Origin of the sequence: Neisseria sp. 74A18, assembly GCF_001308005.1 — a bacterium.
Classification (GTDB): Bacteria; Pseudomonadota; Gammaproteobacteria; order Burkholderiales; family Neisseriaceae; genus Neisseria; species Neisseria dumasiana.
In genome coordinates this window covers 1-115343 of the sequence record NZ_LGZA01000004.1, presented here as the reverse complement: position 1 = coordinate 115343, position 115343 = coordinate 1, and the positions used below count along the sequence as shown (strand labels likewise).

Below are 115343 nucleotides of genomic sequence, written 5' to 3'. Positions count from 1 at the left end.
CGGTGCAGCTGAGGCAGGCGGCTCAGGTAACGTGCATCACCGTAATGCCTGTGGCTGGCGGCCAAACGCTCCAGCCATATTTCGGGGTTAGCTTGGCGTTTGGCTTCCTGCTCGATAAACAGCTGTTGCAGATTATCGGCTTCGGCTTTGGTGATGTTTTCGGGAAGCCGCTGCAAAATCTGTTGGGCGGTTTCCCACGCTTCGGCGGCCTGTTCGGGCGGCGTGCTGAAGAAGAGGTTGCTTTCCACGCGGTTGTAAACAGGCTCGGGCAAAGCGGCAAACTTGACGCTGTATGTGCTTTGGTTGCGGCTGCGCAATTCGTCTTTCAAACGCGCATTGGCAAGGTTGACCAGCAGCGGAATCTGTTCCGAGGTATCGGGCGTCCAGTCGTAGAAGGGCTGCCAAGACCACGCATTCACATCGGTGCCGTCGATATCGTTGATGGGGGCGCGGCGCAAAGTGGCCCCTTCCAACAGCGGCCTGTTCACGTTTTCGGCGTGGCTGCGGGGAATATCGGCCAGATATTGTGTGAGCAGGGGAATGATTTTTTCAGACAGCATACTGCTGACTATGTAGTGGTTCACATTACCCGATGTCAGCTTGCGCCATTGCCTCTGCATATCTTGCGGCGTTAATGCGCGGATCTCGGTGCTGTCGTGAGGTCTCGGTTCGGTTTGGCCGTAGCGCAGAATTTCCAGCTCTTGCTCCTGTTTGCCGGGAACCGATTGCAGATACACCGGCAAGCGCACGGCAGCGGCTTCCAGCCCGCTTTGCCAATCGGCCGCCGCCACCGATGCGGTTTGACGGCTGCGGTAAAGTTGCAGCAGCTTCTCCAAACCGGTTGCGGGCACTTGGGCATCAACCGTTTGGCGGTCGCTGTCGAGCCGGTAACGGTAAACGATGCCCTGTTGCCGCTGCCATTGCTTGAAAACGTGAGTGCTCCAACCTTCGGGGGCGGAACGGTTGGCGATGTCTGCCGCCAACTGTGCCTGCCAGCCGTTTGCACCGCCGTGCAGATAGCCGGTGTCGGCAATGGCTTTGAAATAAATTTTGCTGCCTGCCGAAGCGTGTTGCAGAAGCGAAATACGGTCGCCGTTGCTTAAGGTGAGATAGGTAACGGCATTGTCTTTATCGTAACTTTTCGATACCGCTACGCCCTGCCCTTTATGCACGGCAAAAGCAGTATGCTGCGCAGCTTGCGGCTTAGCCGCTGTTTGCGCGGGCGTGGCAAGTGTGTGTATGGAAGGCTGCTGCTTGGCCGGAACCGGCTTGGCTGCTTGGGTTTGCACAGGGGCTTCGGAGGCCGGTTGGTTTTGCGGCGTTGCTGCCGTCTGCATCATCACCAGTTTATCTGCCGCATTCAGCCATTCCAAAATGCGGCGATTCACGGCTTGGGCATTCACACGGTAAAGCTGCCCGCGTTCGGCGGCTCTCAGCGCGGCAGAAGGCACACGCTTACCGGCAAGCGCGGTTTCATCGGCCGTCTGAACGATGTTGGGGAAATCGTCGGGCAATGCGTCTTGACGGCTCAAATGGTTGTGCACGATTTTGCGGTAGGCAGCGGTTTCGCTGTCTGACGCGGGCTGCTGTTTCACATTCTCAATCAGGCGGTGCAACGCAGCCAAAGCCTCTTGATGCCCGCCCGGCAAAACATCGGTATAAAAACCCAGCGAGCCGGTTTGCTTGCCGAGATCGCCGAACTTCATGGCCACATTTCCGCCTTCCGCCTCTAAGCGCATGTTGATGATGTGGGCGGCAAAATTATCCAGCAACCGCTGATACAGGCCGGCATTGCTGTTTTCTTGTGAAGCGGCATTGTTGAAACGGAACACCAACGACAGTTTGTTTTCGGTGTTGTCTTTGTCGGTAATGTGGTGGATTTGTTTGGCGGCAGGTTGGGGTTCGTATTCTTGTGCATGGCGAATCGGCAAATCAATCGGTTTCAGACGGCCTAATGCTTCTTGCACGGCGGTAACGGCTTTTTTAGGATTGAGGTCGCCGACGATGACCAGCACGGCGTTGTTGCTGCCGTACCATTTGGAATGGAAACGGGAGGCGGTATCTGCCTGCGCCTGTTCGATGGCCTCACGGCTGCCGATAGGCGGGTAACGGCCGCTGCGCGAACCGCTGTGCAGCAAGGCGTGGTGCCGGCGGCTCAAACGGTTGGCCGGCGTTTGCTGCTGGCGCCATTCGGCCAAAATCACTTGCTGCTCTTTCTGCCAATCGGCAGGCGAGAAATTTTGCGGGGAAAGCATCTGCCGGTAAACCGCCAAAGCCTCTTCAAGCTGGCGTTTGCCTTGCGGCGGAGACAGCAGATAGCGGGTAAAACGGTAGCCGGTTTGAGCGTTGTAGTGGCGGCCGAGCTGCCAGCCTTGCTGATTGAGATGAGCCGACAAACCTTGCGGAAAAGCCGCCGAGCTTTGAAACACCATATGTTCGGTGATATGGGCGATGCCTTCTTCACCGTCGTTTTCATCGGCAGCACCCGCCTGCACCTGCAAACGCAAGGTCAGCCTGCGGTCGGCGGAAGGCACGTTGAAAATGTGGTAAATCAAGCCGTTGTCGAGTTTGCCTTCAACATGCTCCACTTTGCCCGCACGCACGAAGGCGGCAGAGAAAAGCACTGCAGCAAGCAGTAAAAAACGTATGAGTCGCATTTTTGTAATGTGTCGGTATTTTTTATTCGGTCGGAGCCGCAAACGGCGGCATCCGTGCTTTTTATTTTTAATATTGTTCAGGCATGATGCCTGATGTGTTACCGAGGCCGTCTGAAAACTTTTCAGACGGCCTCAACTTATCATCAAACAGCCAACTGCGGAAACAGGGCTTTCAACCCCGCCACAATAATCTCTACGGACACCGCCGCCAACAGCATACCCATCACCCGATTGAGAATGGTTAGGCCGGTATCGCCGAGTTTTTTACTCACATAAGTGGCCGCCATCAACACCGCATAACAAATCAGGCTGATAACCAAACCGGCCGCCAAAATCAGCAGCGTATCGCGGTAATGCTTGGCTGCGGAAGCATAAATAATCACGGTGGAAATACCGCCCGGCCCGATCATCATCGGAATCGCCAAAGGCACAACTGCAATCGCACCGATACTTTGCACGGCTTTGGGGCGGATGGTGATATCGTTGTCTTCCCCCGTACCCACATCCGGTTTGGCCGGATTGTTACCGCCGTTCATCATCGAAATGGCAATCAGCAGCACCAAAATGCCGCCGCCGACTTGGAAAGCGCCGACGCTGATACCGAAGAGTTTTAAGATGGCTCCGCCGGTCAGACAGAATGCGGTAATCACAATCATCACGGTAGCCGATGCTACCTGTGCCACTTTCCGCCGTTCGCGCGTGCTTAAGTTGCGGGTTAAATCCAAATAAATCGACAATGCGCCAAACGGGTTGATCAACACCATAAACGCCAATATCAGCTTGCCGATTTCCATGCCTATCATGTGTTGTTTGCCTTTTTATTGTTGTGTTTCATGTTGTTTTCAGACGGCCTCTCCGCCTTCGCCGTTTTAACGCCGCTGGTTGCTGATACCCATCAAAAGAGCCAGCACCATCATAATCGACAAAGTTGCCGTGCCGCCGTAGCTGACCAGCGGCAACGGCACGCCGACCACGGGCAGAATACCGCTAACCATGCCCATATTGACAAAAGCATAGCAGAAAAACGTCATCGTGAGCGCACCGGCTAACGTGCGGCTGTATAAAGTGGGCGCTTTGGCGGCAATGTAGAGGCCGCGCCCCAAAATCAGCAGGTAAATCGCCAGCAGCAATACATTGCCGATTAAGCCGAATTCTTCGCCGTAAACGGCGAAAATAAAGTCTGTGGTGGCTTCGGGAATGTAGTCCAAATGGGTTTGCGTGCCGTTGAGCCAACCCTTACCCCAAATACCGCCCGAACCGATGGCAATCATCGACTGCAAAATATGATAGCCCGCGCCCAGCGGGTCTTTGGTGGGATCGAGCAGGGTCAGCACGCGCGTTTTTTGATAGTCGTGCATACCGTAGTTCCAAATCAGCGGCAGCGCGGCCAAAAAGCCGACCAGAGCGGTAAAAATCACTTTCCAAGGCAAACCGGCAAAGAAAATCACAAACAGGCCGGAAGCCATAATCAGGGTTGCCGTACCCAAATCGGGCTGCTTGAGAATCAGCGCACCCGGAATCAGCACCAACAGTAACGCACCGATATAGTGATACCAACGCAACGACATTTCATATTTTTGAAAATACCAAGCCACCATCATCGGCAAAGCAATTTTCATGATTTCAGACGGCTGTATCCGCCCGATACCGATGTTAAGCCAACGGGTCGAACCGTTTACCGTTACGCCGAAAAAATGCACCCCCAGCAGCAACACCACCCCCAAGGCATACATGGGCGGTGCAAATGCAGATAAAGTCTGCGGCTTCGCCCGTGCGATAAACCACAGCAGGATAAACGCCAATACCGTGTGTACGGTTTTGTTTTCAAGCTGGCCGATTTCCTGCCCGTCGGCGGAATACAGCAAAAACAGGCTCATGATGTAAACCGCCAACATAGCATAAAACAGCCACGGATCCATCGGCTCCCACACGGCACGCCTGATGCGGCCGAACAACGTTTCTTCATTCATACTCATGGTGCTGCTCCCGAGGCCGTCTGAACATCGGCCGCGCTCTGATATGCCTGCCTGAACACCGAAGATGCCGAAGAAGGCGCAAGCGGCGCACTGGAAGCGGTAAGCTGCGGATGGGTTTGCTCGGGTTGCGGCGCTGAAGCGGCCTGAACAACTTCGCCTTTCCCCGCTTTGCCGCCTTGCAAGGTCAGCAGATAATAATCGCTTAAGGCACGCGCCACAGGTGCGGCATTCGCTCCCCAGCCGCCGTTTTCGAGCAATACCGCTATCGCAATCTGCGGCTGCTCCACTGGCGCAAACGAAATAAACCAAGCGTGGTCGCGGTGTTGTTCGGCCAATGCCGCCGCATTGTAACGTGCACCCTGCTTAATCTGTACCACTTGCGCCGTGCCGGTTTTGCCGCCCATGGTGTATTGCAGGCCGTGACTGATGCGCCGCGCCGTACCGCCCTGCAACACTTTGGCCATCGCTTGTTTGATATATTCGAAGTTTTCGCGTTTAAACGGAATCGTGCGCTCGGGTTTGGGATCAATCAGCGTAATTTCACGGCGTTCATGGTCGAGCAACTCTTTGACCAAGTGCGGGCGGTACACCACGCCGTTATTGGCCAGAGAAGCCGTAGCATGGGCCATCTGAAGCGGCGTATAAGCGTTGTAACCTTGACCGATGCTCACCGACACCATTTCGGCGGGATTCCATTCGCGCGCTTTCGGGTCTTTAGATTTGGCAAACCGCTTGGCTTTCCACTCGCGCGAAGGCAACACCCCTTTATATTCGTGCGGCAAGTCAATACCCGTTGCCGAACCCAAACCGAATTCGGCCAAATAAGGCCATGTTTTATCAATCCCCACTTCATAGCCCAAACGGTAGAAAAACGTATCGGAAGACACCTGAATCGCTTTGCTTAAGTTGGCCGAACCATGCCCGCTGCGTACAGAATCGCGGAACAAATGGCGCGAGCCGGGAATGCTCCATGCGCCAGGAGCAGGCACAACCGTGGTTTGGGTAATCTTGCCGTTTTCGAGCAAAGCCATACCCATAAACGGTTTGAATGTAGAACCGGGAGGATACAAGCCCTGCGTTACGCGGTTAATCAGCGGTTTTTGCCAATCTTCGTTCAAAGCTTTCCATGTGTCGCTGTCGATCCCGTCGATAAATAAATTGGGGTCGAAAGACGGTTTGGACACAAACGCCAACACGCCTCCGGTTTGCGGATTGATGGCCACAACCGCACCGCGGCGGCCGTCCATCAGGCGGTCTGCTTCCTGCTGCAAACGGATGTCCATTGCCAAACGCAAAGTCTGGCCGGTTTTGGGCGGAACGGTTTTCATCACACGCACCACGTTGCCATAAGCGTCTTTTTCCACTTCCTGATAACCGGGAGAACCGTGCAGCTGACGTTCGTAAAAGCTTTCCAAACCCGATTTGCCGATATGGGTGCTGCCGCGATAAAGCGCAGACAGATTTTCTTCGTCAAGTTTTTTCTGATCACGGTCGCTGATGCGGCCGATATAGCCGAGAAAATGTGCCGTCAATTCAGGATAACGGTAGGCACGGAAGGTGCGCGCATTGATTTCCACGCCTTTGAAGCGGTAAAGCTGGGCCGCCAAACGCGCCGCTTCATCGGGATGGAGTTTTAATTTAAGGGGAATGTTTTCGTAAGAACGGAATTCTGCACGGAATTTTTTAAAACGCTTCAAGTCGCCCGGCGTAATATCCACATAAGGACGTAACGATTCGATTAAACCTTCTATTTTGCCCTCTACTTTTCCCGGCACGATTTCAAGCGAATAAGCGGGATAATTGTGCGCCAATACCACGCCGTTAACATCGACGATTTCACCGCGTATCGGTGCCGTGGGCACCAGCGAAATACGGTTGGTATTGGCTTGAACCACATAATCTTGATGCTTGAATACCTGAAGGTACACAAAGCGTGCCAGCAACACCGAGAAAAAAACGGCAATCAGCACAAAGGCCAGCACCAGCCGCAATCTGAAATCGCGCTGGCGTCGGGCAATATCATGGTTGTGGTCGTAGGGCCGGTAAGTATGGTTGTTCATCGGCGTAAACGGCGGGAGTTAAGAATAGACAGCATCATTTTGCTTAAGAGCGGCCACAGCAAAGCACCTACGAAAGGGCCGACAAACGCCGGCCACTCGGCAAAACGCTGATCGTGCATCAAACGCACCACCGCCAACACGGCTTGGCTGCACAACAAAGCCGCCAACACAACAACGGCCTGAAAGCCGTAATGGTAAAGCACAATCTGCCTTTGATGATGCTGGATAAAAAACACCATCACCATATAAGCCAGCGCATGCTGGCCCAATAACGAAGCGGTGCCGATATCTACCAGCAGCCCTACTGCAAAGGCTATGCCGATACCCACGGTTTGCGGTTTGTGCAATGCCCAATACAGCAAAACCAATGCCGTAAATTCGGGCAGCCAAAAAAACACTTCAAACGGAAACGGCATAAAATCCAGCAACATGGCAAGCACGAAGCTGGATACGATGATGCTCGCCGGCACACGGTTGTGAAAATCTTCAAAATCAGTCATAACAAGACTTGATAGACTTAAGGGGAAGTTTGGGCGGCCTGTTCAGACGGCACGGCCTGCCCGGCTTGTTGCGGAATGACCAGCACATACTTGCTGCTGCGGAAGCCGGCCAAAGGCGAAAGTGATACGCGGTAGTAAGGCGTTCCTGCGGCATGCGCCACCTGTTCTATTTTAGCAACGGGAATGCCTTCCGGATATACGCTGTCCAAACCCGAGGTCAACAGCACGTCGCCGGCACGCAAATCGGCATCGGCAGGAAAATAACGCAGGCTTACGGCACTGCCGCTGCCGTAAAGCAGGCTGCGCACCCCCGTGCGCGCCACCGCTACCGGAATCACGGTTTTGCCGTTGGTAACCAAAGTCAGCTCAGCGTTCAACGGATACACTTGCGTAAGCTGCCCCATCAAGCCGCTGCCGTCAATCACGGCATCTCCGGCACGCAGGCCGTGCGTGCTGCCTTTATTCAGAATCAGTTTGTCGGAAAGCGGGTCTTTGCCGTTGGAAACAATTTCTGCGCCGCCGGTGATGCGTATGCCTCTTTCCTGCAAACCTTGCAGTTTTTTCAACTCCGCCAAATCGCGCACTTGCAGCTTGGATTGCTCCAACATCAATTTCAGACGGCCGTTTTCTTCATTCAAACGTTGATTGTCTGCCATCAAGGCCGATTGTGACTGCAAAAAACCGCTCACATAGCGGTAGAGATTAACCGGCTGATTAGCCAGCCATTGTACGGGATACAGCGCGGTAGCCACATAGCCTTTGGCGCGCTGAACCGCAGCATAACGGCTGTCGAGCATCATCAGCGCCACACAAACAATCGACAACACAATCAGTTTGCTGGCAGGCTTCATGCCCCTTTGGGCAAAGTTTAAAGAAGGTTCGGACATTGTTCAGACGGCATCCTGACGGTTAGGATTCATTCTATATTGATTAAGGATTGACCACAAAAATCGAATTCAGTTTGCCTATCATATCCAAAGCCTTGCCCGAACCGCGTGCCACGCAGGTTAACGGATCTTCGGCAATCATCACCGGCAAGCCGGTTTCTTCGGCCAGCAGGCGATCCAAACCTTTCAGCAGCGCCCCGCCGCCGGTCAGCACCAAACCGCGTTCGGCAATATCCGCACCCAATTCGGGCGGCGTTTGCTCCAACGCATTTTTTACCGACTGCACGATTTGGTTTAGAGGCTCGGTTAATGCTTCCAACACTTCATTCGAGCTGATGGTAAAAGCCCGCGGAATGCCTTCGGCCAAATTGCGACCTTTCACTTCGATTTCGTTTACTTCCATACCCGGGAAAGCCGAGCCGATTTTGGTTTTAATTTCTTCGGCGGTTGCTTCTCCGATCAACATACCGTAATTACGGCGCACATAATTGATAATGCTTTCGTCAAACGCATCGCCGCCTACACGGATGGAATGCGAATATACTACGCCCGATAGTGAAATCACACCCACTTCGGTTGTTCCGCCGCCGATATCCACCACCATACAGCCGGTTGCTTCTTCAATCGGCAAACCGGCACCGATTGCCGCCGCCATCGGTTCTTCAATCAGGTTAACCGAAGATGCGCCCGCAGCAGAGGCCGAATCGCGAATGGCCTTGCGTTCCACTTGGGTTGAACCGCAAGGCACGCAGATAACGATACGGGGCGGAGCGGCAAAGCGGCTGTTGTTCACTTTTTTAATAAACTGTTTCAACATTTTTTCAGTTACGTTGAAATCGGCAATCACACCATCTTTCAACGGACGAATGGCCTGAATGCTGCCCGGCGTGCGGCCTAACATTTTTTTGGCTTCCGTACCCACCGCCAAAATCGCGCTTTTGCCGTGTGCCGCATCCGTCTGCATCGCCACCACCGAAGGCTCGTCCAAAACAATCCCTTTATTGCGGATATAGATCAGCGTGTTGGCGGTACCCAAATCAATAGCAAGATCATTGGAAAAATAGCGTGTTAAAAAGCGAAACATAGGTATGTCCTGAATTGTAGTATCTGGTTAAACAATTTAAGAAAGAGGGAGCATCGCATTTCAGACGGCCGCATACTGTTACAAACAGTTGAAAAGCACTAAAATCGCCATGCCGAAAGATATGGTTTTCGGTTATAATTCTCCGCCGAACGGAGCAATAATCAGATAAACGCGTAATAATACCCTAGTTTGGGTATTTGCTGAATTAAATTTAAGGATTTTTTATGGCCCTGACCTTGAGCGATGTGGAAAAAATTGCCAAACTTTCCCGCCTGAGCCTGACAGATGCTGAAAAAGCGCAAAACCTTCAAGAATTGAACGACATATTTTCATTGGTTGAAAAAATGCAATCGGTAAATACCGAAGGCATCGAACCGATGGCACATCCTCACGAAGTTGCCCTGCGTTTGCGTGAAGACAAAGTAACCGAAACCGACCATGCCGCCGAATACCAAGCCGTTGCCCCCGAAGTGCGCAACCGCCTGTATATCGTTCCCCAAGTTATCGAAGAATAACCGGCACATAAAACACATTTCTTACGGTTAATCAAACCGCCTGTGTTAAACACATACTGTTAATGTAATAGCAATATTTTCAGACGGCCTCCCGCCAGCCAACATTTAAGGCCGTCTGAATCATACGGTTGAACATAAAATGACCCAATACACTCTGAAACAAGCCAGCGAATTGCTGCAAGCCAAAAAAATTTCCGCCACCGAGCTGGCTCAAGAATACCTCAACGCCATCGACGCCCGAAACCCCGCCATCAACGGCTACACCACTCTGAATAAAGAACTAACGCTTGCCGAAGCCCAGGCCGCCGACGAACGCTTGGCCGCCGGAAACGCAGGCATCCTCACCGGCGTACCCATTGCCTTTAAAGACATCTTCTGCCAACAAGGTTGGAGAAGCGCGTGTTCCAGCAAAATGCTCGACAACTTCGTTTCCCCCTACACCGCCACCGTCGTGCAAAACCTGCTCAACGAAGGCATGGTAACGCTCGGCCGCACCAATATGGACGAATTCGCCATGGGTTCGACCAACGAAACCTCGTTTGACGGCGCCACTAAAAATCCGTGGAATTTAGAAAACGTACCCGGCGGCTCTTCCGGCGGTTCCGCAGCCGTGGTAGCGGCCCGTTTGGCACCGGCGGCATTAGGCTCCGACACCGGCGGCTCCATCCGCCAGCCCGCCTCGCATTGCGGCATTACCGGCCTGAAACCCACTTACGGCGTCGTTTCCCGTTTCGGCATGGTGGCTTACGCCTCCAGCTTCGACCAAGCCGGCCCAATGGCACAAACCGCCGAAGACTGCGCCATTCTGCTGAATGCCATGGCAAGCTTCGACGAACGCGATTCCACCAGCTTGGAACGCGCCAAAGAAGACTACACCCGCAACTTAAACCAACCCCTCAAAGGCTTGAAAGTCGGCCTGCCCAAAGAATATTTCGGCGAAGGCATGTGCGCAGACGTACAAAAAGCCATTCAAGCGGCCATCGACCTGCTTAAAGCACAAGGCGCAGAAATGGTAGAAGTGAGCCTGCCGCAAACCGAGCTTTCCATCCCCGCATATTATGTTTTGACCTCGGCCGAAGCCAGCACCAACTTATCCCGCTACGACGGCGTACGCTACGGCCACCGCACCGCCCGATTCGGCGACTTGGAAGAAATGTACAGCAACACCCGCGCCGAAGGCTTCGGCAGCGAAGTCAAACGCCGCATCATGATCGGCACCTACGTTTTGAGCCACGGCTATTACGATGCCTACTACCTCAAAGCCCAAAAACTGCGCCGTTTGGTCACCAACGATTTTCAGACGGCCTTACAGCAATGCGACATCATTCTCGCGCCTACGGCCCCCACCGCCGCGCCCAAACTGAACAGCAACGTTAACGACCCCGTGCAGATGTACCTTTCCGACATCTACACCATCGCCGTCAACCTCGCCGGCCTTCCCGCCATGACCCTGCCCGCAGGTTTCTCTTCAGACGGCATGCCGATTGGCGTGCAATTGATTGGCAATTATTTCGCCGAAGCGAAATTGCTGGGCGTGGCGCATCAGATGCAGTTGGAAAGTGATTGGCACAGTAAAACGCCCACCGGTGTTTAAAAAAGGGCTACCTGAAAATAATAAGGCCGTCTGAAAAATTTCAGTCCGCCTTTGATATGATTCATTCTATTTCACAAGGTATTTAACCATGAGTATTTACCAAGAAGGCTTAAACTTTGATAGAACCGTAGATTTCTTTATCTCTTTTGACGAAGAAACTGAAGAATATATAGTAGATATATTCAATGCTCAAATTGCTGACAAAGACCAAGCCTATATTGAAACATTTGAATGTGAAAACTTTGAAGAAGCTTTAGAAGCTGCACAAAACTATGAATTACTTATTGCCGCTTAAATCCGATGGCCTCTTCTAAACCTTTTTTAAAATGGGCTGGTGGGAAATTCAAACTTGCCCCATTTATTGAATTTAATCTGCCTAAACAACCCCGCAAACGCCTTATCGAACCGTTTGCGGGTTCTGCTGCCTTGTCAATGGCTTTGGATTTTGAAGCTTATTTGTTAAACGATACCAATCCTGATTTAATTGGTTTATTTCATATACTTAAAGAAGAAAAACAGCAGTTTATTAATTATGCTCGTTCTTTTTTTACTTTAGAAAACAATCAGGAAATTCGCTTTTATGAATTACGGGAAAAATTTAATTCTTCTCAAGAATTAAGCGAACGTTCCGCTTTATTTATTTATTTGAATCGGCACGCGTTTAATGGTTTGTGCAGATATAACAGCAAAGGTGCTTTCAATGTACCTTTCGGTCGATACAAAACACCTTATTTCCCTGAAACGGAAATGTTGGCATTTATCGAAAAAGCCAATCGTATTGAATTGATGTGTGCTGATTTTGAGACGGCCTTGGATTTGGCAAATGGCGACGATATCGTGTATTGCGATCCTCCTTATGTGCCTTTGAGTGAAACAGCTTCATTTACCGCTTATGCTAAAGGCGGATTTGACTTAAATGACCAAACCCGCTTAGCCGAAACGGCAAAGCAAATTTCGATACAATCTCAAGGTGTGTTAATTTCCAATCATGATACAGCTTTTACACGGGAAATTTACAAAGAAGCACGGTTAGAAACCATTGATGTACAAAGAAATATTGCAGCAAAAGGCAGTAGTAGACAAAAAGTAGGCGAATTATTGGCGATATATGGCGAGTGAATTTAACTGGTTAAAAGAAGAAGCAGCGGCTTACCATATCGGCTTGAAAAAATATATTTCAGACGGCCTTGTGATTTATAACGAAAATGCTTTAACCGTTATGCGCCGTATTTTGGATAAATATCCAAACGGCTGCTTCGATATGATTTTTGCAGACCCGCCTTATTTTTTGTCCAATGATGGTTTTACCTGCCAAAACGGGCAAATAGTTTCGGTAAATAAAGGCCGATGGGATAAATCTCAAGGGTTATCTGCCGATTTAGAATTTTACGAAGAGTGGCTACGTTTATGTTACGCACTATTGAAACCAAACGGCACGATATGGGTATGCGGTACTTATCATAATATTTATTTGATAGGCTACCTGATGCAAATCATCGGCTACCATATTTTGAATAACATTACATGGGAAAAACCCAATCCACCGCCAAATTTATCCTGCCGTTTTTTCACACATTCAACTGAAACACTGCTATGGGCGAAGAAAAGCAAAAAAGCCAAGCATACTTTTCATTATGATGTAATGAAAGCACAAAACAACGATAAACAAATGAAATGTGTATGGCAAATTGCACCGCCAAGTAAAGCAGAAAAAGCATTGGGCAAGCATCCGACACAAAAACCGTTGGCTTTGGTTGAGAGGTGCATTCAGGCAGCCTCCAATGTAGGAGATTTGATTTTTGACCCGTTTATGGGAAGTGGCACGACAGGTATAGCTGCATTAAAAAATGGGCGGAAATTTTGTGGGTGTGAGCTAGAAACAGGATTTTTTGAGTTAACAAAAAATAGGTTAGATAATAAAAATGTCTGAATTTCAAAAATTTTTAGATCAATTGGTGGAAACAAATGCAACATTGGATTATTTTGTTAGTTTTGATACTGTCAGAAAAAATGTTAGCAAAATAGCTCTAAAACTCAATCAGCTAAATTATTTAATTGGTAAAAGTAATTTAAAAGAAGCCATTCGAGATATTTATAATGAAAATCCTAAAGCTTTTGATGTGCTTGGTATTTTGATTGCTGTTCGAGAAAGTAACAAAACTAAAACTTTCAACAATCAAGGGGAAATTGTTTTTGTAAATAGTTACTTTTCCTCATTGGAGGGGATTTACGACTACATACAACAAACAGGTTTGGAAAAAATTTTCCAAAATAAAGATATTACTAATCTGGTGGACTATGTTTTTGGTGTGGAAGCTGGGTTAAGCACTCATGGCAGAAAAAATCGCGGTGGGGACAATATGAACTTTGCCGTTGCCAAACAGTTGGAGAATGCAAATATTCCATTTCTAAAAGAAGTTCCCAATACTAATTTTCCTGATATCACCGGCTTAGGGAAGGATATTAAGCGTTTTGATTTTGTTATTAAAACAAAGCTCAAAACCTACCTAATAGAAACCAATTTTTATAATACTGGTGGTTCAAAGCCTAATGAAGTTGCCCGCGCTTATTCAGATATTGCTCCTAAGATAAATCGGCATCCTAATTATGAATTTGTTTGGATTACTGACGGCCAAGGTTGGCAATCTGCTAAAAACAAATTGGAAGAAGCATTTAATAATATTCCCAGTATTTATAATTTAACCACATTAGAAAGATTTATTGCGAAACTTCAAGATGAAGGTTTCAATAAATAATCTTCACATTAAAGAGGTTTTTAATGACCAAGCGCGAAGAATTGCTCGAACAGCAGCGCCGTCTTCATATTGTGTTCAACGCGTGGATGACAGATAAAAAACAGCGTGAAGTTGTCGTGTATCGGCGTGAGAACGGTGATCTAATAACGTCATCATCCTGATGGAAAAGAAGAAGTGATTAAATATGCCGTTAAATAATGTCAGAAAAGTTTGCATTTGGTTTTGTCATTTTGCGACCAAAAATTGCTTGATATGGGTTTCATACTCGACCAATCTACCTAAATTTTAAAATATTCCTTGATTTTGAAAGATTCTTTATGACCTGGGAAACCGTAATCGGACTGGAAATCCACGTCCAATTAAATACCAAATCCAAAATTTTCAGCGGTGCTTCCACCGCTTTCGGTGCCGAGCCGAATGCGCATGCCAGTGTGGTGGAGTGTGCTTTACCGGGCGTGTTGCCGGTGATGAACCGCGAGGTGGTGGAAAAGGCCATCAAGCTCGGTTTGGCTTTGGATGCGAAAATCAACCAAAAAAACGTGTTCGACCGTAAAAACTACTTCTATCCCGATTTGCCCAAAGGCTATCAAATCAGCCAGTTGGATTTGCCGATTGTGGAACACGGCAAGCTGGAAATTGTGGTGGGCGACGAAGTCAAAACCATCAATGTAACGCGTGCGCACATGGAAGAAGATGCGGGTAAATCGGTGCATGAAGGTTTGAGCGGTGCAACTGGCATCGACCTCAACCGCGCCGGTACGCCTCTGCTGGAGGTGGTTTCCGAGCCGGAAATGCGTTCCGCCGCCGAGGCTGTGGCTTATGCCAAAGCTTTGCACGGCTTGGTAACGTGGCTGGATATTTGCGACGGCAATATGGCGGAAGGCTCGTTCCGTATCGATGCCAACGTATCGGTGCGCCCGAAAGGCCAGCAGGAATTCGGTACTCGCCGTGAAATCAAAAACTTAAACTCTTTCCGCTTCTTGGAACAGGCGATTAATTATGAAGTGGAAAGCCAAATTGAGATTTTGGAAGACGGCGGCAAAGTGCAGCAGGCAACGATGCTGTTCGACCCCGATAAAGGCGAAACCCGCGTGATGCGTCTGAAAGAAGATGCGCACGACTACCGCTATTTCCCCGACCCTGACTTGCTGCCTGTGATCATTTCCGACGAGCAAATGGAACGCGCCCGCAGCGAAATGCCTGAGCTGCCGTCTGAAATGGCGCAACGCTTTATCCGCGATTTCGGCGTGAGCGACTACGATGCCCGTTTGTTGACCGCCGGCCGCTCTCAAGCCGCTTTCTTTGAAACCGCCGCCCAAGCCAGCGGACAAGGTAAGTTGGCGGCAAACTGGATGAACGGCGAATTGGCCGCTACATTGAACAAAGAAGGTTTAAGTCTGTCTGAAAGCCCGATTCAAGCCGACCGCCTGGCCGGATTGGTGGCGAAAATCGCCGATGGCACATTAAGTAACAAACTCGGCAAACAGGTGTTTGAAGCGATGTGGGGCAGCGATTTGGATGCCGAAGCCATCATCGAACGCGACGGTTTGAAACAGATGACCGACACCGGCGCGATTGAAAAAATCATCGACGAAGTGTTGGCGGGCAACGCCAAATCGGTAGAAGAATTCAAAGCCGGTAAGGAAAAAGCCTTCAATGCGCTGGTGGGTCAAGTGATGAAAGCCAGCAAAGGCAAAGCCAATCCGCAGCAGGTGCAGGAATTGCTGAAAGCGAAACTGGCTTGATTGCGTAGCATCTAAAGAGGCCGTCTGAAAATTTTCAGACGGCCTGAAACCTTTAAAGCCCTTCCGATAAACGACTTTATCTTCCGCAACTTATGTCTTACACCGTTACCCTTGTGCCCGATCATGCGACTTTCAACGTTGAAGCCGACGAACCGATATTGAGTGCCGCCAAAAGACAAAATTTCAACCTGCCCCATTCCTGTCAAAGCGGCATTTGCGGTCAATGTAAGGCTCAAGTAGTGAGCGGCGATATCGAACGGGGAGCCTATGCAGAACTGGCCTTAAGTTCGGAAGAAGCCGCCCAAGGTAAAATATTGATGTGCTGCACCAAATTAAACGGCGACGTCACATTAAAAATACCCGGTTATAACGGGGCATCCGCCCCGCCCGTTAAAACCTTTCCTACGCGCGTGGCTTCAGTGGAATATATTCATGATGTTGCCGTGTTAACCCTCTCTTTACCCAAAGCACCGCCTTTCCATTTTTGGGCGGGCCAATACATTGATATTCTGTTGAAAAACGGCGAAACACGCAGTTACTCCATCGCCGGCAGCCCCAATAGCACCGAAACGCTCACTTTGCACATTGCCAAACGGCAAGGCGGTTTATTTTCCGACATGCTGTTCGGAGAAAACCCCTCCATCGAAGAAAAAACCATTTTGCGCGTGCGCGGCCCTCTGGGTACGTTTGCGCTGCAAGACGGCGACAAACCGATTATTTTGATAGCAACCGGCACAGGCTTTGCACCCATAGGCAGCATACTCCGTCAACTGGCCGACAGCGGCAGCAAGCGCCCCGTGCATCTGTATTGGGGTGCGCGCCATGAAAGCGGCTTATATGATTTTCAGACGGCCTCGGCATTAACCGCCCGCTTACCGAACGCCCGTTTTACTCCTGTGCTTTCGCAACCGGACACAAACTGGCAAGGCGCAACCGGCTATGTCCAAACCCAAGTTGCTGCCGATTATCCCGACTTATCGGGCTTTGAAGTCTATGCTTGCGGTTCCGTTCAAATGATTGAATCGGCCAAGCAACTTTTGCAGCAAGAATGCGGTCTACCCGAAGAAGCATTCTTCTCAGATGCATTTTCGGCTGCGGTGTAATCTGCCGTTTTGCCCGCTCACAATTGATGGGTCAAGCAAAGGCCGCTACCGATCAAGATCTCTGACCACATACCATGCCGTCTGAAATGTTCAGACGGCATCTTGCCGCTTAGGTGTGGTGTGTCCCTTTCTGAAATAATGCTACAATCTTCTTATCAACAACAAACCTTTATTTTTTATGAGTATTCTTGAAGCCGTTATTATCCTGTTTCTTCTGGTTTTAATCAGTGCTTTGGTTTCGGCTGCCGAACTGGCACTGGCTTCTTCCCGTAAAATCAAATTGCAGGTTATGGCAAAAGAAGGCGACGTGCGCGCACTTGATGTTTTGAACATGCAGGAGCACCCCGGTAGCTTTATTACAGTGGTACAAATCGGTTTAAATGCCGTAGCAGTATTGGGCGGTATTGTCGGCGAAGCGGCGGTGCGGCCGTTTTTAAGCAATCTGTTGGCAAACACCGGCTTACACGCCGCAGCTTCCGTGCTGGCGTTTGTTTTCGTTACCGGAGTGTTTATCCTGTTTGCCGACTTGGTGCCGAAACGTTTTGCCATCATCAACCCCGAACGGGTGGCCGTGCGCGTAGTACGGCCGGTCATGCTGCTGATTTTCGTGTTCAAGCCGTTGATTTTCCTGTTTGACGGCATGGCCAATCTGATTTTCAAACTGCTGAAAATTTCTACCGTACGCAGCGACGGTCTGACTTCCGAAGACATTTACGCCGTGGTCGATGCCGGTGCGCAGGCAGGCGTGTTGAAGCAGCAGGAACATTATCTGATTGAAAACATTTTCGATATGCAGGAGCGCACGGTTACTTCTACCATGAGCGCACGCGAATATTTGGTTTATGTAGATAAAAGCGACAATAACGAAACCGTGCTGGAAAAAATAGACGAAACCCCGCACTCTAAAATCTTGATATGCAACGGCGGGCTGGAAAAAGTGATCGGCTATATCGAATCGCACACGTTTCTCACCCGTTATCTGAAAGAGCCGAACATCAACCTGACCGACCGCCGAGTGTTACGCAAAGCTTTGTTTATTCCCGATACTTTGTCGCTTTACGAAGTATTGGAAACCTTTAAAAACGCCGGCGAAGACTTTGCCGTAATCATCAACGAATACGCTTTGGTTGTGGGTGTGATTACGCTGAAAGACGTGATGAGCATTGTGATGGGCGATTTGGTAGCGACAGAAGAAGAGCCGCAAATTATCCGCCGCAACGAAACCTCTTGGCTGGTGGACGGTGCAACACCGCTTGAAGACGTGATGCGCGCCCTCGACATTGCCGCTTTTCCCCATTCGGAAAACTACGAAACCGTGGGCGGATTTATGATGTATTCGTTACGCAAAGTGCCCAAACGAACCGATTTCGTGGTGTTCGACAAATACAAGTTTGAAATCATCGACACCGATAATCTGAAAATCGACCAGCTGTTGGTTTCGCTTCATCAAGATGCGGTTGAAAAGAAAGATTAAAACGATAAGCAAATAAACTTTAATTTCTGCTACATCGTTGCTGCGCTTTAGCTCAAAAAAACGATTGTACAAGGCAAGCCTGTACAAACAGATACAGCTCTTGCTCGTCTGCGAAGCTTCTTACCGTTAAAATACTTTGAACAGGTTCTTACGTTTAACCTGTGTTTGATATACTACTTTGCTCATTGCAGCTTTCTTTAATGAGCGCATATAAATTACTTTTTTTACTTCTCCAAAGTATCAGAATGCCATTTGCGAGCTTGGTAAAACCCGCACTTAGCGGGCTTTACCAAATAAGCCGTTAACGCTTTTTGCGTTTGGCCTTAGTGCTTTCGCTACGGCTGTTTTTTTTCCGCTTTTCTTTACGGGATTTACGGTCGGATGAAGCCTTACCATCCGACTTCACTTTAACCGTAATTCCTCGTTTGCTGCGTGAAGCCGTTTCTGATGAGGCCGTCTGAACCGCAGATTTTCTGCTGCTCTTTTTAGATACTTCCCCGCCACTGATCAAAGTCAGATCAATTTTGCTGGTATCCAAATCGGCACGAGCCACTTTAACGGTTACACGGTCGCCCATATTGAAGCGTATGCCGCTACGCTCGCCCTGCATAGCCATAATTTCGGGGCGGTAGTTGAAATAATCTTCCCCTAAATCGCTGATATGCACCATTCCTTCGATGTGAATATCGTCTAAAGTCACAAAGATGCCGAAATTAGCCATGCCGCTGATACGGCCTTCAAACACTTCGCCGACTTTGTCACGCATGTAATAGGTTTTCAGCCAGTTTTCTACATCGCGGCTGGCATCATCGGCACGACGCTCGCAGAAAGAGGTATGCACACCTAAAGCCTGCCATGATTCAGGACGGTATTTTTCTTCATTCAATACTGCTTTGATGGCTCGGTGTACGGTCAAATCGGGGTAGCGGCGGATCGGCGACGTGAAATGGGTATAAGCTTCATAGGCCAAGCCAAAGTGGCCTTGGTTTTCAGGCTCATAAACCGCTTGTTGCATAGAACGGAGCATCATTACCTGAAGCAATTCGGCATCAGGACGGCCTGCAAACTGTTCGGCCAGTTGCGCGTAGTCTTTCGGAGTGGGATTGTCTCCCCCGCCCAAGTGCAATCCGAGCAAACCCAATTGTTCGCGCAATGTAGCCAGCTTTTCAGGAGTAGGCCCCAAATGGTTGCGGAACAGCGATGCATGTTTATTCTTCAATAAGAACTCAGCCGCACACACGTTGGCTGCCAACATACACTCTTCAATCAACTTGTGGGCATCGTTGCGTACGATAGGCACAATGCGCTCGATTTTTCCGTTATCGTCGAAAATCATTTGTGTTTCAGTACTTTCAAACTCAACCGCACCACGCTTGTGCCGTTTTGCCTGAAAAATTTGAAACAGCTTGTACAGCGGTTCGATTTGCGCCCGATGCGGATAATCGCCGCCTTGTTTTATCCAATCCCAAACTTGCGTGTAAGTCAAACGAGCATGTGAACGCATAACCGCCGGATAAAACTTATATTCTTTGATATTGCCCGCATACGTTACCACCATGTCGCATACCATACACAAGCGTTCCACATCCGGATTGAGCGAACAAATGCCGTTGGAAAGGCTCTCCGGCAACATCGGGATTACCCTGCGCGGAAAATACACGCTGGTGGCGCGCTCTTGAGCATCCTTATCAATAGGATCATCAGGGCGGACATAATGGCTCACATCGGCGATAGCCACAACAAGGCGGTAATTCCTGCCCTGTTTTTCAGCATAAACCGCATCATCAAAGTCTCGTGCAGTTTCGCCGTCTATCGTAACCAAAGGCAGATCGCGCAAATCTACGCGCCCCTTAATATCTCGCGGCCGGACATGATCGGGAATTTTTTCGGCAGCCTGCAAACACGCTTCGCTAAAAATATGGGGCAGCTGGTGCTTGCGCACAGCGATTTCAATTTCCATGCCGCTGTCTGCATAATCACCCAATACCTCAACCAACTTGGCAACCGCCGGACGGTGGCCATCGGGATAGCTTTCGATTTCCGCTACCACAACCTGCCCCGATTCGGGCTTTAATTCCGCCAAACCTTCGGGCTCTAAAACAATGCTTTGGGTGAGCCGGTGATCTTCAGGCTCAAGAATAGCAATACCGCGTTCTACATAATAACGGCCGACAACCTGTTTTTGAGCACGTTCGACAATATCCAAAACCTGCCCTTCGCGACGGCCGCGACGGTCTGTTCCTGCCGGGCGCACAGTAACGATATCACCATGCATCAAGCCGCGCATTTGACGTTCGTATAAAACAAAATCGCCTTCACCGGTCGGCACCAAAGGCACGGCAAAACCAAAGCCGTCTTTATGGGCTTCGATACGGCATTTCACCAATGCCAGTTTTTCGGCCGCACAAACGGCACCGCGACGGTTAATCAACACCTGCCCGTCTCGAGCCATCGCTTTAATACGGCGTTCGAAAAACTCGTGTTCAGCTTCAGTAATCGACAACTTCTCTGCCAATTTGAAAATCCGTAAAGGAACACCTTCCTGCTCCAATACTTCTATAATCCATTCACGGCTGGGCAACGGATGATCATAGCGTTGCTGCTCGCGGCTCAAAAAAGGATCTTTCTCTCTTAAACTGAGTGACTTAGTATTTTTCTTCATTTTGATGATTGACAATCTTTCATTTAAATATATAATTCACATCTCTTTGCAGCCGACACTTTAACGTAAAGCAAAGATTAAAGCAAAGCCCAGGTGGCGGAATTGGTAGACGCGCTAGCTTCAGGTGCTAGTATCCTCACGGGTGTGGAAGTTCGAGTCTTCTCCTGGGCACCAGAGTTTCAACTTTGAAACTCTGATTAGCTTTAATACAGTAAAAACATAAAGAATTCAACGTGCCCAGGTGGCGGAATTGGTAGACGCGCTAGCTTCAGGTGCTAGTATCCTCACGGGTGTGGAAGTTCGAGTCTTCTCCTGGGCACCAAAAAATACTCCGGTTTAATACCGGATTTTTTATTGCCTATTCACATGAAATTTAAATATTTTTACACAAAATATTTGAATAAATACCTTATTTTCGTTGTTTAAAATTGCTATAGTCAATCAACTTAATTTGAATACAAAGCATCGATTAGTATGCAATATTAAGTAGTGAGCAGCCTATTCTATTGCCGCTTTAGCGGCTTACACAATCGTTCTCTTTAGAGCTAAAGCGCGTCAAAAAGTTAAGTTGATTGACTATACTCTTACAAAAACTGAAACAACTCTGAGTTGCTTCCCAACTTATCTACTGTTGCAATCTTGCGAATCAATAACATTTTTTCTTACAATATCAAGGCCGTCTGAAAATATCAGACGGCCTTGATATTGCATATAGAAGGAACAAAAAATCTGACTTTCTATAAACTGAGAAGAAAATTCGTTCTCCCGATTATCGATTCCGTGCAAAGGCCTTTATCATGAAAATATACACCTCTATCGAAATGCGTCGTTACGAACAAGCCGCTGTTGATGCAGGAACTAGCTTTGAACAGTTAATGGAAAATGCCGGACAAGGTGCAGCAGCGGATATTCTCAAACGCCACCCGACAGCCGGTCACGTATTGGTTGTGTGCGGAAAAGGTAATAACGGTGGGGACGGCTTGGTAATCGCAAGAGTGCTTCAACAATCTGGCTGGAAAGCTGATATTGTTTTTGTTTTAGGTGATAATGTGTCCGAACTTTCCGCACTCAACCGTAGCCGCTTACATGGATTACCCGGTATTGAATTTATAGAGCCTAGTGAGCTGGAAGGCCGTCTGAAAAAATTCTCCTATAACCTACTTATCGAAGGTATTTTCGGCACAGGATTTAACGGTATATTGCCTGAATCTGTAGCCCATATCTGCCGTTTATTGAATCTTTCAGACGGCTTTAAAATTGCTTTAGATATCCCTACAGGTTTAAACGGCGACACCGGTGAAGCTGATGAAAATGCATTTAAGGCCGACCTTACTTATACCTTTGCTGCATTTAAACCGGGGCATTTCAGTGAAGCAGGTAAATCTTTATGCGGTAAAATAGTGTGCATCGATATTGTTTAACTAAATCAGAATATTTTGGATTATTCTGCGAAAGCTCAACTTCCACCATTTTGTAGGCTGACTTAACAACCCGAAACCTTTTCCCACATTAGTTATTTAAAATGTATCTAGAATAATCTAGCAATCTTACAAAAACCCAAAAGCAAAACCCTGCTAGATGCAGGGGTTTTGCTTAATTCGGGATTCCGGTCAATTATCATTTGCTGCTTAATTTATCTTATTGGATTAAATTGAGACTTTAGATTATTCAAACAATGATAAATCGGCTGAGAAGGTTACATAACTTTATTATTATGCGTACGAGATTGACTGTCTACAGGCTTTCGCGCATTAAATGCTCGTTTTGATGCCTGAAAAATAGCCTGACGTCTGCGATGCTGCATAAATATCTCCTTTCTTTGTTGTTTTCATGGTATGAGATACGGATAATATAATATTTTTGTATATTTATTACAAGAACGGTTTTGATAAACAATGTTTATTATTGATAAATAATTCACTAAAAATAAACTCTTGGTATATTAATGTTAATTTAAACATGGTTGATATACATAAACAAAGTAATATCAATAAGTTTATTAAAGTTTAGAGTTATTGAAAATATATTCAGAAAAGAAATCAGGCCGTCTGAAAATTCAGACGGCCTGTATTCAGTTAGGTACTTTTATAAAATAAATTACTCGGCAGCAGCCACCACAGCAACTTTAACAGCAGCAACTGCATCGGTATGCAAAGCTACTTCTATCTCGTATTCACCAACAGCTTTCAAAGGGCCGTTAGGTAAACGTACATTTGATTTTGCAACTTCAATACCTGATTCAACGATAGCAGCGGCAATATCGGCATTAGTTACAGAACCAAACAAACGACCGTCTACACCAGCTTTTTGAGCCACCGTGATGGTTTGTCCATCCAATTTCTCTTGACGGGCTTTAGCATCAGCCAAAATTTCGGCCTGCTTCGCTTCCAATTCGGCACGACGTGCTTCAAATTCTTTCATATTGGCTTCGGTAGCACGTTTAGCTTTGCCGGAAGGAATTAAAAAGTTACGGGCATAACCATTTCTTACAGTAACAATATCGCCCAAATTGCCCAAGCCACCGATTTTTTCTAACAGAATAATTTGCATGATCAAAATCTCCGTAAATTATTTATGTTGATCGGTATAAGGCAGCAAAGCCAAGAAACGGGCACGTTTTACTGCAACAGCCAATTGGCGTTGGTAGTGTGCTTTGGTACCGGTAATGCGGGCCGGAATGATTTTACCGTTTTCAGAAATGAAGTCTTTCAACAAGTCTACTTGTTTGTAATCAACTTCTTGGATTTTTTCAGCCGTGAAACGGCAGAATTTTCTACGTTTGAATGATTGACGAGCCATTGTCGTTTAACCTTTATATTCTTTAATGTTTTGTATGCGCAACACAGGTTTTGGATAACGTTGGCTTTTTTGTGCCAAAAAACCGCTTACTGTGACTACGGTTTCAACCTTGTGTTGCCAATTAAGCGCATCCTTACCGAGAATTTTTGCGGGCAATTCCAGTTTTACCAAACATTTTTGCCCGTTTTCTTCCTGCCATGATTCGTGCCTTAGCACAATATCCAAAACCGGCACTCCGGCTGGCGTGTATCTCAATTCTCCGCAATGGACAATTTGAGCGGTAAGGTTTAAAAGATTTTTCAATCTTCGATTACGCTTCGGCAGTTTCTTCTTTAGCCGCTGAATTGCTGTCGAGCAGGTTTTTAGACTTTTCGTCTTTCAGCATCGGAGAAGCTTCTGTAACGGCCTGTTTGGTTTTGATGGTCAGATGACGCAATACTGCATCATTGAAGCGGAAAGCGGTTTCCAGCTCTTCAACCACTTCGGGAGCGGTTTCGATATTCATCAAAACATAGTGTGCTTTGTGGATTTTGTTGATTGGGTAAGCCAATTGACGACGGCCCCAATCTTCTAAACGGTGAATTTTACCGCCTGCTTCGGCAATCATGGTTTTGTAGCGCTCAACCATTGCGGGCACTTGCTCGCTTTGATCAGGATGAACGATAAACACGATCTCGTAATGACGCATGTTATCTCCTTACGGTTTAAAAACAGCCTTTTACCATGCGAAAAGTAAAAGGCAAGGTTGGAAAACGGGCTATTATAACGGCTTAGAACGAATAAATCAACGCTTGAAAAAAGCGTTACAATAAATAATAGAAATAGGGTCTCAATAAGACTATAAAAGAACTATAAAAGAAAAAGAAATAGCCGACGGCAGAAGGTTTTTTGTTTTATCAAAATAACGTCGAATTTTGTTTCGGATTGAGTGGTAAACAATGATGGAATTCCGCAAAATTATCCATATCGATATGGATGCATTCTATGCTTCCGTTGAACTGCGTGAACAACCGCATTTGCGCGGCAAACCTGTTGTGGTTGCTTGGGAAGGCCCGCGTTCTGTTATTTGTGCAGCTTCTTATGAAGCCCGACAATTCGGATTACATTCGGCAATGGCCGTTTCAACTGCGAAAAGACTTTGCCCTCAAGCGATATATGTACCTCCTCATTTTGATTTATACAGACAAATATCTCGCGAAATCCATGCTATTTTTTCCAGATATACAACACTGATTGAGCCTTTGTCGCTTGATGAAGCTTATTTGGATGTAACTCGCAATCTTCAGAATATTCCTTATGCCGGCGAAATTGCTCAAAAAATCCGCCAAGAAATCAGGCAGGAAACCGGGCTTACTGCCTCTGCCGGTATTGCACCGAATAAATTTTTAGCCAAAATTGCATCGGATTGGCGCAAACCCGACGGCCAATTTGTATTGCCTCCTCAAAAGGTTGAAGCATTTTTAGAAACGCTGCCGCTTGGAAAAATCCCCGGCGTAGGTAGGGTTACTTTGCAGAAAATGAATGCTTTGGGGATGCAAACGGCGGGAGATTTACGCCGTTTCGAACGCGGGCAGCTGCTGCATCATTTTGGGCGATACGGTTACCGTTTGTATGATTTGGCACGCGGTATAGACGAACGTGAAGTAAAACCCAACCGTGAACGGTTGCAGATTTCTACGGAAATTACGCTACCCGAAGATTTGCCTTTAAAGGAGTTGATTATTCATTTGCCTGTTTTGACTGCTGATTTATGGGCGCAAATGAACCGCAAACAAGTTGAAGCGCGCAGCGTTACGTTAAAATTGAAAACGGCCGATTTCCATATCATTACCCGTTCTCTTACTTATTCTTCTGCGCTTCCTGATCAACCCTCTTTAATGAAAGCTGCACAAACGCTGATGCAGCGTATTCCTACACATTCAGGAGATTCCTTCCGACTCATCGGCATCGGAGTAAGCCATCTGATACCCAAAGGGAAACAGCAATTATTATGGGATATATGATTCAGACGGCCTAAAATTGGTTTGGCAGCCATAATCATTAAGCAATTATTAAGTTATTCAAAACAACGTAAATAAACCGCCCTGTCGGTTTTACGGCTTCCGCTTAAATCTTAACGCTCTTTTTCTCTAAAAAAAGCATAAGTGACATCATGAAATAAATCCACATGAGGGCTGTCTTCATAATTTAACTCGGCTAAAGCATCTTCGAAAGCCAATTGCACCGATTCCACTACATCTTGTGCGATTTCTGCAGGCAAGGCTCTTACCATGCCTTTGAAGGCTGTTGAAAGTACATGATTTTGCATACGTAAAACATCGTATGCCTCTTCCAAGTATTCTAAACGCTGCTCAATGCTGCTCATGATTTTTCCTTCTATAAATTCTGTTAAAATAAAACATTATATAGGATTTAAAAATACTGCGGTTCGACGGCGGCCTGGTTGCAATAGCCGGCGAACAGTTTTGGATATACCGTAATGAACACGGTACACATACCGCCAGACTCCGAATGAAAGTGAATAATCAATAATGAATAATCCACGTTATCATGATCATACAAAACCCGATACGCAAAACGGAGACGATGAATTCGACTGGGAACGCGGTTTGGAACAATTGCGCCAGCAACGCAACACGGCGCGTGAAACACCTGCTCCTTCCCGCCCTGCCCCTCAAAGTGTCGCCCCGTCTTACCAACCGGCTTCTTCCAAACCGACACCGACGGAAGCGCAATTGAGTGCGCGTGCGGCTGAGAAGATGTTGTGTGAATATCTGCAACAATGGCAAAAGGAGCATAACGACCTATTTTCGGAAAATATTACTGCGGAAACCGATACCACTGTTTTATTGCAAGAAGACTGGCTTGCCGCCCAAACTGCCCTCCAATCTGCACAAATAGACGATAAAAATATCGAAAACACCCGCACGGTTTGGCTCAACCCCAAACGTCAAACGGTTTCTTTTGACCACCCCAACGAAGTTGAAAATTTACGTTCAGGCCGTCAAACAGAAGAGCATTCGGAAGAGCAGACCGAAAATGCTTTTGAAGGCGACGTTCAGGCAGAAGATTGGTTGCCGGTAACGGTAAAAGTGATTAATCCACAAGTTGATCCGCGCAAACCGGTGATGTGTTTGTCGGAACAAGAATTACTGGAGCGTTTGAGCCGCCGTTTGCGCCCTCACTTGACTGATGCGGTAACAGGCATGGTACGCGTAGCGGTACAGAAACAAACCGCCGCCCTTACTTACCAGCTTCAACAAATGTTAAACGAACAAACCCCCGCCATTGTAGATGAGATTTTGGACTACAATTTAAAAGCCGCTATGTCGGAGATTAAATACAGTTTGAAATATAACCGCTGATACTTAATATTTTGGTTAGAGGCCGTCTGAAAACATCTCGATATTCTCTCCGGCCGCCGTGTTCCCCATACGGCGGCCGGATATTTAAATAAAAAACAAAATGCTTCATCCGCAAGCGGTTGCCCATTGCATTCAAAACATACGGCCGACAACCGGCTATCGAGCACCGATGTTGGGTTTTTAAAACCTGAAACCTTTGCCCTTCGGCTGCGGCACATTTCAGCGTTGTGCGCTGCTTGTTTGCTTACACTATCTATATGATATGTTATGTCTGCACCCGCCGGGCTGTTATGCCTTGTACTGCATTCACATCTGAAGGTTTTGCACGAGTCTCAACTTGTTAACCGCAATATCTCTTATTCACAAAATACATACCGGAATCTTCGCTCATGACAAAAAATTGGATTTTGCCTGCCGTCATCGCCGCCGCGCTATTCGGTTCCCAATATTTTTATCAACAACACTCCCGACACCAAACCGAGTCCTCATCATCTGTGTCATCGGCGAATAGAAGCGAAGCTGCCGAAACCACTCTCCGAAAAGCGTTTGAACAACGTCAAAGCAATATTCAGGTTGAGGGCAGCGGCAGAGTGAGCAAAACCCTTCCCGACGATAACAAAGGCTCACGTCATCAACGGTTTATTTTGAAACTCAGTAGCGGACAAAGCCTTTTGATCGCCCACAACATTGATCTCGCCCCTAAAATCAAAGGCTTGAAAAAAGGCGATACGGTAGCTTTTTACGGCGAATACGAATGGTCGGAAAAAGGCGGCGTGATTCATTGGACACATCACGACCCTCAAGGCAGGCATCCTGACGGCTGGTTAAAACACAACGGTGTGATTTATCAATAAAAACCCTAGAGGCCGTCTGAAGATTTTTCAGACGGCCTCGATTAAACATCCAATTCATAACACACAACACTATGACTACCCGAAAAAAAATCTTTGTGCTTTATACCGGCGGCACCATCGGAATGCGCCAAACCCCGCAAGGGCTCAGCCCTGATACCGCTTTGGCTGAAAAGGCCCTGATACCGTTTGCAGATAACTATTCGTTCGACTGGCACATCTGCAATCCCTTAATCGATTCTTCGGCCGTTACCCTATCCGATTGGCACAACTGGTTGGCATTACTCAAAGAAAAAGCCCGTACATACGACGGCATATTGGTGCTTCACGGGACCGACACCCTGGCTTACACAGCCAATCTTTTCGCCCTCGCCCTGCCCGATTTGAAACTTCCGATTGTGATCACCGGCTCGCAATGGCCTTACAATGCCCAACACAGCGATGCTCCTTTAAACTTAGCCACCGCCGTTGCAGCGTTTGAATTAAACCTGTCCGAAACGGTTATTGCTTTCAACGGTAAACTTTTTCAGGCCGTAGGCAGCAGCAAAATCAGCACCGAACAGGCCGACGGCTTTGATAACCCCCATTTCGGCACAATCGCAATATGGTCGCCCGAATGCGGTTGGCTGCATGTGAACAAAAGGCCGTCTGAAAAAACATCCGCCGTATTACACACGCCCTTCCCTGTACTCAACACACAAGCCAAAGTGGTTTGCCACACGCTTGTGCCGGGCTTTTCGGCACAGTCTTTTTCAGACGGCCTCTACCGCAATGCCGATGCTGTGATTCTGCAAAGCTACGGCCACGGCAATGCACCGTCTGACCGGGATTTTATTCAGGCAGTTAACGATTTGACTTCACGCGGAAAGTTAGTGCTCAATATCAGCCAAGCCAAACAAGGCAATGCGGCTGCCGTGTATGCACAAGGCAGTGCGTTGCGGCAGGCAGGTGTTGTAAACGGAGGCAAGGCCAATTTAGAAACGGCACTCGTTTTGCTCACACTCGCCGTCAGCAACGGTCTCGACAACAAACAGCTTCAACAAAAACTGGAAAAGCTGAATTTACTATAACACCCTGACTTTATTAGCTAATAATATAAAAAAGCCTGATGTTGGATACATCAGGCTTTTTAAATCATTCAATTCGATTTAGATTTGCGTTGACCATTCTATGGCAAATAAACTCCAATTTTGCTACGGCGTTGCTGCCTGCACACCCAATTTATATTAGAAACTGCCCGCAAGCTCCCCAACCAAACTGTATTTCCGCGCCGAATCAGCCATATCTGCAAATAATGCTGTTTCAGACGGCCCCAAATTCTTTTTCCTATACCTTTTTCATTTTAGACTCCAGCATCGCCCGCAAACCGGCCAGATTGCTCTTGCCTTCTTCCTTACTCACAATCGGCTCGCCGCCTTTTCTGCCGAGGATTTTCAAATCTTCCTGCGGCATTTCGTCGATAAAGCGGCTGGGGTCGGGAAACTGCCATGTGCCTTGCCGTTTGCGCTTCACGCAGTGGGTGAGCGTGAGCTGGCGTTTGGCGCGGGTAATGCCCACATACATCAAGCGCCTCTCTTCCTCGACGTTGCTCTCTTCGATGCTGTCGGCGTGGGGCAGCATGCCTTCTTCGCAGCCTACGAGAAACACATACGGATATTCCAAGCCTTTGGAGGCGTGCAGGGTGGAAAGTTTGACCGCATCTGTTTCTTCTTCGTTTTTGCCTTCGAGCAAGGTCATCAGGGCGATGGTTTGGGCGATTTCGATGATGTTTTTGTCGTCTTGCCCGCCTTTGCGCGCCAGCCAGTCGGTGAGGTCGGTAACGTTGCGCCATTTGATTTCGCCGGCCTTGCCTTCTTCGCTGCCGAGCAGATGGGCTTCGTAGGCGATGTCGGCCAGCAGGTTGTTGACGAGTTCGCCCGCGTCGTCGTGTTCGGCACGGGCGCGGTAATCTTCCATCAAGGCCATGAATTGTTGCAGGTGCTCGCGGTTTTGGGCGTTTAAGACGGCCTGTGCTTCGGGATTTAACGCCGCTTCATACAGGCTGCATTCGTGGCTGTGGGCATAGGCGTTGAGTTTGCCGAGGGTGGCTTCGCCGATGCCGCGTTTGGGCGTGGTAACGGCGCGTAAAAAGGCGGGATCGTCGTTGGGGTTGGCAAGCAGGCGGATGTAGGACAATACGTCTTTGATTTCGGCCTTATCAAAAAAACTCTGACCCCCTGAAAGCTGGTAAGGCACGCGCGCGCTGCGCAAGGCTTCTTCAAACACCCGCGCCTGATGGTTGCCGCGGTAGAGGACGGCGAAATCGGCGTATCGGGTTTTGTCGCCGCCCACCAGTTTTTGTTTCACGATTTGACTCACCACCCATTCGGCTTCGTGCTGCTCGTGCTGGCAGGCGACGATTTTGATGTGTTCGCCCATGCCGAACTGCGACCACAAGGTTTTTTTAAACAGCTTGGGGTTGTTTTCAATCACCTTGTTGGCCACTTTCAATATCCGCGCGGTGGAGCGGTAGTTTTGCTCCAGCTTGATTACCTTCATCTGCGGATAGTCTTCCTGCATTTGGCGCAGGTTTTCCATGTTTGCGCCGCGCCATGCGTAGATGGATTGGTCGTCGTCGCCCACGGCGGTGAACATGCCTTCCGCGCCGGTGAGCAGCTTCATCAAAGTGTATTGGCAGGCATTGGTGTCTTGGCATTCGTCCACCAGCAGATAGCGCAGGCGGAGCTGCCATTTGTGGCGCACTTCACTGTTTTGCTGCAACAGCACGGCGGGCAGACGGATTAAGTCGTCGAAATCAACAGCCTGATAGTTCTCCAGCGTAGCCTGATAGCCGGCATACACTTTCGCCATTTGGCTTTCCCACTCGTTGGAGGCCGTCTGAAGAATCTCTTCGGGCGTTTTCAAATCGTTTTTCCACAGGGAAATTTGGTGCTGGGCTTTGAACACCGCTTCTTTGCCGGTGCTGCCGAGCAGCTCATTGATGATTTTGGCGCTGTCGGTGCCGTCGAGAATGGAAAAGTTTTTCTTGTAGCCGATGTTGGCGGCTTCTTCGCGCAAAATGCGCATACCGAGCGAGTGGAAAGTACAGATGGTCAGGCCGCGCGTTTGGCTTTTCGGCAGCATTTTGCCCACACGCTCCTGCATTTCTTTGGCTGCTTTGTTGGTAAACGTGATGGCGGCGATGTGGTGGGCGGGATAATTTACTTGCGTAATCAAGTATTTGATTTTCTGGGTAATCACACCGGTTTTACCGCTGCCCGCACCTGCCAAAACGAGCAAGGGGCCGCCGAGATATTGCACGGCTTGTTGTTGCTGGGGATTGAGTTTCATGAAAATGGCAATGTACTGACTAACAACAAGATGATATTACCATGTAAATTACCATAATAATGGGAAGCTTGAGTAGATTAGCAGTCATGCGCAGTTAATCTACGTCAGCCCCAAGTTTATTTCCTGTTATTACAAAGAAAATTATGCCGGACAGCGTGGTTTATACGGGCAGCTTGAGCAGTTACGACGTACTGGATGTCAGCGGTTTTCACCATCACAGGATTAACCACAGTAAGGCATTTGCCGAGAGGCAAAACCACATCAACGGCATTGAGAATTTCTGGAATCAGGCCAAGCGTGTCTTGCGCAAATATAATGGCATTGACCGAAAGTCTTTTCCTCTATTCTTGAAAGAATGCGAGTTTCGTTTTAATTTTGGGACAGCAAAGCAGCAGCTAAAAATTCTGCGGCTTTGGTGTGAGATTTAGGGCTAATCTACTTCAGCCCCTTAATTTTTAGGCGCGGCCTTGGCAACTAAGCCCAATCCCCTAATGGTGCGGCTTTGTTTTCAATGTTGAGAGTTAGAGACTATGGCAGGTGAATCGAAAGCCCAATCCCCTAATGGTGCGGCTTTGTTTTCAATAGCAGGTCTGTTTTTCTCCTTTTAAAGTCAGTGGGTTGGAAACGGGGTTTCCAATCTTTTCAAAGTTTACAAAGTTAAACATGGGTTAACCTCTTTTATCTTGTGGCGTCCGTAGCCGAACACGGTTTCTTTGCCTATGTGCAGCCATTGTCCGAGGTGGAGCAGTTGGCTGAATGGTAGCGGTAAGTCTTCAAATTGCCAAGTGCCTATGGCTCCGCCCAAGTTGATGTGCTGTTGTTGGCGGTTTGAATAGCGGCTCCAGTCCAGCCATTGCAGTTGGTGGAGGCTTTTTATGTGTGCTGCGGCCTGCATCAAGCTTGGGTAATCGGTTTCCAAGTTCTGCCAGTATAGGGTGGCGAACATCGAGGTGCGTCTGACCAGCTGAGACCTTTCAGTATTTGTTGCCTGCTCCGGTTTAACAATAAGTTGATTGGCTATATCAGCGGAACAAATCCATTACTTTTACAAACACCATAACCACGCCGTAAGCCAACGGCACGCCTGCCAACGCCCAACGCCACCACACACGCACACCGCCGTGCGACACTTCTTCGGCTGCCAGATAAGCATCCGACAAGGTGGTTTCGTCGTCGGGATTGTGGCTTTGAGCCGCATCTTTCACGCTTTTATCATGGTGTTTCTCATGCACCGGTTTCACCGATAGGTTGCACAACAAACCGATAATCAGCAAAGCGGCCATGATATACATGGTAATACTGTATGCCTGTGCGGCAGGTACGCCGCTGTTAATTTGCCCTTGGCGGATATAGTTAACCAACACAGGCCCCAACACGGCGGCGGCAGACCATGCCAGCAACAGCCGTCCGTGAATCGCGCCGACTTGATAAGTGCCGAACAAATCTTTCAAATAGGCCGGAATCGCTGCGAAACCGCCGCCATACATCGACATAATGATGCAGAATCCGATAACAAACAGCCCTTTGCTACCGCTCTCGCCGATAGACGGAACAGCAAAATAAAGCAGCGAGCCCAGCACAAAAAACAGCGTATAGGTATGCTTGCGGCCGATTTTGTCGGAAATGCTCGACCAAAAAAAGCGGCCGCCCATATTAAACAAACTCAACAACCCGACAAACCCTGCTGCTGCGGCTGCGCCAACCGCCGCACCCGCACCGACCGAAGCTTCGGAAAACAACTCCTGAATCATCACCGATGCCTGACCGAGCACACCTATGCCGGCGGTAACATTCAAACACAAAATGAAAAACAGTAACCAAAACTGCGGCGTTTTTACCGCCTGCCCTGCATTCACATGGCTGCTGCTGACCATTTTTTTCGTTTTGGCAGGCGGCACAAAGCCTTTCGGTTTCCAGCCTTCTGCCGGTACACGAATGGTAAACACACCGAACATCATGAAAATAAAATAGAAAATACCGAGCACGATAAAAGTTTGCGCCACACCGGTGGAATCGGCGCTGCTGAAAGCATTCATTAATGCTACCGATAAAGGCGACGCAAGCATCGCACCGCCGCCGAATCCCATAATGGCCAAACCGGTTGCCATGCCGGGTTTATCGGGAAACCATTTCATTAACGTCGATACCGGCCCGATATATCCCAAACCCAAGCCTACGCCGCCAAGTACGCCGTTACCGAGATACAGCAACCACAGGTTATGGGTGTAAACCCCTAGTGCCGACACAAAAAAACCCAAGCTGAAACAACAGGCTGCCACAAACATCGCTTTACGCGGCCCTACCCGCTCCATCCAAGTGCCGAACAGCGCAGCCGATGCCCCCAGCACCGCCAAAGCAATGCTGAACACCCAACCTACCGTGGTCAGCTTCCAATCATCGGGCGCAGACTCGGTGATACCGATGATTTTAGTAAGCGGGGCATTGAATACGGAATAGGCATAAATCTGCCCGATAGACAAATGAACCGCCAACGCCGCAGGCGGCACCATCCAGCGATTGAAACCGGGCGGGGCTACGGTGTTGGCTTTATCTAGAAAAGACATAACATTCCTTTGATTTGAAGTGTGTATGAAGAAACCTTTGTAAGACTTTCAGATGTGGATGCGGCTCAAGACGGAGCAGCATAGCGAGTACAGACATATTCAAATACCAGGCTAAACGGGCGGGCAGCGCACAACAAGGCTTCATTAAATCTGAAATACAGCTGCCCGCCACTAAGCCATTGAAGTGTGAAACAGAATCGGTTTCGTGCTGTGTACTGTCTGTACAGTCTGCGGCCTGCTGCCTATCAGAAATAAGTTTGTTTGCTGTATTTCGTCCATACCGTTTTATCAGGCGCGTATTTTATCAAAACACGGGCTTTTCTTAACGAAAAGGAAAAGTGATTTTATTTGCAGCCGTATATTCATCAAATTCATGCAGCCCAAACCTTTAATCCTGTTTTTGACTTTGCCCGACGGCATTCAGCCGCAAGCCTGTGCTTTCCGCGAGATTTGGCCGTCTGAAACTTCTTACTTTCGGAAGGGTCAGATTATGGTTCAGACGGCCTGATATATTGACTATACTTATATCTTGTATGCTGATTGCTGCTTTGTATTCAAAATATTTTATTGACTATGGGCATATGCAATAAAATCCCGTTTGAATAAAAAAGACGAAAAACTGTAACATTATTTCCAAGTATGGTTATGTAAAGCTTATCGCTTACAAACTTTACTTTCACTTAAATTAAAATTACGTTATATTACATTTCAATAAATACTGTCTTTTACTACTGTTATTAACCCTTACAGATATCACCCCCGAAAGGATACTTTATGCAAACACAAGCCGTTATCGACCATATCGTCGGCTGGCTCAAAGACTACGCAGCCAAAGCCAAAGCCAAAGGTTTGGTAGTGGGCGTGTCGGGCGGTGTCGATTCTGCGGTCGTATCTATTTTGGCCGCCCGTACCGGCCTGCCTGTATTGGTGCTCGATATGCCCATCCGCCAAAAAGCAGATCAAAGCAGCCGCTCCAAAGCCCATATCGAAAACCTGCACCAACGCTTTCCCAACGTAAAAAGCATGCTTGTCGATCTAACCCCCACATTCGACACTTTTGCCGAAACGGTAGAAGTCAGCGAAAGCGACTATCCATCCAAACAACTGGCTCTGGCCAACGCCCGCTCGCGCTTGCGTATGCTCACGCTTTATTACTACGCGCAAATCAACGGCTTTTTGGTAACGGGCACCGGTAACAAGGTGGAAGATTTCGGCGTTGGCTTTTTCACCAAATACGGCGACGGCGGCGTCGATATCAACCCCATCGGCGACTTACTGAAAACGCAGGTTTACCAACTTGCCTCAGCACTCAATGTAATCGAATCGATTCAGGTGGCCGCACCCACCGACGGCTTGTGGGACACCGACCGCACCGACGAAGAACAGATGGGCGCCAGCTATCCCGAGCTGGAATGGGCCATGAGTGTGTACGGCTGGAACCGCCCCGAAGATTTCGAAGGCCGCCAGCGTGAAGTGCTGGAAATCTACACCCGCCTGCACCAAGCCATGCAGCATAAGGTTAATCCGATTCCGGTATGCCACATTCCGAATGATCTGCTGTCTTAACGGCAAAGCCTGAGCAGCCCTTTTTCACAACCGTTCGAGCATCATCCGATTCAAATAACCGAGGCCGTCTGAAAAAAGCTTTTCAGACGGCCTCGGTCTATCAACGGTCTATGACCCGACGTAGTTAATCAACATCATTATTAAAATTCAAGCGGATTAGCGATATCGGGATGGCGTTACAGAGATTCCGCTTTTTTCAAACCTTTGGCACGAACGGTGGCAATCGTACCGTCAATCCCTTTTTGTTTGATTAAGTCGTTGAACTGATTGCGGTAAACCGTAACCATGCTCACGCCGTCCACACGGATGTTATACACCTTATAAACCGAGCCGACTTTGTAAAACTGATAGGAAACTTCATATTTTTTTCCGCTCGGCGTAACGATTTCGCTGTAAGCATCCACTTTGTTTTTGCCGTTATCCACCATTTTCGGCAGCACTTTTACTTGGGCTTTTTCCGCCCCCATCAAAGCTGACCGCGCATACATGGCGATAATCATTTCTTTAAATGCCGAAATAAATTCGGTTTTCTGCTTGGGAGAAAACTCTTTCCACGGCAGGCCGACTGCCAATGCGGAAATACGCTGGTAATCGAGATAATTGTCGGCATAGCGTTCAATCTGTTTGATTTTCTGTTGTTCGCTCAAGCCTTTGTTACGAACAACTTTCAATACAGCATCAATGTTCTGTTGAAGTTGTGCCTGTGCAGGGTGCTGCTGGGTTTGGGCGGCGGCATAAGGTGCCACCACTGCAACAGGTACGGCAAATAATGCGGCCGTTAGCGTTTTCATTTTATTCCTTTCAACTTTCGATTCAATAGGATAAATCAGGTTCACGGCGCATTTAACTATGAATCGGCGTAAGCAAACTTTAAAAACTGCAAAATCTTATGCCCTTTCAATCAAACCCGGGTGATGGCGCACCACAGCTTAGTAACCCACCGTATTATCGGCCGTCTGAAAAAAACGGAGGCATTTTGTACCTCCGCTTTTTTCAGACGGCCTTAGTTTCGAGATAGGCGCGCAACTTGTTTTCGTCTAAAAACCAATGGCAGATTTCCATATCGCCGTCGAGCAGCACGGGCACAAGTTCGTTGTATTTTTCTTCCAGCACGGGATCGTTATCCACATCAACGATATCCAACCCAAAGCCGTATGCTTCTTGATAAGGTTTTAAAGCATCCAGCATTTTGTGGCACAAACTGCAATATTCGCGGAACATCAAAGTTAGCCGCCATCCGTTTTGTGTTGAAGGTTCAAGCGGCTTCATGCGGCAACCTCTTTTTTCTTGCGCGGTTTGCGGCGGCGTTTGCGCTTGGCTTCGTCACCCGATGCGGCACCCTGCCCTTGCCGGGCTGCGGTCATCTCCAAACGGGCGGTATCGTCTGCGTGTTGGAACGCCGTCCACCATTGTCCCAGCTCAGGGTCTGCATTGCCCGTTTCGGCACGCAACAGCAGGAAATCGTAAGCTGCCCGAAAGCGTTGCTGAGCCAACAGGCGGTGCGGCCGGGCGCCGCGGCGGTTTTCAAATTGCGGCTGCAACTGCCAGATTTCCCTCATGGTAGCCGAAAAACGCTGAGGAACACCCCAGCCTTTTTCCATATCGCGCAGATCGTTAATGGCCTGAGTTAATGCCGGCGCGGGCTTTTGACCGTTTTTCATGTTTTTTTGCCAGCGTGCATTCAGTTGCGGCCACATCACGGCAGCCAACACAAAACCCACAGACACCGATTTATCTGCACGCAAACGTTCATCGGTATTGCGCAGGGCGGCGGCGGTGATGCTCCGTTCGTCTTTTGCCGCATTCAGCAAAGCCGTTAAAATCGGATGAATGTTTTCCTGCACCCCGAGCTTTTCAAATTGAGCCAAACACACCGAAGCATAGCCTGAAAACAGCAGCTTCATGATTTCGTCAAACAAACGTGCCACCGGTTCTTGTTTCAGACGGCCTGCATATTCGGCAATCGGCGCGGCGGTTTCCTGCTCGACATCAAAACCGAGCTTGCCCGACAAGCGCACCGCACGCAACACGCGCACGGGGTCTTCTTGATAGCGTTCGGCAGGATTGCCGATCATCACCAATTTTCGCGCCGCAATATCGGCCACGCCGTGATGAAAATCGATAATCTGCTGGCGGATCGGATCGTAATACAGAGCGTTGCAGGTAAAATCGCGGCGCATCGCATCTTCTTCCATCGAACCGTAGGCATTATCTTTCATAATGCGGCCGTGTTCGTTGTGCAATACTTTGCCGCCGCTGCGGAATGTAGTAACTTCAATGGTTTCCGGACCGATCATCACATGCACGATCTGAAAGCGGCGGCCGATAATACGGCTGCGGCGGAATACTTTGCGTATCTGCTCGGGCGTGGCATTCGTTGCCACATCGAAATCCTTAGGCTCCATGCCCAACAGCAAATCGCGCACCGCGCCGCCGACCACATAGGCTTCAAAACCTTCGTTGTGCAAACGGCGAACCACTTTTTCAGCGGCAAAACTCAACATATCGGCACTGATGCGGTGGCCGGAAAACGGAATCACTTCTTTACGCGCACGTGGTTTTCCCGATTTGCCGGGCAAAACCTTGTACAGCCATTTCTTCAACATAAATCAATCAACCATTTCAAAACCATGCCGTCTGAAACACCTGAACCTTTGCAGAAAAGCCTGCATACAAGCCTTTCTGCAAAGGTTTCAGACGGCCACGGTAAAAAGCCTGAAAAAACAAACCGCGTATTATACCCGATTGAAATTCAGCGTGCTGTTTTCCCGCAAACCTGGAAACAATACGCAAAGTTGTGCAGCACACCGAACACAATTTTTTGGCACGCCCTATTTTGCACCGATGGCAGACGATGCCTGTTGCCTTCACCGATTCATTTTTAAGCTATAATATTGATTATGTAACAAACACCACATCCGATAAGGAGAACACAATATGTACCACTACAAATCAGATGCCACAAAATTTCTCGAAGAATACATCGAACAACACCCCGAAGAAGCGCAACAACGCCTGAAAAACCGCGGCTTGTTGTGGGATGTCGAATTAAATCCCGAAGAACAAGCCGGATACGAAGCGGCCAAACTGCCCAAAAAACCCTACGCCTACCAGCCCGACTGATTTTTCAGACGGCCTTGCTTGCAATATGGCAACCCACATACACAATACCGATCCGAAGCTGGGTGCGTATCTCAACAGTATCGGCGAAGCCGAGCATCCTGCTTTGACCGCTTTGCGTGAACGCATGCAAACACACCGGCTCGGCAAAATGGCTATCGCCCCTTCGCAGGCATCATTGCTGACCTGGCTGGCCAGACTGATGCGCGCCGAGCGTTATTTGGAAGTCGGTGTGTTTACCGGTTACAGCAGCACGGCCATGGCATTGGCCTTGCCGTCTCACGGCACCATTACCGCCTGCGACATCAACGTTACCTTTACCGACATCGCACGCGAAACCTGGCAGGCGGCAGGCATAGCACACAAAATCACGCTGCATCTGCAACCGGCCTTATTAACATTAGACGACCTGATCAGCGCAGGCGAATCGGAAACTTACGACATTGCCCTGATTGATGCAGACAAACCGCCCACCCCTGAATATTACGAACGCTGTTTGCAGTTGGTGCGTAGCGGCGGCGTTATTGCCATCGACAACGTGCTGCTCGGCGGTCGCGTTTTACAGCCCGTTCATGCCGACAGCCCGCCGGCTCACAGCATCTTACAGGCGTTTAACGAAAGCCTGCCGCAAGACGGCCGTATCATTCCGATCACGCTTCCGGTGGGCGACGGTTTAACCCTTTTGCTTAAAAAATAATGCGAGGTCATGATGAATATACCAAACAAACTTATTTTTGATGCAAGACAGCAAACCGCAAAAAATACAAGCAGCACCTCAAAACACAGCAACGACGTAGCAAAATTTAAGTTTATTTACGATATCCGATTATCCGCCCCGTTATTCAGCATCTTGTTACTGAGTGCCTGCGCAGGCATCACAACTTCTGCACCGCACACCGACCATCAGCCCAACCAAGCAGATGCCATCCCCTATCCCGAACCTGACACACAATTTCAAATCAATAACTTAGGCATCAAAATCGCCCGCCTCGAAAAAGAAGTCGACAGTTTGAAAACCAGAGTGCGCCAACTCGAACGCCGCCCTGCCGCCAACCGCTCCCATACCAAACCGCCTGTGCGCACGCAAACCAATACGGTTGCGGCGGAACCTCCCCGCTCGGCCACCCAAACCAACCAATACGAACAGGCTTTACAGCACTATCAAAAAGGCAATTACGCCGCTGCCGTGGCATTACTCAAAGGCGTTGACGGCGGAGGAAACGGCGGCGAAACCGACCGCCAAAGCATGTATCTGCTGATGCAGAGCCACCAGCGTTTAGGTAATTGCGAGTCTGTTATCAACATAGGCAACCGCTTTGCCAACCGCTTCCGCACCTCGCCACAGGCCGCAGAAGCCCTTTTTAGCGTAGGCTCATGCCAATACCGCATGCAACAGCAGGATATCGCCCGAGACACTTGGCGAAAATTGATTCAAATGTATCCTGAAAGCGCTTCGGCCAAACGTGCATACACAGAATTGAAAAAACGCTGATACGGCCAAACTATCCCGCCGTAAAACAGACAACAATATTCCAACCTTTTATTCACAAGGAAAACATATGATACAGGTAGGCATCATTATGGGCAGCAACAGCGATTGGCCGGTTATGCAGCATGCGGCACAATTTTTAAAAGATTTCGGTGTGGAATTTGAGGCCCGCGTCGTTTCGGCACACCGCACGCCCGATTTGATGTTTGAATATGCCGAAACAGCCCGTGAGCGCGGCATCAAAGCCATTATTGCCGGAGCCGGCGGAGCAGCCCATCTGCCCGGTATGGTAGCCGCAAAAACCACCGTTCCGGTATTGGGCGTACCGGTGCCGAGCAAATACCTGCGCGGCGAAGATTCGCTGCTGTCTATCGTGCAGATGCCCAAAGGCGTGCCTGTTGCCACGTTTGCCATCGGAGAAGCCGGTGCCGCCAATGCCGCGTTATTTGCCGTTTCCATGTTGGCGAACGACAACCCCGAATTGGCTCAGAAACTTGCCGCATTCCGCGAAAAACAGGAACAAACCGTATTGGCGATGGATTTGCCCGCTGCTGAATAAGCTGTTAAACCTGTAAAAATGATTCAGACGGCCTCAACCGCTTAATGTTACATTCGGTTGGGGCCGTCTGAATTGTGTGGTTCGCACTTATAACTTAACTGATTAACCATGCTTTCATAGAAGCAAGATGCACCGCCCTGCGGCTATATTAATAATGTATTGATTCTTAAAAAATACGCATTATTCCTGCCAGCGTTTGAAAATCAGTGAAGTATTCACGCCGCCGAATGCGAAGTTGTTGTTCATCACATAATCGGTATGGATTTCACGTCCTTCTCCGCGGATATAATCTACCTTGCCGCACAACGGATCGATATTTTCCAAATTAATGGTAGGGGCAAACCAGTTGCCGTTCATCATTTCTATTGAAAACCAAGATTCCAGCGCACCGCACGCACCTAAAGTGTGGCCGAAGTAGCTTTTTTGCGAACTCATGGGAATGTGGCCGAAAACCGCTTCGGTAGCCAATGTTTCGGCAATATCCCCTTTTTCGGTAGCCGTACCGTGCCCGTTAACGTAACCCACTTGTTCGGGGCGTATGCCCGCATCTTTCAAAGCCAACTCCATGCAGCGGCGCATGGTATTTTTTTGGGGCTGGGTTACATGCGAGCCGTCGCTGTTGGCTCCGTATCCGACAATTTCGGCATAAATCTTCGCGCCTCGGGCTTTGGCATGTTCCAATTCTTCCAAAACCAAAATGCCCGCGCCTTCTCCGATAACCAAGCCGTCGCGCCCCGAGTCATAAGGGCGGGGCGTGGCTTCGGGTTCGTGATTGCGGCGGCTGGCAGCGTAAAGCGAATCGAAAACATACACTTCAGAAGGGCAAAACTCTTCTCCGCCGCCCGCCAGCATCATCTCTATCATGCCGTATTTGATTGCTTCGTAAGCATAACCTATGCCTTGGCTGCCGGAAGAACACGCACTTGAAGTGGGGATAATGCGGCCGGTGAGTCCGAAAAAAATGCCGATATTGGCTGCGGTTGTGTGCGGCATCATGCGCACATAAGTATTGGCGCTGAAATTTCGCGAAGAGCCGGTTAACAGCAATTCACCGATATCGCGGATATCTTTGGTGCTGCCGGTTGACGAGCCGCAGGCAACACCCATGCGGCCGTCTTTAATGGTTTCATCACCCAAAAGGCCGGCATCGGCCAAAGCCTGCTCCGCAGCATCAACGCACAGATAAGACACGCGCCCCATGCTGCGCAGCTGTTTGCGCGTCCAATGTGCGGGCGGCGCATATTCGGGAACCGGTGCGCCCAAATGGGCTTCCAAATCGGGAAACCGTTCTTGCCAGCCCATGTTGACCACTGCATTGCGCTTACGTTTGAAGGCCGTCTGAACAGTAGGCCAGTCGCGGCCGAAAGCCGTAATACCGCCTACGCCTGTAATCACTACCCGTTTCAACACAAACCCCCGTTTACTGCAATGACCTGCCGCGTGATATAGGCGGCTTTTTCATCCATCAAAAAGCGTACTGCATGGGCCACTTCTTCCGGCTTCCCCATGCGGGCTGCCGGTACGGCTTTTAATATTTCTTCAACCGGCACGTTTGAATCGATAATTTCGGTATCAATCAAGCCGGGAGCAACGCAGTTGACGGTAATATTGCGTTTGGCCAATTCAACCGCCAATGCTTTGGCAGCGCCGATGATGCCGGCTTTAGACGCGCTGTAATTCACTTGGCCGCGGTTGCCGGCAATGCCTGATACCGAAGACATACACACGATGCGCCCGGCTTTGCGGCGGCGTATCATCGGCATGATTACGGGGTGCAAAACGTTATAAAAGCCGTCCAAATTGGTGCGCAACACTTGATCCCAGTCTTCATCTTCAAAAGCAGGGAACGCATTGTCGCGCGTTAAACCGGCATTCAGCACCACGCCGTAATAAGCGCCGTTGGCTTCGATATCGGCCGTCAGGATTTCCCGCGCCTGTTGGCGGTCGGATACGTCGAACTGCAATACGCGTGCTTGTCTGCCCAATGCGCGTATTTCTTCGGCAACAGCTTCTGCTTCTTCGCGACGGCTGCGGCAGTGCACCACAATATCGTAGCCGTCTTCAGCCAGCCCCAAGGCAACGGCCTTGCCTATGCCGCGGTTGGAGCCGGTAATTAAAATGTTTTCGCTCATGCGTTTTCCTGTGTGGGAAGTCGAGTGTTTTGATTAAGATGCGAATTGTAACAGGAATGCCCGAAAGCGTGAGTATGGTGTTGGCGTGATGTGGGAATTTGAGGCCGTCTGAAAGCAAACTATGTGAGCTTCGCTAAAACGAGCTTCGCGAGTTTCGCTAAAGCGAACTGTGTGAGCTTCACCCAAACCCGCCAAGCAGGTTTCGCTAAAATGTATTTTGCTGTTTTCAGTTATAATACACACCTGTTTGATTTCTCCGCCCGTGCTTTTACGAGGCCGTCTGAATAACTGTGAAAGCTGTCCGACAATACCGCCGCTGGTGGCGTTACCACACCCTGCAACGTCATATGGCCCTCCCCGCCCATACGCTCGACTGCCCCGAATGCGGGCAGCGTATGGAATTGCCGCGTTTGCATCAGGGGCAGGAAGCGCATTGCCCCAATTGCGGCTATGAGGTGGTGGAAGTGGAGAAAAACCCGTATATCGCGCCTTTGGCCTATGCAACGGCTTCTTTGGTGTTGATGGGTTTCGTTTACACGATGATGTTTGTTACGGTTACGATGGCGGGCGTAACGTCTATCCAGTCACTGCCGTCGATGATGAAAAAGCTGATTCTGCTTGATTTCGGTTTCTTGGCGGAAGTGATGTTTGTGCTCACATTCGGCACGCCGCTGCTTTTTTTACTGTTGTGTCTTTATGTGTACACGGCTTTGTGGCAAGACAAGGCTTATCCGGGATTGCGCACGGCAACGCGCACTTTGGTGCGTTTAAGGCACTGGATTATGGTGGACGTATTTTTCATTTCTACGCTGGTGGCACACATCAAACTTTCTTCTGTTGCAGAAGTCGAATACGGTGCGGCGTTTTATTTGATGTTCGGCTTGGCCGTGCTGCTGATCCGCACTTCCGTGTCGATTCCACAACATTGGGTATATTATAAAATCCACCGCATTTTAGGCAGAAACACCATTCAGACGGCCTCGGAAGAGCGGGTGTGTTGCAGCCGCTGTCTTTATTTCCGCAACCGCGAAGAGCCTACCTGCGGCGTGTGCGGTGCCGATCTGTATGAGCGCCGCCCCAAAAGCATTGCCGTGTCGATGGCTTTCTTAATGGCCGCCGTCGTGCTGTATATTCCGGCCAACCTTCTGCCGATTATGATTTCATCCAATCCCACCACGGTGCAGATCAACACCATTCTCAACGGCATCGTGTATATGTGGGACGAAGGCGACAAACTGATTGCCGCGATTATCTTCAGTGCCAGCATTTTGGTACCCGGTGCGAAAATCGTTTTGCTGCTGGTTTTGAACCTGAGTGCACGCTACGGCCTGCCTGCCGGTGCCAAAACCATGCTGCGGATTTACCGCTTTACCGAATCCATCGGCAAATGGTCGATGATTGATATTTTCGTCATCATTATTTTAATGAGTTCTTTCCACACCCATGTGGCACGGGTTGTGCCGGGGCCGGCCGCAGTATATTTCTGTTTGGTTGTGCTGCTGACCATGCTTTCCGCTTATTTTTTCGACCCGCGTTTATTGTGGGACAAAGCCCGTAACCACCAAGCCAACATCAAGAGGCCGTCTGAAAAGCTGACGGTAAAACACGCCGAATATGAATAACCACCATCAAAACGAATATAAACCCGTGCCTGCCGTGGTGCGCAAAACCAATGTATTTACCTCTGTTATCTGGCTGATACCCTTAATCGCCTTTTTGGTAGGCGGTTGGCTGCTGATGAAGGAAATCCGTAACAGAGGGCCTGAAGTGACGCTGCTGATGGACAGTGCGGACGGCATCGAAGTCAACAATACGGTTGTTAAAGTATTGAGCGTGGAAGTCGGCCGCGTAACCCGCATCGGTCTGCAACACGACCGCAAAGGCGTAGAAGTTACCGTACGTTTAACCGCCGATGCCAAAGACATGATGCGCAAAGACACCCAATTTTGGGTGGTAAAACCGCGCATCGACGAAAGCGGTATTTCCGGGTTAACCACGCTGGTGTCCGGCTCTTACATTGCCTTCACCCCCGGTAAAAGCGAAGAAACGCAATACCGCTTCGAAGTGTCGGACATTCCGCCGATTACCGCCATCGGCCAGCACGGCCTGCGCCTGAAACTGGTGGGCAAAAACGACAAAATGATCAGCGTAGGCAGCCCTGTTTTGTATGAAGACTTCAGCGTCGGCGTAGTGGAAAGCGCATCGTTCGACCCCAACGAACAAACCGTCAACTACACCATATTCATCACCAGCCCCAACGACAAACTGGTCGGCAAAAACAGCCAATTCTGGCTGCAAAGCGGCATCAATATCGAAGCAACCGGCGGCGGTGTGCGTATAGAATCCGCCCCGATTCCGGCTCTGCTTTCCGGAGCGATTGCCTTCTCAAGGCCTGTGGGCGGTGAAAAAGGGCAGCCCCCCTCGAATGGAGACACTTTCACGGTATACAGCAACCGCAGCGAAGTAGACAACCTTCCCGGCGAGCGCGCTTTATATTACACCGCCTTCTTCAAACAAAGCGTGCGCGGGCTGAGTTCAGGCTCGCCGGTAGAATACAAAGGCATCAATATCGGCGCCGTAGCCGATGTGCCTTATTTCGCTCCCAACGACAGCCTGAAACTGTTTGATAACGGTTGGATTCCCGTACGCATCCGCATCGAACCCGACCGCTTGGAAATCAATGCCGATGCGCAAAGCAAAGAATATTGGCGCAACCGTTTTCAGACGGCCTTAAACAAAGGGCTGACCGCCACCCTGTCTTCAGACAATCTGCTCACCGGCAGTAAAATGATCGAACTCGACGACAGCCCGTCAAACGGCCCCAAACTCAAACCTGTGGCCGATTACAACGGAAATGTCGTGATAGCCAGCCGCAACGGCGGTTTGGACAATCTGCAAGACCAACTCGGCAACTTATTGGAAAAATTCAACAAATTGCCGCTTGACAAAACCGTGGGCGAATTAAACGGATCTTTGCGCGAATTGAGAGCAACGCTCAACTCGGCCAACGCACTACTCGGCAAACCGCAAACCCAAAATATTCCCAACGAATTGAATAAAACCCTGCACGAACTGCGCCAAACCCTTAAAGGCATATCGCCGCAATCGCCTTTATACAGCGACGTTCAAACCACCCTGCAAAGCATAGATAAAACATTGAAAGATGCCCAACCGGTGATCAATACCTTAAAAGAAAAACCCAACTCTTTAATTTTCAACAGCAATGTTAAAGACCCCATACCGAAAGGAAGCCGCTGATGCGTAAACTCACCATAACCGGCGCCCTACTCGCCCTGAGTGCATGCGCCACTTCCGTGCCGCTATATTTCACCTTGCCCGACAGCCAATACAGCCATCCGGGCAGAAGCCTGAACGAAGTTGCCGTGCGCGTTTACCTTGCCGAACCGCTCAATAACGGCGGTTTGGTTTACCAAACCGATGCCTACCATGTTAACTTCGCCCGCAACCATTTATGGGCAGGTGCGCTCGATAATGCTTTAGCTTCGGGATTCAGCAACAAAATGAACAGGCTCAACCCGCGTTATACGTTTGTGCCCGCGGCACGAAGCAACAGTTCGCAGATACTGAAAATTTACATAGAGGCATTTCAAGGCAGCTATGAAGGCAAAACATTGGTCAGCGGTTATGCACTGTGGCCCAACGGCGAAAGCCGCCCGTTTCATGTTGAAACCGAGCAGCAAGGCGACGGCTACACGGCTATGGTTGAATCTTTAAACCGCGGTTTGGAGCAAGCATCGCAAGCAGTCGCCCGTTAAGCTTTTTTCAGACGGCCTGAATGCTGCATTATTCCTACTCTTACGGGCACGAATCCAATAAAATATGCAAAATATTTGAAACGGGCCGGCAAACAATCGCCTAATCCCGTTTCAACCGAACAATTTGAAGTGAATAAACAGAATCTTGATAAGGTTTGGTTTACCAACTTATTGTGTAGCAATAATTAATTTAGACAGAGTCCAATGAAATCAATTATCCAAGACCTCCAATCCCGCGGTTTAATCGCGCAAACCACCGATGCCGAAGCCTTAGACGCTTTATTAAACGAACAAAAAATCGCTTTGTATTGCGGTTTCGACCCTACTGCCGACAGCCTGCATATCGGCCACTTGCTGCCGGTATTGGCTTTGCGCCGTTTCCAACAGGCCGGCCATACGCCGGTGGCTTTGGTGGGCGGTGCAACCGGCATGATCGGCGATCCGAGTTTCAAAGCGGTTGAGCGCAGTTTGAATACGGCTGAAACCGTGGCGGGTTGGGTGGAAAAAATCCGTAACCAGCTCAAGCCGTTTTTGAGTTTCGAGGGCGACAATGCCGCGATCATGGCCAACAACCACGATTGGTTCGGCGGCATGAACTGCTTGGATTTCCTGCGCGACATCGGCAAGCATTTTTCTGTGAATGCGATGTTGAACAAAGAATCGGTGAAGCAGCGTATCGAGCGCGACGACGTGGGCATTTCGTTTACCGAATTTGCTTACGCGCTGCTGCAAGGCTATGACTTTGCCGAATTGAACAAACGCCACGGCACGGTGCTGCAAATCGGCGGCTCCGACCAATGGGGCAACATCACCGGCGGTATTGATTTGTGCCGTCGCCTCAACAAGGTAACGGCTTACGGCCTGACTTTGCCGTTGGTAACGAAATCAGACGGCACGAAATTCGGCAAAACCGAAGGCGGCGCGGTGTGGTTGGATGCGCAAAAAACTTCGCCTTACCAGTTTTACCAATTCTGGCTGAAAGTAGCCGATGCTGATGTGTATAAATTCTTGAAATACTTCACGTTCTTGTCGGTTGAAGAAATTGATGCCATCGAAGCGAAAGACAAAGCCAGCGGTGTGAAACCGGAGGCGCAGCGTATTCTGGCGGAAGAAATGACCCGCCTGATTCACGGCGAAGAGGCTTTGGAAGCGGCACAACGCATTTCTGCCAGCTTGTTTTCCGGCGACGAAAGCAGCTTAACCGAAAGCGACTACGCACAGCTCGCTTTGGACGGCTTGCCCGCGTTTGAGGTATCAGGCCGTCTGAATGTGGTGGAAGCCTTGATTACTGCGGGTTTGGCCAAGTCAAACAAAGAAGCGCGCGAGTTTGTGAAAAACAAAGCGGTTTTGCTCAACGGAGAAACGGCCGCGTTCAACAACCCCGAACACGCCGCAGAAAAACCCGATGATGCCTACCTGATTACCGACGAACACAAACGTTTCGGCAAATACACGATTATCCGCCGTGGCAAACGCAATCATGCTTTGTTGGTGTGGAAATAAACCGTATTAACCGATAACAGGCCGTCTGAAAACAGCATGAATGATTTTTCAGACGGCCTGCAAACTTTTGTTTGCTTTAAATATGATTCTTCATCCCCGTCAACCGCTTCTTTTATGAAAGCCTGCCATGCCTGAATTACCCGAAGTTGAAACCACGCTGCGCGGCATCCGCTCCCATATCGAAAACCAAACCGTTGCCGATGTTGTGGTGCGCCAAGCCAAACTGCGTTTGCCGGTAACGCCTGATTTGGCCGGTATTCTTCATGCGCAAAAAGTATTAAGCTGCACCCGGCGTGCAAAATATTTGCTGATTCATTTTCCCGCAGGCATATTGCTGATTCACTTGGGTATGTCGGGCAGTTTGCGTATTTTCACGGCGGAACATCCCCTTATCGAACATGCGGGCAAGCATGATCATGTGGATATCAGGTTTGAAAACGGCACGGTTCTTCGCTATCACGATCCGCGCCGTTTCGGTATGGTGGTATGGTTTGCCAGCGCCGCCGAGCACCATCCGTTATTGGCATCGCTCGGGCCCGAGCCGTTGGAAAGCGGATTCGATGCGGCTTATCTGCACGCAAAACTGAGTACGCAAAAACGCGCCGTGAAACTGGCCTTGATGGACAATGCCGTGGTGGTAGGCGTGGGTAATATTTATGCAAACGAAAGCCTTTTCAAATCAGGCATTTCGCCCAAACGCCCAGCCAACCGAGTGTCTGAAGAAGAATGCGTCGAGCTGGTGGATAACATACGGGCGGTGCTGATGCGGGCCATCGAAACCGGCGGCAGCACGCTGCGCGATTTTGTCGACAGTGAAGGCAAGAGCGGTTACTTCCAGCAGGAATACACGGTTTACGGCCGCCACAACCAAGCTTGCGTAAGGTGCGGCGGTTTGATTATGAAAGAAACCATCGGCCAACGCGGTACGTTTTATTGCCCGAATTGCCAAAAGTAATTTCAGACGGCATCACATATAAAATCCCGGCCGTTTATCAACCGATCAACTGATTTTTACAATATTTTTTTCTCTCATCAAACTGCTTCTCACATCAGGCGGGAAACAGCAGCAACTGTTATATAGTCAATCCACTTATCGGGTTTGACTTGAGCATCTTGAGTTTCAGCAAGTTTGGGAGATACTCGGGCCAAGCCCGAGTATGACGTATGTCCTATTTTTAAGTGGATTGACTATACCCGCCCTGCTCCCAGCCGCCGCCCAACGCCTTATACAAACCGATCAGCATCCGAGCGCGTGCCAGTTGCGATTGAATCAGGTTTTCCCGCATCGCTTCTTCGTTCAGGCGTGCGGTGAGGGCGTTATCGAGCGTTTTCTGGCCGTATTTAAACAGTTTTTCGGCATCGCCCGCCTGTTTTGCCGCCTGTTTGTGCGCGGTAACCAGCAAGGTGTTTTGGCGGGTGAGCGCGCTGTGTGCTTGATATGCGCTGTCCACTTCGCCGAGGGCTTTGAGGATGTTTTGGTCGTATTGCAATAAGGCCGTCTGAAGCCGTGCATCGGCGGCGGCGATATTGGCTTTGATGCGTCCGTTGGTGAAAATCGGCACTTTGATGCCTGCTTTGATTAAGCTGCCCCAGCCTTTTAAATCGCTGTCGCTGTCGATACTGATGGTGCCCCTGCCCAAAAATTCGATGGTAAAACGCGGCAGCAAATCGGCTTTGGCGCTGGCGAGCTTGGCGGCGTAGGCGTTCACTTGTGCGGCATGGGCGCGGATGTCGGGACGGCGTTCGAGCAGCCCTTGCGGGGTTTGGCCGCTCGGGGCGGCGGGTTGCGTGATTAAGATGTTGACGCTGCTTTCAGGCAGGGCAAATGTTTGCGGGGTTTGGCCGGTAAGCACGGCGATACTGCGCACATGGGCGGCGTATTCCGATTCGATGGTGCTTTGTTTGGCGCGTAAAGCAGTAAGTCGGGTGGCCACTTCGTCCACTTCATAAGCGGTAACGTGGCCTGCTTTGAAACGGCCTTGCACATATTTCGCCAGCCGCTCCACGGTGGCGATACTGCGGTTGACTGATTTCAAACGCTCTTGGGCGGAGCGGGCTTGCAGATAATGCTCGGCAATTTCGCCACCGATCAGCACTTGCGTGCCGTACACTTCTTCCTGCCTGCCGAGTGCGGCATAAGCGGCGGCATCGGCATCGCTGCGTTTCTGCCCGAAAATATCCGGCTCCCACGACGCGGAAAAACCGCCCGTAAGACTGTTGCCTTTCAAGGTAAAACGCTCGCCCGCCAAATCGGCAGCCTGCGGAATCCTGTCCAACAAGGAGCGCGCTTCGTCGCTCAGCGGGTTGCTGATGCGGGCGTTGAGACGCGATGCTTCCGCGCCCGCGCCGACCGTCGGGCCTTTGTCGGCATCGGCCAAGCGCTCAATGGCGCGCGCTTCGTTCAAACGGCTGCGGGCGATTTGGATATCGTGGTTTTGCTGCAAACCTTGTTCGATTAAGCGGCTGAGTACGGGGTCGTTCCAATGCTGCCACCAACGGCCGATTTCCGCGCTGCCGCGCGCCGCTTCCGCTTGGCTGAAGGCTTGCGGAATATCGATTTTGCTGTCGAGCGGCACAACGGTGCTTTTGCAGGCGGCGAGCATCAAAGCCGCTGACATACTGACGTAAAAATGTTTCAGGCTGATATTCATAAAGGCTTTCTTTAAAAGTTTCGGCAGGCATTCTATATCGAGGCCGTCTGAAAAGCCGGCTGCCTGCGTGTTTCCATCCAATCTTCATTGAAAGAATATTTCAATCAATCGTTTAGTGATATTGATATAAAACAAATATCATCAGCTTACCGCTTCTTCACAGAAACTAAATAACGGCTTTTGCCGTCTTGTTGAGCAGACGGCTGCATTTTGCATGTTGCCGCTTTCGCGCTGTTTTACGTCTAACCTACTCAAGGAAAGGAAGAAAACATGGCCCGCACACTCTGCTCTTCTAAGGTCAACCGTAAAGTGATTCTATGGACTACCCTCATCGGCGGTTTTTTCAGCTCGCTGGTGAAATGGGGTTCCGAAGTGAATATGCCGCCGCGTATGCCGGGAGAAATTTCTCCGCCGGGTGCCAATATCGACGCATGGCTGGGTTGGCTCGGCTTCAACCAGCACTCTCTTGATTATATGTATCAAGGCAACAGCGTGTTGGGGGCGGTAACGCTTTACCACTGGCTGTTTAGTTTTGTGTTTGCTTTTGTGTATGTGTGGGTTTCGGCTTATTGGCCGAAAATCCGCCTGTGGTATGGCGCGTTTTACGGCATCATCATTACCGTTGTCATGCACTGGCTGCTGATTCCCATGTTCGGTTTCCGCAATCCTGCCTATGCCGACGGCGCAACGGGTTGGGCGTGGAACCTCAATGCGGCGGAACACATCAGCGAAATTCTCGGCCATGTGTATTGGTCGGTGTCTATCGAAGTGTGCATGATTGCCGTGCTCGCTTATTACGCACGCCCGATTAAAGGCGATTGGGTTGAACGCTGATTCACCTGTTTCAAATGATCAGGCAGATATTCCAATCTGCCTGATTTTTTGTTTGAGATGATTTTTATCAGTTATGTTCAGACGGCATCTTAGCCCACAGCTTGCGCAAAAAAGATTTTATGGTTGTCGGGGTCTGTAATGCCGCAAGTCAGCACCACTTCCCAATCGTTAATGTCTCCGGCTTCAATACCGACACCGAGCAACGCTTTGCGGCAGGCGGCGATATCGTCCACGCCGATAATCACTTCTGCCTCAGCAATCGTACCGGAGTCTGTTAGTTGCAGCCACGCATTATCGGCAATACGCCATTCCGCCATATTTTCCATCGGCACCACATCCGGCTCGCCCAACCATGTTCGATACCACGCCAATGAGGTTTGAAAGTCAGATGCGTTGATTACGGAAACCAAACTGCTGGTTTTGAAAAGTTTCATGCTTTGTTCCTGTGTTATAGAAAATTGCGATTGTTTTTCAGACAGGCATTGCGCCTTCCCGTTCCAACAATGTGTTTTACTCCGTCAAACTGCCATATTAAGCCTCACAATTTGATATTTTGAACTTAGAGCGTTTAGTTATATAAGAATGCCGTACTTTGAATGTAAGTTGGAAGGTTCCCGGCTTTGATGCAGTTGATTATTTTCAGACGGCCTGCTTCATTGTATGGTTTTTGGAGGTTATAAAAAGACGATGCCCCTGTTTAAGCGTACTTAAACAGGGGCTCAATTCATTTCTGAATCTTTACGTCGCGGCACGTCTTTTCAGACGGCCTTATTGTAGCAACGGCTCTCATCTCGTAGTGCAACAATGAAGCTGATTCTAAGTGATGATAAAAACACTTGTCAAATATTTATTTCTTTACTATAAATAAGCGTATGTATTTTTTTATAAATCAAGATGAAACGGGAGGGGGAAGCAATGAAACAACAGCCGCAACGCTATATTTTGGGTTTGGATTTAGGTATTGCTTCAGTAGGCTGGGCCTTAATTTTAGTAGATGAAGAGGGAAATCCCATCGGCCTGCTGGATTGTGGGGTGCGCACGTTTGAACGGGCGGAAGTGCCGAAAACAGGCGATTCTTTAGCCTTGGCCCGCAGGCAAGCACGCAGTGTGCGCCGCCTAATTCGCCGTCGCGCCCACCGTTTGTTGCGTTTACGCCGCCTGCTAAAACGCGAAGGTGTTTTGAGTGCTGCCGACTTCAATTCAGACGGCCTGCCCAATCTGCCAATCGATACTTGGCAATTGCGTGTAGCGGGTTTAGAGAGAAAACTCACAAATCAAGAATGGGCGGCGGTATTACTGCATTTGGTCAAACACCGCGGTTATCTGTCGCAACGAAAAAGCGAAACCCAAACGGAAAATAAGGAATTAGGATGTCTTCTTGCCAGTGTGGCTAAAAACAGCAAATTATTATCAGAGAATGCCAATCAATACCGCACACCTGCCGAATTGGCGGTCAGATTATTTGCAGAACAATCGGGGCATTTACGCAATAAAGGCGGCGACTACACCCACACTTTCAACCGCTTAGATTTACAGAAAGAGCTGCATTTACTGTTTGAGCAACAACGTACATTCGGAAATCCGTTTGCTTCGGCAGAGTTGCAAAGCAAGGTTGATGGATTGCTAATGATGCAGCGCAGTGCCTTGCAGGGTGAAGCCGTGTTGAAAATGCTAGGGAAATGCACGTTTGAGCCTTCCGAATACAAGGCGGCGAAGCATACTTATTCTGCCGAAAGATTCATCTGGCTGACCAAACTCAATAATCTGCGTATCTTAGAAAACGGCACAGAACGCGCTTTAAACGAAGCCGAACGTAAATTATTGTTGGACGAGCCGTATAAAAAAGCCAAGCTGACTTATTCGCAAGCGCGCAAATTGCTGGATATGTCTCACGATGCCACATTCAAAGGATTGCGTTACGGCAAAGATTCAGAAGGCCTCAACGCGGAAAACGGCGCGTTAATGGAAATGAAAGCCTACCACAAAATCCGCACGGTATTGGACAAAGCCGGTTTAAAAGGTGAATGGGAAAACCGTATCCGCAATCCCGAAATACTGGATAAAATCGGCACGGCATTTTCACTCTACAAAACCGACGAAGATATTCAAGCGGCCTTAGCCGATTTAAGGCTACCTGAAAACGTGTTGAACGCACTATTGGCAGGTTTGAATTTTGATAAGTTTATCCAACTTTCGCTGAAAGCCTTAAGCAATATTATGCCTTTGATGGAGCGCGGCATACGCTATGACGAAGCCTGCAAAGAAGTTTACGGCGATCACCGCGCCTTGGCAGAATCGAAAAACCAAATGCTGTTGCCGCCTATTCCTGCCAATGAAATCCGCAACCCTGTGGTACTGCGCACACTCACGCAAACACGCAAAGTGATTAACGCGATTATCCGCCGCTACGGTTCGCCACAGCGGGTGCATATCGAAACCGCACGCGAGTTGGGCAAATCGTTTAAAGACCGCAAAGAAATCGAAAAACGTCAGGAAGAAAACCGTAAAGAACGCGAACGTGCGGCGGAACATTTTAAAGAATTGTTTCCACATTTTGCCGGGGAACCCAAAGGCGGCGATATTCTGAAACTGCGCCTGTATGAACAGCAACAAGGTAAATGCCTGTATTCCAGCATACCGATAGACTTAGGCCGTCTGAACGAAAAAGGCTATGTGGAAATCGACCACGCCCTGCCTTTTTCTCGCACTTGGGATGACAGCTTTAACAACAAAGTGCTGGTACTGGGCAGCGAAAATCAAAAAAAACGTAACCAAACACCTTACGAATATCTTGACGGAGCGAGCAACAGCCAACGCTGGCGCGAATTTCAGGCGCGGCTACAAGGCTGTCGTTTTTCTTATGCGAAAAAACAGCGTATTCAGACGGCCAAGTTGGACAGCAAAACCGAACAGGGCTTTTTGGAACGCAACCTGAACGACACCCGTTATATTGCCCGCTTTTTATGCGGCTTTATTGAAGAAAACCTACATCTGCAAGGAGAGGGAAAACGGCGTGTGTTTGCATCGAACGGCCAAATCACCGCCCTGCTGCGCGGTTTATGGGGCTTGAAAAAAGTACGGGAAGAAAACGACCGCCATCATGCGCTCGATGCCATCGTAGTCGCCTGCTCAACCGTTTCCATGCAGCAGAAAATCACCAAAGCTATGCAGCGGCGTGAAACTTTGGAAACTGTGGACACCGAAACCGGCGAAGTCAAAACCCGTATTCCGCAGCCGTGGGATTTCTTTCGTCAAGAAGTGATGATGCGGGTGTTCAGCGATACGCCGCATGAAGAGCTGGCAGAGAAATTAAGTGGCCGACCTGAAGCATTGCATGATTTCGTATCCCCTTTATTTGTCTCACGCGCCCCCAACCGCAAGATGACGGGACAAGGGCATTTGGAAACCGTCAAATCCGCCAAACGCCTGTCTGAAAACATCAGCGTGGTGAGAAAGCCGTTGACAGCGTTAAAATTGAAGGACATTGAAAACATCGTCGGCTATCCCGACCGCGAGCCTGCTTTATACCAAGCTTTGCGGGAACGGTTACAGGCGTATAAAGACGATCCGGTTAAAGCGTTTGCCGAGCCGTTTTACAAGCCTGCAAAAAATGGCGGGCAAGGGTCATTGGTCAAAGCCGTGCGGGTGAAAGATGTACAGAAAACCGGCGTAATGGTAAGAAAAGATCGTGGCGGTATAGCACGCGGCATTGCCGACAATGCCACCATGGTGCGTGTAGATGTATTCGGTAAAAAAGGTAAAAATTATCTAGTACCGGTTTATGCTTGGCAGGTAGCAAAAGGTATTTTACCGAATCGGGCCGTAGTAGCTTATGCTGACGAAGCAGATTGGGATGAAATGGATGACAGCTATGAGTTTAAATTTACGCTGTACCCAAACGATTTAGTGGAGATCATTTCCAAGAAAGGACGGATTTTCGGTTATTACTCTGGTTTAAACCGTGCAACAGGTGCCATTGATATTAAAGAGCACGATTTATCTAAAGAGAAAGCCAAAAATGGTATACATCAAAGTGTCGGTGTAAAAACCGTCTTATCTTTTCAAAAATACCAAGTCGATCCTTTGGGTAAAGAAATCTGCCTTTGCAAGGTAGAAAAACATCCTGAACTAAACAGTAAAAAGAAAAAATAATGTTCAACGGCTGCGCATCAAATGCGCAGCCGTTTTGTTGTGTAACCTATTTAACAGACTACTTACGGAGAAAAGAAAATGACTTGGCGCAGCATTCTAATCAGCCGCCCCGCACGTCTGTCGCTGCAACAAAACCACTTGCTGATTCAACAAGACGAAGCCATACCTATACCGCTGGAAGACGTCGCCGTGATTGTGGTCGAAGCACGGGAAGTAGTGCTGACCGCCCCGTTACTATCTGCACTGGCACAATACGGCATCACCCTGCTTACCTGCGATGAGCAGTTTTTACCCTGTGGTCAATGGCTGCCGTTTGCACAATACCACCGCAGCCTGAAAGTGCTCAAACAACAAATCAACATGACGGAACCACAAAAAAAGCAGTTGTGGCAACAAATTGTGAAACAAAAAATCCGCAATCAGGCTTGGCTTTTGGATTACAGTGGTCATGATATCGCCACAGGCCGTCTGAACGCTTTAGCCGACAGCGTAAAATCGGGAGATAAAAACTTTGCCGAAAGCCAAGCCGCCGCTTTGTATTTCCGTGTACTGTTCGGAGAACAGTTTACCCGCAGTCATGAAAACAGCGTGAATGCCCATTTGAATTACGGTTACAGCATTTTGCGCTCAGCCATTGCCCGCGCCCTTGTGCAATACGGCTTTCTTCCTGCTCTCGGACTGCACCACCGCAGCGAACTCAATCCTTTCAACTTGGCCGACGACTTTATCGAACCATACCGCCCCATTGCCGATTTATGGGTTTACGACAAAATGCTTTCAAACAGTCTGCCAGATGAGCTGACACCCGCAAGCAAACAACAATTAATCTCTTTGTTATGCTGCCAAACAGCTTTGGACGGATACAAATATAGTGTATTGGCTGCCATAGACCGCACCATCCAATCTTTTCAGACGGCCGTCAGCCAAAACAAGCCCAAACTGTTAAAGCTACCGCAAATGCTGCGCTTAAAGGTACATGATTATGAGTGAGGCCAAATTTATGCGCTTAATTGTTTTCTTTGATTTGCCTGTAACCACTGCCGCCAAAAGAAAAGCAGCTAACCAATTTCGTAAATTTTTGCAGAAAGACGGCTATCACATGCTGCAATTATCAGTTTATTCACGCATTGTAAAAGGAAGGGACGCGTTGCAGAAACACCACAAAAGGTTGATGCTGCATTTACCGGAAGAAGGCCAAGTACGCTATTTGGAGGTAACAGAAAAGCAATACGCAAGTATGGTCATGCTTATTGGCGAACCCAAACCCCGCGAAAAAAAGGTCAATGCTGATCAACTTTTGCTTTTTTGAAGCCGTTTTTTTAATCAAAATAAAACAGGTAAGCCTTATTTTATAAGGCTTACCTGTTTAAGTATTGTAACACTACGAGATGAGAGAGGAAGCTACAACTTGTTCTCGATATTTACCGTTACTTCTGCCATTGTAACACTACGAGATGAGAGAGGAAGCTACAACGGTAATGAATGATTTATTTAGTCACTGGTTATTGTAACACTACGAGATGAGAGAGGAAGCTACAACGCTTTGGAAACTGATCCGCGAAAACGTCGGATTGTAACACTACGAGATGAGAGAGGAAGCTACAACAGCGGCTTGTGCGGCTGCACCGGCGGCTTTATTGTAACACTACGAGATGAGAGAGGAAGCTACAACTTCAACAAGGTTGGCAAGGGGCGGTGTTCGATTGTAACACTACGAGATGAGAGAGGAAGCTACAACGCTTGGTAACGTGGCTGGATATTTGCGACGATTGTAACACTACGAGATGAGAGAGGAAGCTACAACAAAAGCAGATAAATACTGCAAAAGAACAAGATTGTAACACTACGAGATGAGAGAGGAAGCTACAACTTGTTATTTTGTATCTAATGCGTCTGTTTGATTGTAACACTACGAGATGAGAGAGGAAGCTACAACTTGAATGATGATTGGCAGATAGATGAATTCATTGTAACACTACGAGATGAGAGAGGAAGCTACAACTGACGACTGGTTTGATATTTGGCCTGAACTATTGTAACACTACGAGATGAGAGAGGAAGCTACAACGGTCGTCGGTGTCTGTGTTTTGCTTCGATGATTGTAACACTACGAGATGAGAGAGGAAGCTACAACTCCCGTTTTGCTCAAAAAACTGCTTGCGCCATTGTAACACTACGAGATGAGAGAGGAAGCTACAACTTGTTATTTTGTATCTAATGCGTCTGTTTGATTGTAACACTACGAGATGAGAGAGGAAGCTACAACTTGATGTATTTAATAGACATAATAATCTCTATTGTAACACTACGAGATGAGAGAGGAAGCTACAACAACTAACGGTGATTAAAGGACGAGTTCCCAATTGTAACACTACGAGATGAGAGAGGAAGCTACAACAGTGGGCGGAAAAACAGGAGCGCGGCAATAATTGTAACACTACGAGATGAGAGAGGAAGCTACAACGCTATGTCGAAGCTGGTGCACAGTTTCAGTATTGTAACACTACGAGATGAGAGAGGAAGCTACAACGTTGCTTGGTCTGTATAGCATGTACAGCTTATTGTAACACTACGAGATGAGAGAGGAAGCTACAACGCCTGTTGACCCCGAACCGCCCCCATTTCCATTGTAACACTACGAGATGAGAGAGGAAGCTACAACATGTCTTCGTCATCATTTACATTGTCGGCAATTGTAACACTACGAGATGAGAGAGGAAGCTACAACTGCGGCGGTTAGCTCAGGATGTACGTTGTGATTGTAACACTACGAGATGAGAGAGGAAGCTACAACTTACAATCTAGTATGGGCTTTGGGGATTACATTGTAACACTACGAGATGAGAGAGGAAGCTACAACGCTATTGCACTTCTGCTCATGGTTTGCCGGATTGTAACACTACGAGATGAGAGAGGAAGCTACAACTATCACACCGCTCGCAATCATATCTCCATCATTGTAACACTACGAGATGAGAGAGGAAGCTACAACCAGGTTACGGTATTCTTCTAATAGCTCTTTATTGTAACACTACGAGATGAGAGAGGAAGCTACAACCCGACACCTTGGGCGGGCAGCTGGATGCGAATTGTAACACTACGAGATGAGAGAGGAAGCTACAACACCGTTAATAGTCTCAGCTTTAATAGTATGATTGTAACACTACGAGATGAGAGAGGAAGCTACAACCTCTTCACCCACTATTGAATAACTGACATTATTGTAGCACTACGAGATGAGAGAGGAAGCTACAACTAGTTCGCAACTACTTGAAAAAGAAGGAAAATTGTAGCACTACGAGATGAGAGAGGAAGCTACAACTGGAGACGATACCTATAACGTCTAGATTGTATTGTAGCACTACGAGATGAGAGAGGAAGCTACAACAAGGCAAGCAGTTGGGCGATTCTGAAAGCCATTGTAGCACTACGAGATGAGAGAGGAAGCTACAACAAATTCAGGGCGCATCAGGAACAGTCGATAATTGTAGCACTACGAGATGAGAGAGGAAGCTACAACGGAAAAGGTGTAGTTATAATGGCTACACATATTGTAGCACTACGAGATGAGAGAGGAAGCTACAACTTTAAAAACTGGTCGGCATAAGCGCGCCAGATTGTAGCACTACGAGATGAGAGAGGAAGCTACAACTAGAGGATTATATTTTGCTACTGCTCCACAATTGTAGCACTACGAGATGAGAGAGGAAGCTACAACGTTTGGTCGAAAGGATTAATTATGGCTTTTATTGTAGCACTACGAGATGAGAGAGGAAGCTACAACAAGGTAAACAGCTTGGCGATAAAGAAAGTAATTGTAGCACTACGAGATGAGAGAGGAAGCTACAACCCGACGCGGATAAACTCGCCCTCTTGACACATTGTAGCACTACGAGATGAGAGAGGAAGCTACAACCTGATAGTGCGACACCACCTCATGCTCTAGATTGTAGCACTACGAGATGAGAGAGGAAGCTACAACACGAATCAAAGCTATTACTTCAGCCAATTCATTGTAGCACTACGAGATGAGAGAGGAAGCTACAACCCCCTGCTGCACCTGCTTCAGCCCCATAAAAAAACGCAGCGTTCGCAGCAAAGGCACGAACATTTGATGCTAAAGGCCGTCTGAAAAAGCAGGTAACTGATTTTTCAGACGGCCTGAAACCTTTGTACAATCTCAAGAAAAAATCTGAGACGCTTGCAGACCCAAGTTTTGCAAGGGTTCTATTATCAATCCACTCAATTTTAATAACACAATCGTAGTGGCAGAGTACATGTCCGCCGGCAACGGTTTGACGGGAAGGACAGTATCTACGATTTTGTTACTAAACTTAAGTTGATTGACTGTATATCGTGAATCAACTTTAGGCTTGACCTGATTATATAAACCGTATGATTATTAACTGGTTAGCCATATTTTGACCCCTTGACCGATGTTCGCGAAAGTATCAGGCCGTCTGAATACCCAAAGGCAAAACCGATGAGGATTCTGAAAAACATTTTTTATCTGGCTTGGAAAGAATTGCGCAGCCTCTTTTCAGACCCGGTGTTGATGATATTGATTGTGTTTATGTTTACGGTAACGGTTTATTCGGCTGCCGAAGTAAACCAAGACGTGCATAACGCACCGGTGGCAGTGATTGATCACGATCGTTCCGCGCTGTCTTTCCGGCTGCGCGACGCGGTGCGCCCGCCGCATTTCCGGCCACCCGAAGAAGTGTCGCCCCAACAGGCAGACGAGGCAATGGATAAGGGAGAATACATTTTTGCATTTGAAATTCCGCCCGGGTTCGAACGCGATGTGCTGATGGGCAGAAGCCCGCAGATTCAACTCTTGGTTGACGCAACGGCAATGTCGCAGGCGGGTTTGGGTGCAAACTATCTGATGCAGATATTTACGCGAGAAACCGCCGTCTTTCTCAACCGGCCTGCCGCCGAAACACTGTTGCCGGTCAAACCCGTGATCAGAATGCATTTCAATGCCAATGCCGAAGGCCTGTATTACGGCCCGCCGATGGAAATGGGCAATATGGTGCTGGTGTTGGCCTTGATATTGGTAGGCGCGGCGGTTATCAGAGAGCGCGAACACGGTACAATCGAACACCTTTTGGTAATGCCGGTAGGCGCGGCGGAAATCATGTTGGCAAAAGTAACCGCCAACAGTTTGGTGATTTTGATTGCCTCGATGCTGTCGATGTGGTTTGTAGTGAAACAAAGCCTCGGTATTCCGATTAACGGTTCGCTGGCTTTATACGCTTTGGGCATCTGCATCTATCTTTTTTCGCTTTCCGCTTTGGCCATCATGCTGGCAACCATCGCCCCGAGCATGGCGCAATTCGGATTGCTGATGATTCCGCTGTATATGGTGCTGCTGCTGTTTTCCGGCATGGCCTCTCCGCGCAACAATATGCCCGAAGCGGCACAATGGATCAGCGAATATTGGCCGAGCACCCAATTTGTGCAGTTTTCCCAAAACGTGCTGTTCCGCGATGCGGGTTTAAGTATCGTATGGCCGCAGCTTACGGCGATGACGCTCACCGGAGTGCTGTTTTTGGCCTTTGCTTTGGTACGCTTCAGAAAGATGCTTGAGCAGCAGGGATAAGTTTTCAGACGGCCGTCAGAAAATCTTAGCTACTCCGTTTGACCCTGTTGGGACACATTTTTAGCGTAAGTATTGTGCAAACTGCAAACCATTCCTTACGCAGAAACCCGCAGCTACAAACAATAGGTGGGGCGCATCGGCAAACTGCAGGCTGTGCGTGCCGTAGCTGCCGCCAACGGGCAGATTAAAATTTCCATCCTGATAACGTGCCACCGCGTGATCGGCAGCAACGGCGACTTAACCGACTACGGTGGCGACCTTGTATGGAAGAAAGCATTGAAAGTTTTTGGAATCAGGCGAAACGTGTCTTGCGCAAATACAACGAAATCGACCGGAAATCTTTTCCTCTGCTTTTGAAAGAAAAAGCAGCAGTTAAAAATTCTGCGGCTTTGGTGTGATATTCAGAGGGCTAATCTAGTTCAGCCCCAAGAAATATCCAGTTCAGCCGACGGGCCGCATATCTTAAGGCCGTTACTTCAACCACTCCAGCCAACCCAAGGTATTGGCAAAGACCAGCAGAATCGCTACGGGCGCGGCATAACGCAAAGTTTGATACCAAACCGCTGCGATTTTTGCATGAAGCGTGCTGCCTTGCCGCATGTGTGCCAACACCTTGCTTTTAGGCAGTATCCAAGCCACAAATAAAGCCGTCATCAAAGCGCCTACCGGCATAATCCAAGAAGTAATCAGATAATCCCATAAATCAAATACGGTTTTGCCGAATAAGGTAAATTCAGACATCGCACCGAAAGAAAGCGCCGAAGGAATGCCCACCAGCAAAATCGCCAAACCGGTCAGCCAAGTAACGCGGCGGCGGCGTTGTTCATTGTTGTGGATAGCGGCGGCAATCACCGTTTCCAGCATCGCAAATGCCGACGTGAGTGTGGCAAACGTTACCAGCAACATAAACACGGCAAAAAGCACCGTTCCGAAAGGGATTTTCTGAAACACCGCAGGCAACACCGCAAAAATCAAGCCCGGCCCTTCTCCCGGCTCGAACCCCAATGCAAAAACGGCAGGAAAAATCACCAAACCCGCCAACAACGACACCAACATATTCAACCACATAATGCTGTTGGCCGAACGGAACAAATCCTGTTTGTCATCCAGATAGGCCGCATAAGTGATCATGGCGGAAACCCCCAAACTCAACGAGAAAAACGCCTGCCCCAATGCAGTAAGCACCGTGTCGGCCGTTACTGCCGAGAAATCGGGTTTCAGTAAAAAAGACACGCCTTCCATCGCTCCCGGCAGCAACAGCGAACGGACGGCCAACAACAGAAAGACAATAAACAAAGCAGGCATCAGATAGCGGCTGGCCTTTTCGATGCCTTGAGAAATACCGTTTTGAACCACCAAAATCGTGAGCAGCATAAACAGGCTCTGATAGCCGACGGCGGCAGCCGGATTGCTGATGGTTTCGCCGAAGAGCTGTTTAAAATCGGTGTCCGGAGCAATCGCACCCGTGAATGCGTGTACAACATAAGCCAACACCCATCCGCCCACTACGCTGTAAAACGATAATAAGATAAAACACGCCGCCACACCCATACGGCCTACCCACGGCCATGAGGACTTCGGAGCCAATGCCTTAAAAGCATCGACGGCATTGCGCTGGGTTTGCCTGCCGATATAAAACTCGGCCAGTAACACGGGCAACCCGATCAACACCGTAAAAAACAAAAACAGCAGAAAAAATACCGCACCGCCGTTGGTACCCGCCGTATAGGGGAATTTCCAAATCGCCCCCAAACCGATGGCGGAACCTGCCGCAGATAAAATAAAACCTATTTTGGATGTCCAATGGGATGGGGCCGACATAAGTGGTTCTCACGCGTAAAGATGATAAGGATAAAATGCCTGAATACAGACGTTCGGAAACCTTCGCAAATGCCGAATGTGGATGCGGTTCAAGGAATAAGCGCAGCATCTCAGCAGACTCAGACATATCAAATAGATATAGAAAGGCAAAACATGCGGGTAGCGTACAATGCAGGAATGCACTACAGGCGGTGATTTTACAAAGGTTTCGGTCGGATATTGCAGAATTAAGGCCGTCTGAAAAGCCGTGATAATACCAAAAAAACCTTAGTTCGGGCGTAACAGGCTGCACGCCGCCAGAAAGAATATACAGCTTTTTTTCAGACGGCCTCTAAGCCGTCTGAAAATTAAGCCCGAGAGAAAAACACCGTGCTGGCCGCACGGTGTTTAACGTTTAAAACGACCAATCAGCTTTCAACCAGAAGGTACGCGGCATGCCGACGACGGCAAAGCTGCGGTCATAGCGGCCGCGTTGGATTTGCCAGTAGTTTTTGTTAAACACATTTTCCACGGCACCGCGAAGGGTAAATCTGCTGTTTCTACCCAGTTTAGTTTCGTATTTTGCACCGACATCTACGGTAGTGTAGGAAGGAAGTACATAAGTGTTGGCGGCATTTTGGAATGATTTTCCATAATGCTGGGCGTAGGCGTTCAAAGTCAGACCTTTGGCAAAAGATGCGTCCCATTCCACGCCGGCTTTGGCAATGATACGCGGGCTGGTTACCTGCTGCTTGCCGTTAACCACGGCAGCGGTGTTGAATTCTTTGTAGTTGCGCAGTTCGGAGCGCATAAACGATACGCCTAAGCTCGGGCGCAGGGTTTTATTGAACAGATTGGCGTAGGTGCTGAGTTCGAGACCGCTGTTACGTTCTTCACCGCCATAGCCGAAAATCCGTGAAGTCGGATCAAGATAGGCACTGGGACGGTAGATGCGGTAAAGACTGGCGGTGGAAGTAATCAGGCCGTCGCGCCAGTTTTTGCGTACGCCCACTTCGATCTGCTCTGTTTTAACAGGAGCAAGTGTATCGCCGTTATTCAAGGCGGTATCGTCGTTGACTAGTGTACCCGGCTCGAGATCGCGCATGTAGTTACCGTAGAACACCAGATTAGGATTGGGCAGATAGGCGGCGGTAATCATCGGGCTGAGCGCGTGGTCGCGCGTGCTTGTGCCTCTGCGGTGATTTTGCTGTTTGATGTATTGCAGACGGCCGCCCAAAGTCAGGCGCAGTTTGTTGTCGAACATACCCATCGTATCGGCAAATGCAATGCTCGGAGCGGTAAAAGTTTCATGTGTATTATTGTTGGAAAGCGAGCCAAATACAGGTGCGTTGGGAAATACGGGCTGATAGATGTTGCTGCTGAAGGCGCCGGCTTGTGCACTCTGATGGAAATCGCGGTGGCGTTTAACGTAGTCGCCCGCCACGCTCCAGCTGTGGTTGACGGAGCCGGTGGCCCATTCGCCGCGTGCTTTCAGCGTAGCGCTGGTGGTACGCGAAATATAGTCGATGGCGCGCGAACCGGCTGCATTGTAATCGCCTGCCGCATTCCGCATGGCCAATTGTGTGAACGAACCGTCGTAACGCGAATCCATATAGCCGATACCGCCCGAGTAGTTCACACCGTGACCTGCAGCATATTCAAAGGTAGCCATCGCGGTTTTGTCTTCAGTAGTTTGCCCCGACCAACTAGGGATCAGATTGATTTTGCCGTCGGGAGCCGCGGGCATTTGGAAATTCAAACGCTGCATATCCTGTATGCGTGCTCGGCCACCTTCGGTTTTGCGTTTGGCATACATCAAATCCACACCGGCTTTCAGGCGTTCGCCGCGGTAGTCGGCACCGACGGCTGCTTCGCGGGCATCTTCGCTGTAACCGTTACGCGGCGTGTCGCCTTTGCGGTATTTGCCGTTGATGCGGACACCCCATTCATTGTTGCTGCCGAAACGCCTGCCGAAATCGAATGCAGGCTGTATACGGCTGTTGCCGAACCACGATAAACCTACGCGGTTAACCGGAGTGTCGGCGGCACGCTTGGTTTCAATATTCACCGAAGCTCCGGTCGTGCCTTCGGCATCCATGCCTACGGTAGCGGTAGATGCTCCTTTGATAAGCTGGGCGGAACTGACAGCCGCAGTAGGCGAGTTATAGGTGGAATACAACCCTGCCAAACCGTTGACGCTGAACTGGCGGGAATCAATTTGCAGGTTACGCACATATAATCCGTTAAGCGTGTTGGTTTCACCGCCAAACGACATAGTTGAAGCATCGGTTTTCGCAATCACATCAACCACATTGCGCGGTTCTTTATCCGCAAAGGCTTTTTCGTCGTAGTTCACTACCGTAACCGGAGAAGTAAACGTATTCTGCCTGCCCAGCAATCCCAAATTGGCTCGGTCGCGCAGATTGTCGTCGCTGGAAAGGGAGAATGATTTGACGGCACGCCCTTTTACCTGTACCTGCTCAAGTTCCACCTGTCCGGCGGGTGTGGCGGTGTCGGCATAAACCCAAGCTTGGGTAAGCAATAAAGGCAGGAGAGCGTATTGAGAATGTGGTTTCATAAATGTCTGCTTTCACAAAAGAGAGACCAGATAGGAAGGGAAAAACAGAGGCAGCGATTTAATTTGCCCAAGAAAAGTAATAAAAAGACATCAATCTTGAGAATCAACATCATTATTATCGAAAAAGATAACGCAAACTCTGACGGTAACTCAAAATATTTACATTTATTTGCCAATAACAAAGTTTTTTGCTTTTAAAATACTAAAATAGAAACCATTTTCGTTGCTGAAAATATTTGAGTTAATAAAACTACATTGTGTAGATAAGGATTGAGGCCGTCTGAAACTATTTTCTGAAACGGTGTTCGGACGGCTCGAACATACAGAACAGGTTTTCATGGAAAAATGGCAGATTGAGCTGGAGGCCACTCCGATGTGGCTGCTTCAAACTTTCGGCGGTGTAGCGGCTGCTTTGCTGTTATTGGTGTTTTGGGCGGGCAAAACCCGTTTCGGCAAGCAATTTTGGCAGGTAACCGCGCCCTGCCTCAACAGAAAAAGCGGCCTTAAAGTATTGTTGCTGCTTGCGGTGCTGGTGTTGCTGCTGCTTACCGAAATCCGCCTGAATGTGCTGAATACCTTTTTCTACAACGGTCTCTACAGCGCACTGCAAGACCGGCAAGCGCAGGCATTTTGGTTTTTCGCAATGGTGAATGCCGGTGTGGTGCTGATGCGCACGCTCAATGGAATTGTGAATGATTTTCTTGATCAGGCGCTGGCGATTAAGTGGTCGGAAAAACTGAATAAGGTGCTTACCGAAAGCTGGCTGACCGATAAAAACTATTACCGTATCCAAATGCGCCATTCGGCACTCGACAACATTGATCAGCGTATTCAACAAGATGCGCAGGATTTCATCACATCTACCATAGAATTTGTACGCGGTATGCTCAATTCGGTGATTTCCGCCATCGAATTTACCGTGGTACTGTGGGGGCTATCCGGCATTCTTACCCTGTTCGGCTACGACATTCCCCGCGGCATCGTGTTTTTCGTCTTTATCTTTGTATTGCTTTCAACCGCAGCCGCCATGTGGATAGGAAGACCGCTGATCCGCTACCACTACGAAAACGAAAAACTCAACGGCGACTACCGTTATTCACTCGTTCGCGTGCGCGACCATGCCGAAAGTATTGCATTCTATAATGGGGAATGGAGCGAACAGCAGCAGCTTTCCGAACGCTTCCGCGCCATTATCCGCAACCGTTGGCGCATTACCCGCCAAAGCGTTACTCTTAACGGTTTCAACGATTTGCTTACACAGGGTGTGCAACTGTTGCCGCTGATGCTTCAGGCGCCGCGTTTTTTTGCCGGGCAGCTCAAAATCGGCGATATGCACCAAACCGTTCAAGCATTCAACCGCCTGCAACGTGCGTTATCGTTTTTCCGTAATTTTTATGAAGAGTTTACCGCCTATCGTGCCCGTCTCGAACGCTTGAGCGGCTTTCTCGTCAGCACCCGCCAAATACGCAACACCCGCAGCGCACATATCGAAACCGGTTCAGACGGCCTCCTGCTCGATGATGTTGCTTTATACCGCGCAAACGGCAATACGTTGCTTGACCACATTGATTTTTCTGTCGAAAAAGGCCAAGCCTTGCTGATACGAGGGCAAAGCGGATGCGGTAAAACCTCATTGCTGCGTGCGCTGGCCGGATTGTGGCCGTTCGGCAGCAGCGGCCATATACGCAAGCCTTCCGGCAGCACGCTGTTTCTACCCCAACGGCCTTATATGCCACAAGGCAGCCTGCGCGAGGCGGTGTGCTATCCCGATATTCCGCCCCGCCATCCCGAACTGGCCGCTGCGTTTGATGACTGCCGTCTAAACCACCTTGCCGCCCGTCTGGATGAAGAAGACGACTGGCAGCACATTCTTTCGCCCGGTGAATTGCAGCGCATTGCGTTTGTCCGAATTTTGTTGGCACGCCCGCAAACCATTCTGCTTGACGAAGCCACTTCCGCCTTAGACGAAGCCACCGAAGCCGCACTTTATACGCTGGTGCGGCAACGATTACCCGAAAGCGTCATCGTCAGTATCGGCCACCGCGGCACACTCGGCGCGTTTCATAGCCATCAAATGCAGATTGGCGATGTGGCGTGCCCATAAAGCCGGTTTCAGACGGCCTCATATAACAAATAAACTTATTTTATATAAGGCAGTAAGCACCGACAGTAAAGATATAATTAATTCGCTTGAATTGAATGACCAAACCGTCAGACCCGGGCTTGCCCCGAATATCTCTTAAACTGAGACCTTTGCAAAACCCCCAGATGCGGATGCAGTTCAAGGCGTAGCAGCACAGCGAGTGCAGACATATCATATAGATAGGCAAACGAGCGAGCAGCGCACAACGCAGAAATGCGCCGCAGATGGGGGTTTTGCAAAGGTCTCAAACTTGCTGAAGCTCAAGATATTCGGGGCAAGCCCGGGTCTGACGGTATGTACTATTTTGTAAGTTGATTGACTATAGTGCGGCAAAACGCAGCAACGATGCAACAGAAATAAAGTTTATGTGCTATCAGGTACACATTGACGATACGGCATGTCGGATATCTTATCAACGATGCCGTCTGAATGCGCGGTGTTACATACAGCAAGCGGTTATAAACCCAACTCTTTCAAAAAGCGCACATCGTCCGCCCAACCGGATTTCACCTTCACCCACACTTTCAAAAACACTTTGGTATCAAAGAGTTTTTCCATATCCAAGCGCGCTTCGGTGGAAATTTTCTTCAATTTCTCGCCGCCTTTGCCGATCACAATCGGTTTTTGGTTTTCTTTATCCACCAACACGGCGATATAAATGTGGTACATGCCGTTTTCTTCGTTAAACTGCTCCACTTCCACATTCATGGCATAGGGCAGTTCTTCGCCCAAATAGCGGAACAGTTTTTCGCGCACGATTTCCATCGCCAAAAAACGGCTCGATTTGTCCGTTACCATATCTTCGGGGTACAGCGGAATACTTTCCGGCAGATAAGGTTTGAGCGTTTCCAGCAGATGCGCAATCCGCAAACCGTGCTTGGCGCTGACTACTTCATGGCCGGCAAATTCGAATTCGGCACTCACGGTATCGATAAATGCCTGCAATGCCAGCTTGTCTTTGGCTTTGTCTTTATCGATTTTATTGACCACCAGCAATACCGGCGTATGCTTGGGCAATTGTTTCATCACCGTGCGGTCGGCTTCGGTAAAGCGCATCGCTTCCACCACAAACACAATCACATCCACGCCGCTCATGGCTTCGGTCACGTTCAGATTCAAACGGTCGTTCAAGGCGTTGCGGTGGTCGGTTTGAAAGCCGGGCGTATCCACAAACACCAGCTGCGCGGTGTCGTCGGTGTAAATGCCGGTCACTTTATGGCGCGTAGTCTGCGCTTTTTTACTGGTAATGCTGATTTTCTGACCAATCAAATGGTTCATCAGCGTGGACTTGCCCACGTTCGGGCGGCCGACAATCGCCACAAAACCGCAGCGGTAGCCGTCGGCAGTAGGCAGCATATCGTTAGTATTTTCTATATTCATTTCATTCTTTCCATCGGTTACGGTTCAGACGGCCGTCTGAACACATCGGGTCGGCTTATTTTTTTCTGCTTTTAAGGATATGCTTTTGCGGATGGTTTGCCTCCAGCCAAGCATAGGCTTCTTTGGCCGCTTCCTGCTCCGCCGCGCGGCGGCTGGAGGCTTTGGCACGGCTGATAAAACCCAACTCGCCCAAATCGCAGGCAATGCTGAATTCGGCATCGCAACCCTCGCCCTGCTGGTGCTCGATGCGGTATTTGGGCAAAGGCCAACGCCGTGCCTGCAACGATTCCTGCAACAAGGTTTTGGCATCTTTATCTTCACGGTTCAGATCGGCTTTTTTCACACGCTCGGCAAACAGATGGCGCACGGTGTTTTCGGCGGTGGAAAAATCAGCGTCGAAGCTCACCGCCGCAAACATGGCTTCCATCGCGTCGGCCAGAATAGAAGGCCGTCTGAAACCGCCGCTTTTCAGTTCTCCCTGCCCCAGAAACAGAGCATCGCCCAGATTCAAATCGGCAGCGATTTCGGCAAGCGTATCTTGATTGACCAGATTGGCGCGCATACGCGAAAGGCGGCCTTCCGGCAAATCGGGAAAAGTGTCGAACAGCATTTTGGCCACGGTGTAGTTGAGAATCGAATCGCCCACAAACTCAAAGCGTTCGTTGTTGCGCCCCGAAAAACTGCGGTGGGTAAGCGACTGCTCCAACAGCTGCGGCTGTTTGAAGGTGTAGCCGATACGCCGCTGGATCTGCTCCAAAGCGTGTTGCCGGACAGGATTGTGTTTCATCTGCATACTTTCATCGGCAGCCCGAATGCTTTTCGACACTTCAACCGTAACCGGAACGGCGTGCGCCGGTAAAATGCTGAAAAGGTTTAAGGCTGTATCATCATTAAAAAATTAAGTTGGCGGCACCGGAAAACGGCTGCCGCGAAAATCAGGCCGTCTGAAAATGTTTCAGACGGCCTGTATTGTATCCTATTTCTACGCTCTACCGTTTACTTGCCCAACGCAGACAACACCTCTGCTTTTACCGCCTCAACCGGCTGCGTACCGTCCACCTTGATATATTTCGGTGCGTGTTCGCCCGTGAGCTTACCGTAAAAGTCGATCAGCACCGCCGTTTGGTCGTGATACACCTCAAGGCGTTTTTTCACCGTTTCTTCTTTATCGTCGTCGCGCTGAATCAAATCTTCGCCGGTAACATCGTCTTTACCCTCCACTTTCGGCGGATTGTAAGACACATGGTAAGTACGGCCCGAAGCCAAATGCACGCGGCGGCCGCTCATACGGTCGACAATCACCGAATCCGGCACGTCGATTTCCACCACGGCGTCCAAGTCCACACCCGCTTCAATCATGGCTTCGGCCTGTGCCAGCGTGCGCGGAAAGCCGTCGAACAAGAAACCGTTTTTGCAGTCATCCTGAGCGATGCGCTCTTTAACCATGCCGATGATGATGTCGTCACGCACCAAACCGCCCTCATCGATGATTTTTTTCGCTTCCAAGCCCAACGGCGTGCCGGCCTTAATCGCCGCACGCAACATGTCGCCGGTAGAAATCTGCGGAATGCCGAAAGCTGCCGTGATAAATTGAGCCTGTGTGCCTTTACCCGCACCCGGTGCGCCGAGCAGTAATACTTTCATTGGTGTGTTCCTTAAAAATGTTGACAATCATGATCAAGATATTGCGGGGCTTATCTTAATATGGTTAAGCTTTCATGAAAAGGCCGTCTGAAAGCAAAGCGAAAACTTTTTCTGAACACCGCGATTTATGCGATAATCTGCGCCGAAATCCTTACCACCCTGCCACACGGAAACATCATGTCAGACGAAAAAAGCAAAGCGTTAGCCGCCGCGCTCGCGCAAATCGAAAAAAACTTCGGCAAAGGCTCCATCATGAAGATGGACGGCAGCCATAAAGACGAAAATTTAGAAGTCATTTCCACCGGCTCGCTCGGTTTGGACTTGGCACTCGGCGTAGGCGGCCTGCCGCGCGGCCGTATCGTCGAAATCTTCGGCCCCGAATCATCCGGTAAAACCACCCTGTGCTTGGAAGCCATCGCCCAATGCCAGAAAAACGGCGGCACCTGCGCCTTTATCGATGCCGAAAACGCTTTCGACCCCATCTACGCCCGCAAACTCGGCGTGAAAGTGGAAGATCTGCTCGTTTCCCAACCCGATACCGGCGAACAGGCGCTTGAAATCTGCGACATGCTGGTACGTTCCGGCGGCGTGGATATGGTCGTGGTCGATTCCGTAGCCGCGCTCGTGCCCAAAGCCGAAATCGAAGGCGAAATGGGCGACAGCCACGTCGGCCTGCAAGCCCGCCTGATGAGCCAAGCCTTGCGCAAACTCACCGGCCACATCAAAAAAACCAATACCTTAGTCGTATTCATCAACCAAATCCGCATGAAAATCGGCGTGATGTTCGGCAGTCCCGAAACCACCACCGGCGGTAACGCGCTGAAATTCTACGCCTCGGTGCGCCTCGACATCCGCCGCACCGGTTCCATCAAAAAAGGCGACGACGTTTTGGGTAACGAAACCAAAGTCAAAGTGATCAAAAACAAAGTCGCCCCGCCCTTCCGCCAAGCCGAATTCGACATTCTCTACGGCGAAGGCATCAGCTGGGAAGGCGAATTGGTTGATTTGGGCGTGAAATACGACATCGTTGAAAAATCAGGTGCATGGTACAGCTATAACGGAGCCAAAATCGGCCAAGGCAAAGACAACGTGCGCGTATGGCTGAAAGAAAACCCCGAAGTTGCCAACGAAATCGACGCCAAAATCCGTGCCAAAGTGGGCGTAAACGTTCAAATTACCGAAGGCACATTGGATGATACCGACGGCGAGCAGCCGGAAGAGTAATTTGGTTGAAGAGTAATTTGATTTAAGTAAATAAACATGCCGTCTGAAAAATATTTCAGACGGCATGTTTATATATCAAATATTGTTATCGGTGTTAACGGCGGTCGTCATCACGATCATCGTCACGATCGTCATCATCATCCCTATCTCTTCTGTTTCTCCGTCTGTCGCGGTCGTCGTCATCGTCATCTCTGTCATCATAACGGTCGCGGCGGTCGTCATCATCACGATAATCCCTATCCCTGCGGTCATCTCTGTCGCGCTCAAAACGCTGGTTGCGGTCGCGGCGGTCTGAATCGTCATCGCCGCCGCATGCGCCCAAACTGAATACGGCAGCCAGACACAACAACCATAATTTTTTATTGTGTTTCATCTTTTTCCTTTCTGTGCGTCAAACAAACCGCTGTCATGCAAACGATGAAAACGGCAGTGAAGCCCGATTATATAGCCAATCAACACATTTTTAATACTGTACAACAAGCGGCAGGCAATACATGTAATACGGAACCGATTCTGTTGCCGCTTCAGCGGCTTACACAATCGTTTTCTTTACACCAAGGCATAGCCACGCCATAGTAAACGTTAAGTGGATTGACTGTACAAACAAAATACGGCAAAAGCCGCATGAATCACTTTCAGCGGCTTTTTTGTCGGTTCGGCATATACATATATGTAATATGTAAATCAAGAAAAACGACTGCCCTAAGGCAGCCGTTTCCCTTGCAGTGCGGCCCTGTTATTGAGCAGGAGCAGCGGGAGCTGATGCGTCTGCAGGACGCTCGAAACCTTTCTCTTTCATGCACGCATCCATTGCGGCTTGATCTTGGTTGGCACCAACTGTTTTTTGGCACTGTTCGATTGCCTGTTCAACAGTCAGATTGGCTTCGGGAACCGCAGCTTTGTCTTTGTTGCTTGAACAGGCGGTCATCATCAGACCGGCCATTACTGCGGTAATCCATAATTTCTTCATAAAAATACATCCTTTCTTTTAAGACAGTTTGGTTTCTGTTTGGTTTCAACCGTTCGGGAAGGAGCCGGACGGCTGTATCGGGCATGGTGCCGCGTATGCAGATCACTCTGCACTTGGCTTGTGAGAGTGGCTTTGTATGGTTTAGTTTCTAAATAATCGCAAGATAATGCTAAAAATTTAATAGAAATTAAAATCCAAATTAACAGAAATGCTTTTTGCCTAATAAAATGTTTTTATCATTATCTTTTGTTTTTTGATACTTATTCCACTTATCAGATTCGCAATCCGCTTGTTTTATGACTGAAGATTAGTTCTCTGTTTGAAACAAAATTTTGGCAAAGATAAATTTGATGTTTTTTAACGTATTCTCATGAAAAGGCCGTCTGAAACAGCGTGTTCAGACGGCCTGAATGATTGGCAAGCACCGTTAACCGTTCAAGATGACGCACGCCGCAGCGGTTCGATGGCCAGCAAATGATTGGTAAAGTCACCTTTTGTTTCGCAACGCCAACTGGCCCACAGTTTGTTACCGCCGCGACGCCCCTCGTCCAATTCCAATGCCAGCCAGTTGCGTGCAGGCATCACATAACGGTTTGACGACGGAAACAGCATCATTTCCGCTTCAAGATTCACATCCAGCTTTTGTTTTTTCTTGGCCAGCGAGTTCAATACATGGCAAAACAGGCGTTCCATAACCGATACTAAAGAAGGATGCACCACGGCACTTGATGTCAGCTGCTGGATTTGTGTCGAGCAATCGGCGTAATCCGAATCGGTGCGGTACACCACGCCCCAAGCCGCCACATGCACGTCTCCCGACAACACCGTTACACGGAGTTGCAATGCTTCTGCGGTTTTAAACAAAGTTTCAATCAATCTTTTACGTTCGCCTTCGTGGGCATCGTTGGTCCAATGGTCTTTCAAATCATCGGCGCTGCTGTCGAGCACATGGTCGTAGCCCAAGTTTTCCATCAGTAACTCTGCCAACGAAAGTTTCGGGTGCATAACCGGCACAGACGATACAAACAGCAAGTGCCTTTCGGTGCTGCATTCGGGTATGCCGCAAAACAGCCATTGCTGCATCGCACGCCAAGTGTAAGGCCCCATAATCTGTTCGTGAGAACGCTCGGTGCGCAAATCGGCTACCAATAAACTTACCGGGCCGACTGTGTGTGCAAACGAAAAACCCGGCTGGTTATCGAAAAGCGGCAATGCCAACGGATCTGACTGCAAAATCTCCGACCATTTAATCGGTTCGAAAATCGGGTCGTCGATACGCATATTCACTTCTGTGCATAGCGTCAGCTCCGGCAGTTGGTCAACCGCCTGCTGCATCTGAAATACCCAAAAAGCGCGGCGGGCGTGATAAAACATGCGTTGAAACAACGGGCTGCGCTGCATTTCCGGGCTATGCGAACCCCAACCGTCGAAAATATCGTGGTCGTCCCACATCATCACGGTCGGAATCCGTGCCATGCCGTGTGCCGAATCAAGGGTTTTATTAACCGAACCCCACGGCGCGTGGTTACGCGGCAACCAACGGCTGAGATAAAAATCGATGTAGTAGTCTTCAATCGCTTTCTCGAGCGACGCGCTGACTTTATATTTCAGCTGTTCTTTGCGCGGCAGACCGATCCACTTTTTCAGCAGTTTGATGTCTTCCCAAATCGGGTCGAAATAAATCTGGTCGCCGCCCATCACCAGCAGATGAAAACGCTGCAAACCGCAATCGTGCGTGCGGGTTTCGTGCCATAGCTGCTCTTTGTCGATTTGGTAGCCCGGCGGACGCACCGATTTATCGTGATTGCACAAAATATCTTCCCAAACCGCATTTTCGCCTTTAATCAACTTGCGGATACCGTTCGCATCCGAAAAACCGTTGCACGACACATAAATCATACGCGGAGCCTGATCCAGCGCAGGCACGGTGAAATGCCAAACTTCATCCACTCCGTCGATGCAATATTCGACTTTTCTTTCCTGCGCCTGCTGTGCAACCGACAAATCGTAACGCAGATAAGCTTTACCGCCGTGTTCCATCAGAATTTTAGGCGCGCAAGTCGGCTTGCCGTCCACCCTTACAACCGGAAACGGCGCGCTGTTTGATACCACAATCAAAGCGGTTACTTTCCATTCTCCGCATTCCGCGCCACCGCGAAACGACAACACAGGACCGAGATAAAGTTTGGTCATAGCATTTCTCCTTTGCTTTCATATGTTCCGAACAGGCTGAAACCTTTGTAAAACGCCAAATGCGGATGGAATCCAAGAGCGGCAACGCACAACGCAGAAATGCGCCGCACCTTGCAGACTGCCAAAATCATTCCGCACCAACCGCATCTTTATGTTTTTTAATATTACTTTTTGTTTAAATAAACATTGTATCCGTATTTGCCCACCGTTTACTTTAATGTAAAACAAAGTAATCTTATTGTTCCCCGCACTTGCCTAAAACATTTTTGTCTATAATCCAAGCAAGGCCGGCTCGCCGGACGATTCATCAACACACGAAAAGGAATGAACAATGGGTTTGTTTAGCTTTATCAAAAACGCAGGCGAAAAACTGTTTGGAAAAGACGAAAAAGAAGTGGCCGCAGCCGCAGCCGCCAATGTGGAAGACTTAAACAACAAAGCTTCTGCCGCGATCCAAAACTATATTGAAAAACAAAATCTCGGCCTGACCGGCTTGAGCGTATCTTTCGACGGAGCCAGCGGTAAAGTAACGCTTAACGGTTCCGCCCCTTCGCAAGAAGCCGCAGAAAAAGCCGTTTTGGCGGCAGGCAATGTTACCGGCGTGTCTGATGTAGACAACAACCTCTCGTTCCCCGCCGCAGCAGAAGCCAAATATCACGATGTGGCCAGCGGAGACACCCTGTCTGCTATCGCTAAAAAATACTACGGCGATGCCAATCAATATATGAAAATTTTCGAAGCCAACAAACCCATGTTGAGCGACCCCAACAAAATTTATCCCGGACAAAAACTGCGTATTCCCGAATAAGCCGGTTTGAAAACACAAAGGCCGTCTGAAAGAATTAAGTTTCCTTTCAGACGGCCTTATTGATTAGATGCTTTCAACAGACTTTTAAACAGCTATAACCAATCAACTTAACTTTTATTGCGGCATTGCTGCGCCTTTCCGTATTAACCGTAATGTCTGCGGCTTGCTGCCGTGTGTCAAAATTAAGCCAATTGACTATAATCCTTACAACACTTTCACAATGCTTTCGCACAGATAGCGGATATTGTCTTCGGTGATACCGGCTACGTTGATGCGGCCGGAGCGTACAGCATAAATGGCAAATTCGTCTTTCAGTCGGTCAACCTGTTCGGGCGTCAAACCTGAAAACGAGAACATGCCGTTTTGTTTCACGATAAAGCTGAAATCCTGCTCGGCACCGTATTCTTTCAACAAATCGACAAATTTCTGACGCATCTCTTTAATGCGGCCGCGCATTTCGTCCAATTCGGCAATCCATTGCGCTTTCAATGCTTCATCTTTCAACACCAAAGCAACAGTCGAACCGCCGTGTGAAGCGGGGTTGGAATACAGCGTGCGGATGATGGTTTTCACTTGGCTGAATGCGCGGTTGGCGGTTTCTTCATCGGCCGCAACCAAAGTAAACGCCCCCACGCGCTCGTTATACATGCCGAAGTTTTTTGAATACGAGCTGGCCACCAGCAATTCTTTATTCAGCTTGGCAAAAGCCCGCAAACCGTAGGCATCTTCTTCCAAACCGTTGGCAAAACCCTGATAGGCAAAGTCAAACAGGGGCAGCCAGCCTTTTTCGGCCGACATTTTTGCCAAGGTTTCCCATTGCTCGGGCGTGGGGTCGATACCGGTAGGGTTGTGGCAGCAGCCGTGCAACAGCACCACATCGCCTTTTTCGGCACGGCCCAAATCCTCAATCAAACCGTTCCAATCCAAACCGTGGGTGGTTTTGTCGTAGTAGCGGTAATCGCAGATATTGATGCCGGCGGCTTTGAAAATCGCGTTGTGGTTCGGCCAAGTTGGGGCGGAAATCCATACGTTTTTCGCGCCGGTTTGGCGTTTGATAAATTCGGCAGCCACACGCAGCGCACCCGTTCCGCCCAAACTCTGTGCAGTTTTGGCGCGCTTGGAGGCGATGATTTCGCTGTCTGCGCCAAAGAGCAGTTTTTGCGTTTGGGCGTTGTATTCGGCCACGCCGTCGATAGTCAGGTAGTTTTTGGTGTTTTCGGTTTCAAGCAGGCGTTTTTCCGCCTCTTTAACCGCTTTCACAATCGGCGTTTGGCCTTGGGCGTCTTTATATACACCAATACCCAAGTTCACTTTATTTTCACGGATTTCTGCTTTGAACGCCTCGCCCAAGCCTAAAATGGGGTCGGCCGGAGCAGCTTCGATTTTGTCGAAAAACATAGTGCTACCTTTCTGGAATTAACAAGGAAACGGATGAAAACAAAAATTCGAGCCTAAAACCTTTGCAAAACTCCCTGATGCGGATGCAGTTCAAGGTTTACAGCCCATCCACAACGCAGAGATGCGCGGCAGACAAAAGTTTTGCAAAGGTTTCAACTTATCTATATTACGCTTTTTAACATAGGATGAAAACAAAAAACATGCCGCCTGTACTTTCAGACGGCATGTTTGGTCAGTATATCAATCAGGTTGGGAAACAGACGTTAAGCAACTTCGTCTGCTTTGTAACCTTTGGTTGCGAAGAACGTGATGTACATGTAGCAAATGGCAGGCACGATGAACGATACCAACAGGCCGGCGTTGTCGGCAAAGAAGCCTTGAACCACCGGCACAATCGCACCGCCCACAATTGCCGTACAGATAATGCCCGAAGCCGCACCGGTAAATTTACCCAAGCCTTTGGTGGCCAGAGAGAAAATGGTCGGGAACATAATCGAATTGAAGAAACCGATACCCAACAGTGCCCACTGGGTTATTGCGCCGCCGCCGGCGGAAATGGCAATAATAATCAGCGCAATCGCAGCCAAAGCATTGAAAGTCAGGTATTTGTTGGGAGCGATTTTGTTCATCATCGCCGAACCGATAAAGCGGCCGACCATTGCCCCGCCCCAGTAGAACGACAGGTAAAACGCACCGGTAGAGTGGTTTAATCCGGCCACTTCTTCCAACACGTTAATCATCAGCGAACCGATGGCCACTTCGGCGCCGACGTAGCAGAAAATCGCAGCGGCACCCAATACCATGTGTTTGTATTGCCATACGCTGGTTTTGCCGTCGTGATTGTGTTCGGTAACTTCTTCGGCGATTTTGCGCGCATCGGGCAAATGAAGCATCTTAACCACGACGGCCAACAGAATCAGAAAACCCGCCAAACCCAAATAGGGAATCTGTACGGAAGAAATACGCTCGGCTTCGCTGGCCGTGGCATCCACGAAAATCAGCATCGCACCCAAAGGCGGGGCAATCATGGTTGCCAAAGAGTTGAACGCCTGAATCAGGGTGAGTGTAGACGATTCTTTGCCCGGTTTGGCCATCAGGGTAACGTATGGGTTACCTGCCACTTGCAGCAGCACGATGCCCGATGCCAACACAAACAATGCACCTAAGAAAATCGGGTAAGAGTGGCTGCCCGCTGCGGGATAAAACAAGAAACAGCCGAGAGCGGCAATCAGAAAGCCGCCGATAACGCCGTTTTTATAGCCGACTTTTTCTACCAGTTTGCCCATCGGAATCGACATCACGGCATACGCTGCGAAGAAACAGAACTGAATCAGCATCGCCTGCGTGTAAGTCAGGTTGAAGATACTTTTCAGATGGGGAATCAGAATGTCGTTCATGCATGTGATGAAACCCATCATGAAAAACAATGTGGTCAACACCGACAATGCAAAATTATTGTTTGTTTGTGATTGCGTAGACATTTTTTCAAATCCTTATACAAACTCGATTGATTAAAAAATTGCTATTCCCGCATTGCCGCCAAGCGCAACAATAGCTGAAAACAACTGATAATACTTATCTTTTTACTAAACGGATATTGCTATTTTTTATATACCCTATTATTGCGTGCCGTCTGAAAACATGTTTTCAGACGGCCTGAGATGCTTGAGCCTATTGGCAGCCGCTGTCTTTGTCGCAATTGGCATTGCGGTAGAGGCGGATCAAGCGTTCGGTTGAGCTGTCGTGCTGCTGAACGGCGGTTTCCCCCGTCAGCTCCAACAAAATGGTTTTGGCAAGCTGTTTGCCCAACTCCACGCCCCATTGGTCGAAGCTGTTGATGCCCCAAATAATGCCCTGCACGAAGGTTTTGTGTTCATACAGCGCAATCAGGCTGCCCATGTTGCGGGGGTTGATTTTGTTCATCAGAATCAGATTGCTGGGGCGGTTGCCGGAGAAGGTTTTATGCGGCACCAATTCTTCGATGCGCGCTTCATCCATGCCCTGCGCTTTCAGTTCAACACGCACTTCGTCGGGCGTTTTGCCGCGCATAAAGGCTTCGGCTTGAGCGAATACGTTTGCCAGCAAAATCTCGTGATGGCCGGGCAGATTGCTGCGTTTTTGCAGCGAGGCAATCAAATCAATCGGCGTAATGTGCGTGCCTTGATGCAGCAGTTGGAAGAAAGCGTGTTGGCCGTTGATGCCGGTTTCACCCCAGATAATCGGTGCGGTTTCATGGGCTACCGCTTGTCCGTCGAGCGTAACCTGTTTGCCGTTGCTTTCCATATCCAGCTGCTGGATGAATTTGGGCAGGCGGTGCAGGTGTTGGTCGTACGGGGCGATGATGTGGCTGCCGCCTCCGTAATAGTTGATATACCAGATACCGATCAACGCCAACAGCACCGGCATATTCTGTTCCAACGGCGCATTGAAGAAATGCTGATCCATCAGATGCGCGCCGTTGAGCATTTCGATAAAGTTCTCTTCGCCCAAATAAAGCATAATCGGCAAGCCGATGGCAGACCACAGGCTGTAACGCCCGCCGACCCAATCCCAAAACTCGAACATATTGGCGGTGTCGATACCGAAATCGGCCACGGCTTTTTTGTTGGTCGATACGGCTACGAAGTGCTTGGCTACGGCAGATTCTTCATCAGCATATTTCAAGAACCACTCGCGGGCGGTTAACGCATTGGTTAGGGTTTCTTGCGTGGTAAAGGTTTTGGAAGCGATGATGAACAACGTGGTTTCGGGATGCACCTTTTCCAGCACATCACGCAACTGCGAGCCGTCCACATTCGATACAAAGTGCATTTTCAAACGCGGATGGCCGTAAGGCTTGAGTGCCGTACACATCATCAACGGCCCCAAATCGGAACCGCCGATACCGATATTGACCACATCGGTAATCACTTGGTTGGTATAGCCCAGCCATTCGCCGCTGCGTACTTCGTGTGCAAACTCGCCCATACGGCTCAGCACGCGGTTCACTTGGGGCATCACGTCTTCGCCGTCGACGCGGATCGGGGCATTGGTGCGGTTGCGCAAAGCCACATGCAATACGGCGCGGTTTTCCGTTGTGTTGATTTTTTCGCCGCGGAACATCTGTTTGATACGCTCCGGCACGCCTGATTCGCGGGCAAGTTGCATCAGCAGAGACAATGTTTCGTCGGTAATGCGGTTTTTCGAATAATCTAAAATCAAACCGCCTACTTCCAGCCAGTAACGCTGCGCCCGTTCGGGGTCTTGCTCGAACAAATCGCGCATATGCAGGCTTTTGGTTGCATCGAAATGCTTCCACAGCTCCCGCCATACAGGCAGATCCTGTAAATGTTTCATGATTCTTCCTTACTGTTATATTCCAAATGTTTGCTGTGGATGCTGCGCTTGCCTTTCTGTAATTGCAGGCTGGCGGTTTCCCCCAGCCGCAAAGCCAAGCCGATGGTGAGTATATCGATTACCGCCAATTGGAGCAGACGTGAAACCATAGGCGTGTAAAGTTCGCTGTTTTCTTGCGCAGAAATGCTCAACACACAATCGGCCAATTGGGCAAGCGGTGATTCGGAGCGGGTAACGGCGATAACCGAGGCACCGTTTTCTTTTGCAATGCTCACGGCATCCAAAAGCTCGATCGAAGAACCGGAATTGGAAATCACCACCAACACGTCACGGTTGCTTAATACCGATGCGGCCATCAGCTGAATATGGGTATCGACATAGGCCACCGTTGAAATACCGAAACGGAAAAATTTATGCTGCGCATCTTGGGCGACAATGCCTGAATTGCCTACTCCGTAAAACTCGATGCGGCGGGCATGGCTGAGCATTACCACGGCTGTTTCGAGGTCGGCTTCTTTCAGGAAACGGCGCGCACCCAAAATCGAAGCGGCCGCATTGCCGAGCACTTTTTCCACCACATTGCCCATGTCGTCGTCTGCATTCAATTCTTCATGCACATACGGCATGCCTTCGTGGCCGAGGCTGGCAGACAGCGCCAGTTTGAATTCGGGCAACCCTTTATAACCCAAACTGCGGCAGAAACGGATAACGGTAGGTTGGCTCACCGAAGCCCGTTCGGCAATTTCGGCTACTGCGGCATGCACGAACCACTTGGGTTCGGCCAATGCCGATTCTGCCACTTTGCGTTCTGCTCCCGAAAGGTCGCTGAGTGATTCGCTGATTTTACTTAACATAATAATTCTGCTTTCTATAATCTGCTGCCTGTATATTCAAGCAGTATGCCGTCTGAACAGGTATGGCAAATAAACTTTATTTCTGCTAGGCGTGTCGTCGTACTACAAGTTAAGTTCATTGACTATGTATTCAGGTATTAAACGCCACCTGCGTATTTGTGCGACATTTTATTGCCGTATCAGCAAACAGCCAACTGCCGCACGGAACGGTGTGGGTTTTATTGCACGGCATTCCGTGCGGTTGCGGTATCGAAAAGCAGGCGGCTATGCTTTTGCCGTTTCTCCTTTTTTACCTGCCGCACCGCCCAAAGCCGCGGTATTGTTGCACTTGCCTTGCAGATGGTTCGACAACGCTACGGCCGCACCGGTTATACCGGGGTATTTGCCCAATACGATATATACGGGAATGGCGGCCAAATAGGCATCGAACCGGCCTTTGCTCTCGAAGCGCGTGCGGAAAGGCGAGTTTTTGAAGTAATCGATAAAGCGCGGAATGATGCCGCCGCACAAATACACGCCGCCGCTTGCACCCAATGTTAACGCCAGATTCGACGATACCGTGCCCAACATGGCGCAGAAAATGTCCAACGTCAAACGGCACAACGGCGATGAACCGCTCAAAGCCTGCTCACTGATTTCGGCCGGTGTCATTTTTTGACGCTTCACGCCTTCTTTGGCCGACAAAGCTTCATGAATCAGCGTCAAACCTGCTCCGCTCAAAAAACGCTCGGCAGAAACATGACCGTATTTTTTCTTAGCGAATTGCCAAATCATGATTTCGGCATCATCAAACGGGGAAAAGCTGACATGCCCGCCTTCTCCGGCCAACGGCACCCAGCCGGAATTGCTGGGTATCAACCCGCTCACCCCCAGCCCCGTGCCCGGCCCGATAACGGCTTTGGGTGCGTTTTCTACCGGTTTGGAACCGCCGACCTGAACCAATTCTTCTTTGGGCAGACGGGTAATCGCCAATGCCTGCGCAGTAAAATCGTTCAGCAAAATCAAGGTTTCCAAACACAGTGATTGGCGGGTGGTTTCAATGGAAAATGCCCAGTGGTGGTTGGTCATCTGAACCCAATCGCCCAAAATCGGATTGGCAATGGCAATCGCCGCATGGCTGATTTTCGGGTTGCCCGCGCGTTTCAAGTATTCGCGGATGGCATCGACGATGGTATCGTAATCGTTGCACGGCAGCACTTCTATCTTTTCGAGTTGTTGGGGAGCGGTTTCCAATGCGAAACGGGCATTGGTTCCGCCGATGTCGGCAACCAAGCGCGGCCATTCAACGGTGTCGGCAGGTGCGGGAGCGTGTTTGCCGGAAGCTTGATCTTCTTTAGTTTGAGTAGTGGACATGGCAGTTTACCTTTTCGTTATTGAGTACATAACCGATCGGAAAATCTTTGGAAGCGGCCGCAGCGGCTTGGTCGAATACTGCTTTTTTCTCTTCGCCCTGAATGGCGAGAAAAACGGCAGGCGTTGCGGCAATGGCAGCCAAGGTCATGCTGATACGCTCGTGGGGCGCGGTAACCGGAGTGGTGTGCAGCAAAGGCACGCTGTTTTGCATATCCAAGCCTTTGTCCAATTGCGGTGCCTGCGGAAACAATGATGCAGTATGCCCGTCGCCGCCCATGCCCAACACCAGCACGTCGGGTTGGCGGTAGTGTTTTAAGGCCGTCTGAACCACTGCTTCGGGAGATAAACCGGCTTCGGTTTTTCCTGCTTCTACCACGGGAATCCAAGTAGCGGCGGCAGCTTTGTTTTTTAAAAGGTATTCGTGCACCAAGCCGGTGTTGCTGTCGGCATGGGTGGTCGGCACGATACGCTCGTCCACCAACGTTATGCCTACTTTCGCCCAATCCAAATCTTTCTGCGATAAGGCTTCGAAAAATGCAATGGGCGACCGCCCGCCCGACACAGCCAACACGGCTCCGCCTTGTTTAACTAAAGCCTGCTGCAACGAAGCAGCCACGGCGTCGGCCAATGCCGCAGAAGCAGCAGCGGCGTTTTCATGTTGGTGCCATTGGTAAGCCATAATGAACTCTCTTTCGGTATCGTTTTTCAGACGGCCTCAAACGCATAATCGACAGGCCGTCTGAAAAGCTGTTATTGCTCTTCGTGCCATTTGTCGCCGTTGCGTGCCAACAATTGGCGGGCGGCTTCCGGCCCCCACGAATGGGCTTCGTATCCGTGAGGCGGCACGGAACTGGCAGCCCAGTTGTCCATAATCGGCATTACCCATTCCCACGCGGCTTCCAGTTCGTCGCGGCGGTTGAATAATGCCAGCTTGCCGTTGATCACGTCGAGCAGCAAACGTTCGTAAGCCTCGGCACGGCGGCCGGCCACTTCTTTGCCCATATCCACGCTCAACGCGGTCAGTTCCACACGGTTGCCCGCACCCGGCGTTTTGACTTGTGTGTACAGGCAGACGGATTCGGTGGGTTGCAGTTCGATAACCAAACGGTTGGGGGCTTTTTGGCTGCCCTCAAAAATATGGTTGGGCAGCTCGCGGAAATTCAACACGATTTCGGCTACTTTACCCGCCATGCGTTTGCCGGTGCGCAAATAGAAAGGCACGCCCGCCCAACGTTGGTTGTCGATTTCCGCCTTAATAGCCACATAGGTTTCGGTGCGGCTGTCGGCAGGTACGTTATGCTCTTGCAAATAGCCGTTGACGGTTTGGCCGTCTTTTTGGGCGGCGGTATATTGGCCGCGCACCACATTTGCATCGACATCGGCCAAAGTCAGCGGTTTCAAAGACTTAATCACTTTCAGTTTTTCATCGCGCACGGCATCGGCATCCAAACTGGCGGGCGCTTCCATCGCCGTCATGCACAGCATCTGCATCAAGTGGTTTTGCACCATATCGCGCAGCGCACCGGTGATGTCGTAAAACTCGCCGCGCTCTTCCACGCCCAATTGTTCGGCAATGGTCAGTTGAACGCTTTTCACATATTTGTTGTTCCACAACGGCTCGAACACAACATTGGCAAAGCGCAGCGCCAACAGGTTTTGCAGGGCTTCTTTGCCCAAATAGTGGTCGATACGGTAAATCTGTTCTTCTTTATAAAAACGCGCTACATCGGTGTTGATTTCTTGCGAAGACTTCAAATCGGTGCCCAAGGGTTTTTCCAATACGATACGCACGTTGTCGGCATTCAAGCCCACAGCGGCAAGGTTTTCACACGCGGGGGCAAAAAATTTAGGGGCGGTTGAGAGATAAATAACGACGTTGTCGGTTTCGCGGCGGGCTTTAACCGTTTCGGCCAATGTGCCGAAATCTTCGGAACGGGTAACATCTACGGTGAGGTAAGCGATGCGTTTGACAAACGATGCCCACGCCTCATCGCTTAAGTTTTCTTTAATATGGATTTTGGAATGGCTTTCCACTTTGGCGAGAAAACCTTCGGTATCCAAATCGCTGCGGCTTACGCCCAAAATACGGCCTTGCGGATGCAGCAGCCCGGCCACATGAGCCTGATACAGGCAGGGTAGAAGCTTGCGCATGGCCAAATCGCCGGTTGCACCAAATAACACCAAATCAAAGTTTGTTTGCGTATTCATCACGTCTTCTTTCGTTTACTGAGGCTGGCTCAACGCCATAACTAAATATAAATCTGCTGCATACGGCTTACATGATTTGCATAAAACTACACGCCGTATTCTGTAACTGTAATCAGAATAAAATCAGTAGCAATCCTACACAGCACTACAGTTTTTGTCTATGCTGTTTTTCATAAAAATTTGACCTATGTAAACATATCGCCAAATCCTTATTTGACCGATCATTTCATTTTGTTACAAAACTACACAAGAAAGTTTGACCTAGTGCAAGCATTATTTTGTAACTTAACTACAATCTATATTATAATTTTAATCAATAAAGCTTTCAGACAGCCTTATCTGTTTGAATCTGTTTTAAAACAAAGCACACACCAAGCAAAAAGCACTTTCCGCCGAAGACCACTACGAAAGGCAGAGCCTTATGAACACTCCTGCTCCCCTACACCCCAAACTGGCCGCCGTAACCGAACGCATCATCGAACGCAGCCGCCCTACCCGCGAAGCCTACCTTGTACGCATCCGCACACTGAAACAGCAAGGACGTGTCGAACGCGACCAACTGGGATGCTCCAACCTTGCCCACGGCTATGCCGCCATGCCGCAAACCATCAAAATCGAAATGCTCAAACACAACACACCGAACTTGGGCATGATTACCGCCTATAACGATATGGTTTCGGCACACCAGCCGTTTTTCCAGTTTCCCGACTGGATTAAAGACGAAGCCCGAAAACACGGTGCCACCGCGCAAGTGGCCGGCGGCACGCCCGCCATGTGCGACGGCATTACCCAAGGTTACGAGGGCATGGAGCTTTCACTGTTTTCGCGCGACGTCATCGCCATGAGCACCGCCGTCGGCCTGTCGCACCAAATGTTTGACGGCGCACTGTATTTCGGCGTGTGCGACAAAATCGTACCCGGCCTGATGATAGGCGCGTTGAGCTGCGGCCACATACCCGGCATTTTCGCACCCGCAGGGCCTATGCAAAGCGGCATCGCCAACAAAGAAAAAGCCCGCACCCGCCAGCTTTTCGCCGAAGGCAAAGTCGGCCGCGATGCGCTGCTCGAAAGCGAAATGGGTTCCTACCACAGCCCCGGCACCTGCACCTTTTACGGCACGGCCAACTCCAATCAAATGATGATGGAAATGATGGGCGTGCATCTGCCTGCCGCCGCCTTTTTCCACCCCTACACACCCATGCGCGAAGCCTTGACCCGCTACGCCGCCGCCCATTTGGTCGAAAGCATCAAAAACGGCACGGCCAAACCTATGGGAGAAATGCTCGATGAAAAATCGTTTGTCAACGCACTTATCGGCCTGATGGCAACCGGCGGCTCCACCAACCACACCATGCACTTGGTAGCCATGGCGCGCGCAGCCGGCATTATTCTGACTTGGGACGACTTCGATGAAATATCGTCCATCGTTCCGCTATTAATCCGCGTTTACCCCAACGGCCAAGCCGACGTTAACCACTTCGCTGCTGTCGGCGGCCTGCCTTTCGTGATCCGCGAATTGCGCAACAACGGCCTGCTGCACGACGATGTCGATACCGTGATGGGACACGGCATGGAAGCCTATACCAAAGAGCCTTTCCTGATTGACGGCAAACTCGAATGGCAAGACGCCGTTGCCGAAAGCCGCGACGAAGACATCCTGCGCCCCTTCTCGCGCCCCTTCTCGCCCGACGGCGGCTTACGCCTGATGAAAGGCAACATCGGCCGCGGCGTGATCAAAGTTTCCGCCGTGCGCGAGCACTGCCGCATCATCGAAGCACCCGCCATCGTCTTCAACGACCAGCGCGAAGTGTTGGCGGCCTTTGAGCGGGGAGAGCTGGAACGCGACTTTATCTGCGTCGTCCGTTTTCAAGGCCCGCGCGCCAACGGCATGCCCGAACTGCACAAGCTCACCCCGCCTTTGGGCATTCTGCAAGACCGCGGTTTCAAAGTTGCCTTGGTTACAGACGGCCGCATGTCGGGCGCATCGGGCAAAGTACCCGCCTCCATCCACATGAGCCCGGAAGCCCTGCTCGGCGGCGGCATCGGCAAAATCCGCACCGGCGATATGATCCGCTTCGATTCCGTTACCGGCGAGCTGACTGCTTTGGTTGACGAAGCCGAATGGAACGCGCGCGAAACCGCCGAGGCCGACTTGAGCAAAAACACCCACGGCATCGGCCGCGAACTGTTCGCCGGCTTCCGCAGCATGACCAGCAGCGCAGAAACCGGTGCCATGAGCTTCGGCGGCGACTTCGCCTGAACCGGCTTTTCAGACGGCCTCATTCCCGACAGGCCGTCTGAAAACACTTCCGCAACACTTTTCAGACGGCCTTACCGTCTTAACAGATTGGAGCAAACATGAATGCACGCGACATCCTTTCCGCCGGCGCAGTCGTTCCCGTAATGGCCATCAACGACATCCATACCGCCGTCGATTTGGCACACGCCTTGGTCGAAGGCGGCATCCCTACGCTTGAAATCACGCTGCGTACCGAGCACGGCATCAAAGCCATCGAACTGATTAAAAAAGAAGTGCCCGGCGCCATCGTCGGTGCAGGCACGGTAATCAACGGCGAACAGCTCAAAGCCGTAGAAGACGCAGGCGCCGTGTTTGCCATCAGCCCCGGTTTCAACGTTCATTTCGCCAAAGCCGCCGCCCAAAGCAGCATCGCCGTGATTCCCGGCATTGCCACGCCCGGCGAACTTATGCTCGCACTGGAACACGGCATCGACACCATGAAACTCTTTCCCGCCGAAGTCGTGGGCGGCATCAACATGCTCAAAGCCCTGCACGGCCCTTTCCCTCAAGTGAAGTTTTGCCCCACCGGCAGCATCAGCCTCGAAACCGCACCCGAATACCTGAAACTGCCCAACGTATTGTGTGTCGGCGGTTCGTGGCTCACGCCTAAAGACGCAGTGGCAAATAAAGATTGGGCCGCGATTACCCGATTGGCTAAAGAAGCATCGGCATTGAAGGCCAAATAAGTTCCTCTCAAAACGCACGAGGCCGTCTGAAAATATTTGTTCAGACGGCCTTTCTGACTAAAAACGGCTCCGTTATATCAATCGGCACTCCAATTATAAATACACAGATTTATCGGCTATATTCCCCACACTTCTTCCACGGAATTTTTCAGCAGATTAAGAATCGGGTCTTCTTCAAACTCATTCAGATAAATGAAATTCAGCGGCATGGTTTGGCGGTATTCCTCAATCACCGCAATCGGCCTGCCGCTTTCTTTCGCCGAACGCGCACGGTGCTCCGGCACCACGGCCACGCCGGTTCCCTGACACACCAAATCAATGATGGTTTGAGAGTAATCACAGATAATCTGGCGCTTGGGCGAAATTTTGTGTTTGCGCCAAAACTGCTGCATGTGTTTGCGGCTGCCCGATACGCCCGACATTTCAATCCATGCGTACTGGCCGAGGCTGGCAGGCAAATCCTGCCGCACCGTTTGCTCGGCTTCTGCAGGGCAAATCAGCGAATAGTGGAGGTCTTGCAGAAAAATACTGCGCAGGCTGCGGTGGTTGACCGGCCCGAGAAAAAAGCCGCCGTGCAGCTGTTTGTCGAGAATGCGCTGCTCGATTTCCCCGCTCATGCCGTATTGGATATGCAGCAGAATATCCGGATCGTGGCGGAGCACTTTTTCGGTAAGGCGGGTGATTTTGTCGGAAGGAACGGGATGAATCAAACCGATATCGGTATGAGCCACATAATGCTCGGCCAAGGTTTTGGCGAAACAGTCGAGCTTGTGATGGTGTTGCAATAAAATTTCAGCTTCGGGCAGAAACACTTCCCCCGCCGGCGTCAGCTCCATACCGTTGGTGGTGCGTTTGAACAAGGTTACGTTAAGCCGTTTTTCAAGCGACTTGATTTGTGCCGAAACGGCAGGCTGCGATAAATGCAAACGCTCCGCCGCTTGGGTCAGGTTGCCGATGTGGGCAACCTCGGTGAATGTTTTCAGTTGGTTGTAGTCCATTATTTCTCACTTCATCTATTTATTATGTTATGAATAAAGCGTTATGCGGCTTGATTTAAAGCAGTGTCCGCTTGCTTGTTTTAACACATTTCGAGGCCGTCTGAAAAGTTTTTTTAAGAATGATATTTCTTTTAAAATCATATTTTTTGGCTTATACCATCAACAAAACAAATTGATACTATCAGAAAATAAAATTAGCCATTGCAATATTTTTTAATTTTAATGCCCATCGTTCATACCTTAAAGGTTTTACGAAAGGAGAAGAAAAAATGGAAAAACAAACGGCACAACGGGTGCTCCGGCATCCCAAATTCCAGCGTATGGCGCGCCAGAAAGCACTCATAGGATGGGGATTTTCTGCCGTCATATTTTTTATGTATGTTTTCTACATTTGGATGATCGGCACGTCGCCCGAAATTTTCGCCCGCCCCGTATCCGAAGGCAGTATCACCACTTGGGGCATTTACGCCGGTTTGTTTGTGATTATCTTTTCGTTCATCACCACAGGGATTTATGTGAGCATTGCCAACGGCAAATTTGAAGACATGACCAAAGAAGTTGTGCGGGAAGTTGAGGGAGAATAAACGCATGAATAAATTACTAATCACCTTATCCGGCCTGCTGGTTTCGGGTAGCGTATGGGCCGATGCCTTCACCGGCGAAGTTCAAAAACAACCCTTAAACATCGCGGCCATCGTGATGTTCCTGATTTTCGTCGGCGGTACCCTGTTTATTACCAAATGGGCTGCCAAGCAAAACAAATCCACCAAAGACTTCTACACCGCCGGCGGCGGCATTTCCGGCTTCCAAAACGGCTTGGCGATTGCCGGCGACTACATGTCTGCCGCGTCGTTTTTGGGTATTTCAGCCATGGTGTACACCACCGGTTACGACGGCCTGATCTACTCCACCGGCTTCTTGGTGGGCTGGCCGATTGTATTGTTCCTCGTAGCCGAACGCTTGCGCAACTTGGGTAAATTCACGTTCTCCGACGTAGTTGCCTACCGCCTGAAACAAAAACCCGTGCGCGTGTTTGCAGCCAGCGGTTCGCTGTTGGTGGTGATTCTGTATCTGATCGCGCAAGTTGTGGGTGCGGGCAAACTGATTCAGTTGCTGTTCGGCATGAGCTACACTTCGGCCGTGGTGATTGTGGGCGCGCTGATGGTGGCGTATGTATTGTTCGGCGGTATGTTGGCAACCACTTGGGTGCAAATCATCAAAGCCGTGCTGCTGCTTTCCGGTGCGACTTTCATGGCATTCATGATTTTGAAAGCCAGCGGTTTCAGCTTGGAAGGCATGTTCCTGAAAGCCACCGAAATCCATGAAAAAGGCACGGCGATTATGGCGCCGGGCGGCTTGGTGTCCAACCCGATTGATGCGCTCTCGCTGGGCTTGGCCCTGATGTTCGGTACGGCCGGTCTGCCGCACATTCTGATGCGTTTCTTTACCGTGCCCGATGCTAAAGAAGCGCGTAAATCGGTATTCGTGGCTACCGGCTTTATCGGCTACTTCTACCTGCTGACCTTCGTCATCGGTTTCGGCGCGATTATTTTCGTTACCAAAGACAACCCGCAATTCTTTACCACCATGATTCAAGACGGCAAATCGGTTGTGGAAATGATCGGCGGCACCAATATGGCGGCGGTGCATTTGTCCGGCGCATTGGGCGGCGACCTGTTCTTGGGCTTCATTTCAGCCGTCGCATTCGCCACCATTTTGGCGGTAGTGGCCGGTTTGACCCTCTCCGGTGCGTCTGCGGTAAGCCACGACTTGTATTCTTCTGTAATCCGCGAAGGCAAAGCCACTCAAGAAGAAGAAATGCGCGTATCCCGCTTGGCCACTTTAGGTTTGGGTATTTTGGCGATTATCTTGGGCATTGCGTTTGAAAACCAAAACGTAGCGTTCATGGTGGGCTTGGCGTTCGCGCTGGCGGCTTCGGCCAACTTCCCGATTTTGGCTTTGTCGATGTTCTGGAAAGGCTTAACGACACGCGGCGCAGTTATCGGCGGTTTCTTGGGTTTATTGGTTGCTTTCGTGCTGATTATTTTAGGCCCGACCGTTTGGGTGAAAGTGCTGCACAACAAAGAAGCCATCTTCCCATACAGCAACCCTGCCCTGTTCTCGATTCCGCTGGCCTTTATCGCAGCTTGGTTCTTCTCGATTACCGACAAATCGAAACAGGCCGAATTGGATAAAGCAGGCTTCGAAGCTCAATATGTACGTTCGATGACCGGTATCGGCGCGGCTGAAGCCAGCGACCACTAATAAACATCGTTCCGTAGCATAACGGGCCGTCTGAAAACGATATTTCAGACGGCCTCAATATTGAGTACAATGCCGTCTGAAACAAACGCCCGCAAGGAAACTTCATGTATTTCGTAGACCGCACCGCCGTGGTGCTGAAACCCACCGCACACTTTCTGGCATGGCTCAAACAGGCCGACGACAATATGCCCGACCTAACCCTCGAACAAATCCGCAGCAACTGCTCGGTGTTTCTCGTGCCGCAGTTCGACGAACCCGAAGCCGTGGTTTCCTACTTCGACGAGCGTTACCAGCAGATCTTTGAAGCCGAAATCGCCGGTTGGGACATCCCCAAAAACAAATGGCCCGAAGACATGAGCCTGAAAGCGTTTTGGGAATATTTCGAAGTGGAAATCCACGATATGGTGCTGGACATGGAAGAAGCCGACATGACCGTCAGCCCCGTGTTCGACAACATGATGTAAACCATGCAGGCTTTTCAGACGGCCTTAAAACCTTCCCGCACAGCATTAACCCTTACCGTATTGCTGCACCTTTGGGCGGTGCTTGCCTGCCTGTTTGCCTTCCACGGAACCATGCGTGCGGCAGGCTTGATTTTACTGGCCGCCAGCCTTATTTGGGCATGGCGCATACATAAGCTGAACCGCCCCGATGCCATACACAAAATCGCCGTCGGCCCGCAGGGAAAAGCCGCCGTTTTCGTCGGCAGCGAACAAACCGCCTTTACCGCCGGCCTGTGCGCAGGCAGCTTGGTTTCCCGCTACGCCCTGTTTTTAAAATGGGACTTGGGCGACCGGCAGATTCGGCAGTTCATCCTGCCCGACATGACCGACCGCGAAAGCTACCGCCGCCTGCTCGTATGGGCGCGCTGGGGGCAACCGAAAACATAAACAGGCCGTCTGAAACCCGCTCTGCGTGTTTCAGACGGCCTCACACACCGACACAACACCATCATGAAAACACTCAACGACTGGTTATCACATCTCGAAACCGCACACAGCGCCGGCCTGATCGACATGGGCTTGTCGCGCGTCGGCGAAGTCAAAGCCGCCATGAACCTCAACCCGCAATGCCCCGTGATCGTCGTGGCAGGCACCAACGGCAAAGGTTCCGTCTGCGCCTTTCTTACCCAGATTTACAAACAGGCGGGCTTCAAAGTCGGCACCCTCACCAGCCCGCACCTGCTCAAATTCAACGAACGCATCGCCGTCAACGCCGAGCCTGTGAGCGACGAAACCATCGTCGCCTCGTTCGAGCGCATCGAAGCCGCGCGCGGCGATATTTCGCTGACTTATTTCGAGTTCAACACCTTAGCCGCCGTCGATATTTTCATACGCGAACAAGTCGATGTGATGGTGCTCGAAGTCGGCTTGGGCGGCCGCTTGGATGCCGTCAACATTTTCAATGCCGACTGCGCCGTTGTTACCAGCATCGATTTGGATCACCAATCGTTCTTGGGCGACACCGTCGAACAAGTCGGCTACGAAAAAGCAGGCGTGTTCCGCGGCGGCAAACCCGCCATCTGCGGCCAAAACCCGCCGCCCGAATCCCTACGCCGACATGCCGAAAACATCGGCGCGGAGCTGCTGCTGATCAAGCGCGATTTCGATTTCAGCAAACTCGAACAGCAGCAATGGTCGTTCCATTTCCACCCGCAATCCGACCGATTGTTTTCAGACGGCCTCAAACGCAACCGCAATGCCCTGCCGATTCCCGCCCTGCGCGGCGCGTACCAACTGAACAACGCCGCCTGCGCGCTGGCCGTTATCGAATGCCTGAACCACAAACTGCCCATCGACATCGGCTCTATCAAACGCGGCCTGCTGCTGGTGAGCAACCCCGGCCGCTTCCAAGTTCTGCCCGGCCGGCCGCTGGTGATTCTCGACGTAGGCCACAATCCGCACGCCGCACGCGCCTTGAGGCAAGGGCTGATGGCGTTGCCGTTCGCCCAAAAACGCACCGCCGTGTTCAGCATCTTGGCCGACAAAGACATCGACCAAGTGCTCGACATCGTTAAAGACCAGTTCGACGAATGGTACATCGCCCCGCTGCACCTGCCGCGCGGCATGGATATAGATTCATTAAGCCGGAAACTGGCCGAACACAACATCGAAAACATAACCTGTTTCAACAATATTCAGACGGCCTTCCAAGCAGCTTTGGCGGCTTCTTCGGAAAATGATAGAATTACCGTTTTCGGTTCCTTCCACACCGTTGCCGAGGTTATGGCAACCCTGTAAACAAGGCAGAACATGGCAAACAACCGCTTCCAATCGTTAAACGAATACGAACAACTCAAGCGAAAAAACCGCCGCCGCTTGGTCGGAGCTTCGGCACTGGTTATTGTGGCGGGCTTTATTTTGGCCAGGGTATTAAGCCAAAGCAACGAAGGTGCCGAAGCCGAAAATATTACCATTAAAGCCGCCTCTTCCGTTCAGACGGCCTCTCCGGAACAAACGCAATCGGTTATCCAGCCCAACCGCGCCGCTTCGTCCGACGACGCTTCCGATCTGTCTCCTGCCGCCGTGCTGGAACCCGCACCCGAAAGCGGCACGGAAAGCGTCGAGCTGGATAATCCGCTCACCGCTCCCGCACCAACCGAAGCAGAAACCGCCCCCCAACCCGTGCTCGAACCTGCTCCCGCACCGTCGGCCGAAACTGCCGCAGCCGCAACAGCGACGGCCAAACAGCAAGCCGCAGCCAAACCCGAAACCAAACCTGAAACGCCGTCTGAAAAAACAGTAAAAGAATCTGTCAAACCCGCACCTGCACCGGTTAGCAAGCCGGCCAAAACCGAAGCACCGAAAGCCGAAGCCGACAACGCTCCACCTCCCGTAGTCATCATCAACAACCGCGTCGAACCCGACGCCCAAGCCGAAGCCGCGCGTAAAGCCGCCGAGAAAAAAGCTGCCGAACAGAAAGCCGCACAGCAAAAAGCAGCACAAGCCGCACAAAAAGCCAAAGCCGAAGCGGCCGCCAAAGAAGCAGAACGCGAAAAAGCCGCACACCAAGCCAAACAAGAAGCAGGCCGTCTGAAAGCGCAACAGCAGGCCAAAGCCAAAGCCGAAGCGGAAAAACGTGCCGCCCAAGCCGAACAGAAAAAACAGCAAGAAGCCAACCGCAAGGCCGCTCAAGACGCTCTGGCCAACAAGTCTTCCCGCCCGGCTGAAAAAAGCGACCCCAAAGCCATTCTCGAAGGCAAAACCAACACCAAAGCCATGATTCAAATCGGCGCATACAGCAGCCGCCAGCAAGCCCAGCAAATGCAACAAAAACTGGCCGATGCGGGCGTGAGCACTTATGTGAGCGAAACCGAAACCAGCAAAGGCAAAGTGTACCGCGTCCGCACCGGCAGCTATCCCAACCGTGAAGCCGCCGCAAAAGCTTTGGAAAGAATCCGCCAAAAAGGTGCGGACGGCATGGTCATCGGGCAGCAATAATGACGACTTTCGATATTCTCGCGTTTGGTCTTATCGGTATCTGTATCATCGTCTCGATGATGCGCGGGCTGATTGTTGAAATCGCCTCGCTGATCACATGGATTGTGGCTTTTCTCGTAGCCAAAATATTTGCCGTGCCTTTTGCCGAAATTGCATTCAGTTCGTTCGAACCCCAAGCCTTAAGCATCGCTTTATCTTTCGTTACCCTATTCTTTGCTGCATGGCTCGTGCAGCATTTTTTACGTTCGTTGCTCACTTCTGCGGTAAAAGCCAGCGGCTTGGGCAGCGTGAACCGCCTGCTCGGCGCTCTGTTCGGCGCGGCCAAAGGCATCTTGCTGGTTACTTTGGCCGTAACCGTTTGCTCGTTTACCGACCTGCCGCACACCCAAGGCTGGCAGCAGTCGTTGAGCGCAAGCTATTTTGAAGCATTGGCACAGCTTGCCGTACCCTATTTATCGTCTGTGATTACAGAACAACTACCCAACCCCTCTCTTTAATTTTCGGAGAAAAAACAATGTGTGGCGTATTAGGCATGGTAGCCTACCAACCCGTTAACCAAAGCCTCTACGACGGCCTGCAAATGCTGCAACACCGCGGGCAGGATGCTGCGGGCATCGTAACCGTCGAAGGCAACATTTTCCACATGCACAAAGGCAAAGGCATGGTGCGTGATGTTTTCCGCACCCGCAACATGCGCGATCTGACCGGCCACGCCGGCATCGCCCATGTGCGCTATCCCACCGCCGGCAATGCCGAGAGCACCGCGGAAGCCCAGCCTTTTTACGTCAGCTCCCCTTTCGGCATCGTATTGGCACACAACGGCAATCTCACCAATACCGCCGAACTGTATGAAAACGTGTGCAACAAGCACCTGCGCCACATCAATACCCGTTCCGATTCCGAAGTGCTGCTCAACGTATTCGCCCACGAATTACGCCGTGAAGTAACCGACTCCGATTCCTCCGTTCTCAGTGTGGACAATATCTTCAATGCCGTTGCCAAACTGCACAAAACCGTGCGGGGTGCATACGGTGTGGTTGCCATGATCGCCGGATACGGTTTGGTAGCCTTCCGCGACCCCTTCGGCATCCGTCCTTTGGTTTTGGGCACGCAAACCGACGAAAACGGCAAAACCGCCTACGCCATTGCCTCGGAATCGGTTGCCTTCAACGGCATGGCTTTCGATTTGGACCGCGACATCGCCCCCGGAGAAGCCGTATTCATCACGCTGGACGGCCGTTTTTTCTCCCGCCAATGCGCCGAGAATCCGCAAGTGAGCCCCTGCCTGTTTGAATATGTGTATTTCGCCCGCCCCGATTCGGTGATTGACAACGTATCCGTGTATCAATCGCGCCTGAATATGGGCATTACTCTGGCAGAGAAAGTGAAGCGCGAACTGCCTATCGACGACATCGACGTGGTGATGCCGATTCCCGACACCAGCCGCCCCAGCGCGATGGAGCTGGCCCATCATCTCGGCAAGCCATATCGCGAAGGTTTAATCAAAAACCGCTACATCGGCCGCACGTTTATTATGCCGGGTCAGGCAACCCGCAAAAAATCGGTGCGCCAAAAACTCAGCCCTATGGAATCGGAATTTAAAGGTAAAAGCGTTTTGCTGGTTGATGATTCCATCGTTCGAGGCACAACCAGCAGAGAAATCGTTGAGATGGTTCGCGCATCCGGCGCCCGCAAAGTTTATTTTGCATCAGCCGCTCCCGAAGTGCGCTTTCCCAATGTGTACGGTATCGACATGCCCACGCGCGAAGAATTAATCGCCAACGGTCGTTCCAATGATGACATTGCCCGCGAAATCGGTGCCGACGGCTGCGTTTTCCAAGATTTGGCCGAACTGGAACAAGTCGTTAAAAAGCTCAATCCCGACATTGCCGGTTTCGATGCTTCATGTTTCAACGGCTGTTACCTTACCGGCGATATAGACGAAGAATATTTGCAGAAGCTGTCTGACGACAAATCTTCGCCTTCTACGGTTCCCGCCGGTGAAATACATACCGCCATCCGCATCAACAACCATAGCGACGAAGAAGAATAATCTTTTCGGTTCTTTGCTTTCAGACGGCCTCTGATACTCATCAGGCCGTCTGAAAACCGTTTACAGATACAGATAAATCAACAGCAGCAAATCTGCCGCTGTTCATTCTGTTGCTCACACCGTTCTAATCAACCGCGTGATTCAACACATTTTCCTGCAAGGCTTGGGTAGCCTGTTCGTCGGCATGATACGAGCTTCTTACCATGGCACCGATAGCGGCGTTGGTAAAGCCCATTTCGTAAGCCTCTTTTTCAAACTCTTTAAATTGCGCAGGCGTAACATAACGCAACACAGGCAGGTGGCCGTCTGAAGGTTGGAGATACTGGCCTACGGTTATCATTTCGATATTGTGCTCACGCATGTCGCGCATGATTTCGCGCACTTCTTCGTCGGTTTCGCCCAAGCCGACCATAATGCCGGATTTGGTGGGAATATCGGGCTGCATTTCTTTATAGCGGCGCAGCAGTTCCAGCGAATGTTTGTAATCGGAACCGGGGCGCGCCTGTTTATACAAACGCGGATGGGTTTCGAGATTGTGGTTCATCACATCGGGCGGCGTGCGCGAGAGAATCTCCAGAGCGATATCCAAACGGCCGCGGAAGTCCGGCACAAGAATTTCGATTTTGGTGTTGGGGCTTTTTTCACGGATGGCGCTGATACAGTCGGCAAAATGCTGTGCGCCGCCGTCGCGCAAGTCGTCGCGGTCAACCGAAGTAATCACCACATAACGTAAATTCATGGCGGCTACCGACTCCGCAAGGTTCTTGGGTTCTTCGGGGTCGAGCGGATTAGGGCGTCCGTGGCCGACGTCGCAAAACGGGCAACGGCGGGTGCAAATATCACCCATAATCATAAAGGTGGCAGTACCTTTGCTGAAACATTCGCCGATATTGGGGCAGCTGGCTTCTTCGCAAACGGTATGCATTTTTTGGTCGCGCAAAATATTTTTGATTTCGAAAAACTTTTTACCGGTAGGCAGCTTGGCGCGGATCCATTCGGGTTTTTTGAGTTTTTCTTCCAGCGGTACGACTTTAATCGGAATACGGGCAGTTTTGGCTGCACCTTTATGCTTCACGCCTTGGGCGTTGTCTAATTTGTGTTCACTCATGATATGGTGTCTTTCGGGGCGAGTTGTTTGGTAAGGTGTGCGGTAAGTTTGTCCGCCACTTCCGTTAAGGTTGGGCAAGGGTCGATGAAATCGGCCATCTGAACCATCTCCATACCGGCATAGCCGCAGGGATTGATATATCGAAACGGCGACAAATCCATATCGATGTTCAAAGCCAAACCGTGATATACCGAGCCGTTTTTAATCCGCAGCCCTAAAGAAGCGATTTTACGCCCGCCGACATATACGCCGGGGCGTTGGGGATCGGCTGCAGCATTTATGCCGTATTCGCCCAATGTGGCGATGATGCCGTTTTCCAAAGCGGTAACGATGTGGCGCACGCTGGTTTTGCGGCGTTTGAAATCGATTAAGGTATAAACAACCAGTTGCCCGGGGCCGTGGTAGGTAATCTGCCCGCCCCGGTCGATTTGCACGACGGGAATATCGCTGTGCAACAGCAAATGTTCGGGCTTACCCGCCAAACCCTGCGTGAATACCGGCGGATGTTCTACCACCCACAATTCGTCTTCGGTTTCATCGGTTCGGGCGGCATTGAAAGCCTTCATGGCTTCGAATACCGGTTGGTAATCGGCCAACCCCAGTTGTACGGTTTTCATGTTTTACAGCACTACTTTAACTAACTCGTGGGCGGTAAGGTCGCGATAGATATTATCGAGCTGCTCCTGATTTTGCACATTATTCACCTGCACCGTGGCGCTCAAGTAGTTGCCTTTGCTGCTCGGACGGATGCTGACGTGGTGCGCTTGGGTTTCCGGCGCGTGTTTCTGCACGCAAGCGAGCACCGAAGATTCGAACTCCGGATGCTGCCCCCCCATCACTTTGATGGGAAAATTGCAGGGAAATTCGATTAACGAAGTATTGTGTTCAGTCATGGTGTTTCCTCAGTATAGGCCGTCTGAAAGGTTTCAGACGGCCTTATCACTCAAACCGGCAGTATTTTAACGCAAACACGTTGGCCAATCCATTATACTGCCTTGTAAAAGGCCGTTTGATTACCCGCAGTAAAATATCGGCTGTCGAAATTTTTTCAAGGCTTGAAATAGCACTCCACCAGCCCAATGTAGGCGGCAACCCGATAAATAAAAGACCTGCCCGAAACAACCGCAAACACGCCGGATGTTTCAGTAAGTCTTCCAGTAAATGATTAAAGAGACTGAGAATTATGGCTACAGACAAACATATTGAGGAATACGCCGCTCTGGCTACCCTGCCCCTACGCGATGTGGTGGTTTATCCGCACATGGTTCTGCCCCTGTTTGTGGGGCGCGAAAAATCCATCGCTGCGTTGAACCTAGCCATGGACAACGACGAACGGGTGTTTCTGCTTGCCCAGCGCGACCCCAACGACGACGAACCCAATGCCGAAGATTTGCACGAAATGGGCACGGTCGCCCAAATTCTGCAAGTATTGAAACTGCCCGACGGCACCGTGAAGGTATTGGTAGAAGGCGTACACCGCGCCCGTGCCTTGAAAGTAGAAGACACCGGCGAACTGTTTATGGCGCATGTTGAAACCGCCGAAGACACCGATGCCGACAATCCCGACATGGAAGCCCTGCGCCGCACCCTGCTTTCGCAATTCGACCAATTTGCCAAGCTCAACAAAAAGATTCCGGCCGAAGTCATCAGCACCATTCACGCCATCAACGAAAACAGCCGCTTGGTAGATACCGTGGCCGCACATTTGCAGCTTAAACTGGAACAGCGCCAAGAAGTGCTCGACACCGTGAGCATTACCGACCGCATGGAATACCTGCTCGGCCAGCTGGAAGCCGAACTCGACATCATGCAGGTGGAAAAACGCATTCGCGGCCGCGTCAAACGTCAGATGGAAAAATCACAGCGCGAATATTATTTGAACGAACAGGTTAAAGCCATTCAAAAAGAGCTGGGAGAAGAAGACGAACGCGGCGAACTCGAAGCGTTGGAAAAACAGATTAAAGAAGCCGGCATGAGCAAAGAGGCCGAAGAAAAATGTTTGTCCGAACTGAAAAAGCTGAAAATGATGCCGCCGATGTCGGCAGAATCCACCGTAGTGCGCAACTACATCGACACCCTGCTCGAACTGCCGTGGAAGAAAAAATCGCGCGTAAGCAAAGATTTAGCCAAAGCCGATTTGGTTTTGGATGCGGATCATTACGGCTTGGAAAAAGTTAAAGAACGCATTTTGGAATATTTGGCCGTACAAAAACGCATGGACAAAATCAAAGGACCTATTTTGTGTCTGGTCGGCCCTCCGGGCGTAGGTAAAACCTCGCTGGGCGAATCCATTGCCAAAGCAACCGGCCGCAAATATGTGCGCATGGCACTGGGCGGCGTTCGCGACGAAAGCGAAATCCGCGGCCACCGCCGTACCTATATCGGTTCGATGCCGGGTAAAATTCTGCAAAATATGGCTAAAGCCGGCGTGAAAAATCCGCTGTTTTTGCTCGATGAAATCGATAAACTCGGCAGTGATTTCCGCGGCGACCCCGCCAGCGCACTGTTGGAGGTACTCGACCCCGAACAAAACAATTCGTTTGCCGACCACTATGCCGAAGTGGATTATGATTTGAGCGACGTTATGTTTATCGCCACATCCAACAGCCTCAACATCCCGCCCGCTTTGCTTGACCGTATGGAGATTATCCGTCTTTCAGGATACACCGAAGACGAAAAAATCAACATTGCCATGCAATATTTAGTACCCAAGCAAATGAAACGCAACGGCGTAAAAGAAGGCGAATTGGTTATAGACGAGAGTGCAGTACGCGGCATCATCCGCTACTACACCCGTGAAGCAGGTGTGCGCTCGCTCGACCGCGAAATCGCCAAAATCTGCCGTAAAGTCGTGATGAAAATTACGCTGGCCGAAGATAAAAAAACCACCGCTTCCGGCAGAGGCCGTCTGAAAACCAAAGCCGTGAAGGTTGATGAAAAAAACCTGCACGAGTACTTAGGCGTGCGCCGTTTCGATTACGGTGTTGCCGAAGACGAAAACCGCATCGGCCAAGTAACCGGTTTGGCATGGACTGAAGTCGGCGGCGAATTGCTCACCATCGAAGCCGTCGCTTTGCCCGGCAAAGGCAACATCATCCGCACAGGCCAACTTGGCGACGTGATGAAAGAATCTGTATCCGCAGCATGGAGCGTCGTACGTTCGCGTGCCGAAGCCGTGGGCCTGTCTCCCGACTTCTACGAGAAAAAAGACATTCACGTCCATGTGCCCGAAGGTGCTACGCCGAAAGACGGTCCCAGTGCAGGTATTGCCATGACTTTGGCCATGGTATCGGCTTTCACCCAAATTCCGGTACGGGCCGATGTAGCCATGACCGGCGAAATCACCCTGCGCGGAGAAGTATTGCCCATCGGCGGTTTGAAGGAGAAACTGCTGGCTGCACTACGCGGCGGCATCAAACATGTGCTGATTCCGAAAGACAATGTTAAGGATTTGGAAGAAATCCCCGACAATGTGAAAAAAGGGCTTACCATCCATCCGGTGAAATGGATCGAAGAAGTGCTGGCATTCGGCTTGGAACGCCAGCCCGAACCATGGAAAAACGAAGAAGCGCCCACTGATTCGTCATTGGCTAAATCAGGCCGCAAGTCAAGCGTAAAGGCAACCAAACACTGATTTTGTTGGAATCTGTTGTAAAAGATGCGGGTGTTGTAAAGAAAGCTTTAAAAAGCCCGATACTACGCATCTTTTTGCTTGACACGTTGATTTTAGGCTTGCTATAAAGTCGGCAGATGTACGGATTTGTACCTAAACGCCCGATTTTTAGGGGTTTCATTATTTCAAACGATAGAAAGGGACTTAATTGTGAACAAGTCTGAATTGATTGAAGCTATTGCCCAAGAGGCTGATATTTCTAAAGCTGCCGCAGCCAAAGCTTTGGACGGTATGACCAATGCCGTAACCAATGCCTTGAAAAAGGGCGACACTGTAACCCTGGTTGGTTTCGGTACTTTCTACGTTGGCGAACGTGCCGAGCGTCAAGGCCGCAATCCCAAAACCGGCGAACCTTTGACTATCGCTGCAGCAAAAACACCTAAATTCCGTGCCGGCAAAGCATTGAAAGATGCTCTGTAATTGTTGACGGATCAGCTTTTCTATTTCAAAAAGCAGGCTATATGCCTGCTTTTTTGTTATCCTGATTTAATCAAATTATCGTTTTATCAACATAGTCAATCAACTTCACTTTTCTTCTAGAGTTGCTGCGCTTTAACTCAAAGAGAACGATGTACGCCGCTCAAGCGGCAGTAGAATCGGTTTCGTGCTATCTGCACTGCCTGCTACCTTGTATTAAAATAAGTTGATTCACTATATATACATACATTTTGATTTTCCAACTCAATCATCGAAAGAGCAAAGCTGCACAGTATATGGAAAGGCTGTTACAATGTGCATCGAAATTCCTGCTGGAAAATAAATCCGTTTAAAGCCATACTTTATCAACCAGATAAACTCCGGATTTTATATTCCTTGATCACTTTAAATTCCATTACAACCACCATTTTAATGCCATGTTTGTAACAGTAGAAAAATATAAAACACCCGCCAAAATTTTGTTGGGTTTGATTGCAATCACATTCGTAGGCTTCGGAGTCAGCACCGTTTCCGCTCCCGGTTCCGATTATATTGTGAAGGTAGGCGACCGAAAGGTTAGCGAATTCGACTTGAACACAACTTTACAGAATTTACAGCATTCGGGCGGAGCATCGGAATCCCGCGAAACTGTTTTCCAAGCACTGTTACAGCGCACTTTATTGGCTGAAGGCGCCGAAGAAATGGGTTTTGCCGTATCTCAAGAGCAATTGAAACAAAATATTGTGAATGACCGTACATTTCACGATCAAAACGGCAAATTCAGCCAAAACCTGTTTAATCAATATCTAAGCCAACGCAACCTTTCGGAAGACCAATATATCGACCAACTCAAAAGCGAATTTGCCGTACAGCATCTTTTAGCTATGGTAGGCGGCGGCGTATTGGTTAGCGATGCACAAGCCAAGCAGATTATTAATGCCGCTCAGGTTGAGCGCACGATACGCACCATAACATTTACTCCTGAGGCTTTTGCTGCACAGGTGAAGGTAGATGATGCGGCCCTTAAAAAACATTATGATGCCAACAAGAAAAACTACCTTGTTCCTCAAGCGGTTAAATTTGAATATGTGGCATTGAACATTCAAGATCTGGCTGAGAAGCAAACCATCAGCAACGAAGAGCTGAATAAGGCACTCGAACAAGTTGTGCCTGCGCGTGAAATTGCGCATATTTTGTTTACCGTAGCAAAAGATGCACCAGAAAACGTGCGCGCGGCAGCCAAAACAGAAGCTGAAAAAGTATTGGCTCAAGTGAAAGCCAACCCTGCCAAATTCGCCGCATTGGCAAAACAGCATTCCCGTGACGAAGGGTCGGCAGAGAACGGCGGTAATCTCGGTTATTTGCCTAAAGATGGCGGCTTGTTGAAAGAGTTTGAAGATAAAGCATTTTCACTTGAAAAAGGCCAAATTAGCGAATTGGTTCAAACCGATGCCGGCTACCACATAATTACCGTATTGAATATTCAAGATATCGAAAAAGAAAAGGCACGCATCGAAGCCGAGTTGAAGCAGAAAAAAGCCACTTCGGCATTTAATGAAGCCAAAGAAAAACTGACGGAAGAAGCATTTAATCACCCCGACAGTTTAACCGAAGTGGCCAAAAAATTAGGTTTGAAAGTCGAAGCGCCCGCAGATTGGCTAACAAGAGAAAACGGTAAAGCTGCCGGTATGCCCGATGCACTCATCAATACCTTATTCAGTGACGATGTCATTAAGAAAAAACACAATTCCGAACCGGTAACTGTTGGCGACGGGTTGATTTGGGTTGTGCGTGCGAAAGAAGTTAGAGAGGAATCCACTCAAACATTTGACCAAGCCAAAGAGTTTGTGAAAACAGATTACATCCGCGCCGAAGCGGGCAAACTGGCGGAAACAAAAGCCAACCAAGCTTTAGCAGATGTTCAAAAAGGCAAAACAGCAGGTTTGACGTGGTCGCCGGTGTCGCAAATGACAGCCGAACAAGCGCGGAAGTCGATGCCGCCTGAAGCGTATGCCCAATTGGCAAAAGCCCGCCCCGCTCAAGGCAAGCCGGCTTATGCCTTGTTGTCCAACCTGCCTGCACCGGTATTGGTAGAGGTTCAAGCCGTTAAAGTGCCCGACAACATTACACAAGATCAAATCAAGGCAATCAAGCAGACCATCGGTCAAGCTCAAGGTGCGAATAATCTCGATGTTTTAATCACTTATCTCAATTCAACGATTAAGCAAACTCAAGGCGCACAAAAAGTGAATACTCAGCAAGAATAAGTGCGTTGTAATATTAAGACGGGGCAGATTAAACAATCTGCCCCGTCTTTTTTGAAAGAGATTTCTTTTTTGAAAGAGATTTCTTTGGTCGGCTTTTTAATACATATCGAGCCCTTTGCAAAACCCCATTTACGGCGTATTTCTGCGTTGCACACTGCCCGCTCTTTTGCCTGTCGTTTCATATATCTGTGCTCGCTGTGCTGCTACGCCTTAAACTGCATCCGTATCCGAAGATTCTAAAAGGTGTCAAAATATGCTTAAACAATCGTTTCGACTCAAACGTTTCTTTCAGACGGCCTCGAAGCCTTTACCCGGATAGCTTAAAGCTTAAGCATGACGGTTGATTTTATCTTCTTGAATAGGCAGATTCAGCAAGGCTGCAGCAGCTGCCAGAGCCATGTCGGCATACCACATCCAACCGTAATCACCGAAAGCAGTAATGGCCTTGCCGCCGAGATACGCACCGAAAAATGCACCGATTTGGTGTGAAAGCAAGGTTAAGCCGAACAACGTGGCCAAATAACGCACACCAAAGCGTTTACCGACAATGGCGGCGGTAGGCGGAACGGTTGCCAGCCAAGTCAAACCCAATCCCGCGGCAAACAGATAAAAAACGGTATCGGTGCGCGGCAGCAGCAGATAAACGGCAATCAAAGCAGCGCGCGAGCCGTACATCCAAAATAAAATATATTTGCTGCGGTAACGGCCCACCGCCCAACCTGCGGCCAAACTGCCTGCTACGTTCGATAATCCGATAATCGCCAGCGACCAAGAAGCAACGGAAGGCGGCAATCCGCATAATGCCACTTCGGTCGGCAAATGGGTAACGAGAAAAGCGATATGGAAACCGCAAGTGAAAAAACCCAAATGCAGCAGAATATAACTTCGGTCTTTAAAAGCGCGAACCAGCGCCTGTTTGAGCGTTTCGCCCGTATGCCCGGTTGCGGCTGCCTGTTGCGGCTTAGCCGAGCCCTCGCCGCGGGTCAGCAAACGGGAAAGCGGAATAATCAGCATGCTGACGGCGGCCAAAACATACATGGTTGCGCGCCAACCGGCGGTCGGCAGCAGAATCAATCCCTGCACCAAGGGTGAAAACAAAAATTGGCCAAACGACCCGCCCGCATTCACCACTCCGGAAGCGGTGCCGCGCATTCGTGCGGGAACTTTGTTGGCAACCCGGCTCATCAAAATCGAAAAACCGCCTGCACCCGAACCGAAAGCAATCATCACACCCATAGTGAGCGCAAGCCCCCATACACCGGGCACCCACGGCACCAGCAAGCACCCCGCTACCAACAGCAACGTGCCCCACAACAATACCGGCCAAGCACCGAAGCGGTCGGCCAATGCACCGGTAAGCGGTTGGGAAACGCCCCACATCAACTGGGTGACCGCAATGGCAAAACTGATATCGGCAATACTGAGCGGTGTATCGCGTACCATGGGCTGCATAAACAAGCCCAGCGACAGCCGTATGCCCGAAGTTATCATCAACACGGCTGCCGCGCACATGATTACCAACCACGCCAACCGCAAGTTTTCGGAATGATGCTGCATCACGTTGGTGTTCTCTTCTCTATCAATATTGTTATGGCAAATAAACTTATTTTTGATACAAGGCAGCAATGCCTTAGCAGAAATAAGTTTATTTGCAATATAGGTTCGACATACTGCCGGCATTTATATAGCAGGCCGTCTGAAAAAACAAGCGGATAGCGGGAAAGCGCATCTCCGCCCTGTTGTAACCGAAAGAAACCGTTATTCCCCACAACGCTGATGTCGTGCCGGTTAAAATGCCTTTTTTACGGTTGCCTGCTTTGCCGTTGCTGTTGAAAATGAGCGTCCGACCTACGGCTTTCACTTCTAATGCTCTATATATTTTAAAGGCTTATTGCTTCAAAACCTTTATCTTCAACCAAGCCCTTAACCGCTCGTTTACATATTCTTTACAACTACACAAAATTACACTTATACTGATTCGGCAGCCTGCATATTGCTATGCAACCTGATATGTCATACCCAAAGGCAGCCGAAACAGAACACACGGAGCCATGCAGTATGGCATATCCAGTTGAACGGCCACGCTTTGAATAAGTGCAGGCTGGCTGACCAAGCTGTTTTTTCATAACGTTTCAACAGGACAAAAAAGATGACTCCTGACAACCAACAACGCCCGGACAATATCGAGCTGCTGAGCGCACAAGCGCCGATAACCGATTTCCGCGGCCTGATCACCACCATTATCGCAGCCGTAATATGCTTCGGCATTTACCACATTCTTCCTTACGATGCCGTTGCCAACAAAGGCATAGCCGTGCTGCTGTTTGTAGCGATTTTGTGGTTTACCGAAGCGGTTCATATCACGGTTACCGCTTTGATGGTACCCGTGCTGGCGGTGCTGCTCGGCTTTCCGGAAATGGATATTAAAAAAGCCATGAGCAGTTTTTCCGACCCGATTATCTATATTTTCTTCGGCGGTTTCGCTCTGGCAGCCGCACTCCACATGCAGCGTCTCGACCGCAAAATCGCCGTATGGCTGCTGTCGTTATCGGGCGGGAACATGAAAGCCGCCGTGTTGATGCTGTTCGGCGTAACCGCATTTTTGTCTATGTGGATCAGCAATACGGCCACTGCCGCGATGATGCTGCCGCTGGCCATGGGCATGATGGACCACTTGGATAAAGAAAAAGAACGCAAAACCTATGTATTTGTGTTGCTGGGTATCGCCTACTGCGCGAGTATCGGCGGCTTGGGCACCATTGTCGGCTCGCCGCCGAACGCGATTGCCGCCAAAGCCTTGGATTTGGATTTTGCCGGCTGGATGAAAATGGGCTTACCCATGATGCTGCTGATTCTGCCGTTGATGCTGTTTGCCCTGTATATCATTTTGCGCCCCAACCTCAACGAGCGCGTTGAAGTCAAAGCCGAACACATTCCGTGGACACTGCACCGCGTGATTGCCATGCTGATTTTTATTTCTGCCGCCGTAGCGTGGGTATTCAGTTCAAAAATCAAAGCAGCGTTCGGTATCGCCAGTCCCGACACCGTTATCGCCCTTACCGCAGCCGTGGCCGTGGTGGTATTCGGCGTAGCCCGCTGGAAAGAAGTTGCGCGCAATACCGACTGGGGCGTGCTGATGCTCTTTGGCGGCGGCATTGCCTTGAGCAACCTGCTGAAAGTTTCCGGCGCTTCCCTTGCTCTCGGCCAACAGTTGGCCACCGCATTTGTGTTGGCTCATCCTTTGGTAGTGATTTTTGCCGTGGCCGCCTTTATTATTTTCCTAACCGAATTTACCAGCAATACCGCTTCTGCCGCGCTGCTTGTGCCGATTTTCGCCAGCATCGCCACCCAAATGGGTTTGCCTAAAGAAGTGTTGGTATTTGTAATCGGCATCGGTGCATCGTGTGCATTTATGCTGCCGGTTGCCACCCCGCCGAATGCCATCGTATTCGGAACCGGTTTGATACAGCAAAAAGAAATGATGCGTACCGGCGTGCTGCTGAATGTGCTGTGTATCGTGTTGGTAGCTGCTTGGGCGTACGCGTTTTATGTTTGAGCAAACAAGCGCGTATAGCAAATAAACTGCTTCTGCTACGGCCTTGCTGCCTTGTATCAAAAATAAGTTTGTTTGCTGCAAAGCCTGCCGTAAAACGCAAAGGCCGTCTGAACATTGTGTTTTCAGACGGCCTTAAACATTTTTCATCGTTTATAAATATTTTTTGCCCATTCCGATCACCCTAGCCTTATTGCAGCCTAATGGGTTTGCATATCAAGCACTTGCGTAAATCACCCAACCCGCCGCACAATAGCAACATACAACCCAACCTGCGGTCTGACTTTGAAAACAGAAATGTCACGATAACGGCTTATTCTGCTGGGCCATACGCCTACATAACGGTATGCGCCGTTTATTACACATGATAACATTACGCTTTCAGACAACAGGCCGTCTGAAGCCATTATCTTTTTTCAGACGGCCTTTCAGCCGATCAGTCAGGATACATTATGGATGAATTAATCAAAGAAGCCGCCCTTCATTTTCACGAATACCCCAATCCCGGCAAAATCCAAGTTGCCCCCACCAAACCGCTGGCCACACAATACGACCTTTCGCTGGCTTACTCGCCCGGCGTAGCCGCTCCGTGTATGGAGATTTATAATGACCCGCTCGCTTCTTATAAATACACCGCACGCGGCAATTTAGTGGCCGTGATTTCCAACGGCACCGCCGTATTGGGTTTGGGCAACATCGGCGCATTGGCCGGCAAGCCCGTTATGGAAGGTAAAGGCGTTCTGTTTAAAAAATTCGCCGGCATCGACGTATTCGATATCGAAATCAACGAAACCGACCCCGACAAACTGGTTGAAATCATCGCTTCATTAGAGCCTACGTTCGGCGGCATCAATCTTGAAGACATCAAAGCACCCGAGTGCTTCTATATCGAACAAAAACTGCGCGAACGCTGCAACATCCCCGTATTCCACGACGACCAACACGGCACGGCCATTATTACCGCTGCCGCCGTACTGAACGCGCTGCGCGTAACCGAGAAAAAAATCGAAGACGTTACCCTCGTGTGCTCAGGCGCCGGAGCAGCCGCCATCGCCTGCTTGGATTTGCTGGTAGCCTTGGGCATGAAGCGCGAAAACATTACCGTATGCGACTCCAAAGGCGTGATTTACACCACCCGCGAAGACCGCGAACGCATGGACGAAAGCAAAGTACGTTATGCCGTTCAAGACAACGGCCAGCGCGTATTGGCCGACGCGGTTAACGGTAAAGACATTTTCCTCGGCTTGTCCGGCCCCAACGTATTGAGCACCGACATGCTCAAAACCATGAACACCAGCCCGATTGTGTTCGCTCTGGCCAACCCCACCCCTGAAATTTGGCCGCCCGAAGCCAAAGAAGCCCGCCCCGACGTGATTATCGGCACGGGCCGTTCCGACTTCCCCAATCAAGTCAACAACGTATTGTGCTTCCCGTTTATTTTCCGCGGCGCATTGGATGTGGGCGCAACCACCATCAACGAAGAAATGAAGCTCGCCTGCGTTCGCGCCATCGCCGACTTGGCCTTGGCAGAATCCAGCGCGGAAGTGGCCGGTGCTTACGAAGATGCCGACCTGACTTTCGGCCCCGAATACCTGATTCCCAAGCCTTTCGATCCGCGTCTGATTGCCAAAATCGCCCCTGCCGTGGCTCAAGCCGCTATGGATTCCGGCGTGGCCACCCGCCCGATTACCGACATGGATGCCTATGTTGAAAAACTGACCCAGTTCGTTTATAAAACCAGCCTGTTCATGCGCCCGATCTTTAACCAAGCGCGCAAACAAATCAAACGCATCGTACTTACCGAAGGCGAAGACGAGCGCGTGCTGCACGCCGCACAGCAAGTGGTATCGCAAAAACTGGCCTTCCCTATTTTGGTCGGCCACCGCAAAATCATCGAAGAACGCTTGCAATCTCAAGGCTTAACCATTCAGCCGGGTAAAGATTTCGACCTGATCGACATCAGCGACAACCCTTATTTTGAAGAAAGCTGGAAAGAATACTACCAACTGCGCAAACGCAAAGGCGTTACCGAAGAAATGGCACGCCGCCGTATGCGCGCAAACAGCACGCTGATCGGCGCATTGATGGTGCGCCTCGGCCATGCCGACGGTATGCTCTGCGGCACAATGGGGCGTTTTTACGACCACTTCAATATCTTTGAAGAAGTAATCGGCTACAACAACCCCGAAAACCACGCATTCGCCATGAACGCGCTGATTTCAAACAAAGGCAACTTCTTCATTGCCGATACCTACATCAATGAAGACCCCGATGCCGAGCAGCTGGCCAAAGGTACGCTGATGTGCGCCAAAGAAATGAAACGCTTCGGTATCAAACCGAAAGTGGCTTTGGTATCGAATTCCACTTACGGTTCGCGCAAAGACAAAGATGCCATCAAAATGCAGCAGGCATTGGAAATGATTCGCGAAATTGACCCTAATCTGGAAATCGACGGCGAAATGCAGGCCGATGTGGCGATGGACGAAGAAATGCGTAAGAGCATTTTCCCCGAAACCACCCTCACCGGCTCGGCCAATCTGTTGGTGATGCCGAACGTAGAAGCAGCCAATATCAGCTACAACCTTCTGCGCGTGAATGCAACCAACGGCATTACCGTCGGCCCGATTCTGATGGGCATGAACAAACCCGTGCACATCGTTACGCCGATCTCTACCGTGCGCCGCATCGTAAACATGATTGCGTTAACGGCGGTGGATGCGCAACGCCAATAAGGTTGGGTTGTTAATCTTTTTACTGCGGCACGCCATATTGAAAGGCGTGCCGCAGTAAAAGCAGGAAACGACCAATATTTGAACAGCAAAAATCCGGCATGGTATCAACCGTGCCGGATTTTTTTATGCTGAAGCTTTTGCACAATTCAGATAAACGCTCAAACGGGGCTTAAAAAGCTTTGAGGCCGTCTGAAAACCTGTTACGCGAGTTTTGCTAAAGAGAACTTTGTGAGTTTTTCTAAAACGCTTTTAAAACTGTAAAAAACTTTCATAAGGGCGGACATACCATCCGCCTTTATATATTGTGCGAACATAAACATTTGAAATATTTACCTATTATCCAACCAAATAATGCTCGCCATCCGGCCGGTTTGTTTTTCACGACGGTAAGAAAAGAAAGTTTCGCGTTCGAGCACGGTGCAATGATTGCCGCCGTAAATCATGTTTACGCCTTCCCGCTGTAAAACCAATCGGGCAAGGGCGTAGATATCGGCAAGATATTTGTTGTCGCCTATCGGCTCGAAGGCCCGCGATGCTTCGTGGGTTTGGGCGCAGAATACGTCGAAAACATCTTGCCCCACTTCAAATGCATCGGGGCCGATGGCGGGGCCGAGATAAGCCATGATTTCAAGAGACGGCACATTCATGGCCGCGATGGTGTTTTGTAGAACGCCGCCGGCCAAACCGCGCCAGCCCGCATGTGCGGCAGCAACCACGGTGCCCGCTTTGTCGCAGAACAACACGGGTAGGCAGTCGGCGGTCATGGCGGCGCAAGCGGCGGAGGCCGTTCGATCAACGGCGGCATCGGCATCCGGGGAAACGCCGATATGCTCGGCGGCCTGAACAACTGTTGTGCCGTGAATCTGATTCAGATACACCACCGGCACGCCCACATGTGCCTGAACGGTTTCGCGGTTATGCCGCACATGTTCCGGGCGGTCGCCGACATGGCTGCCTAAATTGAGGCTGCGGTATGCACCTTCGCTGATGCCGCCGTTGCGGGTGGTGATTAAAGTGTGCACGTTGGCGGGTGCCGGCCATTCGGCTTTGAAAAACGGTGCATTACCGTGCGGCTGTAAACCGATGGCGGCGTTTAGATCAAAGGGGTTGTTCATGGGCATACCTTTCAGACGGCCTGAAGCCTTTGGGCTTTATTGTTCTTTGCCGCAGCAGGTTTTGTATTTTTTACCGCTGCCGCAAGTGCAGGGATCGTTTCTGCCGACTTTGGCGGTTTTGTTGCGTATGGTTTTCGGTTTGTTTTTAATGCTGCGCCAATAGTAATAAATGTCGAGCAACACATGCGGCAGCTCGGATTCGAGCTGGGTGAGTTCCTTATCGGTAAGATGGAGCAAAACTTCGCCGTTGTCGTCTTCATCATAGATGCCGCCCAAGGCCATGATGGGATAAAACAAATCTTCAAACTCTTCATTGTTCACGGCCTCAAACCAATCGGTAGGCACCACATCCAAAGCATAAAGATAAGCATTGCACCAAGTATGGAAATCGGGGTTTTCGGCTTCGTCGTCATACAGCCACAAATCGGGCAGCATTTTTTCTTCGAGCTTGGTGTGCATATCCATCACCAAAGCGAGAACCAGCGATTCGATTTCTTTTTGCTCGTTGTGCGTGAACAGATTTTCGTCGCCCATCACTTCGGGCAGCCATTCGCCCGTGTTGAGCGCATCGGGGCCGGTGAGCAGCGCCATCATATAGGCCTGCACCTCGTCGCAGCGCATGGTGGCATGGGTTTCTGCTTTTGCGTCAAGCAGTTCGGAAAGTCTTTGGCGGGAAGCTTCATCAAACATGGTGGTTCCTTGTGCAGCGCGGCATGAGGCCGTCTGAAATAATAGAATAATCGATAAGCGGTTATCGGGCAGAATATAATCTTTGGCGCATCTGTTCAAACAAACATACGGTTGCCGCCATAGCAACGTTCAATGATTCGGTTTGCCCGAGCATAGGAATTTTGACGCAACCGTGCACATGCCCGAGCATTTCGTGGCTGACACCGCTGCCTTCGTTACCGAACACCCACGCGGCAGGCTCACCCAAACGCATTTCATAAAGATTATGGTTGTTGGTTTCAGAAAGTGCGGTCGCCCAAATATTGCCGCCGATGTAGCGGCGGCTCCACCCGGGCAAATCGACGCGGTCATAAATATTCAGCAAAAAATGCGCGCCCATGCCGGCACGCAATACTTTCGGCGCCCATACGTCGGCGCAATCGCGGCTTAACACCAATTGTTTGACACCGGCTGCCGCCGTGCTGCGCATGATGGTGCCGACATTGCCGGGGTCTTGCACGCGCTCCAGCACCACGCAATCGCCCTCGGTAGGTAAGGCCGTCTGAAACGGGATATCAATTAACGTCATCAAGTCTTCCGCTTCGGTCAGGCCGGTGATTTTAGACAAAATGCCTTGTGATACCCATGTAAGCGCATCGGGCGGCAGGGTTTGCACGGCTGCGCGGATTTCCGGCAGGTCTTTTTTGGCTTCGGGAATATAAACCTGCAAAGGCTGCCCTCCGCTGTCTAAATAGGCTTGCAGAAGATGCACGCCTTCCAGCACCGTTTGCCCGTGCAGGCGGCGGAATTTGGCTTGGCCAAGCAGTTTCGATACATGTTTCAGCTGTTCGTTTCGTGCAGAAGTAATCAGTTTCATGGGCGGCATTATAATGTTTTTCAGACGGCCTTGCTGCAATGATAGGCCGTCTGAAAAGGCAGGCTTGCTTTTATGTATCAAGCAAAGCTGTTACACCGGCAATGCAAGCAGCGATTCGAGAACCAAAAAATTTGAGAAGAAAAAACTTACTTGATTTCACCGCAACTTTATCTGTTAGAAAATGGTAATATCCGTTTGCTTGAACGCCAATAAACCATGTCCTGCTTTATGTAAGAATATATAGAGGAATTTTCAATGACCAAACAAATTGCCATTCTGCCCGGCGACGGCATCGGCCCCGAAATCATCGCCCAAGCCGTGCGCGTGTTAGACAAATTGATTTCAGACGGCCTTGATGTCCAGTATCAATACGCCCCGCTCGGTGGCGCCGCTTACGACGAATACGGCCACCCTTACCCCGAATTCACTCAAAAACTCTGCCGCGAAGCCGATGCCGTATTGCTCGGTGCCGTCGGCGGCCCCCAATACGACAATCTCGACCGCCCGCTCCGCCCCGAGCGCGGTTTGCTGGCCATCCGCAAAGATTTAAACCTGTTTGCCAACCTGCGCCCTGCCATTCTGTATAAAGAGTTGGCCAATGCTTCCACGCTCAAACCCGAAGTGGTTGCGGGCTTGGATATTCTGATTGTGCGCGAACTCACCGGCGACATTTATTTCGGCGAACCGCGCGGCATCCGCACACTGGAAAACGGCGAGCGCGAAGGCTTCAACACCATGAAATACAGCGAAAGCGAAATCCGCCGCATCGCCAAAGTGTCGTTTGAAGCCGCACAAAAACGCAATAAAAAGCTGTGTTCGGTCGATAAAGCCAACGTATTGGAAACCACCGAATTGTGGAAAGAAATCTTTACCGAAACCGCTAAAGATTACCCCGATGTAGAACTTTCGCATATGTATGTCGATAACGCCGCCATGCAGCTTGTGCGCGCGCCGAAACAGTTCGACGTCATCTCTACCGGCAATATTTTCGGCGACATTTTGAGCGATCAGGCTTCAATGCTAACCGGCTCCATCGGTATGCTGCCTTCGGCTTCATTGAACGAAACCGGCAAAGGTTTATATGAACCTTCGCACGGCTCCGCACCCGATATCGCAGGCCAAAACAAGGCCAACCCGCTGGCTACGATTTTATCGCTGGCTATGCTCGTGCGTTACAGCCTGAATGACGAAGCACGGGCGAAACAAATCGAACAAGCCGTGCAAAAGGTATTGGAACAGGGATACCGCACCGGCGATATTTTCGAAGAAGGCACGAAACTCGTTTCTTGCTCTGAAATGGGTGATGCCGTTCTGGCTGCGCTATAAAAGCCCGAACAGCTTGAAGTAAAACAATAATCAAAGGCCGTCTGAACCGTTTTATGGGTTTTCAGACGGCCTGAGACCTTTGCAAAACCCTCAAAAATCCTCTAAATTCCCACTCACATCAAACTCCGAGAATTTAGAGGATTTTGTTCATGAGCAGCTTTTTGCACACCGATGCCCTCCACCACATCGAAAAACATCTCGACCGCTTCCCACTCATCAAACTCGACCGTATTCTTGACTGGACACCCATCGAACAATACCTCGCCGGCCGCAAAACCCGCTACGTGCGCGACAACGGCGGCCGTCCCGCCTATCCTTTGCTCTCCATGTTCAAAGCCGTCCTGCTCGGCCAATGGCACAGCCTCTCCGACCCCGAACTCGAATACAGCCTCATCACCCGCATCGATTTCCAACTCTTCTGCCGCTTCGACGACTTCCTCATTCCCGACCACGGCACCCTTTGCCGTTTCCGCAACTGGCTGGCACAAGACAACACCTTGGCCGAACTATTGGATCTGATTAACCGCCAACTGACTGACCAGGGCTTAAAAGTAGAGAAAGCATCCGCCGCCATCGTTGACGCCACCATTATTCAGACGGCCGGCGGCAAACAGCGTCAGGCCATCGAAGTGGATGACGAAGGCGTTGTCTGTGGCGAAACCACCCC

The 115343-nt window shown here is 49.9% G+C and carries 98 protein-coding genes, 2 tRNA genes, 3 pseudogenes and 1 CRISPR repeat array (1 of these 104 running past the window's edge); of the genes and pseudogenes, 56 read left to right on the top strand and 47 right to left on the bottom strand.

The features are described from left to right. The 7 genes from AKG43_RS02800 to AKG43_RS02770 form a co-directional block, all read right to left on the bottom strand. Positions 1–2657, bottom strand: partial view of a M16 family metallopeptidase gene (locus tag AKG43_RS02800; RefSeq protein WP_054599062.1) — the 5' portion only. Its footprint begins 100 nt before the window's first position; 2657 of the gene's 2757 nt are visible here — the first part of the coding sequence; the start codon lies at positions 2655–2657; its stop codon lies off the left edge, out of view. A 143-nt stretch (positions 2658–2800) separates the two neighbouring features. Continuing rightward, complete coding sequence (locus tag AKG43_RS02795; RefSeq protein ID WP_054599061.1) at positions 2801–3460, bottom strand: MarC family protein; 660 nt, start codon at positions 3458–3460, stop codon at positions 2801–2803. 66 nt (positions 3461–3526) lie between these two features. Further along, positions 3527–4633 (bottom strand): rod shape-determining protein RodA, encoded by a 1107-nt coding sequence (gene rodA, locus AKG43_RS02790; protein WP_054599060.1) that lies wholly within the window; start codon positions 4631–4633, stop codon positions 3527–3529. Next, a complete protein-coding gene (gene mrdA / locus AKG43_RS02785) occupies positions 4630–6693 on the bottom strand; it encodes a penicillin-binding protein 2 (protein WP_054599059.1) in 2064 nt (687 codons plus the stop codon). The genes rodA and mrdA overlap by 4 nt, the downstream gene beginning before the upstream one ends. Further along, on the bottom strand, positions 6690–7193 hold the full coding sequence (mreD, locus tag AKG43_RS02780; RefSeq protein WP_054599058.1) for a rod shape-determining protein MreD: 504 nt from the start codon (positions 7191–7193) through the stop codon (positions 6690–6692). Before mreD ends, mrdA begins: the two co-directional genes overlap by 4 nt. 17 nt (positions 7194–7210) lie before the next feature. Next, on the bottom strand, positions 7211–8080 hold the full coding sequence (gene mreC, locus AKG43_RS02775) for a rod shape-determining protein MreC (RefSeq protein WP_054599057.1): 870 nt from the start codon (positions 8078–8080) through the stop codon (positions 7211–7213). 43 nt (positions 8081–8123) lie between these two features. After that, positions 8124–9164: a rod shape-determining protein gene (locus tag AKG43_RS02770; RefSeq protein ID WP_054599056.1), complete on the bottom strand. Its 1041-nt coding sequence runs from the start codon at positions 9162–9164 to the stop codon at positions 8124–8126. Between the two features lie 224 nt (positions 9165–9388). On the opposite strand from AKG43_RS02770, the gene gatC reads away from it, so the two are divergent. The 10 genes from gatC (at position 9389) to AKG43_RS02725 (ending at position 18351) form a co-directional block, all read left to right on the top strand. Further along, positions 9389–9679 (top strand): Asp-tRNA(Asn)/Glu-tRNA(Gln) amidotransferase subunit GatC, encoded by a 291-nt coding sequence (gene gatC, locus AKG43_RS02765; protein ID WP_054599055.1) that lies wholly within the window; start codon positions 9389–9391, stop codon positions 9677–9679. Between the two features lie 139 nt (positions 9680–9818). Next, entirely contained in the window at positions 9819–11273 is a 1455-nt protein-coding gene (gatA, locus tag AKG43_RS02760) for an Asp-tRNA(Asn)/Glu-tRNA(Gln) amidotransferase subunit GatA (RefSeq protein ID WP_054599054.1), read from the top strand. A gap of 88 nt (positions 11274–11361) precedes the next feature. Further along, positions 11362–11568, top strand: a complete 207-nt coding sequence (locus AKG43_RS02755) for a hypothetical protein (protein WP_054599053.1) — start codon at positions 11362–11364, stop codon at positions 11566–11568. 5 nt (positions 11569–11573) lie between these two features. Further along, positions 11574–12392 carry a Dam family site-specific DNA-(adenine-N6)-methyltransferase gene (locus tag AKG43_RS02750; RefSeq protein ID WP_054599052.1) on the top strand — a complete coding sequence of 273 codons (819 nt, stop codon included), beginning with the start codon at positions 11574–11576 and terminating at the stop codon, positions 12390–12392. Beyond that, a complete protein-coding gene (locus AKG43_RS02745; RefSeq protein WP_054599051.1) occupies positions 12382–13203 on the top strand; it encodes a site-specific DNA-methyltransferase in 822 nt (273 codons plus the stop codon). Before AKG43_RS02750 ends, AKG43_RS02745 begins: the two co-directional genes overlap by 11 nt. Then, on the top strand, positions 13196–14029 hold the full coding sequence (locus AKG43_RS02740; protein WP_054599050.1) for a type II restriction endonuclease: 834 nt from the start codon (positions 13196–13198) through the stop codon (positions 14027–14029). Before AKG43_RS02745 ends, AKG43_RS02740 begins: the two co-directional genes overlap by 8 nt. 23 nt (positions 14030–14052) lie before the next feature. Further along, positions 14053–14190: a hypothetical protein gene (locus AKG43_RS12940; protein ID WP_197273107.1), complete on the top strand. Its 138-nt coding sequence runs from the start codon at positions 14053–14055 to the stop codon at positions 14188–14190. A gap of 156 nt (positions 14191–14346) precedes the next feature. Beyond that, entirely contained in the window at positions 14347–15774 is a 1428-nt protein-coding gene (gene gatB, locus AKG43_RS02735) for an Asp-tRNA(Asn)/Glu-tRNA(Gln) amidotransferase subunit GatB (protein WP_054599049.1), read from the top strand. Between the two features lie 92 nt (positions 15775–15866). Beyond that, positions 15867–16877 carry a 2Fe-2S iron-sulfur cluster-binding protein gene (locus AKG43_RS02730; RefSeq protein WP_054599048.1) on the top strand — a complete coding sequence of 337 codons (1011 nt, stop codon included), beginning with the start codon at positions 15867–15869 and terminating at the stop codon, positions 16875–16877. Between the two features lie 178 nt (positions 16878–17055). Further along, complete coding sequence (locus AKG43_RS02725; protein WP_054599047.1) at positions 17056–18351, top strand: hemolysin family protein; 1296 nt, start codon at positions 17056–17058, stop codon at positions 18349–18351. A gap of 301 nt (positions 18352–18652) precedes the next feature. Here AKG43_RS02725 and rnr read toward each other — a convergent pair whose 3' ends face one another. Beyond that, a complete protein-coding gene (rnr, locus tag AKG43_RS02720) occupies positions 18653–21028 on the bottom strand; it encodes a ribonuclease R (RefSeq protein WP_054599046.1) in 2376 nt (791 codons plus the stop codon). Between the two features lie 72 nt (positions 21029–21100). On the opposite strand from rnr, the gene AKG43_RS02715 reads away from it, so the two are divergent. The 3 genes from AKG43_RS02715 (at position 21101) to AKG43_RS02705 (ending at position 22434) form a co-directional block, all read left to right on the top strand. Continuing rightward, a tRNA-Leu gene (locus tag AKG43_RS02715) sits at positions 21101–21187 on the top strand. Positions 21188–21248: 61 nt separating this feature from the next. Next, positions 21249–21335 (top strand) — tRNA-Leu (locus AKG43_RS02710). Between the two features lie 475 nt (positions 21336–21810). After that, a complete protein-coding gene (locus AKG43_RS02705; protein WP_054599045.1) occupies positions 21811–22434 on the top strand; it encodes an NAD(P)H-hydrate epimerase in 624 nt (207 codons plus the stop codon). 676 nt (positions 22435–23110) lie between these two features. On the opposite strand, the gene rplI is transcribed toward AKG43_RS02705, so the two are convergent. The 4 genes from rplI to rpsF are packed head-to-tail and all read right to left on the bottom strand — an operon-like array spanning position 23111 to position 24500. After that, positions 23111–23563, bottom strand: a complete 453-nt coding sequence (gene rplI / locus AKG43_RS02700; protein ID WP_054599044.1) for a 50S ribosomal protein L9 — start codon at positions 23561–23563, stop codon at positions 23111–23113. A gap of 18 nt (positions 23564–23581) precedes the next feature. After that, positions 23582–23812 (bottom strand): 30S ribosomal protein S18, encoded by a 231-nt coding sequence (rpsR, locus tag AKG43_RS02695; protein ID WP_054599043.1) that lies wholly within the window; start codon positions 23810–23812, stop codon positions 23582–23584. Between the two features lie 6 nt (positions 23813–23818). Continuing rightward, positions 23819–24115: a primosomal replication protein N gene (gene priB, locus AKG43_RS02690; protein WP_054599042.1), complete on the bottom strand. Its 297-nt coding sequence runs from the start codon at positions 24113–24115 to the stop codon at positions 23819–23821. A 7-nt stretch (positions 24116–24122) separates the two neighbouring features. Continuing rightward, positions 24123–24500, bottom strand: coding sequence for a 30S ribosomal protein S6 (gene rpsF, locus AKG43_RS02685; protein ID WP_054599041.1), 378 nt, complete (start codon positions 24498–24500; stop codon positions 24123–24125). A gap of 253 nt (positions 24501–24753) precedes the next feature. On the opposite strand from rpsF, the gene dinB reads away from it, so the two are divergent. Then, positions 24754–25815 carry a DNA polymerase IV gene (gene dinB / locus AKG43_RS02680; RefSeq protein ID WP_054599040.1) on the top strand — a complete coding sequence of 354 codons (1062 nt, stop codon included), beginning with the start codon at positions 24754–24756 and terminating at the stop codon, positions 25813–25815. Positions 25816–25925: 110 nt separating this feature from the next. Here the strand turns inward: dinB and AKG43_RS02675 are convergent, their stop codons facing one another. Further along, positions 25926–26177 (bottom strand): hypothetical protein, encoded by a 252-nt coding sequence (locus tag AKG43_RS02675; RefSeq protein WP_054599039.1) that lies wholly within the window; start codon positions 26175–26177, stop codon positions 25926–25928. 166 nt (positions 26178–26343) lie between these two features. On the opposite strand from AKG43_RS02675, the gene AKG43_RS02670 reads away from it, so the two are divergent. The 3 genes from AKG43_RS02670 (at position 26344) to AKG43_RS02660 (ending at position 29098) form a co-directional block, all read left to right on the top strand. After that, positions 26344–27177, top strand: coding sequence for a hypothetical protein (locus tag AKG43_RS02670; RefSeq protein ID WP_054599038.1), 834 nt, complete (start codon positions 26344–26346; stop codon positions 27175–27177). 389 nt (positions 27178–27566) lie between these two features. Beyond that, positions 27567–28031 carry a DUF3465 domain-containing protein gene (locus AKG43_RS02665; protein WP_082402953.1) on the top strand — a complete coding sequence of 155 codons (465 nt, stop codon included), beginning with the start codon at positions 27567–27569 and terminating at the stop codon, positions 28029–28031. A 71-nt stretch (positions 28032–28102) separates the two neighbouring features. After that, entirely contained in the window at positions 28103–29098 is a 996-nt protein-coding gene (locus AKG43_RS02660) for an asparaginase (RefSeq protein ID WP_054599037.1), read from the top strand. A gap of 256 nt (positions 29099–29354) precedes the next feature. On the opposite strand, the gene rep is transcribed toward AKG43_RS02660, so the two are convergent. Further along, positions 29355–31358 carry a DNA helicase Rep gene (gene rep / locus AKG43_RS02655; protein ID WP_054599036.1) on the bottom strand — a complete coding sequence of 668 codons (2004 nt, stop codon included), beginning with the start codon at positions 31356–31358 and terminating at the stop codon, positions 29355–29357. A 113-nt stretch (positions 31359–31471) separates the two neighbouring features. Here rep and AKG43_RS02650 point away from each other — a divergent pair. After that, a pseudogene (locus tag AKG43_RS02650) lies at positions 31472–31786 on the top strand (IS1595 family transposase); the annotation flags it as partial. Positions 31787–32007: 221 nt separating this feature from the next. Here AKG43_RS02650 and cas6 read toward each other — a convergent pair. Beyond that, positions 32008–32322 carry a CRISPR system precrRNA processing endoribonuclease RAMP protein Cas6 gene (gene cas6 / locus AKG43_RS02645; RefSeq protein ID WP_255351173.1) on the bottom strand — a complete coding sequence of 105 codons (315 nt, stop codon included), beginning with the start codon at positions 32320–32322 and terminating at the stop codon, positions 32008–32010. Positions 32323–32380: 58 nt separating this feature from the next. Continuing rightward, positions 32381–33922: an OFA family MFS transporter gene (locus AKG43_RS02640; protein ID WP_054599033.1), complete on the bottom strand. Its 1542-nt coding sequence runs from the start codon at positions 33920–33922 to the stop codon at positions 32381–32383. Positions 33923–34295: 373 nt separating this feature from the next. On the opposite strand from AKG43_RS02640, the gene AKG43_RS13515 reads away from it, so the two are divergent. After that, positions 34296–34430 (top strand): hypothetical protein, encoded by a 135-nt coding sequence (locus AKG43_RS13515; RefSeq protein ID WP_255351172.1) that lies wholly within the window; start codon positions 34296–34298, stop codon positions 34428–34430. A 266-nt stretch (positions 34431–34696) separates the two neighbouring features. Next, on the top strand, positions 34697–35488 hold the full coding sequence (gene nadE, locus AKG43_RS02635; protein WP_054599032.1) for an NAD(+) synthase: 792 nt from the start codon (positions 34697–34699) through the stop codon (positions 35486–35488). A gap of 176 nt (positions 35489–35664) precedes the next feature. Here nadE and AKG43_RS02630 read toward each other — a convergent pair whose 3' ends face one another. From AKG43_RS02630 to AKG43_RS02620, 3 genes are all read right to left on the bottom strand, one after another. Further along, complete coding sequence (locus tag AKG43_RS02630) at positions 35665–36279, bottom strand: phospholipid-binding protein MlaC (protein WP_054599031.1); 615 nt, start codon at positions 36277–36279, stop codon at positions 35665–35667. A 202-nt stretch (positions 36280–36481) separates the two neighbouring features. After that, entirely contained in the window at positions 36482–36757 is a 276-nt protein-coding gene (locus tag AKG43_RS02625) for a glutaredoxin family protein (RefSeq protein WP_054599030.1), read from the bottom strand. Next, on the bottom strand, positions 36754–38094 hold the full coding sequence (locus AKG43_RS02620) for a polynucleotide adenylyltransferase PcnB (RefSeq protein ID WP_054599029.1): 1341 nt from the start codon (positions 38092–38094) through the stop codon (positions 36754–36756). Before AKG43_RS02620 ends, AKG43_RS02625 begins: the two co-directional genes overlap by 4 nt. Positions 38095–38425: 331 nt before the next feature. Here AKG43_RS02620 and AKG43_RS02615 point away from each other — a divergent pair, with 331 nt between their 5' ends. From AKG43_RS02615 to purE, 4 genes are all read left to right on the top strand, one after another. Next, positions 38426–38611: a DUF3460 family protein gene (locus AKG43_RS02615; RefSeq protein WP_054599028.1), complete on the top strand. Its 186-nt coding sequence runs from the start codon at positions 38426–38428 to the stop codon at positions 38609–38611. Positions 38612–38636: 25 nt separating this feature from the next. Next, positions 38637–39305 carry a class I SAM-dependent methyltransferase gene (locus AKG43_RS02610; protein ID WP_054599027.1) on the top strand — a complete coding sequence of 223 codons (669 nt, stop codon included), beginning with the start codon at positions 38637–38639 and terminating at the stop codon, positions 39303–39305. 150 nt (positions 39306–39455) lie between these two features. Next, positions 39456–40100 (top strand): tol-pal system YbgF family protein, encoded by a 645-nt coding sequence (locus tag AKG43_RS02605; protein WP_369799560.1) that lies wholly within the window; start codon positions 39456–39458, stop codon positions 40098–40100. 67 nt (positions 40101–40167) lie between these two features. Next, a complete protein-coding gene (purE, locus tag AKG43_RS02600; protein ID WP_054599026.1) occupies positions 40168–40656 on the top strand; it encodes a 5-(carboxyamino)imidazole ribonucleotide mutase in 489 nt (162 codons plus the stop codon). Between the two features lie 180 nt (positions 40657–40836). On the opposite strand, the gene AKG43_RS02595 is transcribed toward purE, so the two are convergent. Then, entirely contained in the window at positions 40837–42066 is a 1230-nt protein-coding gene (locus AKG43_RS02595; RefSeq protein WP_054599025.1) for a beta-ketoacyl-ACP synthase, read from the bottom strand. After that, complete coding sequence (gene fabG, locus AKG43_RS02590; RefSeq protein WP_054599024.1) at positions 42060–42788, bottom strand: 3-oxoacyl-ACP reductase FabG; 729 nt, start codon at positions 42786–42788, stop codon at positions 42060–42062. Before fabG ends, AKG43_RS02595 begins: the two co-directional genes overlap by 7 nt. 347 nt (positions 42789–43135) lie before the next feature. Here fabG and AKG43_RS02585 point away from each other — a divergent pair, with 347 nt between their 5' ends. The 5 genes from AKG43_RS02585 to mutM all read left to right on the top strand — a co-directional run bounded on the left by AKG43_RS02585 (position 43136) and on the right by mutM (position 49022). Continuing rightward, positions 43136–44410 carry a paraquat-inducible protein A gene (locus AKG43_RS02585; RefSeq protein ID WP_082402952.1) on the top strand — a complete coding sequence of 425 codons (1275 nt, stop codon included), beginning with the start codon at positions 43136–43138 and terminating at the stop codon, positions 44408–44410. After that, complete coding sequence (gene pqiB / locus AKG43_RS02580; RefSeq protein WP_054599022.1) at positions 44403–46046, top strand: intermembrane transport protein PqiB; 1644 nt, start codon at positions 44403–44405, stop codon at positions 46044–46046. Before AKG43_RS02585 ends, pqiB begins: the two co-directional genes overlap by 8 nt. Continuing rightward, the gene (locus tag AKG43_RS02575) at positions 46046–46564 is read left to right on the top strand and encodes a membrane integrity-associated transporter subunit PqiC (protein ID WP_054599021.1); all 519 of its coding nucleotides are present in this window, start codon (positions 46046–46048) and stop codon (positions 46562–46564) included. Before pqiB ends, AKG43_RS02575 begins: the two co-directional genes overlap by 1 nt. A gap of 204 nt (positions 46565–46768) precedes the next feature. Continuing rightward, positions 46769–48067: a tyrosine--tRNA ligase gene (gene tyrS, locus AKG43_RS02570; protein ID WP_054599020.1), complete on the top strand. Its 1299-nt coding sequence runs from the start codon at positions 46769–46771 to the stop codon at positions 48065–48067. A 127-nt stretch (positions 48068–48194) separates the two neighbouring features. Next, positions 48195–49022: a bifunctional DNA-formamidopyrimidine glycosylase/DNA-(apurinic or apyrimidinic site) lyase gene (mutM, locus tag AKG43_RS02565; protein WP_054599019.1), complete on the top strand. Its 828-nt coding sequence runs from the start codon at positions 48195–48197 to the stop codon at positions 49020–49022. 220 nt (positions 49023–49242) lie between these two features. Here mutM and AKG43_RS02560 read toward each other — a convergent pair whose 3' ends face one another. Continuing rightward, entirely contained in the window at positions 49243–50718 is a 1476-nt protein-coding gene (locus AKG43_RS02560; RefSeq protein WP_054599018.1) for an efflux transporter outer membrane subunit, read from the bottom strand. 270 nt (positions 50719–50988) lie between these two features. On the opposite strand from AKG43_RS02560, the gene AKG43_RS02555 reads away from it, so the two are divergent. Further along, positions 50989–51552 carry a DUF1440 domain-containing protein gene (locus AKG43_RS02555; protein WP_054599017.1) on the top strand — a complete coding sequence of 188 codons (564 nt, stop codon included), beginning with the start codon at positions 50989–50991 and terminating at the stop codon, positions 51550–51552. An 89-nt stretch (positions 51553–51641) separates the two neighbouring features. Here AKG43_RS02555 and AKG43_RS02550 read toward each other — a convergent pair whose 3' ends face one another. Further along, the gene (locus tag AKG43_RS02550) at positions 51642–51986 is read right to left on the bottom strand and encodes a VOC family protein (RefSeq protein WP_054599016.1); all 345 of its coding nucleotides are present in this window, start codon (positions 51984–51986) and stop codon (positions 51642–51644) included. 481 nt (positions 51987–52467) lie between these two features. Here AKG43_RS02550 and cas9 point away from each other — a divergent pair, with 481 nt between their 5' ends. From cas9 to AKG43_RS13510, 6 genes and pseudogenes are all read left to right on the top strand, one after another. After that, positions 52468–55704 carry a type II CRISPR RNA-guided endonuclease Cas9 gene (gene cas9 / locus AKG43_RS02545; RefSeq protein ID WP_054599015.1) on the top strand — a complete coding sequence of 1079 codons (3237 nt, stop codon included), beginning with the start codon at positions 52468–52470 and terminating at the stop codon, positions 55702–55704. 78 nt (positions 55705–55782) lie between these two features. Further along, positions 55783–56694, top strand: coding sequence for a type II CRISPR-associated endonuclease Cas1 (gene cas1 / locus AKG43_RS02540; protein ID WP_054599014.1), 912 nt, complete (start codon positions 55783–55785; stop codon positions 56692–56694). Beyond that, on the top strand, positions 56687–57013 hold the full coding sequence (gene cas2, locus AKG43_RS02535; protein WP_054599013.1) for a CRISPR-associated endonuclease Cas2: 327 nt from the start codon (positions 56687–56689) through the stop codon (positions 57011–57013). The genes cas1 and cas2 overlap by 8 nt, the downstream gene beginning before the upstream one ends. Positions 57014–57076: 63 nt before the next feature. Then, a CRISPR array of direct repeats spans positions 57077–59752; the repeat unit is 29 nt; unit sequence CACTACGAGATGAGAGAGGAAGCTACAAC. A 435-nt stretch (positions 59753–60187) separates the two neighbouring features. Next, positions 60188–61309 (top strand): ABC transporter permease, encoded by a 1122-nt coding sequence (locus tag AKG43_RS02530; protein ID WP_054599012.1) that lies wholly within the window; start codon positions 60188–60190, stop codon positions 61307–61309. 126 nt (positions 61310–61435) lie between these two features. Then, positions 61436–61528: pseudogene (locus tag AKG43_RS13630) on the top strand (MGMT family protein); the annotation flags it as partial. Between the two features lie 56 nt (positions 61529–61584). Beyond that, positions 61585–61711: pseudogene (locus AKG43_RS13510) on the top strand (IS1595 family transposase); the annotation flags it as partial. A gap of 69 nt (positions 61712–61780) precedes the next feature. Here AKG43_RS13510 and AKG43_RS02525 read toward each other — a convergent pair. Together AKG43_RS02525 and AKG43_RS02520 are read right to left on the bottom strand one after the other, a co-directional pair. After that, positions 61781–63130, bottom strand: a complete 1350-nt coding sequence (locus tag AKG43_RS02525) for a sodium-dependent transporter (protein ID WP_054599011.1) — start codon at positions 63128–63130, stop codon at positions 61781–61783. Positions 63131–63524: 394 nt separating this feature from the next. Beyond that, a complete protein-coding gene (locus AKG43_RS02520) occupies positions 63525–65687 on the bottom strand; it encodes a TonB-dependent siderophore receptor (protein WP_054599010.1) in 2163 nt (720 codons plus the stop codon). Positions 65688–66024: 337 nt separating this feature from the next. On the opposite strand from AKG43_RS02520, the gene AKG43_RS02515 reads away from it, so the two are divergent. Next, positions 66025–67791, top strand: coding sequence for an ABC transporter ATP-binding protein/permease (locus AKG43_RS02515; protein WP_054599009.1), 1767 nt, complete (start codon positions 66025–66027; stop codon positions 67789–67791). Positions 67792–67898: 107 nt separating this feature from the next. Here the strand turns inward: AKG43_RS02515 and AKG43_RS13120 are convergent, their stop codons facing one another. The 4 genes from AKG43_RS13120 to adk form a co-directional block, all read right to left on the bottom strand. Continuing rightward, positions 67899–68078, bottom strand: a complete 180-nt coding sequence (locus AKG43_RS13120) for a lipoprotein signal peptidase (RefSeq protein WP_231718093.1) — start codon at positions 68076–68078, stop codon at positions 67899–67901. 208 nt (positions 68079–68286) lie between these two features. Beyond that, positions 68287–69210: a GTPase Era gene (gene era / locus AKG43_RS02510; RefSeq protein WP_054599008.1), complete on the bottom strand. Its 924-nt coding sequence runs from the start codon at positions 69208–69210 to the stop codon at positions 68287–68289. A gap of 55 nt (positions 69211–69265) precedes the next feature. Further along, positions 69266–69997: a ribonuclease III gene (gene rnc, locus AKG43_RS02505; protein ID WP_054599007.1), complete on the bottom strand. Its 732-nt coding sequence runs from the start codon at positions 69995–69997 to the stop codon at positions 69266–69268. 209 nt (positions 69998–70206) lie between these two features. Continuing rightward, the gene (gene adk, locus AKG43_RS02500) at positions 70207–70854 is read right to left on the bottom strand and encodes an adenylate kinase (protein WP_054599006.1); all 648 of its coding nucleotides are present in this window, start codon (positions 70852–70854) and stop codon (positions 70207–70209) included. Positions 70855–71031: 177 nt separating this feature from the next. Between adk and recA the strand changes: the two genes are divergently transcribed. Beyond that, entirely contained in the window at positions 71032–72078 is a 1047-nt protein-coding gene (recA, locus tag AKG43_RS02495; protein ID WP_054599005.1) for a recombinase RecA, read from the top strand. A gap of 94 nt (positions 72079–72172) precedes the next feature. Here recA and AKG43_RS02490 read toward each other — a convergent pair whose 3' ends face one another. The 3 genes from AKG43_RS02490 to AKG43_RS02480 form a co-directional block, all read right to left on the bottom strand. Next, complete coding sequence (locus AKG43_RS02490) at positions 72173–72451, bottom strand: hypothetical protein (protein WP_082402950.1); 279 nt, start codon at positions 72449–72451, stop codon at positions 72173–72175. 363 nt (positions 72452–72814) lie between these two features. Next, entirely contained in the window at positions 72815–73048 is a 234-nt protein-coding gene (locus tag AKG43_RS02485; protein WP_054599003.1) for a hypothetical protein, read from the bottom strand. Between the two features lie 435 nt (positions 73049–73483). Continuing rightward, positions 73484–75241: an alkaline phosphatase family protein gene (locus AKG43_RS02480; RefSeq protein ID WP_054599002.1), complete on the bottom strand. Its 1758-nt coding sequence runs from the start codon at positions 75239–75241 to the stop codon at positions 73484–73486. A 331-nt stretch (positions 75242–75572) separates the two neighbouring features. Here AKG43_RS02480 and lysM point away from each other — a divergent pair, with 331 nt between their 5' ends. Beyond that, complete coding sequence (lysM, locus tag AKG43_RS02475; RefSeq protein ID WP_054599001.1) at positions 75573–76049, top strand: peptidoglycan-binding protein LysM; 477 nt, start codon at positions 75573–75575, stop codon at positions 76047–76049. A gap of 204 nt (positions 76050–76253) precedes the next feature. Here lysM and AKG43_RS02470 read toward each other — a convergent pair whose 3' ends face one another. From AKG43_RS02470 to zwf, 7 genes are all read right to left on the bottom strand, one after another. Further along, entirely contained in the window at positions 76254–77447 is a 1194-nt protein-coding gene (locus tag AKG43_RS02470; protein WP_054599000.1) for an amino acid aminotransferase, read from the bottom strand. Between the two features lie 263 nt (positions 77448–77710). Beyond that, positions 77711–78928, bottom strand: a complete 1218-nt coding sequence (locus AKG43_RS02465) for a sugar MFS transporter (protein ID WP_054598999.1) — start codon at positions 78926–78928, stop codon at positions 77711–77713. A 190-nt stretch (positions 78929–79118) separates the two neighbouring features. Then, positions 79119–80783 carry a glucose-6-phosphate isomerase gene (gene pgi, locus AKG43_RS02460; RefSeq protein WP_054598998.1) on the bottom strand — a complete coding sequence of 555 codons (1665 nt, stop codon included), beginning with the start codon at positions 80781–80783 and terminating at the stop codon, positions 79119–79121. Next, positions 80780–81637, bottom strand: coding sequence for an SIS domain-containing protein (locus tag AKG43_RS02455; RefSeq protein ID WP_054598997.1), 858 nt, complete (start codon positions 81635–81637; stop codon positions 80780–80782). Before AKG43_RS02455 ends, pgi begins: the two co-directional genes overlap by 4 nt. Positions 81638–81901: 264 nt before the next feature. Next, positions 81902–82990 carry a glucokinase gene (locus AKG43_RS02450; protein ID WP_082402949.1) on the bottom strand — a complete coding sequence of 363 codons (1089 nt, stop codon included), beginning with the start codon at positions 82988–82990 and terminating at the stop codon, positions 81902–81904. Further along, entirely contained in the window at positions 82971–83669 is a 699-nt protein-coding gene (gene pgl, locus AKG43_RS02445) for a 6-phosphogluconolactonase (RefSeq protein ID WP_054598996.1), read from the bottom strand. Before pgl ends, AKG43_RS02450 begins: the two co-directional genes overlap by 20 nt. A 71-nt stretch (positions 83670–83740) precedes the next feature. Beyond that, positions 83741–85198, bottom strand: coding sequence for a glucose-6-phosphate dehydrogenase (gene zwf, locus AKG43_RS02440; protein ID WP_054598995.1), 1458 nt, complete (start codon positions 85196–85198; stop codon positions 83741–83743). 421 nt (positions 85199–85619) lie between these two features. On the opposite strand from zwf, the gene edd reads away from it, so the two are divergent. Both edd and AKG43_RS02430 read left to right on the top strand, forming a co-directional pair. Beyond that, positions 85620–87458: a phosphogluconate dehydratase gene (gene edd, locus AKG43_RS02435; RefSeq protein ID WP_054598994.1), complete on the top strand. Its 1839-nt coding sequence runs from the start codon at positions 85620–85622 to the stop codon at positions 87456–87458. A gap of 98 nt (positions 87459–87556) precedes the next feature. Beyond that, entirely contained in the window at positions 87557–88183 is a 627-nt protein-coding gene (locus AKG43_RS02430; protein WP_054598993.1) for a bifunctional 4-hydroxy-2-oxoglutarate aldolase/2-dehydro-3-deoxy-phosphogluconate aldolase, read from the top strand. A gap of 116 nt (positions 88184–88299) precedes the next feature. Here AKG43_RS02430 and AKG43_RS02425 read toward each other — a convergent pair whose 3' ends face one another. Next, the gene (locus tag AKG43_RS02425) at positions 88300–89181 is read right to left on the bottom strand and encodes a LysR family transcriptional regulator (RefSeq protein ID WP_054598992.1); all 882 of its coding nucleotides are present in this window, start codon (positions 89179–89181) and stop codon (positions 88300–88302) included. A gap of 269 nt (positions 89182–89450) precedes the next feature. On the opposite strand from AKG43_RS02425, the gene AKG43_RS02420 reads away from it, so the two are divergent. The 8 genes from AKG43_RS02420 (at position 89451) to purF (ending at position 96939) form a co-directional block, all read left to right on the top strand. Beyond that, complete coding sequence (locus AKG43_RS02420) at positions 89451–89765, top strand: DUF485 domain-containing protein (protein ID WP_054598991.1); 315 nt, start codon at positions 89451–89453, stop codon at positions 89763–89765. A gap of 4 nt (positions 89766–89769) precedes the next feature. Further along, on the top strand, positions 89770–91446 hold the full coding sequence (locus AKG43_RS02415) for a cation acetate symporter (RefSeq protein WP_054598990.1): 1677 nt from the start codon (positions 89770–89772) through the stop codon (positions 91444–91446). 104 nt (positions 91447–91550) lie between these two features. Next, positions 91551–91910, top strand: a complete 360-nt coding sequence (locus tag AKG43_RS02410; protein WP_054598989.1) for a hypothetical protein — start codon at positions 91551–91553, stop codon at positions 91908–91910. 3 nt (positions 91911–91913) lie between these two features. Next, positions 91914–92336 carry a protein YgfX gene (locus AKG43_RS02405; protein ID WP_054598988.1) on the top strand — a complete coding sequence of 141 codons (423 nt, stop codon included), beginning with the start codon at positions 91914–91916 and terminating at the stop codon, positions 92334–92336. Positions 92337–92399: 63 nt separating this feature from the next. Next, on the top strand, positions 92400–93686 hold the full coding sequence (gene folC, locus AKG43_RS02400) for a bifunctional tetrahydrofolate synthase/dihydrofolate synthase (RefSeq protein WP_054598987.1): 1287 nt from the start codon (positions 92400–92402) through the stop codon (positions 93684–93686). 12 nt (positions 93687–93698) lie between these two features. Further along, the gene (locus tag AKG43_RS02395; protein ID WP_054598986.1) at positions 93699–94886 is read left to right on the top strand and encodes an SPOR domain-containing protein; all 1188 of its coding nucleotides are present in this window, start codon (positions 93699–93701) and stop codon (positions 94884–94886) included. Continuing rightward, the gene (locus AKG43_RS02390; RefSeq protein WP_054598985.1) at positions 94886–95383 is read left to right on the top strand and encodes a CvpA family protein; all 498 of its coding nucleotides are present in this window, start codon (positions 94886–94888) and stop codon (positions 95381–95383) included. The genes AKG43_RS02395 and AKG43_RS02390 overlap by 1 nt, the downstream gene beginning before the upstream one ends. 17 nt (positions 95384–95400) lie before the next feature. Then, positions 95401–96939, top strand: a complete 1539-nt coding sequence (purF, locus tag AKG43_RS02385) for an amidophosphoribosyltransferase (protein ID WP_054598984.1) — start codon at positions 95401–95403, stop codon at positions 96937–96939. Between the two features lie 124 nt (positions 96940–97063). On the opposite strand, the gene lipA is transcribed toward purF, so the two are convergent. From lipA to AKG43_RS02370, 3 genes are read right to left on the bottom strand one after another with little or no spacing between them, the layout of a single operon-like run. Further along, entirely contained in the window at positions 97064–98047 is a 984-nt protein-coding gene (gene lipA, locus AKG43_RS02380; protein ID WP_054598983.1) for a lipoyl synthase, read from the bottom strand. Beyond that, entirely contained in the window at positions 98044–98664 is a 621-nt protein-coding gene (gene lipB, locus AKG43_RS02375) for a lipoyl(octanoyl) transferase LipB (RefSeq protein WP_054598982.1), read from the bottom strand. The genes lipA and lipB overlap by 4 nt, the downstream gene beginning before the upstream one ends. Before the next feature lie 3 nt (positions 98665–98667). Next, positions 98668–98940: a YbeD family protein gene (locus AKG43_RS02370; RefSeq protein ID WP_054598981.1), complete on the bottom strand. Its 273-nt coding sequence runs from the start codon at positions 98938–98940 to the stop codon at positions 98668–98670. Between the two features lie 290 nt (positions 98941–99230). On the opposite strand from AKG43_RS02370, the gene lon reads away from it, so the two are divergent. The 3 genes from lon to AKG43_RS02355 all read left to right on the top strand — a co-directional run bounded on the left by lon (position 99231) and on the right by AKG43_RS02355 (position 104404). Then, positions 99231–101681, top strand: a complete 2451-nt coding sequence (gene lon, locus AKG43_RS02365) for an endopeptidase La (RefSeq protein ID WP_054598980.1) — start codon at positions 99231–99233, stop codon at positions 101679–101681. A 189-nt stretch (positions 101682–101870) separates the two neighbouring features. Further along, positions 101871–102140 carry an HU family DNA-binding protein gene (locus AKG43_RS02360; protein WP_054598979.1) on the top strand — a complete coding sequence of 90 codons (270 nt, stop codon included), beginning with the start codon at positions 101871–101873 and terminating at the stop codon, positions 102138–102140. Positions 102141–102574: 434 nt separating this feature from the next. Next, on the top strand, positions 102575–104404 hold the full coding sequence (locus tag AKG43_RS02355) for a SurA N-terminal domain-containing protein (protein ID WP_054598978.1): 1830 nt from the start codon (positions 102575–102577) through the stop codon (positions 104402–104404). Positions 104405–104731: 327 nt separating this feature from the next. On the opposite strand, the gene AKG43_RS02350 is transcribed toward AKG43_RS02355, so the two are convergent. After that, positions 104732–105961, bottom strand: a complete 1230-nt coding sequence (locus tag AKG43_RS02350) for an MFS transporter (RefSeq protein WP_054599076.1) — start codon at positions 105959–105961, stop codon at positions 104732–104734. 592 nt (positions 105962–106553) lie between these two features. Between AKG43_RS02350 and AKG43_RS02340 the strand changes: the two genes are divergently transcribed. Both AKG43_RS02340 and AKG43_RS02335 read left to right on the top strand, forming a co-directional pair. Beyond that, entirely contained in the window at positions 106554–107960 is a 1407-nt protein-coding gene (locus tag AKG43_RS02340) for a DASS family sodium-coupled anion symporter (protein WP_054598976.1), read from the top strand. A 449-nt stretch (positions 107961–108409) separates the two neighbouring features. Next, positions 108410–110689, top strand: a complete 2280-nt coding sequence (locus AKG43_RS02335; protein ID WP_054598975.1) for an NADP-dependent malic enzyme — start codon at positions 108410–108412, stop codon at positions 110687–110689. 329 nt (positions 110690–111018) lie between these two features. On the opposite strand, the gene pgeF is transcribed toward AKG43_RS02335, so the two are convergent. From pgeF to AKG43_RS02320, 3 genes are all read right to left on the bottom strand, one after another. Then, complete coding sequence (pgeF, locus tag AKG43_RS02330) at positions 111019–111804, bottom strand: peptidoglycan editing factor PgeF (protein ID WP_082402948.1); 786 nt, start codon at positions 111802–111804, stop codon at positions 111019–111021. A gap of 36 nt (positions 111805–111840) precedes the next feature. Then, positions 111841–112494 (bottom strand): YecA family protein, encoded by a 654-nt coding sequence (locus AKG43_RS02325; RefSeq protein WP_054598974.1) that lies wholly within the window; start codon positions 112492–112494, stop codon positions 111841–111843. A 61-nt stretch (positions 112495–112555) separates the two neighbouring features. Then, the gene (locus AKG43_RS02320) at positions 112556–113350 is read right to left on the bottom strand and encodes an RNA methyltransferase (protein WP_054599074.1); all 795 of its coding nucleotides are present in this window, start codon (positions 113348–113350) and stop codon (positions 112556–112558) included. 255 nt (positions 113351–113605) lie between these two features. On the opposite strand from AKG43_RS02320, the gene leuB reads away from it, so the two are divergent. After that, positions 113606–114676 (top strand): 3-isopropylmalate dehydrogenase, encoded by a 1071-nt coding sequence (leuB, locus tag AKG43_RS02315; RefSeq protein ID WP_054598973.1) that lies wholly within the window; start codon positions 113606–113608, stop codon positions 114674–114676. A gap of 149 nt (positions 114677–114825) precedes the next feature. Beyond that, positions 114826–115343, top strand: a 518-nt coding sequence (locus AKG43_RS02310) for a transposase (RefSeq protein ID WP_197273105.1), incomplete at its 3' end; no start/stop codon positions are given.

Bases quoted from the DNA above. Each gene is read 5' to 3' on its own strand.
- AKG43_RS02465 (WP_054598999.1), bottom strand. From the start codon at position 78,928: ATGTCTACGCAATCACAAACAAACAATAATTTTGCATTGTCGGTGTTG.
- pgl (WP_054598996.1), bottom strand. From the start codon at position 83,669: ATGGCTTACCAATGGCACCAACATGAAAACGCCGCTGCTGCTTCTGCG.
- AKG43_RS13515 (WP_255351172.1), top strand. From the start codon at position 34,296: ATGCAGCCCAAACCTTTAATCCTGTTTTTGACTTTGCCCGACGGCATT.
- pgeF (WP_082402948.1), bottom strand. From the start codon at position 111,804: ATGAACAACCCCTTTGATCTAAACGCCGCCATCGGTTTACAGCCGCAC.
- AKG43_RS02340 (WP_054598976.1), top strand. From the start codon at position 106,554: ATGACTCCTGACAACCAACAACGCCCGGACAATATCGAGCTGCTGAGC.
- AKG43_RS02740 (WP_054599050.1), top strand. From the start codon at position 13,196: ATGTCTGAATTTCAAAAATTTTTAGATCAATTGGTGGAAACAAATGCA.
- AKG43_RS02370 (WP_054598981.1), bottom strand. From the start codon at position 98,940: ATGACTGAACACAATACTTCGTTAATCGAATTTCCCTGCAATTTTCCC.
- AKG43_RS02675 (WP_054599039.1), bottom strand. From the start codon at position 26,177: ATGAGCAGCATTGAGCAGCGTTTAGAATACTTGGAAGAGGCATACGAT.
- folC (WP_054598987.1), top strand. From the start codon at position 92,400: ATGAAAACACTCAACGACTGGTTATCACATCTCGAAACCGCACACAGC.
- AKG43_RS02430 (WP_054598993.1), top strand. From the start codon at position 87,557: ATGAATGCACGCGACATCCTTTCCGCCGGCGCAGTCGTTCCCGTAATG.
- AKG43_RS02395 (WP_054598986.1), top strand. From the start codon at position 93,699: ATGGCAAACAACCGCTTCCAATCGTTAAACGAATACGAACAACTCAAG.
- AKG43_RS02390 (WP_054598985.1), top strand. From the start codon at position 94,886: ATGACGACTTTCGATATTCTCGCGTTTGGTCTTATCGGTATCTGTATC.
- AKG43_RS02630 (WP_054599031.1), bottom strand. From the start codon at position 36,279: ATGAAAACGCTAACGGCCGCATTATTTGCCGTACCTGTTGCAGTGGTG.
- mreD (WP_054599058.1), bottom strand. From the start codon at position 7,193: ATGACTGATTTTGAAGATTTTCACAACCGTGTGCCGGCGAGCATCATC.
- gatA (WP_054599054.1), top strand. From the start codon at position 9,819: ATGACCCAATACACTCTGAAACAAGCCAGCGAATTGCTGCAAGCCAAA.
- AKG43_RS02350 (WP_054599076.1), bottom strand. From the start codon at position 105,961: ATGCAGCATCATTCCGAAAACTTGCGGTTGGCGTGGTTGGTAATCATG.
- purF (WP_054598984.1), top strand. From the start codon at position 95,401: ATGTGTGGCGTATTAGGCATGGTAGCCTACCAACCCGTTAACCAAAGC.
- lipA (WP_054598983.1), bottom strand. From the start codon at position 98,047: ATGAGTGAACACAAATTAGACAACGCCCAAGGCGTGAAGCATAAAGGT.
- rnc (WP_054599007.1), bottom strand. From the start codon at position 69,997: ATGAAACACAATCCTGTCCGGCAACACGCTTTGGAGCAGATCCAGCGG.
- AKG43_RS02660 (WP_054599037.1), top strand. From the start codon at position 28,103: ATGACTACCCGAAAAAAAATCTTTGTGCTTTATACCGGCGGCACCATC.
- lon (WP_054598980.1), top strand. From the start codon at position 99,231: ATGGCTACAGACAAACATATTGAGGAATACGCCGCTCTGGCTACCCTG.
- AKG43_RS02625 (WP_054599030.1), bottom strand. From the start codon at position 36,757: ATGAAGCCGCTTGAACCTTCAACACAAAACGGATGGCGGCTAACTTTG.
- cas2 (WP_054599013.1), top strand. From the start codon at position 56,687: ATGAGTGAGGCCAAATTTATGCGCTTAATTGTTTTCTTTGATTTGCCT.
- AKG43_RS02615 (WP_054599028.1), top strand. From the start codon at position 38,426: ATGTACCACTACAAATCAGATGCCACAAAATTTCTCGAAGAATACATC.
- rplI (WP_054599044.1), bottom strand. From the start codon at position 23,563: ATGCAAATTATTCTGTTAGAAAAAATCGGTGGCTTGGGCAATTTGGGC.
- AKG43_RS12940 (WP_197273107.1), top strand. From the start codon at position 14,053: ATGACCAAGCGCGAAGAATTGCTCGAACAGCAGCGCCGTCTTCATATT.
- adk (WP_054599006.1), bottom strand. From the start codon at position 70,854: ATGAAAGTATTACTGCTCGGCGCACCGGGTGCGGGTAAAGGCACACAG.
- AKG43_RS02610 (WP_054599027.1), top strand. From the start codon at position 38,637: ATGGCAACCCACATACACAATACCGATCCGAAGCTGGGTGCGTATCTC.
- nadE (WP_054599032.1), top strand. From the start codon at position 34,697: ATGCAAACACAAGCCGTTATCGACCATATCGTCGGCTGGCTCAAAGAC.
- AKG43_RS02640 (WP_054599033.1), bottom strand. From the start codon at position 33,922: ATGTCTTTTCTAGATAAAGCCAACACCGTAGCCCCGCCCGGTTTCAAT.
- rpsR (WP_054599043.1), bottom strand. From the start codon at position 23,812: ATGGCTCGTCAATCATTCAAACGTAGAAAATTCTGCCGTTTCACGGCT.
- tyrS (WP_054599020.1), top strand. From the start codon at position 46,769: ATGAAATCAATTATCCAAGACCTCCAATCCCGCGGTTTAATCGCGCAA.
- AKG43_RS02455 (WP_054598997.1), bottom strand. From the start codon at position 81,637: ATGTTAAGTAAAATCAGCGAATCACTCAGCGACCTTTCGGGAGCAGAA.
- AKG43_RS02770 (WP_054599056.1), bottom strand. From the start codon at position 9,164: ATGTTTCGCTTTTTAACACGCTATTTTTCCAATGATCTTGCTATTGAT.
- zwf (WP_054598995.1), bottom strand. From the start codon at position 85,198: ATGAATACGCAAACAAACTTTGATTTGGTGTTATTTGGTGCAACCGGC.
- rpsF (WP_054599041.1), bottom strand. From the start codon at position 24,500: ATGCGTCATTACGAGATCGTGTTTATCGTTCATCCTGATCAAAGCGAG.
- leuB (WP_054598973.1), top strand. From the start codon at position 113,606: ATGACCAAACAAATTGCCATTCTGCCCGGCGACGGCATCGGCCCCGAA.
- AKG43_RS02725 (WP_054599047.1), top strand. From the start codon at position 17,056: ATGAGTATTCTTGAAGCCGTTATTATCCTGTTTCTTCTGGTTTTAATC.
- AKG43_RS02750 (WP_054599052.1), top strand. From the start codon at position 11,574: ATGGCCTCTTCTAAACCTTTTTTAAAATGGGCTGGTGGGAAATTCAAA.
- AKG43_RS02550 (WP_054599016.1), bottom strand. From the start codon at position 51,986: ATGAAACTTTTCAAAACCAGCAGTTTGGTTTCCGTAATCAACGCATCT.
- AKG43_RS02480 (WP_054599002.1), bottom strand. From the start codon at position 75,241: ATGACCAAACTTTATCTCGGTCCTGTGTTGTCGTTTCGCGGTGGCGCG.
- AKG43_RS02515 (WP_054599009.1), top strand. From the start codon at position 66,025: ATGGAAAAATGGCAGATTGAGCTGGAGGCCACTCCGATGTGGCTGCTT.
- mutM (WP_054599019.1), top strand. From the start codon at position 48,195: ATGCCTGAATTACCCGAAGTTGAAACCACGCTGCGCGGCATCCGCTCC.
- edd (WP_054598994.1), top strand. From the start codon at position 85,620: ATGAACACTCCTGCTCCCCTACACCCCAAACTGGCCGCCGTAACCGAA.
- AKG43_RS02525 (WP_054599011.1), bottom strand. From the start codon at position 63,130: ATGTCGGCCCCATCCCATTGGACATCCAAAATAGGTTTTATTTTATCT.
- AKG43_RS02355 (WP_054598978.1), top strand. From the start codon at position 102,575: ATGTTTGTAACAGTAGAAAAATATAAAACACCCGCCAAAATTTTGTTG.
- recA (WP_054599005.1), top strand. From the start codon at position 71,032: ATGTCAGACGAAAAAAGCAAAGCGTTAGCCGCCGCGCTCGCGCAAATC.
- AKG43_RS02575 (WP_054599021.1), top strand. From the start codon at position 46,046: ATGCGTAAACTCACCATAACCGGCGCCCTACTCGCCCTGAGTGCATGC.
- AKG43_RS02425 (WP_054598992.1), bottom strand. From the start codon at position 89,181: ATGGACTACAACCAACTGAAAACATTCACCGAGGTTGCCCACATCGGC.
- era (WP_054599008.1), bottom strand. From the start codon at position 69,210: ATGAATATAGAAAATACTAACGATATGCTGCCTACTGCCGACGGCTAC.
- AKG43_RS02665 (WP_082402953.1), top strand. From the start codon at position 27,567: ATGACAAAAAATTGGATTTTGCCTGCCGTCATCGCCGCCGCGCTATTC.
- AKG43_RS02730 (WP_054599048.1), top strand. From the start codon at position 15,867: ATGTCTTACACCGTTACCCTTGTGCCCGATCATGCGACTTTCAACGTT.
- AKG43_RS02670 (WP_054599038.1), top strand. From the start codon at position 26,344: ATGAATAATCCACGTTATCATGATCATACAAAACCCGATACGCAAAAC.
- AKG43_RS02415 (WP_054598990.1), top strand. From the start codon at position 89,770: ATGAATAAATTACTAATCACCTTATCCGGCCTGCTGGTTTCGGGTAGC.
- lysM (WP_054599001.1), top strand. From the start codon at position 75,573: ATGGGTTTGTTTAGCTTTATCAAAAACGCAGGCGAAAAACTGTTTGGA.
- AKG43_RS02755 (WP_054599053.1), top strand. From the start codon at position 11,362: ATGAGTATTTACCAAGAAGGCTTAAACTTTGATAGAACCGTAGATTTC.
- rep (WP_054599036.1), bottom strand. From the start codon at position 31,358: ATGAAACTCAATCCCCAGCAACAACAAGCCGTGCAATATCTCGGCGGC.
- gatB (WP_054599049.1), top strand. From the start codon at position 14,347: ATGACCTGGGAAACCGTAATCGGACTGGAAATCCACGTCCAATTAAAT.
- AKG43_RS02705 (WP_054599045.1), top strand. From the start codon at position 21,811: ATGAAAATATACACCTCTATCGAAATGCGTCGTTACGAACAAGCCGCT.
- AKG43_RS02530 (WP_054599012.1), top strand. From the start codon at position 60,188: ATGAGGATTCTGAAAAACATTTTTTATCTGGCTTGGAAAGAATTGCGC.
- gatC (WP_054599055.1), top strand. From the start codon at position 9,389: ATGGCCCTGACCTTGAGCGATGTGGAAAAAATTGCCAAACTTTCCCGC.
- dinB (WP_054599040.1), top strand. From the start codon at position 24,754: ATGGAATTCCGCAAAATTATCCATATCGATATGGATGCATTCTATGCT.
- AKG43_RS02620 (WP_054599029.1), bottom strand. From the start codon at position 38,094: ATGTTGAAGAAATGGCTGTACAAGGTTTTGCCCGGCAAATCGGGAAAA.
- fabG (WP_054599024.1), bottom strand. From the start codon at position 42,788: ATGAGCGAAAACATTTTAATTACCGGCTCCAACCGCGGCATAGGCAAG.
- AKG43_RS02520 (WP_054599010.1), bottom strand. From the start codon at position 65,687: ATGAAACCACATTCTCAATACGCTCTCCTGCCTTTATTGCTTACCCAA.
- AKG43_RS02320 (WP_054599074.1), bottom strand. From the start codon at position 113,350: ATGAAACTGATTACTTCTGCACGAAACGAACAGCTGAAACATGTATCG.
- AKG43_RS02585 (WP_082402952.1), top strand. From the start codon at position 43,136: ATGGCCCTCCCCGCCCATACGCTCGACTGCCCCGAATGCGGGCAGCGT.
- AKG43_RS02560 (WP_054599018.1), bottom strand. From the start codon at position 50,718: ATGAATATCAGCCTGAAACATTTTTACGTCAGTATGTCAGCGGCTTTG.
- mrdA (WP_054599059.1), bottom strand. From the start codon at position 6,693: ATGAACAACCATACTTACCGGCCCTACGACCACAACCATGATATTGCC.
- AKG43_RS02470 (WP_054599000.1), bottom strand. From the start codon at position 77,447: ATGTTTTTCGACAAAATCGAAGCTGCTCCGGCCGACCCCATTTTAGGC.
- rodA (WP_054599060.1), bottom strand. From the start codon at position 4,633: ATGAGTATGAATGAAGAAACGTTGTTCGGCCGCATCAGGCGTGCCGTG.
- purE (WP_054599026.1), top strand. From the start codon at position 40,168: ATGATACAGGTAGGCATCATTATGGGCAGCAACAGCGATTGGCCGGTT.
- lipB (WP_054598982.1), bottom strand. From the start codon at position 98,664: ATGAAAACCGTACAACTGGGGTTGGCCGATTACCAACCGGTATTCGAA.
- AKG43_RS02325 (WP_054598974.1), bottom strand. From the start codon at position 112,494: ATGTTTGATGAAGCTTCCCGCCAAAGACTTTCCGAACTGCTTGACGCA.
- AKG43_RS02795 (WP_054599061.1), bottom strand. From the start codon at position 3,460: ATGATAGGCATGGAAATCGGCAAGCTGATATTGGCGTTTATGGTGTTG.
- AKG43_RS02405 (WP_054598988.1), top strand. From the start codon at position 91,914: ATGCAGGCTTTTCAGACGGCCTTAAAACCTTCCCGCACAGCATTAACC.
- AKG43_RS02420 (WP_054598991.1), top strand. From the start codon at position 89,451: ATGGAAAAACAAACGGCACAACGGGTGCTCCGGCATCCCAAATTCCAG.
- AKG43_RS02485 (WP_054599003.1), bottom strand. From the start codon at position 73,048: ATGAAGAAATTATGGATTACCGCAGTAATGGCCGGTCTGATGATGACC.
- AKG43_RS02410 (WP_054598989.1), top strand. From the start codon at position 91,551: ATGTATTTCGTAGACCGCACCGCCGTGGTGCTGAAACCCACCGCACAC.
- AKG43_RS02450 (WP_082402949.1), bottom strand. From the start codon at position 82,990: ATGTCCACTACTCAAACTAAAGAAGATCAAGCTTCCGGCAAACACGCT.
- AKG43_RS02555 (WP_054599017.1), top strand. From the start codon at position 50,989: ATGGCCCGCACACTCTGCTCTTCTAAGGTCAACCGTAAAGTGATTCTA.
- AKG43_RS02745 (WP_054599051.1), top strand. From the start codon at position 12,382: ATGGCGAGTGAATTTAACTGGTTAAAAGAAGAAGCAGCGGCTTACCAT.
- mreC (WP_054599057.1), bottom strand. From the start codon at position 8,080: ATGTCCGAACCTTCTTTAAACTTTGCCCAAAGGGGCATGAAGCCTGCC.
- AKG43_RS02490 (WP_082402950.1), bottom strand. From the start codon at position 72,451: ATGAAACACAATAAAAAATTATGGTTGTTGTGTCTGGCTGCCGTATTC.
- cas1 (WP_054599014.1), top strand. From the start codon at position 55,783: ATGACTTGGCGCAGCATTCTAATCAGCCGCCCCGCACGTCTGTCGCTG.
- AKG43_RS02335 (WP_054598975.1), top strand. From the start codon at position 108,410: ATGGATGAATTAATCAAAGAAGCCGCCCTTCATTTTCACGAATACCCC.
- cas9 (WP_054599015.1), top strand. From the start codon at position 52,468: ATGAAACAACAGCCGCAACGCTATATTTTGGGTTTGGATTTAGGTATT.
- pqiB (WP_054599022.1), top strand. From the start codon at position 44,403: ATGAATAACCACCATCAAAACGAATATAAACCCGTGCCTGCCGTGGTG.
- pgi (WP_054598998.1), bottom strand. From the start codon at position 80,783: ATGAAACATTTACAGGATCTGCCTGTATGGCGGGAGCTGTGGAAGCAT.